The 102,864-nt window shown below is 59.1% G+C and carries 83 protein-coding genes, 3 pseudogenes and 1 other annotated feature (1 of these 87 running past the window's edge); of the genes and pseudogenes, 64 read left to right on the top strand and 22 right to left on the bottom strand.

All coding sequences use genetic code 11. The annotated features are described in order from the left end of the window. On the top strand, positions 1–262 hold a 262-nt coding region (locus BLO49_RS18530; protein WP_220083740.1), incomplete at its 5' end, for a hypothetical protein. On the opposite strand, the gene BLO49_RS12385 is transcribed toward BLO49_RS18530, so the two are convergent. Then, positions 259–1,122, bottom strand: coding sequence for a LysR family transcriptional regulator (locus tag BLO49_RS12385; RefSeq protein WP_090648979.1), 864 nt, complete (start codon positions 1,120–1,122; stop codon positions 259–261). The genes BLO49_RS18530 and BLO49_RS12385 overlap by 4 nt on opposite strands. Positions 1,123–1,217: 95 nt before the next feature. Here BLO49_RS12385 and BLO49_RS12380 point away from each other — a divergent pair, with 95 nt between their 5' ends. The 15 genes and pseudogenes from BLO49_RS12380 to BLO49_RS18735 form a co-directional block, all read left to right on the top strand. Beyond that, positions 1,218–2,672, top strand: coding sequence for a proton-conducting transporter transmembrane domain-containing protein (locus BLO49_RS12380; RefSeq protein WP_170828325.1), 1,455 nt, complete (start codon positions 1,218–1,220; stop codon positions 2,670–2,672). Then, a complete protein-coding gene (locus tag BLO49_RS12375; protein ID WP_090648973.1) occupies positions 2,669–4,927 on the top strand; it encodes a DUF2309 domain-containing protein in 2,259 nt (752 codons plus the stop codon). The genes BLO49_RS12380 and BLO49_RS12375 overlap by 4 nt, the downstream gene beginning before the upstream one ends. Continuing rightward, positions 4,924–5,817 (top strand): sulfate adenylyltransferase subunit CysD, encoded by an 894-nt coding sequence (gene cysD, locus BLO49_RS12370; protein WP_220083739.1) that lies wholly within the window; start codon positions 4,924–4,926, stop codon positions 5,815–5,817. The genes BLO49_RS12375 and cysD overlap by 4 nt, the downstream gene beginning before the upstream one ends. A 47-nt stretch (positions 5,818–5,864) precedes the next feature. Further along, complete coding sequence (locus BLO49_RS12365; RefSeq protein ID WP_090648971.1) at positions 5,865–6,065, top strand: MOSC domain-containing protein; 201 nt, start codon at positions 5,865–5,867, stop codon at positions 6,063–6,065. Between the two features lie 150 nt (positions 6,066–6,215). After that, a complete protein-coding gene (locus BLO49_RS12360) occupies positions 6,216–6,524 on the top strand; it encodes a hypothetical protein (RefSeq protein ID WP_090648968.1) in 309 nt (102 codons plus the stop codon). 168 nt (positions 6,525–6,692) lie between these two features. Continuing rightward, complete coding sequence (locus BLO49_RS12355) at positions 6,693–7,019, top strand: hypothetical protein (protein WP_139159684.1); 327 nt, start codon at positions 6,693–6,695, stop codon at positions 7,017–7,019. Positions 7,020–7,248: 229 nt separating this feature from the next. Beyond that, positions 7,249–9,462 carry a hypothetical protein gene (locus BLO49_RS12350; RefSeq protein ID WP_090648963.1) on the top strand — a complete coding sequence of 738 codons (2,214 nt, stop codon included), beginning with the start codon at positions 7,249–7,251 and terminating at the stop codon, positions 9,460–9,462. A 29-nt stretch (positions 9,463–9,491) separates the two neighbouring features. After that, positions 9,492–10,010 carry a hypothetical protein gene (locus tag BLO49_RS18630; RefSeq protein ID WP_245679008.1) on the top strand — a complete coding sequence of 173 codons (519 nt, stop codon included), beginning with the start codon at positions 9,492–9,494 and terminating at the stop codon, positions 10,008–10,010. A gap of 331 nt (positions 10,011–10,341) precedes the next feature. Further along, the gene (locus BLO49_RS12340) at positions 10,342–10,785 is read left to right on the top strand and encodes a curli assembly protein CsgF (RefSeq protein WP_220083738.1); all 444 of its coding nucleotides are present in this window, start codon (positions 10,342–10,344) and stop codon (positions 10,783–10,785) included. After that, positions 10,785–11,843, top strand: coding sequence for a CsgG/HfaB family protein (locus BLO49_RS12335; protein ID WP_090648953.1), 1,059 nt, complete (start codon positions 10,785–10,787; stop codon positions 11,841–11,843). Before BLO49_RS12340 ends, BLO49_RS12335 begins: the two co-directional genes overlap by 1 nt. Positions 11,844–12,046: 203 nt before the next feature. Beyond that, positions 12,047–15,097, top strand: a complete 3,051-nt coding sequence (locus tag BLO49_RS12330) for a beta strand repeat-containing protein (protein WP_090648951.1) — start codon at positions 12,047–12,049, stop codon at positions 15,095–15,097. Positions 15,098–15,247: 150 nt separating this feature from the next. Continuing rightward, entirely contained in the window at positions 15,248–15,814 is a 567-nt protein-coding gene (locus BLO49_RS12325; RefSeq protein ID WP_090648948.1) for a hypothetical protein, read from the top strand. A gap of 8 nt (positions 15,815–15,822) precedes the next feature. After that, positions 15,823–16,416: a hypothetical protein gene (locus BLO49_RS12320; protein ID WP_139159683.1), complete on the top strand. Its 594-nt coding sequence runs from the start codon at positions 15,823–15,825 to the stop codon at positions 16,414–16,416. Further along, on the top strand, positions 16,413–16,730 hold the full coding sequence (gene csgH / locus BLO49_RS18425; protein WP_170828324.1) for a curli-like amyloid fiber formation chaperone CsgH: 318 nt from the start codon (positions 16,413–16,415) through the stop codon (positions 16,728–16,730). The genes BLO49_RS12320 and csgH overlap by 4 nt, the downstream gene beginning before the upstream one ends. A gap of 130 nt (positions 16,731–16,860) precedes the next feature. After that, positions 16,861–17,121: pseudogene (locus BLO49_RS18735) on the top strand (hypothetical protein); the annotation flags it as partial. 314 nt (positions 17,122–17,435) lie between these two features. Here the strand turns inward: BLO49_RS18735 and BLO49_RS12310 are convergent. The 5 genes from BLO49_RS12310 to BLO49_RS12290 all read right to left on the bottom strand — a co-directional run bounded on the left by BLO49_RS12310 (position 17,436) and on the right by BLO49_RS12290 (position 20,494). Continuing rightward, on the bottom strand, positions 17,436–17,900 hold the full coding sequence (locus BLO49_RS12310) for a nuclear transport factor 2 family protein (protein WP_090648943.1): 465 nt from the start codon (positions 17,898–17,900) through the stop codon (positions 17,436–17,438). Continuing rightward, on the bottom strand, positions 17,897–18,514 hold the full coding sequence (locus tag BLO49_RS12305; protein ID WP_090648941.1) for a pyridoxamine 5'-phosphate oxidase family protein: 618 nt from the start codon (positions 18,512–18,514) through the stop codon (positions 17,897–17,899). Before BLO49_RS12305 ends, BLO49_RS12310 begins: the two co-directional genes overlap by 4 nt. Then, the gene (locus tag BLO49_RS12300; RefSeq protein ID WP_090648938.1) at positions 18,514–18,909 is read right to left on the bottom strand and encodes a nuclear transport factor 2 family protein; all 396 of its coding nucleotides are present in this window, start codon (positions 18,907–18,909) and stop codon (positions 18,514–18,516) included. The genes BLO49_RS12305 and BLO49_RS12300 overlap by 1 nt, the downstream gene beginning before the upstream one ends. 84 nt (positions 18,910–18,993) lie before the next feature. Then, positions 18,994–19,854 (bottom strand): alpha/beta fold hydrolase, encoded by an 861-nt coding sequence (locus tag BLO49_RS12295; RefSeq protein ID WP_090648935.1) that lies wholly within the window; start codon positions 19,852–19,854, stop codon positions 18,994–18,996. An 85-nt stretch (positions 19,855–19,939) separates the two neighbouring features. Beyond that, a complete protein-coding gene (locus BLO49_RS12290) occupies positions 19,940–20,494 on the bottom strand; it encodes a carboxymuconolactone decarboxylase family protein (RefSeq protein ID WP_090648933.1) in 555 nt (184 codons plus the stop codon). A gap of 114 nt (positions 20,495–20,608) precedes the next feature. On the opposite strand from BLO49_RS12290, the gene BLO49_RS12285 reads away from it, so the two are divergent. Next, complete coding sequence (locus tag BLO49_RS12285) at positions 20,609–21,535, top strand: LysR family transcriptional regulator (protein ID WP_090648930.1); 927 nt, start codon at positions 20,609–20,611, stop codon at positions 21,533–21,535. Positions 21,536–21,566: 31 nt separating this feature from the next. Here BLO49_RS12285 and BLO49_RS12280 read toward each other — a convergent pair whose 3' ends face one another. Next, positions 21,567–21,971 carry a response regulator gene (locus tag BLO49_RS12280; RefSeq protein ID WP_090648928.1) on the bottom strand — a complete coding sequence of 135 codons (405 nt, stop codon included), beginning with the start codon at positions 21,969–21,971 and terminating at the stop codon, positions 21,567–21,569. Positions 21,972–22,065: 94 nt separating this feature from the next. Beyond that, the gene (locus tag BLO49_RS12275; protein WP_090649057.1) at positions 22,066–23,247 is read right to left on the bottom strand and encodes a sensor histidine kinase; all 1,182 of its coding nucleotides are present in this window, start codon (positions 23,245–23,247) and stop codon (positions 22,066–22,068) included. A gap of 355 nt (positions 23,248–23,602) precedes the next feature. On the opposite strand from BLO49_RS12275, the gene BLO49_RS12270 reads away from it, so the two are divergent. Then, complete coding sequence (locus tag BLO49_RS12270) at positions 23,603–23,812, top strand: cold-shock protein (RefSeq protein WP_090648925.1); 210 nt, start codon at positions 23,603–23,605, stop codon at positions 23,810–23,812. Positions 23,813–24,038: 226 nt separating this feature from the next. Here the strand turns inward: BLO49_RS12270 and BLO49_RS12265 are convergent, their stop codons facing one another. From BLO49_RS12265 to BLO49_RS12260, 3 genes are all read right to left on the bottom strand, one after another. Next, positions 24,039–24,293, bottom strand: a complete 255-nt coding sequence (locus BLO49_RS12265) for a GlsB/YeaQ/YmgE family stress response membrane protein (RefSeq protein ID WP_090648922.1) — start codon at positions 24,291–24,293, stop codon at positions 24,039–24,041. A gap of 197 nt (positions 24,294–24,490) precedes the next feature. Next, complete coding sequence (locus BLO49_RS18200; RefSeq protein ID WP_139159682.1) at positions 24,491–24,679, bottom strand: hypothetical protein; 189 nt, start codon at positions 24,677–24,679, stop codon at positions 24,491–24,493. A 216-nt stretch (positions 24,680–24,895) separates the two neighbouring features. Continuing rightward, a complete protein-coding gene (locus BLO49_RS12260; RefSeq protein WP_090648919.1) occupies positions 24,896–25,153 on the bottom strand; it encodes a DUF2171 domain-containing protein in 258 nt (85 codons plus the stop codon). Positions 25,154–25,534: 381 nt separating this feature from the next. Here BLO49_RS12260 and BLO49_RS12255 point away from each other — a divergent pair, with 381 nt between their 5' ends. The 4 genes and pseudogenes from BLO49_RS12255 to BLO49_RS12240 form a co-directional block, all read left to right on the top strand. Next, a complete protein-coding gene (locus BLO49_RS12255; protein WP_090648917.1) occupies positions 25,535–26,314 on the top strand; it encodes an EAL domain-containing protein in 780 nt (259 codons plus the stop codon). Positions 26,315–26,386: 72 nt separating this feature from the next. After that, positions 26,387–28,648, top strand: a complete 2,262-nt coding sequence (locus BLO49_RS12250; RefSeq protein ID WP_090648914.1) for a putative bifunctional diguanylate cyclase/phosphodiesterase — start codon at positions 26,387–26,389, stop codon at positions 28,646–28,648. A gap of 180 nt (positions 28,649–28,828) precedes the next feature. Further along, a complete protein-coding gene (locus tag BLO49_RS12245) occupies positions 28,829–29,275 on the top strand; it encodes a BLUF domain-containing protein (protein WP_090648912.1) in 447 nt (148 codons plus the stop codon). Between the two features lie 101 nt (positions 29,276–29,376). Continuing rightward, positions 29,377–30,583: pseudogene (locus BLO49_RS12240) on the top strand (IS3 family transposase); the annotation flags it as partial. Continuing rightward, positions 29,660–29,776: a sequence feature (AL1L pseudoknot), on the top strand. (Overlaps the previous pseudogene by 117 nt.) Before the next feature lie 336 nt (positions 30,584–30,919). Here the strand turns inward: BLO49_RS12240 and moaB are convergent. Continuing rightward, positions 30,920–31,456 (bottom strand): molybdenum cofactor biosynthesis protein B, encoded by a 537-nt coding sequence (gene moaB / locus BLO49_RS12235; RefSeq protein ID WP_090648909.1) that lies wholly within the window; start codon positions 31,454–31,456, stop codon positions 30,920–30,922. A 9-nt stretch (positions 31,457–31,465) separates the two neighbouring features. Then, complete coding sequence (locus BLO49_RS12230) at positions 31,466–32,158, bottom strand: DUF542 domain-containing protein (RefSeq protein ID WP_090648906.1); 693 nt, start codon at positions 32,156–32,158, stop codon at positions 31,466–31,468. A gap of 195 nt (positions 32,159–32,353) precedes the next feature. Here BLO49_RS12230 and ubiT point away from each other — a divergent pair, with 195 nt between their 5' ends. The 5 genes from ubiT to moaA all read left to right on the top strand — a co-directional run bounded on the left by ubiT (position 32,354) and on the right by moaA (position 37,192). Further along, positions 32,354–32,875: a ubiquinone anaerobic biosynthesis accessory factor UbiT gene (ubiT, locus tag BLO49_RS12225; RefSeq protein ID WP_090648903.1), complete on the top strand. Its 522-nt coding sequence runs from the start codon at positions 32,354–32,356 to the stop codon at positions 32,873–32,875. Next, positions 32,862–33,866 (top strand): ubiquinone anaerobic biosynthesis protein UbiU, encoded by a 1,005-nt coding sequence (ubiU, locus tag BLO49_RS12220; RefSeq protein WP_090648901.1) that lies wholly within the window; start codon positions 32,862–32,864, stop codon positions 33,864–33,866. Before ubiT ends, ubiU begins: the two co-directional genes overlap by 14 nt. Further along, on the top strand, positions 33,857–34,756 hold the full coding sequence (gene ubiV / locus BLO49_RS12215; protein WP_090648898.1) for a ubiquinone anaerobic biosynthesis protein UbiV: 900 nt from the start codon (positions 33,857–33,859) through the stop codon (positions 34,754–34,756). The genes ubiU and ubiV overlap by 10 nt, the downstream gene beginning before the upstream one ends. A 65-nt stretch (positions 34,757–34,821) precedes the next feature. Continuing rightward, the gene (locus BLO49_RS12210; RefSeq protein ID WP_090648896.1) at positions 34,822–36,006 is read left to right on the top strand and encodes an NnrS family protein; all 1,185 of its coding nucleotides are present in this window, start codon (positions 34,822–34,824) and stop codon (positions 36,004–36,006) included. Between the two features lie 193 nt (positions 36,007–36,199). Next, positions 36,200–37,192 carry a GTP 3',8-cyclase MoaA gene (gene moaA, locus BLO49_RS12205; RefSeq protein WP_090648893.1) on the top strand — a complete coding sequence of 331 codons (993 nt, stop codon included), beginning with the start codon at positions 36,200–36,202 and terminating at the stop codon, positions 37,190–37,192. Here moaA and BLO49_RS12200 read toward each other — a convergent pair. Next, entirely contained in the window at positions 37,189–37,965 is a 777-nt protein-coding gene (locus BLO49_RS12200; RefSeq protein WP_090648889.1) for a cyclic nucleotide-binding domain-containing protein, read from the bottom strand. The genes moaA and BLO49_RS12200 overlap by 4 nt on opposite strands. A 334-nt stretch (positions 37,966–38,299) precedes the next feature. Here BLO49_RS12200 and BLO49_RS18520 point away from each other — a divergent pair, with 334 nt between their 5' ends. From BLO49_RS18520 to BLO49_RS12155, 9 genes are read left to right on the top strand one after another with little or no spacing between them, the layout of a single operon-like run. After that, on the top strand, positions 38,300–39,625 hold the full coding sequence (locus BLO49_RS18520; RefSeq protein ID WP_090649054.1) for an MFS transporter: 1,326 nt from the start codon (positions 38,300–38,302) through the stop codon (positions 39,623–39,625). A 12-nt stretch (positions 39,626–39,637) separates the two neighbouring features. Then, on the top strand, positions 39,638–41,047 hold the full coding sequence (locus BLO49_RS18515; protein WP_090648887.1) for an MFS transporter: 1,410 nt from the start codon (positions 39,638–39,640) through the stop codon (positions 41,045–41,047). A 3-nt stretch (positions 41,048–41,050) separates the two neighbouring features. Further along, on the top strand, positions 41,051–44,782 hold the full coding sequence (locus BLO49_RS12185) for a nitrate reductase subunit alpha (RefSeq protein WP_090648884.1): 3,732 nt from the start codon (positions 41,051–41,053) through the stop codon (positions 44,780–44,782). Continuing rightward, positions 44,779–46,302 (top strand): nitrate reductase subunit beta, encoded by a 1,524-nt coding sequence (gene narH / locus BLO49_RS12180; protein ID WP_090648881.1) that lies wholly within the window; start codon positions 44,779–44,781, stop codon positions 46,300–46,302. Before BLO49_RS12185 ends, narH begins: the two co-directional genes overlap by 4 nt. 3 nt (positions 46,303–46,305) lie before the next feature. Further along, complete coding sequence (narJ, locus tag BLO49_RS12175; RefSeq protein WP_090648879.1) at positions 46,306–47,004, top strand: nitrate reductase molybdenum cofactor assembly chaperone; 699 nt, start codon at positions 46,306–46,308, stop codon at positions 47,002–47,004. 2 nt (positions 47,005–47,006) lie between these two features. Further along, positions 47,007–47,714 (top strand): respiratory nitrate reductase subunit gamma, encoded by a 708-nt coding sequence (narI, locus tag BLO49_RS12170; RefSeq protein WP_090648876.1) that lies wholly within the window; start codon positions 47,007–47,009, stop codon positions 47,712–47,714. Positions 47,715–47,718: 4 nt separating this feature from the next. Continuing rightward, positions 47,719–48,798 carry a peptidylprolyl isomerase gene (locus BLO49_RS12165; RefSeq protein ID WP_090648874.1) on the top strand — a complete coding sequence of 360 codons (1,080 nt, stop codon included), beginning with the start codon at positions 47,719–47,721 and terminating at the stop codon, positions 48,796–48,798. 41 nt (positions 48,799–48,839) lie between these two features. Next, positions 48,840–49,391, top strand: coding sequence for a hemerythrin domain-containing protein (locus tag BLO49_RS12160; protein WP_090648871.1), 552 nt, complete (start codon positions 48,840–48,842; stop codon positions 49,389–49,391). Next, the gene (locus BLO49_RS12155; protein ID WP_090648869.1) at positions 49,388–50,032 is read left to right on the top strand and encodes a carbonic anhydrase; all 645 of its coding nucleotides are present in this window, start codon (positions 49,388–49,390) and stop codon (positions 50,030–50,032) included. Before BLO49_RS12160 ends, BLO49_RS12155 begins: the two co-directional genes overlap by 4 nt. 8 nt (positions 50,033–50,040) lie before the next feature. On the opposite strand, the gene BLO49_RS12150 is transcribed toward BLO49_RS12155, so the two are convergent. Next, positions 50,041–50,289, bottom strand: coding sequence for a MoaD/ThiS family protein (locus tag BLO49_RS12150; RefSeq protein WP_090648866.1), 249 nt, complete (start codon positions 50,287–50,289; stop codon positions 50,041–50,043). Between the two features lie 421 nt (positions 50,290–50,710). Between BLO49_RS12150 and BLO49_RS12145 the strand changes: the two genes are divergently transcribed. From BLO49_RS12145 to BLO49_RS12120, 6 genes and pseudogenes are all read left to right on the top strand, one after another. Further along, complete coding sequence (locus BLO49_RS12145) at positions 50,711–51,415, top strand: alternative oxidase (RefSeq protein ID WP_090648864.1); 705 nt, start codon at positions 50,711–50,713, stop codon at positions 51,413–51,415. A gap of 211 nt (positions 51,416–51,626) precedes the next feature. Beyond that, positions 51,627–53,618: a ribonucleoside triphosphate reductase gene (locus tag BLO49_RS12140; RefSeq protein WP_090649051.1), complete on the top strand. Its 1,992-nt coding sequence runs from the start codon at positions 51,627–51,629 to the stop codon at positions 53,616–53,618. Positions 53,619–53,622: 4 nt separating this feature from the next. Then, positions 53,623–54,309 (top strand): anaerobic ribonucleoside-triphosphate reductase activating protein, encoded by a 687-nt coding sequence (locus BLO49_RS12135; RefSeq protein WP_090648861.1) that lies wholly within the window; start codon positions 53,623–53,625, stop codon positions 54,307–54,309. 158 nt (positions 54,310–54,467) lie between these two features. Continuing rightward, positions 54,468–55,164 (top strand): annotated as a pseudogene (locus BLO49_RS12130) (IS6 family transposase). A 586-nt stretch (positions 55,165–55,750) separates the two neighbouring features. Beyond that, complete coding sequence (locus BLO49_RS12125; protein ID WP_090648859.1) at positions 55,751–57,205, top strand: amidohydrolase family protein; 1,455 nt, start codon at positions 55,751–55,753, stop codon at positions 57,203–57,205. Positions 57,206–57,251: 46 nt separating this feature from the next. Then, a complete protein-coding gene (locus BLO49_RS12120; RefSeq protein ID WP_220083736.1) occupies positions 57,252–58,556 on the top strand; it encodes an alpha/beta hydrolase family protein in 1,305 nt (434 codons plus the stop codon). Between the two features lie 667 nt (positions 58,557–59,223). Here the strand turns inward: BLO49_RS12120 and BLO49_RS12115 are convergent. Continuing rightward, positions 59,224–60,813: a GH39 family glycosyl hydrolase gene (locus BLO49_RS12115; RefSeq protein ID WP_245679007.1), complete on the bottom strand. Its 1,590-nt coding sequence runs from the start codon at positions 60,811–60,813 to the stop codon at positions 59,224–59,226. 286 nt (positions 60,814–61,099) lie between these two features. Here BLO49_RS12115 and BLO49_RS12110 point away from each other — a divergent pair, with 286 nt between their 5' ends. Continuing rightward, positions 61,100–61,813: an acetylxylan esterase gene (locus BLO49_RS12110; RefSeq protein WP_090648853.1), complete on the top strand. Its 714-nt coding sequence runs from the start codon at positions 61,100–61,102 to the stop codon at positions 61,811–61,813. A 45-nt stretch (positions 61,814–61,858) separates the two neighbouring features. After that, complete coding sequence (locus tag BLO49_RS12105) at positions 61,859–63,310, top strand: family 43 glycosylhydrolase (RefSeq protein ID WP_090648851.1); 1,452 nt, start codon at positions 61,859–61,861, stop codon at positions 63,308–63,310. A 793-nt stretch (positions 63,311–64,103) separates the two neighbouring features. Here the strand turns inward: BLO49_RS12105 and BLO49_RS12100 are convergent. Then, complete coding sequence (locus tag BLO49_RS12100; protein WP_170828323.1) at positions 64,104–65,150, bottom strand: helix-turn-helix transcriptional regulator; 1,047 nt, start codon at positions 65,148–65,150, stop codon at positions 64,104–64,106. A gap of 308 nt (positions 65,151–65,458) precedes the next feature. Between BLO49_RS12100 and BLO49_RS12095 the strand changes: the two genes are divergently transcribed. Next, positions 65,459–69,931 carry an autotransporter domain-containing protein gene (locus BLO49_RS12095; protein ID WP_170828322.1) on the top strand — a complete coding sequence of 1,491 codons (4,473 nt, stop codon included), beginning with the start codon at positions 65,459–65,461 and terminating at the stop codon, positions 69,929–69,931. A 169-nt stretch (positions 69,932–70,100) separates the two neighbouring features. Here the strand turns inward: BLO49_RS12095 and BLO49_RS12090 are convergent, their stop codons facing one another. Then, complete coding sequence (locus BLO49_RS12090) at positions 70,101–71,009, bottom strand: LysR family transcriptional regulator (protein WP_090648842.1); 909 nt, start codon at positions 71,007–71,009, stop codon at positions 70,101–70,103. A gap of 116 nt (positions 71,010–71,125) precedes the next feature. On the opposite strand from BLO49_RS12090, the gene BLO49_RS12085 reads away from it, so the two are divergent. Continuing rightward, complete coding sequence (locus tag BLO49_RS12085) at positions 71,126–71,878, top strand: SDR family NAD(P)-dependent oxidoreductase (protein WP_090648839.1); 753 nt, start codon at positions 71,126–71,128, stop codon at positions 71,876–71,878. Between the two features lie 377 nt (positions 71,879–72,255). On the opposite strand, the gene BLO49_RS12080 is transcribed toward BLO49_RS12085, so the two are convergent. After that, entirely contained in the window at positions 72,256–73,431 is a 1,176-nt protein-coding gene (locus tag BLO49_RS12080; protein ID WP_245679010.1) for an MFS transporter, read from the bottom strand. 244 nt (positions 73,432–73,675) lie between these two features. After that, positions 73,676–75,316, bottom strand: coding sequence for a sodium:solute symporter family transporter (locus BLO49_RS12075; protein WP_090648834.1), 1,641 nt, complete (start codon positions 75,314–75,316; stop codon positions 73,676–73,678). Positions 75,317–75,871: 555 nt separating this feature from the next. Between BLO49_RS12075 and BLO49_RS12070 the strand changes: the two genes are divergently transcribed. The 18 genes from BLO49_RS12070 (at position 75,872) to BLO49_RS11985 (ending at position 100,237) form a co-directional block, all read left to right on the top strand. Next, positions 75,872–77,389: a glycoside hydrolase family 30 protein gene (locus tag BLO49_RS12070; protein WP_220083735.1), complete on the top strand. Its 1,518-nt coding sequence runs from the start codon at positions 75,872–75,874 to the stop codon at positions 77,387–77,389. 63 nt (positions 77,390–77,452) lie between these two features. Next, the gene (locus BLO49_RS12065; protein WP_090648832.1) at positions 77,453–78,235 is read left to right on the top strand and encodes a FadR/GntR family transcriptional regulator; all 783 of its coding nucleotides are present in this window, start codon (positions 77,453–77,455) and stop codon (positions 78,233–78,235) included. A 222-nt stretch (positions 78,236–78,457) separates the two neighbouring features. Beyond that, positions 78,458–80,320, top strand: coding sequence for a glycoside hydrolase family 35 protein (locus BLO49_RS12060; protein WP_090648829.1), 1,863 nt, complete (start codon positions 78,458–78,460; stop codon positions 80,318–80,320). 403 nt (positions 80,321–80,723) lie between these two features. Further along, positions 80,724–83,462, top strand: coding sequence for a TonB-dependent receptor (locus tag BLO49_RS12055; RefSeq protein ID WP_245679006.1), 2,739 nt, complete (start codon positions 80,724–80,726; stop codon positions 83,460–83,462). 151 nt (positions 83,463–83,613) lie between these two features. After that, positions 83,614–84,774: a cellulase family glycosylhydrolase gene (locus BLO49_RS12050; RefSeq protein ID WP_245679005.1), complete on the top strand. Its 1,161-nt coding sequence runs from the start codon at positions 83,614–83,616 to the stop codon at positions 84,772–84,774. A 150-nt stretch (positions 84,775–84,924) separates the two neighbouring features. After that, positions 84,925–87,426: a PAS domain S-box protein gene (locus BLO49_RS18625; protein ID WP_170828321.1), complete on the top strand. Its 2,502-nt coding sequence runs from the start codon at positions 84,925–84,927 to the stop codon at positions 87,424–87,426. Positions 87,427–87,537: 111 nt separating this feature from the next. Further along, positions 87,538–89,748, top strand: coding sequence for a hypothetical protein (locus tag BLO49_RS12040; protein ID WP_090648822.1), 2,211 nt, complete (start codon positions 87,538–87,540; stop codon positions 89,746–89,748). Between the two features lie 106 nt (positions 89,749–89,854). Beyond that, positions 89,855–90,148 (top strand): hypothetical protein, encoded by a 294-nt coding sequence (locus BLO49_RS12035; protein ID WP_090648819.1) that lies wholly within the window; start codon positions 89,855–89,857, stop codon positions 90,146–90,148. Positions 90,149–90,247: 99 nt separating this feature from the next. Next, a complete protein-coding gene (locus BLO49_RS12030) occupies positions 90,248–90,964 on the top strand; it encodes a hypothetical protein (RefSeq protein WP_245679004.1) in 717 nt (238 codons plus the stop codon). Further along, positions 90,964–92,631 (top strand): hypothetical protein, encoded by a 1,668-nt coding sequence (locus tag BLO49_RS12025; protein ID WP_090648814.1) that lies wholly within the window; start codon positions 90,964–90,966, stop codon positions 92,629–92,631. The genes BLO49_RS12030 and BLO49_RS12025 overlap by 1 nt, the downstream gene beginning before the upstream one ends. After that, the gene (locus tag BLO49_RS12020; protein ID WP_090648812.1) at positions 92,618–93,571 is read left to right on the top strand and encodes an AAA family ATPase; all 954 of its coding nucleotides are present in this window, start codon (positions 92,618–92,620) and stop codon (positions 93,569–93,571) included. The genes BLO49_RS12025 and BLO49_RS12020 overlap by 14 nt, the downstream gene beginning before the upstream one ends. After that, positions 93,571–94,887 carry a DUF58 domain-containing protein gene (locus BLO49_RS12015; RefSeq protein WP_090648809.1) on the top strand — a complete coding sequence of 439 codons (1,317 nt, stop codon included), beginning with the start codon at positions 93,571–93,573 and terminating at the stop codon, positions 94,885–94,887. The genes BLO49_RS12020 and BLO49_RS12015 overlap by 1 nt, the downstream gene beginning before the upstream one ends. 189 nt (positions 94,888–95,076) lie before the next feature. Then, on the top strand, positions 95,077–96,096 hold the full coding sequence (locus BLO49_RS12010; protein ID WP_090648806.1) for a stage II sporulation protein M: 1,020 nt from the start codon (positions 95,077–95,079) through the stop codon (positions 96,094–96,096). Then, positions 96,096–97,013 carry an RDD family protein gene (locus BLO49_RS12005; protein ID WP_090648803.1) on the top strand — a complete coding sequence of 306 codons (918 nt, stop codon included), beginning with the start codon at positions 96,096–96,098 and terminating at the stop codon, positions 97,011–97,013. The genes BLO49_RS12010 and BLO49_RS12005 overlap by 1 nt, the downstream gene beginning before the upstream one ends. Positions 97,014–97,088: 75 nt before the next feature. Further along, on the top strand, positions 97,089–97,967 hold the full coding sequence (gene yghU / locus BLO49_RS12000; protein WP_090648801.1) for a glutathione-dependent disulfide-bond oxidoreductase: 879 nt from the start codon (positions 97,089–97,091) through the stop codon (positions 97,965–97,967). Between the two features lie 109 nt (positions 97,968–98,076). Then, positions 98,077–99,402, top strand: coding sequence for a UDP-glucose dehydrogenase family protein (locus BLO49_RS11995; protein WP_090648798.1), 1,326 nt, complete (start codon positions 98,077–98,079; stop codon positions 99,400–99,402). A gap of 103 nt (positions 99,403–99,505) precedes the next feature. Continuing rightward, positions 99,506–99,805: a hypothetical protein gene (locus BLO49_RS11990; RefSeq protein ID WP_139159681.1), complete on the top strand. Its 300-nt coding sequence runs from the start codon at positions 99,506–99,508 to the stop codon at positions 99,803–99,805. A 6-nt stretch (positions 99,806–99,811) separates the two neighbouring features. Then, complete coding sequence (locus tag BLO49_RS11985) at positions 99,812–100,237, top strand: DUF1810 domain-containing protein (protein ID WP_090648793.1); 426 nt, start codon at positions 99,812–99,814, stop codon at positions 100,235–100,237. A 6-nt stretch (positions 100,238–100,243) separates the two neighbouring features. Here BLO49_RS11985 and BLO49_RS11980 read toward each other — a convergent pair whose 3' ends face one another. Both BLO49_RS11980 and BLO49_RS11975 read right to left on the bottom strand, forming a co-directional pair. Next, positions 100,244–101,302, bottom strand: a complete 1,059-nt coding sequence (locus BLO49_RS11980; RefSeq protein WP_090648791.1) for a LacI family DNA-binding transcriptional regulator — start codon at positions 101,300–101,302, stop codon at positions 100,244–100,246. Further along, on the bottom strand, positions 101,303–102,864 hold the 3' portion of the coding sequence (locus BLO49_RS11975; protein ID WP_090648788.1) for a tryptophan halogenase family protein. 22 nt of this gene lie beyond the right edge of the window; 1,562 of the gene's 1,584 nt are visible here — the last part of the coding sequence; the start codon falls outside the window, past its right edge; its stop codon occupies positions 101,303–101,305.

The raw sequence follows: 102,864 nt of genomic DNA, 5'->3' as shown, positions 1-102,864 counted from the left end.
GCCTCTCATCTTCGCTCTCCTTAAAGGCTACGATGAGGTCAAACCCTCCTTAACTCAACAATCCAATTCTGGCCCATTCACGCTGACGCCGGACAATGAAGACGCGAATATGATCCTTTATCATCTCCGCCTGCGTTCTATTCAAAAACTTACAGAGAAGTATACGCGCTTAGGCAGAGCTTGGATCCGCTCGCCAACATGGGTTCTCGTCCTAAAATGCGGGCCGGCCAGTCAGGTGCGCGCCGCAGTCTCCGCCTATTAAAGGACAAGATCCAATAATGGATTGGCAAATCGACGCTTTACGGTGATGGCGAAAAAAGTCTCGCGCAACTCCGGAAGGGCCGTCATTTCGGCGAGCAGGCCCTGTTCGAGCTCATCCTGGACGACGATCGGGGGCGCGACGGCCAGGCCCAGGCCTTCTCTGGCCAGAAGACGGATCATCGCCATATCGTCAATCTCAGCGGCTATGGAGGGGTGCAGGTTCATCCGGCTGACCATGGCATCGAACCCGGCACGGATGCTGCTAGACCGGCCCGGCAGAATGAGGGGCGCCGTGGTCAGGTAATCGGCAAGGCTCGCGTCGGGCTTCAGGCGGTCGGGCAGTCCGATCAGACTGACTGTCTGTTCCGCTATTGGATGGGAAATAAACGGTGTGAGCGTGTCTGGCCCTGGCGCCAGGTTGGCCAGCACAACATCAAGTTCCAGTGTTTCCAGGCTTTCAAGCAGGTCGCTCAGCGCGCCGGATCGCAAAACAATGTCCACATCGTCACGTGACATCAAAGGTTTCAGAAACTGCATTTGGAAGTTTCTCGATAAGGTCGCCAGAGCACCTATGCGTAGTCTTCGTCTCTTTTGCCCACGATTGTCCAGGGCGTCGACCAGTTCCTCGCCGGTGGAGAAGATCGTGTCCGCGTACCCCAGGGCCAGGCGGCCGGCCTCGGTCAGCACCATTTGCCGGCCCCGCCTATCGAACAAGGTCTGGCCAAGTTGGGCCTCAAGCGACTGTATCTGAACCGATAGGGCCGATTGGGACACGTTGCAGGCCTTGGCCGCACGGGTCAGATGACCTTCGTGGGCAACGGCCCAGAAATAACGCAGATGTTTGAAGTTCACGTCTGGCATAATTTTACGTTCTAATTTTTATATTAAAAAAATTCAATCTTTGAATTTTTTATATGTTTGAAAAGCCGTTAGTGGGAGGTCGAAGGAGACCCCACATGCTTTCATCAACCATAACGGCATATCTGTCCTGGACTTGCCTTTTATTCGCGGTCGGCCAATGCGGCGGCCACGTGCTCATCGGCCTGACGGGGCAGCGACTAAACCTCTCTAGGCTTCGACACCTGTCAGGGTGGCTGGTGATGTCCGGCCTGGCACTTTCCTTTACGGCCCTGATAGCGGCGCTGACCCAGGGCGATCTCGCGGCCATGGGATTGCGGGTCGATACTCTGTCGGCCGTCCTTCTGGCTCTGGTGGCGCTGGTCGGCGCGACTGTTTTGCGATTTTCGTTCAACTATCTCGAGGGCGACAAGCGTCAGGCCTATTTTCTTTCCAACCTCCATCTGACACTGGCAACGGTTGTCGTCTTTGTCATGGCAGCGAATATATGGCTGCTCGCGGCCTCATGGATCGCGATGTCGCTCACCCTTCACCGTTTGCTGCTGTTTTATCCGGATCGCGCGGGGGCGCGTCGGGCCGCGTTTAAAAAGTTCGTCATGGCGCGGCTCGGCGATGTGTGTCTCGTCGGCGCTCTCGCGTGCCTCCAGCGCGCGACGGGCACGTCGGATATCGCGTCCATCCTGTCGACGCTTCATGGCCTGCCGCAAATGCCCCAATCGGTCTATCTGGCCGGCTACCTGCTGGTCATGGCGGCTGTGTGCAAATCGGCGCAATTTCCCCTACATGGCTGGTTGATCGAGGTCATGGAAACGCCAACGCCCGTCTCGGCGCTTCTTCATGCCGGGGTCGTCAATGCCGGCGGGATTATGCTCATACGCTTCGCCGACATAGTTGCCTTGAATGCGCCGGCCCTCTGGCTGCTGGCTGCCTTTGCCACCCTGTCCATCATTATCGGTACCCTGGCCTCGGTAACCCAAACCACCGTCAAAGCCGCGCTTGCCTGGTCGACGGTGGCACAGATGGGCTTCATGCTCCTGCAATGCGCTTTGGGGGCCTTCGGTGGTGCGCTGTTCCATATTGTCGCCCACGCCCTCTACAAGGCAAACGCCTTCCTGCGATGCGGCACGCTCCGTGAACCAGGGACCAAGGGTCTTAATCTGTCCATTCTGTGGATACCGGTCTCGGTGGCGATCCTGTGCGTCCTGGCGGCCTATTGCCGAATGGAGGCGAACGTCCTGGTGACGTTAGTGGCCGGCATAGGCCTTTGTGCAGGCTTGCCAAACCGTCGGCCGGAACAAGCTCTTACCCTGGGCGCTCTCGTACTGGCCGCCAGCCTGTGCGGGCACTGGCTGGGCGATGTCGCGATTGCCCGTGCGGCGGGACCTGTATCCCTCGGAATGACGGCTTTTGCGATCGCAGGGATGGCACTGCTTGTGGGGTTACAGGCGTTGGTCTGTAGCACATTCGGACATCGGTCCACGCACGCCCTCTATGTTCACGTCAGGAATGGTTTTTATATCAACGCACTGTTGAACCGGAGGTTCGCGTCATGAATGCCCATACATCCCAGCTTCACCTGTTCGAGGCGGCCGCCAGCGCCCGGCTTACGGCTGTCGTCAATCGGTTCGCGCCCCAATGGCCTCTGGATCGCTTTGTCGCGGTCAATCCCTTTCTGGGTATAAGTGATATCGACTTTGCCGAAGCCGCCGACCATCTGGCCCGCACGCGTGGCGCGGCCCTCGTGCCGGGCGGTCCCGCACCGGAGCCTGTCCAGACACTTTCGGATTTTGTGGGAGCGATTGTTGCCAGGCCCTTGTCCGAACTCGCCTGCAACCGGATTTCAGAATGGGCGGCGGGATATTATGACAGGGGGCAAGCCTTGTGGACCAATCCATGGCGCCAGTTACCGGCGTTCGAGGCCTGGCGCGCCGAAGCCATGATCGACCGGACGCCTGAAATTTCCGGCCTGCCTGGCTTTCGCCGGTTTGTGAAGGATTTGCCCGATACACCTGTCGCGGCGGCTGCCCAACTTTTAACGGGGTTGGATCTGTCCGACCGCTCGGAAGCTCTCTACCTTGAGCGTCTTTTGGCCACGGTTGGTGGGTGGGCCGCCTATTGTCGTCATCTCGACTGGCCGACGGTCGGGGCGGCCGGTTCGCAACACACGCGCGACCTGCTTGTCATCAGGCTCGCCTGGGACGTCTTCATTTCAAGGTGCCTCGCAAACGACAGAGATATAGATACCTGGCGGGGGCAACTGTGTGAACGGAAGGTGCAGGCGACCGTCGACCTGTCGACGCTTGATGCTGCGGAGGCGCACTTCCAGGAGACGATTTGGACTCAGCTCAGTCGACCTGCCGCGCTTGCGCCAGTGACGCGAATACAGGCCATCTTCTGTATCGATGTCCGCTCGGAATTCATGCGTGCAGCCCTGGAAGCCAGCGACAGCCGGATCGAGACCTTTGGCTTTGCGGGGTTCTTCGGTCTGCCGATTTCAATTGGTCAGAAGGATGGTGTTCAATTTCCGTCCTGTCCACCTCTCGTACGTCCGACAGCCTGGGTCTGTGAAGGTGTTGCGCCAAAGCAAGGCTTCGTGGCTGAACTTGGCCGCGGTATTGAGCGGATTCGTAAGGGCGGTGCGTCGGCCTTCGGCTATGTGGACAGCTTCGGCGTGGCCTCGATATGGCCGCTTATCCAGTCGCTATTTCCTGGGCGGGTGATCTCGGATCGGAGAGCGCATTCCCTTGAGTTGCACGTCGAAGCCGTTGAAACGAATGCGCCAGGCGAGGCGATTAGAGCACGGGCAGCTCTTGCGGCCGGCTTTCTGCGCGGCGTTGGTCTGACCCGTGATTTCGCTGATCTTATCGTTCTCGTGGGGCACACCGGGCAATCCGAGAATAACCCGTTCGCGGCGGGCCTGCATTGTGGCGCATGTGGCGGCCGCAGCGGGGCGGTGAACGCCCGCGTGGCGGCGGAGTTGCTCAATGATGCCGGCATCCGGCGCGTGCTTGGTCTCGACCACAATATTGTCATTCCTGAGCAAACGGGGTTCGCGGCGGCCGCGCACAATACGACGACAGATGAACTGACATGGGCTGAAAGGCCTGACGAGTCGCCTCATACGGCTCCCTTTTTGTCGGCATTTGAGCAGGCGGCCAGATCGGCGGGGGAGCGCGTTCGCGCGCGTCGGGCTCCAGCGCTCGGTGTGCCGGCATCGCTCGGTCTTTTCCGCAAACGGGCCTCCGACCCCTCACAGGTGAGGCCCGAGTGGGGCTTGGCGGGGTGCGCCGGCTTCATCGCGGCCCCCCGACGGCTGACCCGCGGTAAAGATCTCGGGGGACGGGTCTTTCTTCATTCCTATGACTGGCGGACTGATGTAGATTTCAAGATACTCGAACAGATATTGACGGCGCCTGTCGTCGTCGCCAGTTGGATCAATCTGCAATATTTTGCTTCGAGTGCCGATCCGGGAACCTTCGGCGCCGGCAACAAGGTGCTGCATAATGTGGTGTCTGGTGACATAGGTGTTGTCGAAGGCAATGGCGGTGACTTGCGTCTTGGCCTGCCCATGCAGTCGGTGTCCGATGGAGCAGTGATGCGTCACGACCCGGTCCGGCTGACTGTCATGATTGCCGCGCCGGTCCGTGCCATTGAAGGGGTTCTGGCCCGTCACGACCATATCCGTGCGCTGGCCGAAAACCGCTGGATCAGATTGATGGCGATGGACGACGACGGCCGGATGATCCTGTTGCGAACATCAAACGGATGGGCGCGTGCCACAGAAACGACCGGGGGTGAATTCACATGACTATGCCAGCCCATCTGTGGGCGCTTGAGGCAGAGGCTATTCGTATCCTGCGCGATGGTGTCGCTGAAGCCTCAAATCCCGTTCTCCTGTTTTCAGCAGGCAAGGACTCAACTGTCCTGGCGCATCTGGCCTTGCGGGCCTTTCATCCGTCGCGCCCGCCGATGCCCCTGCTTCATGTCGATTCAACGTGGGAATTTAGAGACTTATTGGCCTTTCGCGACGCGTTCGCGGCAGACCGGGGATTCGAATTGATCGTCGCGGCCAATGAAGAGGGACGCCGCGACGGCATAAATCCATTCGATCACGGGGATATCTATACGACCTTGATGAGAACCGAGGTCTTGAAACATGCGCTGGACGAAGGCGGGTACGATGTTATTTTTGGCGGCGCACGAAGGGATGAGGAGGCCAGTCGTGCCAAGGAAAGAATCGTCTCAGTCCGAAATCCGGGTCATGTGTGGGAGCCGCGCTTTCAACGCCCGGAAGTGGGGCACTTGTTCAACTGGCGGAAAACAACCGGACAGACCTTAAGGGCCTTTCCGCTTTCCAATTGGACCGAATTCGATGTGTGGCTTTACATTGCACTCCGTGAGATTGAACTTGCACCCTTATATTATTCGGCCGTGCGAACTGTCGTTGATCGCGACGGTGTCAAGCTGGTTGTTGACGATCCCACGCGCATGCGCTGGCGCGAAGGAGAGAAGCCGAAGGAGGAACGTGTCCGATTTCGGACCCTTGGGTGCTGGCCCGTCACCGGAGCGATTTCGTCCGATGCCGCTTCGAATGAGGACATTTTCCTTGAGACGATAAGGAGCCGTTTGTCGGAGCGACAGGGGCGGGTATCCGACACTGGCTCACTGGAGAGCCAAAAGCGTCAGGGCTATTTCTGATATCCGCAAGCCGAAATGGATACACGTCTCGTGTTTCCCTCGGGGCTATGCTGTTCGTTACCAAAGAGAATATGCCGTGCAAGTATCCGGGCAAGGTTATCGCGCAGGAATATGGGCATCCGGAGCTGGCAGGGGGATTCGTCAGGGCCGCTATGCGCCGTCGCGGCATTCTCGCACTCGTCGAACGCGAAGGGCTGATCAAGACGGACGATAAACTCAAGCTCATCCATCCGAGGCCCAGACCCTGAGCATGTCAGCTTCCTGGGTTGAGCAGCGTCGTTCGCGTAGCCAGGTTGTCGGATCGTCTCGCTCATGCGTTTATTATAATTTTCGTCACAAAAGCGCGCTGCATTCCGACGCCTCCGGCGATAGATTTGCTATGAAAAAGGGGAGACATAATGCCTTTAGCCGTAAAGCCACTGCCACACGCCTACGCCGACGCAGGCGAGGAGGAGATCCTGACCGCAGAGGCGCGTTTGGCGCAATTTGTGCGTGCCGAGATTGATCGCGCCTTGCGGGATGTCGATCGGCGCAAGCGCCTGGCAGAAATGGACCTCGCACGCCACGCACGTCGTGCAACCCATCGGATCGAGACGTCCGGTCATCGCCTCGAGCGATCGCTGCGTCGCGCGCCCTTACCTGTTCTACCTGTTGCTATCGGTGCCGTGATCATCGCGGGCGCCTGGTTTTTCTCACGCGGGAATTAGGAGTTCATAATGACCGACACGCCAACATCCGACGAGTCTCCCGTAGCCGCCGCGTTTCAGGGTGGTGATCGCGCTCCGTCCATCACGCCACAGGGGCAGGCGATGAACCAGTCCTGGTCCGAACCGGAGCGGGTGAGGGCGGTGTCTAAAGCGCCAGGCGAACAAGGTTTGACTTCAGATGCAGACGCGCCGGACGATGGCCCTAGTCAGATGGGTGGCTATGGTATGGAGCCTCCGCATTCGCATCCTGGCAATCGTCCGCACGAAGGCGGCGATCCGGCACTGGATGGCGACGCCCAATACGGGGCTTCGCCGCTCCGTTCGGCTCGCTATGACGAAAACCATGACGCCAACGCCGACATGGCCGAGGGCAAGGCACGGTCGGGTCACCATGGGGCGCAGGCGCGTTATCCGAATTCGTGTGACGTCATCGATGGGCCAACGGGTCATGATGAACAGCAACAATCCCGCGACCTGGCCAAGAACGGCCGCTGAGGGGCAGCCCTCTTTTTCCTTTAAGTGTCATGCATTTAGTTGCCTTCTCGGCTTTGGCCGATTTTCCGGGCTCGCTCGAAGCGCATGTGCGTGCCTTTCCCAACTTATGTCTGTTCCGTCACTGGTGACTCTTAGGAAGCTGTTGGGCGTGTCTGTTTGCGAGCCGCGCCTCTAAAACAATGATCCACATGGCACCCCTTAGCTGCCTGGCTTGCAAGAGGAGTTACCTTTGGCGACGAACTTGAATTCCAGACCTGATCACCCCGGCTTTACGTCCGAGACCCTGGCCGTTCAGCGGGATTTCCGAGAAAAGCTGGAGGTCCTCGAAACCTTCCACCTGGGTGACCTGACGATCGAGGCATCGCCTGGACGAGATACCCTGTGGATTGTGGTGCGACGCCCGGGTAAGGGCGCCGTCGCGCTCAGGACCAGTCCGTGGCCCGGCCCCTATCGTCTGAAACTCATCAAGCGCACCGAGGTAAGTGCGACGTGGGAGAACGAGGCAAGCGTCGGAAAGTGGACGATCGAACTCGACTTGCATGAAGACCACGTTCTGCGCCTTAAGGTGACGCTTGTGCCGGTGGTCGACCTGTTGTTGAATTTCTGGCCGCGCGATGTGTTCGTGCTCGATGGCGACGATGATCCTCTGCCGACGAAAGGGCGTGTCGAAGCGGCACAGCGCGGCGTCAATGGCGGGGTCTGTTATTTCTGCCTCGCGCAGCCAGCGTTTGGAAATGTGCTTTACGTCCAAAATCTCACCGTGGTGAACGATTACTATTTGCAAACCCACACGAAGCCTGACGGCGTCGTTGGCGGTGAGTGGCCGGAACTCGGTTATCAGCCGCCAGCAGGGCCACTGGCAAACAATCCCCCCGTCCATCCGTTGAAAAAAGGGCAGGCGGTCGTGGTCTCCGACGCATTGCTGACCTTCAGTATGGCGTGTGCCGATGGCGAAACCGACAGCGCGCGCAAATTCATCGAAATGCTGGCGACGCTTTATCCGCACCTGACCCGGCCTGAGCCGCTCTATCACGACTGGCTGGACCGTGCTGGCCGTACGATCAAGGATCTGGAGAGCTCGCCCGATGCCCGCATCTCGCATTACGGACATACCTATCTCCACCCGTATGTCGGAGCGGAATACCCAGATAGCATGGTGCAGATGACGGTTCTGGCGACCTTGCGGGAATATGCGTCGCACTGGGAAAAGGGCGACGATCTCGCCGACGATCTGGCCAAGGGTATCGGTCGCTTCTACGATGACGACCTCAAATCCATTCGCCGTTATCTGCCCAATGTGGGCGATGACAAGAATGCTTACGCCGTCGATTCGTGGTATCTGTACCATCCGCTCATGAACCTGGCGCGCCTGGCCAAACTCGGCGACAAGAATGCCGAGGCCTTGTTCCGGGGCTCGCTCGGTTTTGCCGTCAAGGCAGCTCAGCACTTCAAGTACAAGTGGCCGATCCAGTACGACATAAGCGATTTTTCGATCATCACCGAGGCGCACAATTCCGATGGGCTTGGCCAGACCGATGTGGGCGGCATTTACGCCTATGTCATGATCCAGGCGTGGGAGTTGACGGGCGACGTAAAATACCTGGATGAAGCGCATGCGGCGCTTCACACTCTGAAAAATGAGCGGTTCGAACTGGTTTATCAGACCAATCTTACCGCGTGGGGCGCGGTGGCGTGTCTCAAGCTTTGGCTGATGGACAAATCGTCTGACTATATGCATCAGAGCTTCGCCTTCATCGCCAGCTTCCTGCACAATTGCGAGCTTTGGGACTCGGAGATCGGCAATGCGACCGCATATACCAATTTCTTTGGCGTGACCTGTCTGCATGACGCGCCTTATCTGGCGGCTTATGAATGTTTTGAAGCGTTCGCGGCGTTCGACGAGTATTTGCGCCTGGGCGGGGAGGAAATCCTGCCGGCGGCCAGGCTTCTCCTGTGTGAATTCCGGCGTTATGCGCTCGACTTCACCTGGTTCTTCTACCCGGATACCCTGCCTGAGAACGCAATCGCCAAGGACAATATCCGAAACGGCCACATTGACTGCAAGCTGTCATTCCCGCTGGAAGATCTGTACGGTGACGGACAACCGGCGGGACAGGTCGGCCAGGAGGTTTATGGCTGCGGCGGCGCCTTCGTTTTCGCTTGCCGGGCCTTTTATAAATGCGGGGATGCACCGTTTACGGTCTTCGCGGACTATCCGGCCGACATCACCGTCATTGACGGAACCTCGGCGGAAATCCGAATCCTGGGACCGGCGCCAATGCGCGGCCGGGTGCGCCTGGTGCAGACCGGGCGAACCGACCTGCCACGCATTCATATCGTGGATAAGGACAGCGGGGAGACCATTTCGGCACGCGTGCGCGGTGATGAGTTTCGTGATTACGAGGCCCGGGCCGACGCTCGCCTGGTCATCACCTGGTCATAACCCAAAAGCCGTTTTGACGGTGGCACCTGATGCCGGAACCGCGAGCAGTGGCCAGGTCAGTCGTGCGCGTGGAGGCCAACGACACGGTGTTTCAGACGCTCTGTCTCGAACGCGAGCAGGTCCGAGGCCAGGGCTACGATGGTGTCGGCGGACACGGTCTCTGTTTGGAGGTCCCCGGCAATACCATGTTTGCTGTAGATCGATTGGCTTTCTGGCGATCTGATATAGCCACCCATGGCCCAGTCCGAGAATGCACGCGCGTCGATCGCTCTGTCAGCCAGGACGGTAAGGCCGTGATGGCGCCTGTCGTTCTTGATGCGGTCGAGAGTGTGCCGGATGTCAGCGGCTTCGCCTTCCAGGATCTGCACGAAGTGCGATTTGTCGAAAATCAGGAACCCGGTAATGCGGTCGCGGGCGTTATTGATTTCAGAGACCTGGATAATGTCGCGTACCGTATTGAGCGCGCCGGACTCTTCGGCCGCAAAGGCTATGATAGATCAGTTGCGTCAGCAAAGTACACCCCTTGGGTTCAGTCACCGGCAGAATAGAGGCGACTGGTTACTAAACCGCATCGTTCTCGACGGTTAAAATCAACCCAGTCCGCCTCTGGCGGCTGCTGTGCGAAATTCAAGCTGCTTCGGTCTGCATGATGGGCTGACACCGGCCGATGTCGAATCAGTTCAATTGTTGGAACCTGCGTGGGCGGACTGCGTTAATCGTCAACGAATGAACAATTCACCTCAATGGGGTATCACATAGCCCGCTGGTTGCCTTCATATTAGAAGGAATTAAGTTTTTATTGACTATCCCGGACTAGCTGGTGAGGATATGGATATCTTTGCACGGCTCAGCCGAAGCGGTAGTCCTTGGGGGGAATTTATGAAGAATGTAGGGAACCGCGTCACAATGGGCTGCGCCATTCTCAGCGTGGCGGCTCTAGTGGTAGTGGCCGCTCCGGCATTCGCGCAGAAGTTGACCTATACGCCGACCAGTCCGACCTTCGGTGGCAATCCATTCAATTCGTCGCATCTTCTCGGTGTAGCGAACGGTCAGAACGACTATAAAGATCCCGAAAGCAAAACCACCACCAGCCAAAGCGACCTGTTCGCCAGCCAGTTGGAATCGCGTTTGCTCTCCGCTTTCTCCGCGCAGTTGACTGATGCGATTTTCGGCGAAAATGCCCAGCAATCCGGCACCTTTACGTTAGGCGACCAGACTGTGACGTTCAATCGTGATCTGGAAAACGTCAATATCCAGATCACGAATGGCGCCACGGGTGAACTCACCAATATCACCGTTCCCTTATATCTGCAGGTGAATTGATGCGTTTAATGGTTAGTCTGCCTGTGTTGATGGCGGCCCTGTCCCTGAGTGCCTGCGTAACCGAGCCCCGAACACCCATCAATCCATCATCCTTTGCCCTGCCGACGTATGCGCAGCGCACGGCGAGCCAGCAGGCATTGTTCGATTTGCCGCCGCCCACGCGTCCGGTTGCCGTCGCTGTTTATGGGTTCACAGACCAGACAGGCAAATTCGAGCCGTCCGATACGGGGCAGACCTTGTCCCGCGCCGTCACCCAGGGCGGTACTTCAATCCTGTTGAAGGCCCTTCAGGACGCGGGGCAGCGGCAGTGGTTCACCATTGTTGAACGTGAGCAAGTTTCCCACCTGCTGAACGAGCGTCAAATTATCCGTGAAATGCGCGAGCGGTACCTTGGTGAGAAGGGCGTCAATCCGGAGGCCCTGCCGTCTTTGCTTTTCGCTGGCGTGATCCTGGAAGGGGGTATTGTTGGTTATGACAGCAATGTCCGCACGGGTGGTTCCGGCGCCGGTTTCCTGGGTATCAGTGTCCATGACGAATACCGGCAGGATATGGTCACGGTCTATCTACGCGCCGTTTCTGTTCGCACTGGCGAGGTGCTGAGTTCGGTGACCGCCAGCAAGACAATCTCTTCATTTGCCTTGGGAGGCGGCGTATATCGTTATGTTGCCTACAAGCAATATTTGGAAACCGAGACCGGTACCACCACCAATGAACCGGCCAATATGGCGATGCAGCAGGCCATTGAAAAGGCGGTCTACGCTCTGATTATGGAGGGCGCTGAGCAGAAGCTTTGGGAATTCCAGGATAAGACGGCGGCGTGGCCATACACCTGGGCCTATCAGAACGAACGCGACGGTACATTTACTGCGGAGCAGGTGGAAGCGGCCAATAAGCGTGCCCGCAAGCAAAAAGCGGCATTAACTTCACAGCAAAAGGCCGTGGGGCAAGATCGCCTGCGTGCTGATTCGCCGCCGCCTATGTCCGAACCCGAAGCACAGCCGGCGCAACCGGAGGCCAGATTGCAGGGCCGATTAAAAGCGGTTGGGCCTGGTAAGTAATTCATTGTCGCGGCGTACCCGGCGATCGCCTGCGATAATGTGAGTAAAGTAAGCGTAAGCATAAAAAAAGGGGGCTTTGGCAAAACGCCGGCTGCGCCCGTCACAACATATTCCATCGGATTCTATTCGCCTTTGGCGATCCTCCCGTTACGCCTTGCGTGCGGGAACAATGAAACTTTGTCTGAAATCAGGAGCGGAAATTAATGAAACGCAATATATTGGCCACGGTGTCCGCCGCGGCGCTACTTCTGGCCGCAGGGAATGCCCTGGCTGCCAATACATCGACGGTTAATCAGGATGCGAACAGCACCAACGTCGCAGCGACCGTCAATCAGAAGGGCACAGGCAACGATTCGTCAATCGACCAGACCGGCGCCGATAACAGCGCTGACGTCCTGCAAAAAAAGACCGGCAACAAGTCCAAGGTCACGCAGGGACAGCTCGGCGGTAGCACCGCCACCGTTCAACAAACCGGCAACCGTAACGATTCACAAATTGATCAGACCGGCCTGCAAAACTCGGTGGGTTCGGTTGAAGGCACTACGGTTGTTCGCGGCGTCATTCAGAGCGGCGATGATAATATCTCGACGATCGTGCAAGCGGGCAGCTTTCAGTCGGCTGAAGTCCATCAGACCAGCGACAGCAATCGCTCCAATATCAATCAAGGCGGCGTCCTTGGCTTGGATCATGACGCTACCGTGATCCAGAGCGGTACGGGTTTCAACAAGTCGGACATTGGCCAGACCGGCATCAGCAATTCGGCCGATGTCATTCAGCGCGGCAGCAACGCCATTTCGTCGGTGACACAAAGCAGTGCCGACCAGACCGCCACGGTCGATCAAGGTGGTGATGCGAACGACTCTACCATTACGCAGGGGGGCAGCGTAGGGGCTCACACGGCCAGTGTCACCCAGCGCGGCAGCACCAATACGTCAAACGTCGCGCAGACCGGATACAGCGAAGATGCTACTGTCGTTCAGACAGGCAACAACGGCAAGTCTGCCATAACGCAAGGTGGTGCAGAACAAACCGCCAGTCTTAATCAAGGCGGTGACCGTAACGAATCCGTCATTACCCAGGGGAGTGTGACCGCGGAAAGCATCTGGGCGGCCGTCCAGGGACATAATCACGACGCCACCGTTATTCAGCGCGGCAGCGACAACACATCAGGTATCGGCCAGACCGGGTACAATGAGGCGGCCAATGTTACGCAAAAAGGCAGCGACGGCACGTCCACTGTGACGCAAGGCGGTACCGATCAAACGGCGACGCTCGATCAGGCGGGTGATGCGAACGCATCCACGATTGACCAGCACGGTGGGCAGGTGAACACCTTCTTTGGTATTCCCTACAGCGAAACGGCGGGATCTCATGAAGCGACCGTCACCCAGCGCGGTACAAACAACAATTCGGATATTGACCAGAACGGCATTAACGAAACGGCCACCGTCGTACAGAAGGGTGCGAATGGCGTATCGACTGTCGCCCAGAATTCCGGCAAGAACCACGATGCCACGGTGACGCAAACCGGTATCAGCGACACGTCGCATGTTACGCAAACGGGTATCAATGCGCTGGCAACAGTATCACAGTCGGGTAATGATGACACGTCAAACGTGACCCAGGGCGGGACCGATCTGACAGCCCTCGTGTCACAATCAGGCAATGGCAACGACTCAGCGATTGGCCAAACTGGCAAGGCCGGATACGCCGATGTGCGCCAGTCCGGAAATACCAGCAAATCAACCGTCACCCAATCCGCCAATGGCACCAGCGGCAGCCATGCTTACGCGAAGGTGGCCCAAAGCGGCAGCGATCAGACCTCTGAGGTTGTGCAAACCGCCAATGCGTCTGCCACGGTGACCCAAAAGGCTGACAATGCCCTGGGCGGTTACACCCCTGATGCCTACAAGAACAATTATTCGAAGGTCGCGCAAAATGCTGCTGCTACCGCCACGATATTGCAGAACGGTACCCTGAACCGTTCGACGGTGACGCAAAACGCGGCCGCGACAGCTAACGTCAACCAGAAGGGGGTTTTCAACCACTCGACCATTGACCAGCAAGCCGGTGCCGCCAATGCCATCGCCGATGTGACACAGAACGGCACCTACGGTGACAATCGCTCCAACATCACGCAGTCCGCAGTGGCGACCGCCATCGTTACCCAGGCGGGTAACATGGCGGCTGGCGCGGCGAACTATCCGAGCAATGAGTCGGATATCGCCCAATCTGCCGCCGGCGCCTATGCGGAAGTTCACCAGAGCGGCGACAACAATACTTCGGAAGTCACACAAAAAGGCACGGGCGGTGATGCCGAGGTCAGCCAGTATAATACAGGCAATCACTCCGAAGTGACGCAGATGGCCACGAATGCGACGGCGGACGTCATCCAGTCGGGCAGTGACAACACGTCCGAGCTGACACAAGGACGGGCGAATCTCTTCACGCTTTTTGGGGAGAAAGCACGCATCGTACAATCGGGCGACCGTAATACATCGACGGCCAGTCAGACCAATTCGAATGACAATCTGAGTGTCAAGCAATCGGGCGATGACAATACCTCGACGGTAACACAGTCAAACTCCGCAAATGGGTCCGGTAATGCGAGCGATCCTGCTGATGTTGGTGTGAAGCAAGCGGGAAACTGGGGCGTTGCGAGCGTAACCCAGTCGGGTCAGGGTGGCGTCGCCTATATCGACCAGATCTCCGGTGGCGATCATAACACCGCCACCATCGCTCAAAATGTCAGTAATAAGCCATCCAACGGGACTTATAATTTCCCGCTTTCGGTCGCAAATATCACGCAGGGTGGGAACCAAAATACCGCCAGCATTACTCAGCATAGCGGCGCCACCGATGCTAACAGCGCCAGACATGAGACAGCGACCACTGATCAGCGCGGCAGCAGCAACTCCAGCACCATCGACCAAACCAATACGACGGTCGCGGCTGTGGATGCCTATAATGAAGCCCATGCTAGCCAGAACGGCACATTTAACGCATCGACGCTCACTCAGGATGGCGTCCAGCTTTATGCCAGCGTCGATCAATCGGGCGATAATAACGTCTCGACTCTGACGCAAACGGGCACGGGCAACCACGCTGAGGTTTCTCAGGACGTAGGTGGCAACACCTCGACCCTGACCCAGGCAGGTAGCAGCAACGAGGCTTATATAGCTCAGACGTCCTACGGCAACACCTCCACTATCAGCCAGCTCGGCACCGGTAGTTACGCGAGCGTCACTCAGTAACGTTGAGCGAGACCGGCTGGCGCCATAAGGGACGCCAGCCGGACCTAAATCAGACGTCGGCCATGGGATTGGTTTTCGTCCGAAATTCTCTGACACAGCGGAGAATTTTACCGCTGACCAATCCCATGCTACTTTCACTAAGGGAGATTTATGATGCGATATCGCCTAGCCTCCACTCTATTTCTGCTCGCGTGCCTGACGACGCCGGCTTTTGCCGGCGACAGCGCGTATGTGGCTCAGATTGGTGATGTCGTTCGCGCTTCCGGCGGCGGTAGCCGGGCCGGACTTTCGCAGGTGGGCGACCATAATAGCAGCACTATTGAACAAGGCACTCCAGGCCAGACGGGATTTGCCAGCCAGTTTGGCGACAATAATCAGGCAGGGATATTTCAGGGTGGCGGCGATACCGGCAATTTAGCTGTCCTGCTTCAGGCAGGTGACAATAACTCTGCCACAATGGATCAACGGGCGTATGCGACCGGTAATACTGCTATTGTCAGCCAAACCGGTCGTGACAATGAGATCAGCCTTACACAGGATGGTGACCGAAACAGCGCCCTGCTCACACAAATTGGCAACAACAATGCCATCAGTGCGAGCCAGACCGGCGATAATAACAATCTGGTTTACACACAGATTGGCAACAATCTCGCATCGGGCACGGTCAATATGACTGGTAATACGAGCATTACATATACCCAGATTGGCCTTAAATGAACGCTCTGATGGCCGTATTACTTTTGGCGACTGTTCACGGCACAGACGCAGCGGTTGATCAAATCGGTACGCCGGCGCATAGCGCGGTAACGACCGCACCACAGGTCGGAACACCTGTGCGAACCGTGCCGCCGGCCACCGTGGCACCCAAAACCAGCGCCGCCAGCCAGCTATCGAATAACCGGCCGTCTGCGGCCGCGCCCCCTTCGGGCTCAACACGCAAACAGGGACGCGATACCCATACTGATGCCCTGCAAGGCACGGATAATTGTGATCCGCAAAACGGCCAGGCTGACGAGGCGTGCAAGCGGGTGATTGAAACCCGTTCCGACGAATTTTCGCCGCCGCCGAGCGAACCGCTCTCCGCCGAACAGAGCCTAATGGTTAGCCAGCAAAAAACGGACAGCGGCCGAGATGTCACCGCGGCCACGCGGCGGCTGGCAAACGGGGACATTGACGACAGTAATGCGGGGCTGGCTGTCTCGGTTATGGGAACGACGACCTCGTCGACCGACGACTCGACTGCGAAAGTGGAAAGCAATTCAACAACGGACGCAATTGTCTCGGCCGTCGTCAACCTGGTGCAGGGAGCTACCAAATGATGTTCGATGCGGCCGCCGTTACAGCCCATTTGGAAATTGTTGAGGCCGAGAGGGGCTTCGCAGTCAATGCTTTTGTCAGGCCGGGGACCCGGCTTTCCCTGCACTGGCGCCTGAGTCTGCTGTCAAAAAACCCGGGTGGCACAAGCAATGTGACTCAGGGTGGACGGGTGGAAGTAGGGTCTTCCGAGCCAGTGGGGACGGTGACCGTGTCAGCGAACAGTCAAGGCAGTGCGACCCTGATCGTGCTGAATGGCGACCAGGAGGTGGCGCGCGATGAGCTCAATTTCGGTGCCGAGACCAAGATTTCGCGGTAAACCAACCGAATGGTGGCTTATTAGGGCGTCGTCAGCAGCCTTTCACCTACAAGAAACATCACTGATTCATGCGACCGGGCAGGCGATGCCGCTCATTGTCATACATCATGGCTGAACACAGTCCGCCGACGATTTCGCCGCCGGTACGCGGATCAACCTCCCGCTGGAATACGGCTTTCTGGTCGCACATCCGGAACAGTCGGCAGCCGCGAATGCTTCGAAATACTTGAACTGGTTGAATACGGCCGATCAGAAACGTGACGTGGGCGGCCAGGTCACAGCCCGGTTTGTGAACGAGCGCCTCGCCAGTTCAACATCTTCTGGGATGGTTTCCGGCGTGCGCTACCTGCAGATCATTTATGCAGACTCATCCGATACTCTCCGCGTCTAGAAATGGGTGATCCACGGCGGGGCCCACACGTGGTGGGGCGGCAGTTCTTCCGGCAGTTATTGAGCGCCGCAAGATCCCGAAGCCGCGAAATGGTGCGGTTCTTCTTGTAGTCTGACCGTCAGGCGACGCCTCGTGCAACACACCCATGGTGGCGTGCGGGATCATCAAATGGTCGTGGCGTCGTTTCGTGCTGTCATAGGATAGGAAGGCATCGACCACCTAGGGATGGGCCTCCGGCGCCGCCCAGAATTCTTCGATCTTCGCCCATTTCGGGCCAAGTCCTTAACTGACATGTTTTGACAACGCGCCGCGCGTCAGAAACCGAGAGCGCTGAGACCGGGGTGTTCGTCGGGACGACGGCCCAGAGGCCAACGGAGCCTGCAATCGGCCTCAGTGATCGGGTGTTCGTTGATGCTAGCGAAGCGCTGTTCCATCAGGCCGTCGGCATCGAACTGCCAGTTCTCGTTGCCGTAAGCGCGAAACCACTGACCGCTGTCGTCATGATATTCATAGGCGAAACGCACGGCGATGCGGTTGCCGGCGAAGGTCCAGAGTTCCTTGATGAGTCTATAATCGAGTTCACGCGCCCATTTGCGCGTGAGGAACGCCTCGATTTCTGTGCGGCCGCGCGGGAATTCGGCACGGTTGCGCCAGCGGCTGTCGGGTGTGTAGGCCAGGGCGACCCGCGCCGGATCGCGGCTGTTCCACGCGTCCTCGGCCGCACGAACCTTCTGGATGGCACTTTCCTCAGTGAATGGCGGAAGTGGTGGGCGCGTCATGACTTGTCTCCTTTTGAGGCTCGCAAGGCGGCGAGCTCAGCCTTCAGCCTGGCTATTTCAGCGTCACGCTCGGCAAGTGCGGCGGCGACCATATCGCCGTCTATTTTCTGCGGGATATGCTGGGGGCAGTTGATGTCCCAAGCGATGATTTCGAATAGGATCGCGGCTTCCGGCCGCGCTCCATAGCCCTCCGGCATCAGCCGTTCGATCAGTTCTTCGTCGTCAGTCACCACGCGCGCGCTGCCCCAGATCTTGATGCGGCGCCGGCGGGCATAGTCCATCAGGAACAGAAAGGCTTGCGGATTTTCGGCAAGGTTGCCGGCTGTGATGTATTGGCGGTTGCCGGAATAGTCGGCAAAACCGATCGTCTGGTCGTCGAGTATCCGGATGAAGCCCCGCGGGCCGCCGCGATGCTGTGAATAGGGTTGGCCGGTCGCGCTGGCTGTCGTCAGATAAGCCGAATTTGTCTCGGCCAGTGCAGCCTTCAGACGATTGTCGATCCGTGCCCGAAAGCCCCCGTCCATCTCGACTTTCCGGTAAAGGTCCCGGGAACCGCGCCATGATTGGATGGCCTTGACCGAAGGGCTGAAGGCGATGTCGGTGTTGGAAGCCATTACAACCGACCCTCCCCCCGCGCCGGATCGATAGCCAGCGAGTCTATATACTGACGGAAGGTGGCGATCTTGCCGTCACGAACCGTCCAGACGTGGGCATAGCGGGCGTTCGAGGTCTTTCCGGTTACGCTGTGGACACCGGTGAAGTCACCAAGAGAAACGACCGTCTCTCCCTCGGTGATGAACTCGGTTGGGACGAGCGCGAAACTCGCCCATTCCGCCATCAGCGGCTTGAACAGGCCTTCGGCAACCTTGTCCGGGCCACGCCCAATGACCTTGTAGTGCCACATCGTGGTCCACTCGATGTCCGGCGCCATCAGGCCGAGAGCGCCTGCTGCATTGCCGACGGAAAGCTTGTTGTAAAAGTCGCGAACGATGTCAGGTACATGTGCCATGGCTGATCTTCAGAAATTCAGATGGACGGTCACGGTTCCTGGCTGCCAGGTCCTGGCGCAGACCGGTGCGCCCGGACAGGTGGCTCAGCCGATATGCTTGCCGAGGAATTCGCGCATCGCAGCGCCGATCTCGGCAGCGTGGGTTTCGAGGGCAAAGTGTCCACTCTCGACAAAGCGAACGTCCGCCGCCGGCACATCGCGCCTGAACGCCTCGGCGCCCGCCGGTATGAAGAACGGGTCATTCTTGCCCCAGATCGCCAGCACTGGCGGCTGATGCGCACGCAGGTAGGCCTGGATAGTGTCGTAAAGCGCAACATTGGTCTGGTAATCGAGCATCAGATCGAGCTGGATTTCGTCGTTGCCGGGTCGCGACAGATAAAAATCATCAAGGTTGCGGCCGTCGGGCGAGACTATTGTCGGATCATCGACCCCGTGGGTATATTGGAAGAGGGTCGTCTCGGGCGCCAGGAAGCAACGTAGCGCGTCGCGGTTGGCTTTAGTCGGCTCGTTCCAATAGGCCATCACCGGCGCGAAGGCGTCAGATACCCCTTCGACATAGGTGTTGCCGTTCTGGGTGACGATCGCCGTGATCCGCTCGGGGTGCTTGACCGCCAGCCGGAAGCCCACGGGAGCGCCGTAGTCGAACACATAGATGGCGAATCTCGTCAGGCCGAGGACCTCAATAAAGCGGTCGACGACGTTCGTGATGTTCTCGAACGTATAGCCGAACTGGTCGCGGGCAGGCTGTTCCGTCATGCCGAAGCCGGGCAAGTCCGGTGCGACGACGTGATAGTGCTGGGAGAGTTCGGGGATCAGGTCACGGAACATGTGGCTGGCGCTTGGGAAGCCGTGCAGCAGCAGTACTGTGGGGCGGTCTACGTCGCCGGCCTCGCGGTAGAACAGCTTGAGGCCATCGACATCGACGGTGTTGAAACGAATGGTCATAGGAAGTCTCCTAGATTTGAAGGTATGGGTAAGGGTTTGCCGACGCGGCAGCGCCGGCATCTTGGTACCTTGGTTGGAGAAAGGATTAAGCTGCGGCGCCTGCACGAACCGTCACGATCGGGAAGTCGATTTCGGTCTTCAGCGCTTCATTGACGTAGTTGGTGAAGGTATTGAGCGCGACATGAGCGATGATTTCGACGATCTCGGCGTCGGCGTATCCGGTGTCCTTGAGCGCTGCGATATCGGCATCGCTCGTCTGCCCGCGTTCTCGGGCCAGCTTAACAGCGAAGCGCACGGCGGCATCCGCCTTGACATCGTTGGAGGCGCCATTGAGGTTGGCGGTAATTTCCGCATCGTCCAGCTTGGCGAGGTTGCGTGCGATGTAAGTATGGGCCGAAAGGCAGTAGCCGCAATCATTCACCTCTGCGATCGCCAGCGCAATTCGCTCACGGGTCTGCGCAGCCAGCGCGCCTTGGCCAAGCGCGCCGGAGAGGCCTAGATAGCCTTCCAGTGCCGCCGGGCTGTTGGCGACGATGCGAAAGAGGTTGGGAACGGAGCCGAGTTGCTTCCGAACCGCCGCAAGCAGGGGCTGGGATTTTTCCGGGGTCTGTTCGATGGCGGGAGTGGGAATGCGTGACATGTGCTTGTCTCCTTGACAGGTTGAGTTGTTGTGGCGTCATAGAATTAGACCCCTCCGCATTTCGCAGTCAGATGCTAAGTACGAAAGTCTCACTTCCATAAAACGAGAGGGAGTATGGACAGGTTCGAGGCTATGCGCACGCTGGTCGCGGCAGTGGATGGCGGAAGCTTGTCGGCAGCATCCCGATCCCTTAACGTACCCCTTCCAACCGTTAGCCGCCGCGTTTCCGATCTTGAGGCCTTTCTCGGTTCGCAACTCGTCGTTCGCACAAGCCGCAAACTCCTGCTTACCGAGGCTGGTACGGCCTATATCGCTTCAGCTCGGAGGGTGCTTGAGGAATTATCCGAAGCGGAGCGCGCTGCGTCCGGGGAGTACCGTGCACCGCGTGGCGAATTGCTCGTCACGGCGCCCATCGCGTTCGGTACACTCAATGTCGCGCCGATCGTCCACGATTTTCTCGCCGCCTATCCCGACGTGACAGTGCGCCTCGTTCTGTCCGACAGTGTCATTGATCTCGTAGAAAGCCATGTCGACGTCGCGGTCAGAATCGGTCGCCTGCCGGATAGTGCTCTGGTCGCACGCAGGGTCGGCGAGATCCGATGGGTTATCTGCGGTAGCCCGGATTATTTTGAACGTCGGGGCAGGCCTGAGACACCTGATGCGCTTGCCGAACATGACTGCATCGCGTTCGAAGGCCTGCAGCGGTACCGGGAATGGCCATTCGTCGAAGGAAATACCCTGCGGCAAGTTACGATTAATCCTCGCTTTTCGGTCAGCACCGCGGAAGGCGTCGTCGCCGGTGCGATCGCGGGCGTGGGAATTGCCCGGGTGCTGTCCTACCAGGCGGCAGCCAGCATCAGGGCGGGTTTACTGTTGCCGATATTGGCGGATTGGACGCCTCCGGCGTTGCCGGTGCACCTCGTCCACGCTCCGCACCAGCAGCAGCCGTTGAAATTGCGGGCTTTCCTCGATTTCGTTGCACCGAGACTGCAAAAGCGCGTTCTAAGTATATCGCAAGACATTGCGAGTGCCGCCGGGTAAGCCTTTGGTTCTCTCGCAAGTGCTCATATGCCTAATGGCGTCTCTGCTCATCGGACCCGATGAGTACTAAGAGGGAATCGAGATTTATGGGTTTGGTGATATGGCGATCGAAGCCGGCTTCCCGGGTTTGCTTGCGCATTAGAGCATCGCCCCAGGCCGTCTGGGCGTAGACGACAGTGCCACTTAGCAAGGGATCGGCGCGAATGCGGCGGCAGACTTCAAGACCGTCCATTACGGGCATACCGATATCCAGCAGGATGACTTGCGGCAGAAAGTCGTCGGCGATGGATAGGGCTTCAGGTCCGTCAAAACAGGTCATGACGTCGTAGCCTTGCGTCTCCATCGCCCAGGTTAAACTCATAGCCGCGGGGCGATTGTCGTCCACCACGAGAATCTTGGTCCGGGGGGCGCTGATTATGTTCGGGGAAGGGGGCATCTGGATATCCTAGACTGGCTATTTCAATCGGTGGCTTGTGCTGGACCGGAACCGCCAGGAGGACTGATCAACATGGATCAGGGATACCGGATAATTAGTAAGGATACCGTTGGGGACCGTCGATTGCCTGACGACAGGTCGAAATTACCGATACCTGACGTGGCAGGACTGTCGTAAAGACCGTTGCCGTGTCATCGGAAGTGACGGATATGGTTCCGCCATGCGCGATTATAATCTGTTTGGTAATGTAAAGGCCGAGACCCAGGTTCTGGGTATCGGCGTTGTGTTCGCCGGTTTCGCCGACCTGAACGCGGGTCAGAGCGTCAAAAATCCGGGCGGCGGCCTCTTTGGGGATGGGCGTGCCCGAATTGTGTACGGACATTTCCACCCGATCAGGCAGTCCTGCAATTCTGACCGTTATGGGCGAGTCTGTGAAGCCGTACTGAACAGCATTGCTCAACAGGTTTGAGAGAACCTGTCCCAGTCTCGGCGCGTCCCACTCTCCGGCCAGATTACGCTGGATATCAATGGCGAACTGTCGGTGAGGGTGCATCGACCTCATCTCATCGACGATCTTCTGCCCCATCGAGCCGACGTCCATTAACGTCCGTATGATTGGGAGCCCGGTTCCCAGTCGCGAGCGCATCAGATCGAGCAGGTTGCTGACAATTTCATTTGCACGCTCGGTGCTCTCGCGGATCTGGTTCAGCATCATCTTCTCGCGTTCGCCAGAGGGTCCCATTCTCAGCATGACCTGTGCCGACATGGAAATCGCGCCGAGTGGATTGCGTATGTCGTGACCGAGAATACCCAAAAAGAGATTGCGCGCCGCATCAAGCTTTACCGTGTAGCCGCGAATAGACTCGGTCAGACTCTGATCGATGGCCTCGTGAAAGCGTGTGAGGTCGGCAATATCGGTATCTGAACGGGCTGTCTGCTGCGTCAGCCACAGTTTTACGATGCTTGCGCGTAAGGCCCGATATTCAGAGACCATTTGATCCATGTCATATCCGTCGTCGTGGCGAGAGGACGCGTGGACCTCAGCGGCGGTGGTTTTAAGACTGTGCGGCTTTTCCCCACGCGATTTTTTGACCTGTTCTGCCCTGGACTGTGAAGAGTCCATGTCGTCGGCGATAAAAGCAAGGATGGCCATGATATGATCGCGTAACCTGAACGGAGTCAGTGGACCGTTGTCAGTGGTAATGGTGCGCCCGAAGGCTTCCCAATCCTTGATAATCCGATCGGTGTTTTCTCTTATAAAAACCGACAAACGCATACTTTCTTCCCTCCGTCGCATTCTCCGGCGTCAGGGCCTGCGGGGCACGCATTGCCTTTTTGGTTTTTAAGAAATACCGGTACGCGTCGAAGGTGGAATGAAAATAGTGCCCCCTTTATTATTTTTATGATACTTTAATTTCAGCGTTTGTTCGATATTATAATTTTGAAAATAATTTATTTGATAGTTGACCTTCAAGAAAAATGTAGTATATATGTGCCTTCGACGTAGATTGTCTGCCGTTTTCTTTTGTGCTTAACAAGCGCACCTAGCGAATCCCCATTCAAAATTTGTTCGAGAGGTGCCCATGCATTCGCATGGGTACGTATAATACTGTCATTGAAAAGGGTTCATTATGAGCGCAGGTACAGTTAAGTGGTTTAATTCCACAAAGGGTTTTGGTTTCATCGAACCGTCAAATGGCGGCCAGGATGTCTTTGTTCATATCAGCGCGGTTGAACGCGCAGGCATGAATGGCCTCAACGAGGGTCAGCAAATCACCTATGAGCTGCAACGCGACGCGAAGTCCGGCAAGATGTCGGCCGAGCAACTCGAAGCGGCATAAGTCTTTCGCGTCAATCAGCGCAATTTATTTTAAAGGCCGAACCCTTGGGTTCGGCCTTTTTGATTCCGGGCGATCCTGCACCTCAGGATTTTATGGCTGAGGCCGGGCAAAACAAGGCGCGGTCTCCGCCAAAGGCGGGCGCGGATCCCTGCGATAAAAGCTGATCGGATTCGATCATGCGAAAGCACGTTTCACTCCGCCCCATCCTTCACCAGGCGCCGCCGGATCAGGCCCGCCGGATCAGTCTCACGAGTAAGAGAAGCACAATGGCCCCGCCGGTCGCCGTAATGATCGTGGCAACAACACCGCCGCCGATATGTATGCCCAAAACGCCGGCCAACCAGCCACCGATGACGGCGCCAACAATACCCACGATGATATCGCCGATAAGGCCGAAACCGCCGCCCTTGACAATGGCGCCCGCAATCCAACCGGCGATCGCGCCAATTACAAGCCAAATAATAAGTGTTTCAAGGCTCATGAAAATTTCCTGATTGAGGAGCCGGGCCCCTGCGTCGGGATCGAGGCGCCATTTGCACTGTTGGTTTGACCGCTCGCTAAGTCGGGCTTGCCTGTGTTTAATCGGAACGGCTTGCATTCTACAGGAATGGCCAACGGACGTGAACGTGAACCATGGCACGCGACGTCTTGCTGTCTTGTAGGGCTATCCGCCCTAATTCATGGTCGCGGCGCGTCCATCCCGTCGATATGCGCGTTCTGAATGCCTACCGAAACGCGGTGGGCGTCGGTATCGGCATTGATAAACACCATGGCGATACCCGCTATAACGATCAGGGCGAGAACAAGTCCGGTGTAGAGACCGAAAGGATGTGGGGTTTTAGCGATAGCGATTGGGGTATGTGTCATTCGCTAAACTAGCATTTATTTTATAAGGATTTGGCACGTAACGCCAAGCCAATGCGCCACCCGTCTCACCATGTCGCAGGCACGCGGCCGGACAGCCCCACCTTGAGTCCCTGTCTGAGGACCTTGGCATCTGTTCGTGGCCCGATACCCGTCGAGACAGGTCTGTCTTTCTGGTCTTGATAAGTACCGACGTAATCGCGTTGTAGAAATGAGGGATCAGATGTTTTTGCCGTCTTCCTCTTCTTCGAGCGCCACGGCGACGTCAGCGTTGGCGGAAAGCCGCACCCTGTCCCCGTCGATGCCCGCAACCAGGCCCAAATCGATATAATGGTGATGCCCCTTATGCGTATTGCTTTCCGGGTCCAGCTTGGTGAGTTTGATGCGGCCACCGTCGACGTGGTCCACCGTACCGACGTGAACACCATCGGCGCCAATGATTTCAGCGTGTTCTTTAATATCTGCAACTTCTGCCATGATCGTCTCCTTTTGATTGGCCGACCACGCAGGGCATGCGGCCATACCTGTAATGGAGGCTCAGGCCATAAAATAGCAATGTGAGGCCGTCGCACAACGTGGCGTAAAAGGAGCGGAATGCCTTTCATCCTGAGTTATGGCTAAAACCCGGTTAGCAAAAGCGCGCCTTATATCGTTTCAACCGGTTCGAGGTCACTCGCTTGGCCTAGATTGTGACCCTAGAGATGTCCCGATTGTTCAAGTCTTTGGGGCATCATTAGCGAGACGGATGTGGGGGGGGATCCTCAAAGGTTGACCATTATATCTTTAAATTGAAGGCTGTTCGCTGAATTTTTACCGGTCTGACGTACCCTTTCAGTTCAAAAGTAAGGGAGGTCTGGTATGAGTGGTCAGAAGTGCATCGGCTGCCAGGATGGCGCCGGCTTTGAAATGCCTATCACGATGGCTTTTCAGCCAATCTTGAACGTCGCTGATGGCACCGTGTTCGCGCAGGAAGCGCTGGTGCGCGGAATTAATGGCGAGGGGGCCGGCCACATTCTGGGACAGGTATCTGATCAAAATCGTTACGCTTTTGACCAGACCTGCCGCGTCAAAGCGATCGAACTGGCTGCGGGATTGAAGTTTGCCGATGACGGCACAAGCCTGTCGATCAACTTTCTCCCCAATGCCGTTTATGAGCCGCGGGCCTGTATCCGCCTGACCCTGGCGACGGCGATGAAATATGATTTCCCGTTAAAACGGATCATTTTCGAATTCACCGAAACCGAAAAGCTGGATACCGACCATCTGCTGAATATCCTGCGCTCATATCGTGCAATGGGGTTCCAGACAGCCATCGATGATTTCGGCTCAGGCTATGCGGGCCTGGGCTTGCTGTCGAAATTTCAGCCGGATCTCGTCAAGATCGATATGGAACTTATCCGCGACATCGATACGGACCGTGTAAAGCGCACTATCCTTAGCAATACATTAGCGATGCTGAAAGACCTGGATATCCGGGTGATATGTGAAGGTATTGAGACGGCGGGGGAATTTGATGTTCTGCGCGATATGGGCGTCGAACTCATGCAGGGCTACCTGCTCGGCAAGCCATCTGTCGCCGCCCTTACAAATCCTGTCTGGCCGACGTCGAAGCAGCCGGAAAACAGGGCCTGCGCCTGATCCCTCAGACGGCCTGCCGGTTCGGTTGGTCTAAAGGCCTTCCTTCAATTGTAATAGTAAGCGTGGTGTATAATGGCGTCCAGTTTCTACCCCGTCAGAGAAAATGAGGCGCAAAGAGTTGACGCTTTGTGCGACCTTAAAATACTTGATACCCAGCCAGAACCTGAATTCGAGGCGGTTGCGCGTTTGGCGCAGTCCATGTTCAATGTCCCGATCGCTTTGGTGTGCCTGCTCGACAAGGATCGTCAATGGTTCAAGGCGAGATGCGGCCTGGACGTAACAGAGACCGTTCGCAGTGAAGCGTTTTGCAATTATCCGGTCGCACTGAACGTCCCTTTCGTCGTTAACGACACCTGGCTTGACGACCGGTTTATTGCTAACGAACTGGTGACCGGATCGCCGCATATACGATTTTATGCGGGCGTGCCTGTGAGTTTGCAACAGGGCCTGCCTCTTGGGACGATTTGCGTGATTGATCGCGAGCCCAGGCGTTTTTCGGACGACGACATACGTAAACTTGAAGACCTGGCCCTGGTCGTCCGGTCGCTGTACGAGCAGCGCGAGAAGGCCAACCAGATCGTCGCTTTGATGGAAACCCAAGCGCAGCAAACAGTCCTGATAAAGCAGCAGATGCTTGAAATTTCCAGGCAAAATCGTGTTTTCGAACAGGCATCAAAGCTCGCCAAGATCGGGGCCTGGGAAATTAACCCGGTCACGGGCGATCTCGTCTGGACGAAAGGCATGTATGATATCCATGGGATGTCAAACACGGTGCCCGTCGATCCCGAAGACATTTATAATCTCTATCCGCCGGCGGTTAGAAAAAAGCTTCAAAAGGAAATAGAAAAATCTAACGCCAATCTGACGGGCTATACATTTGAAGGTCCGGTTATCTTGGCAGATGGGCAGCGCCGCTGGATGCGGGTCTCCTGTGAGGTCGAGGTCGAGGATGGGGTCATTGTTCGCCGCTACGGCATGAAGCAGGATATAACGGAGCAGCGCGAGCTTTGGGATCAGACCCAGTTCTTGGCGACGCGAGATTCCCTGACTGGTCTGTCAAACCGCTATGTCCTTCGCACCAGCCTGGACGAAGCCGTCCTCAGTCCGGGCGGTGCGGGTTTAAGGGCTCTGTTTATGATCGATCTCGACGGTTTCAAACACGTCAATGACTCGTTTGGCCATCAGGCGGGGGATCATATTCTCAAAACCATGGGACGCCGACTTCGCCGGTGCTGCCGGAAATCAGATATTGTCGCCCGCTTAGGCGGGGATGAATTTGCCATACTCATGTCGAATGTGACGGACCATGCCGAATTTGAGGCCATCGCCCGCAGGCTGGTTTCTGAGTTCCGCAAGCCGGTTACGTGGCGGAGCCAGTCTTTTCAGTTAAGTGCTTCTGTCGGGCTTCGGATCTGGAATGGAAGCGAGGCGGCCGATGCCGATGACGTTTTGTCGGAAGCCGACCTAGCCCTTTATGCGGCGAAAGACTCCGGAAAGAACACGTATCATGTCTACACGCCAAAGATGAAATCGGTCGCGAAACGTCGCATCGAAACGGTTATCGGCGTAGCAACCGCGTTAAATAAAGATAAGCTGGAACTGTTTTACCAGCCGAAGGTGGCGTTGAGCACGGGCGCACATGTGGGGTTTGAAGCCTTGCTCAGGCTACGCAAGGCTGACGGCAGCGTGACAGCGCCGGGGGAATTCGAGGCTGCCTTAAACGATCCGGAATTGTCCCGTCGCATAGGTACATTTGTTATCGACGAAGCGATACGGCAGGCGGCGGAATGGCGCGCCAACTCACTGGCGTTTGGTCATATAGCCGTGAATCTGAGTGGGAGCGAATTCCAGAATGACGCTTTCGTTCATGAAACCGTTCGAAAGCTTCAGACCGCCGGCCTGCCGCCGCAAAGCCTGGAAATCGAGATTACCGAACGCGTCTTTCTAAATGAGGATTCAGACAAAGTCCTTTCGGCTTTAAAGGCGCTGAAAGCGGCGGGTGTGCGTATCGCACTCGATGACTTCGGGACTGGCTTCGCATCGCTGAGCCACCTGAGAACCTTCCCGGTCGACGTCATCAAGATAGACAGAACCTTTGTGAACGGTTGTCTACGTCGTCCTGATGACAACGCGATCGTTCAGGCCATTCTGCTACTCGCGCGGGTTATGGAACTCGACGTGGTTGCAGAGGGTATCGAGCAGGAAGATGAACTGACTGCTCTGAAGTCCTATGGTTGTGGCTACGGTCAGGGGTATCTGTTCAGCCATCCATTGCCGCAGACGGAGGCGCAACTCTGGTTGAGGGCGCTGACAACACAAAGGGACGTTGCTTAAGCGGCGGTGGCCAGACGTGTTTTTTTGGCTCATCTCATTGAATTTTCTAATGTTTATTCATCCGAGATTTAGAGATTATTCAGACCTTATCTGTATCTACAATTGTTACGAAGTCATCGCCTATTCCGGCTCAAACATCACTTCGTAGCGGGGCTAATATTCCGCACAGGAGACATTCGAATGGTCTATCAACTCATCTATTACAGCCGCAACACTGTCGATGGGAGTGATCGGGAGATGCTGACAAACCTGCGAGAAATCCTCGCAAAATCGCAGCACAATAACAGCCGCGACGGTATAACCGGCTACCTGATTTTTGATAAGACGTGGTTTATACAAATACTAGAAGGTGATCGTGATGCTGTCACCACGACCTACCAGCGAATTGCCACTGATCCGCGTCACAGCTCCGCGTCAATTCTCAATACACGCGACGTCAAGGATCGGTTGTTTCCGAACTGGACCATGGCTGGCGCCTTGCGCACACCTGAGATGCAGGAGGTGTATCTCGAACATGGCATCGGCGGCGCGATAGATCCCACAAGGCTTACCAGTGATCAGGTTGTTCGTCTTGCCCTCGATTTGCATCAGTTTGAACAAAACAAGCGCCTCAGACATGCGAGCTGAAATTCAACGACAATTCTGGAAAATATAAGTTAGTGGGAACCTACTGGTGACTGAACCGCCCCGGGTTTGCCGGAGGCCCTAACTCGTGAGTAGATAGGGCTATGACAAACAAAACGACAAACAAATTTTCCCCCGAGATCCGCGAACGTTCTGTTCGGATGGTGCTCGATCATGAAGCAGATTACCCTTCGCGGTGGGCGCCATCTTGTCGGTGGCTCAGAAGATCGGCTGTGCACCGGCCACTTTGAACGACTGGATCAAGAAGACCGAGGTTGATACCGGCAAGCGCGCCGGCGTTCCGACTGATTTGGCCGAGAAGATGAAGGCCCTGGAACGGGAGAACCGGGAGCTTCGGCAGGCCAATGAGATTTTGCGCAAGGCCAGCGCTTATTTCGCCCAGGCGGAGTTCGACCGCCCGTTCAAGCGATGATTGCGTTCGTCGATGATCACCGGGAGGCGTACGGGGTCGAGCCGATCTGCAGGGTTTTGCCGATTGCCCCATCTTCCTATTTTGAACGCGTCGCTCAGCGCAATGATCCGGCTCGACTGTCGGCGCGGGCGAAGCGTGATCTGGAACTCAAGCCGGAGGTCGCACGCGTGTTTGCCGAGAACTACGAGGTCTATGGCGTGCGCAAGGTCTGGCGCCAGATGAGACGCGAGGGGATCATGGTAGCCCGCTGTACAGTCGAGCGATTGATGCGTGGCCTTGGTCTGCATGGTGTCATCCGTGGAAAGCCTGTTCGTACAACGGTTTCCGATAAGGCGGCGCCTTGCCCGATGGATCATGTCAACCGGCAGTTCCGCGCACCACCCAACCGGCTATGGGTGTCGGACTTTACGTACGTCGCCACCTGGCAGGGCTTTGTCTATGTGGCGTTCGTCATCGACACCTATGCCCGCAGGATCGTCGGCTGGCGCGCCAGTCGTACGGCCCATGCCAGCTTCGTCCTCGATGCATTGGAGCAAGCGATCTATGATCGCAGACCTGTTCATCGCGGAGGCCTGGTGCACCATTCGGACCGCGGAAGTCAGTATATTTCTATAAAATACACTGAGCGCCTGGCCGAGGCCGGTATCGAACCCTCAGTCGGAAGCGTGGGCGATTCCTACGACAACGCCCTGGCTGAAACCATCAACGGACTTTACAAGGCCGAGGTCATCCACCGCAAAGGCCCATGGCGAAACTTTGAAGCCGTCGAGTTTGCCACACTCGAATGGGTTGATTGGTTTAATCATCGACGGCTTCTTGAGCCTATAGGCAATATACCGCCGGCTGAGGCTGAACAAATGTACTATGCCGATCTCGACACGAAGAGATGGCCGCGTAACTTTTATAAATCGGCCTCCGGCAAACCCGGGGCGGTTCAAAATTCGCCAGAAGCCACAAAGACCCCCAAGGCAGATGCCGAGGGGTTTTTGTTTGCCAGCCCCGTTCTGCAACCTAAAATAGGATGTATCATTGGAACAAGTGCCCGAATTAACGCGTTTGGCGCAGCCGTAGAGTCATCCGTACCCTTGGCGCGGACGACTGAAGAAAGATACCTTGGCATAGATACGCATCTCGGGCGTCACACCTTCAAGTACGTTAGCCGGGATCAGCACACCCTGACCATCATTACTAGCAACAGTAACCTAAATCGATTGCTACGGACAAATCCCGCGATAACGGGGTATCTGGCCGACCAGGGAACAGGGGCGGAAGCGGCTGTCGAGTTCCATGGCCAGCACCAGGTCCCAGCCATCCCGGCAGGCGCCGGTCGAGCCGGGCAGGCAGAAGACGAATGTATCTTCCGCCTGACCGGCGAAGGCGCGTGACTGAAGCGTCGCAACGCCGACGGTTGCCAGGCTGGCATGATGAAACACCACGCCGAAGCCTTCCATTTCACGTCGGAACAAGGGACGGATGGCCTCCGGGGTTACGTCGCGCGGAGCGAACCCCGTGCCGCCGGTCGTCAGCACGACGTCGATGCCCTCGTCGGCCACCCACTTGCCGATCTGGCCGCGAATGGCGTCGACATCATCCGCCACGATGACGCGGTCTGTCAGGGTGTGGCCTGCCGCGACCAGACGCTCCGCCAGCAAGGCGCCGGAGGTGTCTGTTGTCATGTCGCGGGTATCCGAAATCGTCAGGACAGCGATATTAAGGGGGTAGAAGGGGAGGTCTGGATTAATACCGGCCATGGCGCTGCCTTAGGCCGTCACGGGGGGCAGGTCCGCAAAGCGGGGGAACAGGATGTTGTTCTCCAGATGCATGTGGACGCGCAGATCCGTATCCAGCTTCTGGCAGGCGGCATAGAGCGCGCGCCAGGTCGTGCAGGCGCCGTGAGGCGGAACGAAGTCCGTGGTCAGTCGCGCCAGGGCTTCGAGTTGCTCGCCGAGATCTTCGTGGTCGCTCATCATGCGCGCAACCGGATGGGTCAGGTCATAATGGCTGCCCAGCATGGCGGGGAACAGCATCTGCTCCTCGATGGCCTGGTGCTCGTCGAGTTCATGGGCCATGATGGCCAGAAGATCACCTAGCCCGTGCGGACAGTCAGGGCTGTCGCGGTGAACGGCCTCGACGCGGCGTGCCATGCGGATCGCTTCGGGGAACTCGGCGCGATGAACCTCGTGATAACGCTCGACTATATACGGGATGAGCGCTTCGGTCGCATCCGGCGCTTCGGTTTCATCCCCATTCAGAGCCGCAAGATCACCAAGCACAAGCGCCAGGTCGACGCCGCGGGCGGTTGCGGCCTCGCTTAGGGGCACACCGCCTTTGCAGCAGAAATCTATCTTGTAACGCCGGAAGACGGCCGTGGCGCCCGGCACTGCCACGGCGATGTCTTTGACCAAAGTGTCCGGGACTAATGTATCCGGGACTATGGTATCTGGTATGGTCATATCGAAACTCCTTCACTGGGATGTCCATAGCCGCCCCCGCGCACGGCGGCATTAAAGGCTGTCAATTCGCCGCCTAAGGCTTTTCGGCCATCCGCTTGATAAACTTCGGGGGTGCGGCATGTCGGCAAAGCTTGCCTGTGCCGCGGCAATATTGCGAAGCCTGCGGCATTCACCTGCGGAAAGTCGTCCAGTCCTATGCGTCCCAAATCCCTCGGCTCGTTCCGGGCCTTGCCAGCGCCTCCGCGCTGGTTTTTCAAAACGGCGGCCCTGCCGCTTAATGCCCTTTTGACGGCGTCACTCAGGCGGGTGGTCAGGGAACGGCCTGATGTCTTTCAAAAACTTGGCCGCTTCCAGAACGCCGTATTCCTGATCGCGCCCATGGATATGCCTTTTGCCTTCCGGCTGAAGCCATTGGCGCGGCAGGGTATCGTCGAAATCGTCACGGGGCAGGAGGACAAGGCTTATTCGGTCAGGATCAGCGGAAATCTTAAGACGCTGCTTGGCCTGTTCGACGGGACGATAGACGCGGATTCCAGCTTCTTCGGCGGCGACATAAGGCTGGAGGGTGCAACCGATGCGGCGCTGGCTATGCGCAATGCCCTGGAGGCCGCCGAACTGGGACCGGGCGATATTCTGGGACTGCCCGCCAGACTGAAACCCGCCTTCAACCGGTTGGTCGCCGGATTGCCTTTCGGGATGCGCCATGGCGCCGTCTAAACGGAAGCTGGAACTGGTATGCCCCGCCGGCTCGGCGCCCATGCTGCGCGCGGCCATCGAAGGCGGCGCCGACAGTGTTTATTGCGGCCTGCGCGACGAGACCAACGCCCGGAACTTTCCCGGCCTGAACCTGGATGCCGCCGAACTGGCGGCGGCCGTCAACTGGACGCACGAGAAGGGCGGCAAGCTCCTGCTGGCCATCAATACCTTTGCCAGGGCCGGCGATACGGGGGAATGGCAAAGGGCCGTCGACTGCGCGGCGCGATCCGGAGTGGATGCGGTTATCGCCGCCGACCTGGGCGTCCTGGCCTATGCGCATTCGGTCTGGCCGGATTTGCGGCTTCATCTCTCCGTCCAGGCCGCGGCGGGCACACCCCAGGCAATCGCCTTCTATGCCGAGACCTTTGGCGTCAAGCGTGTGGTGCTGCCGCGCGTGCTCAGCGTTGAAGAAGTCACGCGCCTGACCCGCGCGGTCGATGTGGAAATCGAGGCGTTCGTTTATGGCGGCCTGTGCGTCATGGCGGAAGGCCGCTGCGCGTTGTCATCCTACGCCGCGCCGGGATCGCCCAATCTGACAGGTGTATGTTCGCCGCCTGATTCCGTCCGCTTTGTCGAATCCCAGGGCATGACGACGGCCCGGCTGGGCGATTTCGCCATTGATCGCCACGCGCCGGGCGAACCGGCCGGATATCCCACCCTGTGCAAGAGCCGTTTTGTCATCGATGATAAGCCCGCCTATCTGTTTGAAGACCCGGTGAGTCTTAACGCCATGGATATGCTGGCGGGCCTGAAGCGCGCCGGTGTCACCGCCGTCAAGGTCGAAGGGCGGCAAAGGGGGAAGGCATATGTATCGCGCGTGGCGCGGGCGTTCCGGCAGGCGATAGACGCCCTCGAAGCCGGCCGACCGACCGCGCCCTATGCCGATATGCTGGCCGATCTTGCCGAGGGGCGAAAGGAAACGTCTGGAGCGTACAGAAAATCATGGCGGTAGCAAAACTGAGCCTGGGCCCTTTGCTCTTCAATTGGTCTCCTGAAGTCACGGAGGCTTTCTACGCACGGATAGCCGATGAAAGCCCGTTTGACCGCGTCTATCTGGGGGAAGTCGTATGCTCCAAGAGGATACCGTTTTTAGGCCCCGTCCTGGCGCGTGCCGCCGAGCGCCTGATCGGCGCCGGCAAGACCGTGGTCTTTTCCAGCCTGGCCTTGCCGGCAACCGAGCGGGAGCAGTCCATGTCGGGCGCCTTGGCCGCCGTCGAAGACGAGATCGAGGTCAATGACATGTCGGTCCTCCTGAGGCGCGGCCGGCGGCCCTTCGTCGCAGGGCCGTTCCTCAATGTCTATAACGAACTGGCGGCGAGGCAGCTTGTGGCGATGGGGTGTGTCCGGCTGTGCGCCAATATAGAACTGTCGCTCGACGCCATCGGCGCCATTCACAAAAGCGTCCCGGACCTGCCCATTGAAATCCATGCCTTCGGGCGGCTGCCGCTGGCTCTTTCCGGGCGGTGCTATCACGCGCGCGCCCACAATCTCCATAAGGATGCCTGTCAGTTTGTCTGTGACCGCGACCCGGACGGACGGTCCGTCCGGACCGTCGAGGACCAGGATTTTCTGGCCATCAACGGCATCCAGACCCTGTCGAACGGCGTCCATGTACCGGGTGTTTCCATCGACCGGCTGACGGCGGGCGGCGTGACGACCCTGAGGCTCAGCCCGCATTCCGTGGATATGATCGCGGTCGCCCGACTGTTCGATGCCTTTGCCTGGAACGCCATGGAGGCCGTCGAGTTGAATGCCCGCCTGAAAGCGCTGGCGCTGCCTGGGCCTCTCGTTTCCGGTTACCTGCTCGGGAAGCCGGGCAGTCAGGCCGCGCGATGCGCGTGACACTCTGTCACCTGTTAACTGCGAGTGATAAGCATTATTATGAATAAAAACACGGAGTTTGCGTCATGGCGACGACTGCGCAGCAAATGAGAGCCTTCACGGGCCTATCCCTGTTCAGTGCGGGCTTCAGGCCCTTCTATCTGTTTGCCGCAACCTGGTCGGCGCTCATGGTGCCGCTGTGGATATGGATATATTCCGGTGGCCAGACGGTTGCTTTGCGGATCGATGTGGCCTGGCACGCCCATGAGATGCTGTTCGGCTATATCTGCGGCATCATTGCCGGGTTCCTGCTGACCGCTGTGCCGAACTGGACGGGCAGGCTGCCGGTTACAGGCGTCCCGTTGGCTCTGCTTTTCGGGCTGTGGGCTATTGGTCGACTGGCCATGTTGTCCCCGGCCCATGACGGCCTGACGGCAGCGCTTGCCGACAGCGCTTTCCTGTGCGTATTTGCCGTGGTGATCTGGCGCGAGATACTGACCGGGAAGAACTGGCGCAACCTGCAGGTGGCGGTCATGGTATCGCTGCTGGCCCTGGCCAATATAGCCTTTCACAGCGGGGAGACGCAGGTGACGATCCGCCTGGCGCTTGGGGTCATTCTGACCCTGGTTGCGCTGATCGGCGGCCGCATCATTCCGAGTTTCACCACCAACTGGCTGAAAAAGGCCGGTATGGCCCTCATGCCGCCGGCTTTCAACCGCCGGGATCTGCTCGTCATGGTCATGACGGCAGTGGCTTTGCTGGGCTGGGGCCTGGTTCCCGCCTCGCCGTGGAGCGGTGGCGCGCTCCTGGCGGCGGGCGGACTCAATGGCTGGCGCCTCAGCCGGTGGCGGGGACTAGCCACGCGCAAGGAGCCGCTGTTGTGGATCCTGCATGTCGGTTACGCCTGGCTGGTCATCGGCCTGGTCTTGCTGGGCCTGGCGGCGCTGGGGCAGGCGGTCAATCCGCCGGGCGCGGTGCCGATGCAGGCGGGGCTTCACGCACTGACTGCCGGCGCCATCGGCGTGATGACCCTGGCCGTCATGACGCGGTCCAGCCTCGGACACACCGGACGGCCCCTGACGGCTGGCCGCGGAACGCTCATTATTTACCTTCTGGTCAATGCGGCGGCCCTGGTGAGAGTAGGGGCCGCCCTGGTGCCTCAGGTCTATATGTCCGGCCTGATCCTCTCGGCCATGCTGTGGATGGCAGCGTTCGGCGGCTTCGTCTTGGTCTACGGACCCAGGCTGGTTACCGCCCGCCGGCGGGCTTGAATTGATGAATGTCAAGCAGGGCGGACGGACCTGTCAATGACGCGGCCGGGCGCCGGCCTTAAGGTCTGTGACACCGCACCGGTGGCGCGTTCCCCTTCGCCACCCCGTCGCGGCAGATCACGGCCATTCGCCTGAGTGTGCTGGTCAGAGCGGTGGGGTGACCTGCCGCTCTTTGTTTTGCGAGGGAGTTTTCATGGCCTTCGAGGCTCGCAATCTGTCGGACGGGTTCGGCCGCCGCTTCTCCTATGTGCGGCTCTCCGTCACCGAGGTCTGCAATTTCCGCTGCACCTATTGCCTGCCGGACGGATGGAAGAAAACCGGGCCGCTCAGCTTCCTGACCCCCGCTGAAACAGCGAACCTGGCCGCCGCATTCGCTGAGGTCGGCGTGTCGAAAATTCGCCTGACCGGGGGAGAGCCCAGCGTTCGGCCGGACCTGGCCGAGGTAATCGCGCATCTGGCCGCGGTCGAGGGCATCACGAAGATCGCCATGACCACCAATGGCTGGAACCTGGATCGTCGGGTCGCGCAGTGGCGCAATGCCGGCCTCAGCCATCTGAATGTCAGCGTCGATTCGCTTGACCGCGAGCGGTTTCGTCACATTACCGGGCATGACAGGCTGCCGGCCGTCCTGGCGGGAATTGACAGGGCGCTCGGCCTGGATTTCACTTCGGTAAAGCTCAATGCGGTCCTGCTTAAGGATACGGCCGAGGCAGACTTTGATGTCTGGGCGGAATTTGTGCGTCACAGGCCGGTCGCGGTGCGGTTCATCGAACTGATGCGCACAGGCGATAATGCCGACTATTTTGCCGCCAATCACGTCAGGGGCAGCATCGTTACCGACTGGCTCGAAGCGTCAGGCTGGCAATTGCAGCCGAAACTGAAGGACGGCGGGCCGGCGAATGAATATGCCCATCCCGACTATGCGGGGCGCATCGGTCTGATCGCGCCCTATGCCGCCGGATTCTGCGACGGTTGCAACCGGCTGCGGGTGACTGCCCGCGGCAAGCTGCGCCTGTGCCTCTTCGGGGAAGGGGGCTGCGATCTGCGTGACCTGTTGCAAAAGGCGGATGACCGGCCGGCGCTTATTGAACGGATATCCGGCGCCCTGACCGGCAAACCGGTCGGCCACAGGCTGAAGGACAATCTGCCCGGCGACCTCCGGCATCTGGCGGAGTTAGGCGGTTAGCCTCTTTCGGCGCTGCATGACCGCTCAGAAGGCGGCCACATCTCCTTGGCGGCCTTGCCAGTCGTCCCCTTGCCTGGCGGCATGTGATTGTCGAGCAGCGGACTGGGCGCCGCGAGGCGTCTGAGAGGCACCGGTCGGGCGAGTTTGACTTCCGCGCCCTGCACTTCGACGCCGTAATCAGACAGGGTGGCGAAGGCGCGCGACAGGTTTTCGGCCGTCATGCCCAGCAGTGAGGCGAGGGTGCGCTTTTCGTGAGGCAGTGTGACCGTTTCCACGCCACCCTGGCGCACCTGAAGCGTCAGGAGGTAATTGGCCAGCCGCTCGGCGCCGCTGCGCAGCTTCTGGTTCTTGATGGAACGGACCAGGCCGCGATAGCAGCCGGAAACTTCCTGGGCGACGGCCACGGCAAAGGCCGGATCTTCATTCATCGTGCGCCGCAGCGACTCGGCTGAAAGCATAAGAATCTGCGACTTCTCAAGCGTGCGGGCCGACATCAGGGCATTGGCGTCCAGCACCACGGCCGCCAGGATGAAGGTCGAAATGGGCCTGAGAATCGCCAGTGTGCTTTCCTTGTCCTTCCAGGTGCCCTGTAGCTCAACCGTGCCTTCCAGCAAGATATAGAGGAAGTCGACCGGATCGCCTTCATAAAGCAGGGTGGCATTGGCCGGAAAGTTTTGCAGAAAGGCACCGCCGGTCGCGTCCGTGAATCGGGCGTCACTCATGCCGGCGAATAATTGCAGGCCGCGAATTCGGTTAAGATCGACATCTCTCATTGGCGGGACTGACTCATTATAGCTGGGGAGTTCAACTCAGCATTGCTGCTGCAATTGATAAATGTCAAGCCAAAATCGCAAGCTTTGCCAGGCGTTTTACTGACTTTTTAATAGCCGTCTGGCTATATCCAAGGGTTGATAATTGTCAATTGATTGAAGCAAAAACAGCAATCGAATTGTTTAAATAAGACAAATGGATACTGTGTCGCGGTTGATTATAGTTATCGCCTGACAGACATGGTTTTAAAACTTGATAATCATCAAGTGAATTCTGCTTTCTCTCTCGTATTTCTGCCGTGACAACACCATTGGCCTGTCTCAGGGGTAGATGTATATGGTTTCCGTTTCCGACAAACCCGCACCGGGCGCCTTTGCCGCACTCTGGGTGAGTACCCTTTCATTCACGGCCTGTTTTGCGGTCTGGACGATCTTTGCCATCATCGGCATTCAAATCAAGACGGACCTCCATCTGAACGATGCCGAATTCGGCCTGCTGGCCGGCACGCCGATCCTGACCGGCTCACTGGTCAGGCTGTTCCTTGGCGTCTGGACCGACCAGTTTGGCGGACGGGTCGTCAACCTGCTGGTCATGCTGGCGGCGGCCGCGGCCACCTATCTTCTGTCCTTTGCCCACACCTATCCGCAATTTCTTCTGGCCGCTCTGGGCGTGGGCATTTCCGGCGGGTCGTTCGCGGTGGGCGTGGCCTATGTTTCGCGTTTCTATCCGAAAAGCCGGCAAGGCACGGTTCTTGGCATCTTCGGCGCCGGCAATATCGGTTCGGCCTTCACCAAGATCGTCGCGCCGATGGTGATGGTCGCCTTCGGCTGGACCGCTGTCGCCCAATACTGGGCTCTTGGTCTCTTCGTCATGGCGCTCGTCTTCTTCTTTACCACCAAGGATGACCCGGACCTGGTGTCGCGGCGGAAAAGCGGCGTAAAGGCCGTGCCCATGCTGACCCAGCTCGCACCGTTGCGGAACCTGCAGGTGTGGCGCTTTGCCCTCTACTATTTCTTTGTGTTCGGCGGCTTCGTTTCGCTTGCTCTCTGGCTACCGCATTACCTGGTCGGTGTTTACAGCCTGGATGTCCGGACGGCGGGCCTGTTCGCAGCGGCCTATTCCATTCCGGCGTCTTTGTTCCGGGCCGCCGGCGGTTGGCTGGCTGACCGGATCGGCGCCCGCAAGGTCATGTATCTGACCTTCGGGGTCAGCCTCATCTGCTGCTTCCTTCTCGCCTATCCGTCGGCCAGCTATGTGGTGGATGGCGTAAAGGGCCCCATTGCCTTCCGGATAGCGACCGGGTTGGTGCCTTTCACGATGATCATTTTTGTGCTCGGCTTCTTCATGAGCCTGGGCAAGGCTGCGGTCTACAAACACATTCCTGTCTATTACCCCGATCGCGTCGGCGCCGTCGGCGGCGTGGTCGGCATGGTCGGTGGCCTTGGCGGTTTCATCCTGCCGATCACCTTCGGCTTCCTCAACGACATCACCGGTATCTGGACCAGTTGCTTCATGCTGCTGTTCGTCCTGGTCGGCTCGGCGCTTCTGTGGATGCATTTCGCCATCCGCCGCATGGAGCAGGCCCGTTTTCCCGGCATGTCCACACTTCCCGAACTGCCTGAACTGGTCGGCATGGGCCAGGCGCCCGCCGCCAAGTCTTAAGGAGACGCACCAATGGCAAATCATTTGCTCACCGACTGGAAGCCCGAAGACCCGGACTACTGGCAAGGCAAGGGCCGCAGCATAGCGGCGCGCAACCTGTGGATTTCCGTGCCCAACCTGACCCTGGCCTTCGCCGTCTGGATGGTCTGGTCCATGGTCGTGGCCAAGCTGAAGCTCGTCGGGTTTCGCTTCACGACCGACCAGTTGTTCTGGCTGACGGCGCTGCCGGCGCTTTCCGGCGCCACGCTACGCATCTTTTACAGCTTTATCGTGCCGATCCTGGGCGGGCGGCTGTGGACCGTGCTGACCACCTTGTCACTGGCCGTGCCGGCGGTGGGGATCGGTCTTGCCGTCCAGCACCCGGAAACGCCGTATGCGATGTTTGTTCTTCTCGCCCTGCTGTGCGGGTTCGGCGGCGGCAACTTCGCTTCCTCGATGAGCAATATCGGCTTCTTCTTCCCGAAGGCGCAGAAGGGGAATGCTCTGGCGATCAATGCCGGCTTCGGCAATCTCGGTGTCAGCCTGATGCAGTTTGTTGTGCCGGTAATCATAACCAGCGGCTTTTTTGCCCCGGTCTTTGGCGCCGGTCTCACCATCCATGACAAGGGTGTCGCCAGCCAGCTTTACCTGCAAAACGCCGCCTTCATCTGGGTGCCGTTCATCCTCGCCGCCGCGGCCGCCGCCTGGTTCGGCATGAACGATATCTCCACGGCGAAGGCATCGTTCAAGGCCCAGTCGGTCGTTTTCCGCCGCCGCCACAACTGGATCATGTGCTGGCTCTACCTTGGCACGTTCGGTTCCTTCATCGGTTTTTCGGCGGCCTTTCCGCTCCTGGCCAAGACCCTGTTTCCGGATGTGCTGGTGCTGAAGATCGCCTTCCTGGGCCCCCTGGTTGGTGCGCTTTCGCGCGCCCTGACCGGCTGGATATCCGACCGGTGGGGCGGCCAGAATGTGACCCAGGTCACCTTTGGCGCGCTGATCCTGGGCGTTGTCTGCACGCTCAGGGGCGTGGGCGCTTTTGGCGGGCCGGCGAACTTCCAGATATTTTTCGCCAGCTTCATGTGGCTCTTCTTCTGGACCGGCGTCGGCAACGCCTCGACCTTCCAGATGATCCCGGCGATTGTACGCGCCAGCATGGCCCGCCTGATGCCGGCCGCGACACCGGCCGAACGCCTTCAGTCGGCTGAAATGGAAAGCGCGGCCATTGTCGGCTTCACCTCGGCCTTCGGTGCCTTTGGCGGCGTATTCATCCCGATGGCGTTTGGCCAGTCGCTGAAAGATACCGGCAACGCCAACACGGCCCTGGTCGTTTTCCTGACCTTCTACATCACCTGCGCGGTCCTGAACTGGGCCACCTATGTGCGCAAGGGCTCCATCCTCAGTGGCGCCCAGTCTCCCACCACCCTCAAAGCGGCGGAATAAACCATGTCCCATACTCTTGACCGTCTCGCCTTTTTCAAACGCAAGACCGAACTGTTCTCCAGCGGGCACGGCGTCCTGAATGACGACGACCGCACCTGGGAGGAAGCCTACCGCGACCGCTGGCGCCACGACAAGATCGTGCGTTCCACCCACGGCGTGAACTGCACCGGTTCGTGCTCGTGGAAGATCTACGTCAAGGGCGGGATCGTCACCTGGGAAACTCAGCAGACCGATTATCCGCGCACCCGGCCGGACCTGCCGAACCACGAACCGCGCGGCTGCGCGCGCGGCGCCAGCTATAGCTGGTATCTCTATTCGGCCAACCGCGTGAAATACCCGCTCGTCCGCTCGCGGCTGCTGAAGCTGTGGCGTGAGGCGAGGGCGAAGCTGGCGCCGGTCGCGGCCTGGGAATCGATCCAGCGCGACCCGAAGAAACGCGACAGCTATACGAAGATGCGCGGCGCCGGCGGTTTTGTCAGGGCCAACTGGGATGAGGTCAACGAGATCATCGCCGCCGCCAATGCCTATACCGTCAGGCGCTATGGCCCCGACCGCGTGTTCGGCTTCTCGCCGATCCCGGCCATGTCGATGGTCTCCTATGCCGCCGGCGCCCGCTATCTGCAACTGCTGGGCGGGGTCTGCGGCTCCTTCTATGACTGGTATTGCGACCTGCCGCCGTCTTCCCCTCAGACCTGGGGCGAACAGACCGACGTGCCGGAATCGGCCGACTGGTATAATTCCGGCTTCCTGCTGCTGTGGGGCTCGAACGTGCCGCAGACCCGCACGCCCGATGCCCATTTCTACACCGAGGCCCGCTACAAGGGCGTGAAGTCGGCGGTCATCTGCCCTGACTATTCGGAAGCGTCGAAGTTCGGCGACATCTGGCTGGCGGTCAAACAGGGCACGGACGCGGCGCTCGGCATGGCCTTCGGTCATGTGATCCTGAAAGAGTTCCATCAGGATCGCCAGGTGCCGTATTTCCGCGATTACCTGCGCAAATATTCCGACATGCCGATGCTGGTCCGCCTGGTGAAGAAGGATGGCTACCTGATCCCGGAACGCCTGCTGCGCGCCTCCGATTTTATCGGTGACATGGACGAAGCCAATAACCCCGACTGGAAGACGGTCGCCATAGACGAAACGACCGGGCAGGTCGTGGTGCCGCTGGGCTCGATCGGCTTCCGCTGGGGCGAGGATGGCAAATGGAACCTCGAAGAAAAGGCCGCCAACGGCGCTGAGACCCGCCTGCGCCTGGGTCTGAAGGGCGCGCACGATGAGGTCGCCGGTGTCGGCTTCCCGTATTTCGCCAATTCGGCCAGCAATGGTTTCGCCTCGACCGACCATCCGGATGTGCTGGTGCGCAACGTGCCGGTCAAGCGGATGCAACTGAAGGAAGGCGAGGCGGTCGTCGCCAGCGTCTACGACCTGTTCCTCGCCAATTACGGCGTCGACCAGGGCTTCGGCGGCGACTACATGCCGACGGATTTCGATGACCCGCAGCCTTATTCGCCGGCCTGGGCTGAAAAGATCACCACGGTGTCGCGTGACAAGATCATCGCTGTGGCGCGCGGTTTCGCCACCAATGCCGAAAAGACCAACGGCAAGTCGATGGTCATTATCGGTGCGGCGATGAACCACTGGTTCCACATGGACATGAACTACCGCGCCGTCATCAACATGCTGGTCATGTGCGGCTGCGTCGGGCAGTCCGGTGGCGGGTGGGCGCACTATGTCGGCCAGGAAAAACTGCGGCCGCAGACCGGCTGGGCGCCGATCGCCTTCGCCACCGACTGGGCCAAGCCGCCGCGCCAGCAGAACGGCACCTCCTACTTCTATGCCCACACCGATCAGTGGCGTTACGAAACCGTATCGGCCAGCGAACTCCTGTCGCCGACCGCGCCGGAAGGCGACTGGAACGTCTCGCTGATCGATTACAATGTCCGCGCCGAGCGCATGGGCTGGCTGCCTTCGGCGCCGGCTCTGGAAACCAATTCGCTGGAGATCGCGCGGCAGGCCGCCGAGGCGGGCATAGATGCGAAGGATTATGTCGCTAGGTCACTGAAGGACCGCTCGCTGAAACTGAGCTGCATGGACCCGGACAATCCGGTCAACTGGCCGCGCAACATGTTTGTCTGGCGCTCGAACCTGCTGGGATCATCGGGCAAGGGGCATGAATATTTCCTCAAGCACCTGCTGGGCGCCAGCCACGGCGTGCAGGGCAAGGATCTGGGCCAGACCGGCAAGCAGAAGCCGAAGGATGTCGTCTGGCACGATCATGCGCCGGAGGGAAAGCTTGACCTGCTCGTGACCCTCGATTTCCGCATGTCGACCACGGCGGTCTATTCCGATGTCGTCCTGCCGACGGCGACCTGGTACGAAAAGCACGACCTCAATACCTCGGACATGCACCCCTTCATCCACCCGCTGACGGCGGCGGTCGATCCGGCTTGGGAAGCACGCTCAGACTGGGCGATCTTCAAGGGGCTGGCGAAGACCTTTTCGGCCGTGGCCCCCGAAGTGCTGGGCCTGGAAAAGGATGTGGTCCTGACGCCGATCCAGCACGATACGGCCGGCGAAATGGCCCAGCCGTTCGACGTCAGGGACTGGTATAAAGGCGAATGCGAGCCCATCCCCGGCAAGACCATGTCGCAGGTCACGGTTGTCGAGCGTGACTATCCCAATCTCTATAAGCGCTTCACCTCGCTTGGCCCCCTGCTGGAAAAGACCGGCAATGGCGGCAAGGGCATCGCCTGGAACACTGAACACGAGGTTCACGCACTGAAGGATCTCAATGGTCGGGTAACGGAAAAAGGCATCAGCGAAGGGCTGGCGCGCATCGAAACCGATATCGATGCCGCCGAGGCGATCATGATGCTGGCGCCGGAAACCAATGGCGAGGTCGCGGTCAAGTCGTGGCGGGCGCTCGAAAAGCAGACCGGCCGCAAGCACGATCACCTGGCCCTGCCGAAGGAGGACGAAAAGATCCGCTTCCGCGATATCGTGGCCCAGCCGAGAAAGATCATTTCGTCGCCCACCTGGTCGGGCATCGAGAGCGAGCACGTCTGCTACAATGCCGGCTATACCAATGTCCATGAACTGATCCCATGGCGGACCCTGACCGGCCGCCAGCAGCTCTACCAGGACCATCTGTGGATGCGGGCCTTCGGCGAGGGCCTGTGTGTCTACAAGCCGCCGGTCGACCTGAAAACGACCTGGGTCAAGGGCGAGAAAAGCAATGGCGAGGCGGAAATCGTCCTCAACTTCATTACGCCGCACCAGAAATGGGGCATTCACTCGACCTATTCCGACAACCTGATGATGCTGACCCTCAACCGGGGCGGCCCGGTCGTCTGGCTGTCGGAAACCGACGCCCGCAAGGTCGGGATCGAGGATAACGACTGGGTGGAGGTGTTCAACGCCAACGGGGCGCTGACCGCGCGAGCGGTCGTCTCGCAGCGGATGCTGGAAGGCACGATCTTCATGTACCACGCCCAGGAGAAGATCGTGAACACGCCGGGATCGGAGATCACCGGCCAGCGCGGCGGCATCCACAATTCGGTCACGCGTGTAGTGCCCAAGCCGACCCACATGATCGGCGGTTATGCCCAGCTCGCCTACGGCTTCAACTATTACGGCACGGTCGGTTCCAACCGCGACGAATGCGTCGTCGTGCGGAAGATGAAGAAAATCGACTGGCTCGAAAAGAAACTCAGCAAGAAGGAGGCCGGTCAATGAAGATACGTGCCCAGATCGGCATGGTGCTCAATCTCGATAAGTGCATCGGCTGTCATACCTGTTCCGTGACGTGCAAGAACGTCTGGACCAACCGCGAAGGCGTCGAATACGCCTGGTTCAACAATGTCGAGACCAAGCCTGGCGTCGGCTATCCCAAAGAGTGGGAGAACCAGAAAAAGTGGAACGGCGGCTGGGTACGCAAGGCCAGTGGTAAGATCGAACCGCGCATGGGCGCCAAATGGCGCATCCTGTCGAAGATATTCGCCAACCCCGACCTGCCGGAAATCGACGACTATTACGAGCCGTTCGATTTTGATTACGGCCACTTACAAACGGCGCCCGAACTGAAGGCGTTCCCGACGGCGCGTCCGCGTTCGAAGATCACCGGCGAACGCATGGAGAAGATCGAGCGCGGCCCGAACTGGGAGGAAATCCTCGGCGGCGAATTTTCCAAGCGCTCGAAGGACTACAATTTCGAAGGCATCGAAAAAGCCATGTACGGCGAATTCGAGAACACCTTCATGATGTACCTCCCGCGCCTGTGCGAGCACTGCCTAAACCCCGCCTGCGTCGCGGCGTGCCCATCCGGCGCCATCTACAAACGCGAGGAAGACGGCATCGTCCTGATCGACCAGGACAAATGCCGCGGCTGGCGCATGTGCGTTTCGGCCTGCCCGTACAAGAAGATCTATTACAACTGGAGTTCGGGCAAGTCGGAGAAATGCACCTTCTGCTTCCCGCGCATCGAGGTCGGCCTGCCGACGGTCTGCTCGGAAACCTGCGTCGGTCGCATTCGCTATCTCGGCGTCCTGCTTTATGACGCCGACCGGATCGAAGCGGCGGCTTCGGTGCCGGATGAAGACCTTTACCAGGCCCAGCTCGATGTCTTCCTCGATCCGCATGACCCGAAGGTGATCGCCCAGGCGCGCCTCGATGGCATCCCCGAAGCCTGGCTTGAGGCCGCGCGCCACAGTCCGGTCTACAAGATGGCGATGGACTGGAAAATCGCCTTCCCGCTGCACCCGGAATACCGCACCCTGCCGATGGTCTGGTATGTGCCGCCCCTGTCGCCGATCCAGTCTGCGGCCTCGGCGGGCGCGCTGGAAATGGACGGCGAAATGCCGGATGTCCATTCGCTGCGCATCCCGGCCAAATACCTGGCCAACCTGCTGACGGCCGGCGTTGAGGCCCCGGTGATCACCGGCCTGCAACGCATGATGACCATGCGCTGCTACATGCGCACCAAGACGATCGAAGGCCGCATCGACGTGCCCCTGGTTGAAAAGGTTGGACTCTCGGTCGCCCAGGTCGAGGACATGTATAAAATCATGGCGATCGCCAATTACGAGGATCGCTTCGTCATCCCGACCACGCACCGCGAGGCGGCGGAAGATGCCTATGACCTGCGCGGGTCGTGCGGCTTCACCTTCGGCAATGGCTGTTCCGGCGGCCAGACCGAGTTCGGCCTGTTCGGCAAGATCAAGAAACCGGCCGCCGTGCCCACAGTGAAGGAGGCGTAAGCCATGGCCCTTACATATCGAGGACTGGCCTGCCTGCTGTCCTACCCGACCCCGGCGGTCAAGGAGACCGTCGGGGCTATTTCGCAGGTATTGCGCGAGGAAAATCTCCTGCCGGCGGCAAACCGCAAGGCGGTTGACGCCCTGATCGCCGAAATCGCCGCGGACGACCTTTACGACCTTCAGGAGTGCTATATCGATATCTTCGACCGCACGCGCTCCCTTTCGCTCAATCTTTATGAGCATGTCCACGGCGAAAGCCGTGAACGCGGCCAGGCGATGGTTGCCCTGCTTGAGCTGTACCGCAGCCGGGGGCTTGAGCTCGATGCCAATGAGCTGCCTGATTTTCTGCCGGTATTCCTGGAGTTCCTGTCGATTCTGCCTCAGGCCGAGGCGGCGTCTTTCCTTGGGGAGGCCGTGCATGTGCTCGAAGCCATGGCGGTCCGGCTGAAGAAGCGCGACAGCCGTTATCAGGCGGTCTTCGACAGCCTCGTGGCCCTGGCCGGTGTGCGCGCCGAAGCCGGCGTGGTTGCCGCCCTGCTGGCGGAACCGGAACAGGATCCTGACGATCTCGAAGCGCTCGACAAGACCTGGGAAGAAAGCGCGGTGACCTTCGGGCCCGGCGAGGCTGGCTGTCCCAAGGCCGAAGCGCTGGTTGAGGCCATGCGCGTCCCCCCTAAACCCGCTATCGCCAGAGGAGCGTGATCATGGAAACCGTCAATAACCTCCTGTTCGGGGTCTATCCCTATATCGCCCTGTCGGTGCTGGCTCTGGGCTCGATCCTGCGCTTCGACCGCGAGCAATATACCTGGCGTTCGGGCTCGTCTCAGCTTCTGCGCCGCAAGCAGCTCGTCGCCGGATCGGTGCTTTTCCATCTCGGCATACTGGTCATTTTCGTCGGCCATCTCGTCGGTCTGCTGACGCCGATCGCCGTCTTTGAATATTTCGGCGTGCCGCACATGGCCAAGCAATTGCTGGCCATGATCGCCGGCGGCATTGCCGGCGTATTCGGACTGATGGGGGCACTGCTGCTGCTGCACAGGCGCCTGTTTGATGCTCGTATCCGCAAGACATCGAGTTTTGCCGATATCGCCATACTGGCGCTTCTGACCGTTCAGCTTTGCCTCGGCCTGGCCACCATCCCTGTGTCCGCTCAGCATCTCGACGGCAGCGAAATGGTGAAATTCATGACCTGGGCGCAGGGCATATTCAGCTTCCAGGGCGGCGCCGCGGCCTATGTCCGCGATGTGTCATTGGTCTTCAAGGCGCATCTGCTGCTCGGCATGACCATCCTGCTGGTCTTCCCGTTCACCCGCCTGGTCCACATGCTGTCGGCGCCGGTCTGGTATCTCAACCGTCGTGGCTGGCAGCTTGTGCGCACCCGCCGCGATATGACGCAACCCAAGCGGAGATAGGCTTATGGACGTTTTTGTCATAGACGGGGTGGAAATCCCCGAAAAACTGATCCGTGAGGAGATGCCGAACCATCCCGCACCGACCTCGGCCGAGGCGCACAAACAGGCGGCCCATGCCCTGGCCGTCAAGGCGCTGCTGCTGAACCGGGCGTCGGCACTGGGACTTGAACCAGCGCCGGAAAGCGATGACAGCGGCCGGATAGAAACCACCGAGGAGGCGCTGATCCGTCAGCTCTTTGCCCGCGAGCTGACCCCGGCCGCGCCGACGGAGGCGGAATGCCGGCGCTTCTTCGACGCCCGGCCCCAGCACTTCTTCACGCCCGAACTTTACGAAGCCTCGCACATCCTTATCCAGGAATCGGCGCGCGATGTGGCATTCGACCTGGTGAAGCAGCTTCTGGGCGAACCCACTGCGTTTGAAGGCCTGGCCAGGGCGCTGTCGCAGTGTCCCTCGGCGGAGGTCGGGGGTTCGCTGGGCCAGTTGCAGATCGGCGATCTGGTGGCTGAGGTCGAGGAAACCCTGCTGTCCATGCCCGTGGGCGCCATCTATCCCGAACCGGTCGCTTCGCGTTTCGGTTGGCATATCCTGCGGCTGGACCGTCGGGTGGCGCGCCAGCGGCTGCCCTATGAAGCCGTGCGGGACCGTATCCGGATGCATCTGGAAAGCCGCGCATGGATCGCCGCGTCGGCCCGATATGTCGAAACGCTCGTCGAGGCGGCCCGCAGCCAAGGCATCGCCCTGCGCATGGGTGAGGCTGGCCAGGTCGAACGGCCAAGCCTTTCCCTGGGCGCCATGATCGATGACGACACCCTGGCCGGGCGGATCGCGCCGTGGCTGGCCGCTGTCGACCCGGAACTGGCGGACAAGGTGGCGGCCGCCGCCGATCTCAAGGGCGCCTCCGTTGCCGACTTTATCCGGCATGAGGTGCGCGATTTCCTGGATAATGCCGATGACGAGTCCTTTACCCAGCTCGTATCGGCCGCCCAGGGCGCGGAAGACCCCTTGCTGGCCAGCGTGACCTGCGTTCTGAAAAAGCGCCTGACGCCAGCCAGGAAGACCTTCTCCCTCATCAGGAAAGCCTGATGATTTATGGCTCTGGCTGCTAATTATCTGGAGACACAGTTATGGACGCTCAGGAAACGGAAATCGAAAAGCTGCCGGACTCCTTGATTCACGAGCCGCTGAACTGGCTGTTCGCCGAACATTACCGTCACCGGCAATTGTGCCGGCTTATCGACAGCCTGGCGACAGCGGCGGCTTATAACGAAGAGGGCATGAACGAGGTCATCGCCTTTCTGGAACATGACATGCCGCTGCATGTGCTGGATGAAGAGGAGGACCTGTTTCCGCTGCTTCGCCGGCGCGCGGTGCCCGATGATGATCTCGAACATGTGCTCGGTGTCCTGAGTGGCGAACACCAGTCGGATGGCGACCGGGTCTCCACCCTGCTGGCGGCCCTGATCAGAGCGCGGTCAGAGCGGAAATCTCCGGCCCTGAATGCGGGGCTGCGAACGCTTCTGACCGAATTCGCGGTGCATGAGCGTAAGCATATCGCGCTGGAAAATGCCGTCATCCTGCCGATAGCGCGGCTGCGCCTGCAAGCTTGCGACCTTCAGGCCCTGAGCGCGCGCCTGGCCGCGCGTCGCGGGCGTCTTCTCGACGGAGTAAAGGAATGAGCAGTTCGATCTTCAGGAAAAACCTGGCCTGGGTCGCCGAACAGACACAGGCGGACCCGCACGTTTTCACCGGCATCGGCAAGACACCTGATCCCCGCATCTTATGGATCGGCTGCAGCGATAATCCGCATTCATCGCTGGAAATCGCCCCCTTCGGCAGGGAGGGCTGCCTGGTCCACCGAAATCTCGGCAATCAGGTTTCGGCGCAGGATGCAAACCTGCTGGCAACGCTCGCCTATGCGATTGACAGCCTTCAGATCGAGCGCATTGTCGTGTGCGGTCACTATGGCTGCCATTGCCTCAGGCATGTCCTGCGCGGCAAGGCGCTGGGCGCGGCCGACTACTGGTCCAGCCCCATCCGCAGCCTGTTCCGGCAGCACCGGCGCCAGCTTGACGAAATCGTCAGCGAGGAGGCGCAGATCCAGACCCTGTGTGAACTGAATGTCCGGATGCAGGTCCGCAACCTGGCTGAACATCCGTTGGTCGAGGCACGCCTGGCAGTGGGCAGCCTCAAGATCGACGGGGCTATGTGGTCGGCGCGGGATGGCCTGCTGAGGGATCCCGGCATTGCCGGCCCCAGAACGCCGCGCCCATCGAGAAGAGCCAGTGCGGCGTCGGCGGACATGATGACGGCGCCTTAAACCACGCCTCAGCCACCTGAGAATACCGAAAAGAAGGCAACCTCGTCGCCATCGGACAGAGGCTGATCACTGTGCGTCACCACCTGGTTGACGCTCATGCGGATCAGGCCGGGCGTGATCCTTCCACTGTCCACCAAATCCTGGAAAATCTCTTCCCGAAGCCGGAAGAGGCTGCCGTGGGCATCGGTCAGGTCGAGGCGTACGCGTCGTTCCCGCATGAGGTCCGCCATGCGGCCAAAAAACAGAATATCGATCATGGTGTTCCAAAAAAGTGTGATGTGCAGGCTGCCCGTGTGCCGCGCGGCGAGATGCGCGCAATATGGCCTGTTTTGACAGGCCGGCATTAAAGAGGATCAAGCCGACCGCACAGGCATTTGGGGCGGGCGGTTGACATATGTCGGGCGCCATTTTGTGATCAGCGCCAGATTTGACGAATATCAAGCCTGCGCAGCCCGGCAAATGATCGAGCCAGACCTGGCGCGGCACAGGGTCTTATGCTGATTGCCGGCAAAAGCAGGCGCTTCCGGGTTTGGGGCGTCAAATAATTGATAAATATCAATTCCGGCGTCAAGAATTGCGATCTTTGGATTGACGATCTTGCCGGCCGCGTATCTTTTATGTCAATGCGCGGCGGTTCGGTAGCCTCTATACAAACGTCATGTTATTCAGGAGTTTGACATGACCAACGAACTTTTCATCGACCTGTCCGTCCACCATAAGCCTCGTGGCTTTTCTGATCACTTCGCCCTGGGCTTCACCAAGCTGTTGCGTTTTTGCGCCGACACCTTCTTCGCAAAGCGCTATGGTCATCGCGCCGTTGTGCTCGAAACGGTGGCAGCGGTCCCCGGCATGGTCGGTGCCACGATCAATCACCTGAAGTGCCTGCGCCGTATGACCGATGACAATGGCTGGATCCGGACCCTGATGGAGGAGGCCGAAAACGAGCGTATGCACCTGATGACCTTCGTCGAGATCGCCCGGCCGACCCTGTTCGAGCGCTTTGTCATCATCGCGGTTCAGTGGGTCTTCTATGTCGCCTTCTTCCTTCTGTACCTCGTCTCGGCGAAAACCGCGCACCGCGTGGTCGGCTATTTCGAGGAGGAGGCGGTCATCAGCTATACGCACTATCTGGCGGAGATCGATGAAGGGCGCAGCGCCAATGTGCCGGCGCCGGCGATCGCCCTGCGCTACTGGAAGATGCCGGCCAATGCCACCCTGCGGGACGTTGTACTGCTGGTGCGTGCCGACGAGGCTCACCATCGTGACGTCAACCATGGCTTCTCCAACGAGCTGAAAGGCGTAGCCCCCGCCGGACAGGTGATCGCCCCTTATCCTGAGCACGATCTCGAAATCGTCGGCCTTTCCCGCAAAGAAGCCGCCTGAAACCGGCCCGGTCTGTCGTTAAAGTGCCCGCTTTTATGCGGGCACTTTTTTTGCCGGGTGAAAGGGCAATTGCCCGCCTGTCCTGCGCGCTCTTGCGGCTTCGTCCGAGAATGTCACCTGCCTGTTTGACAGGGATCAATGTCAGGCTTTCGTGTCAATATATGGTGGTTTGCGCAAACACTGTGTCCATATTTTGATTCTGGAGGTTTCCATGGCTGACGGCGAAAGCGCACTGCGCCCCCTTGATTTCCTGTTTTCTCCCCGCTCTGGGTCGGGTATCCCCGAAGGTCTCGTCGACTGTAAGCAGACGGTCGAGGAATATATCCTGCGGCAGGACTGGCGGGTGAACGCCAATGCCAATACCGCCTACAGCAATGCCGGCCTGATCAATAATGCGGCGGGGAAAATCATTGCCAATTACTGGCTGGACCATGTGTATGGCCCCGAAGAAGCCCACGCCCATCGGCGCGCCGATCTGCACATTCACGACCTGGACTGCCTGACCGGCTATTGCGCCGGCTGGAGCCTGCGCGCCCTGCTGGATGAAGGCTTCAATGGCGTTCCGGGCAAGGTGGCCAGCCGGGCGCCGCGGCATTTCCGCGAAGCGCTGGGCCAGATGGCCAACTTCCTCGGCATCCTGCAATCGGAATGGGCCGGTGCCCAGGCTTTCAGTTCGTTCGATACCTATCTGGCACCCTATGTCTTCAAAGACCGCCTGTCGTTCAATGACATCAAGAAGGCTATCAAAAGCTTTGTCTATAATCTGAACGTGCCGGCGCGCTGGGGGCAAAGTCCCTTCACCAACATCACCCTGGATATTACCGTGCCGCCGGACCTGCGCGACAACTTCCCGACAGCCGACACGCTCCACCTGTTCAAGGGCCTCGAAGACCCGGACCTTCTGGCCGAGGCCAGGCGCAGGGGCGCGGCGGCGCTCGAAGACATGACCTATATCCATTTCCAGCCTGAAATGGAGCAGATTGTGATCGCCTACTATGAGGTGATGACCGAAGGCGATGCGCAGGGCCAGCCCTTCACCTTTCCGATCCCGACTGTAAATGTCATGGAGGATTTCAACTGGGACAGCCCGGTGGCGGCGGCCCTGTTTGAAAATACCGCCAAGATCGGCAGTTCCTACTTCCAGAATTTCATCGGCAGCCAGTACCGGCTCAATGCCGATGGCGAGCGGGAACCCAATCCGGACGCCTATGCGCCCCATGCCGTGCGCAGCATGTGCTGCCGGCTGCAACTGGACCTGCGCGAATTGCAAAAGCGCGGCAATGGCCTGTTCGGGTCGGCCGAAATGACCGGTTCCATCGGGGTGGTGACGCTTAACATGGCGCGTCTCGGATACCGGTTCAAAGGCGACAGGCCCGGCCTGCTGGCCGAAATCGACAGGCTGATGGACCTAGCGCGGGCCTCGCTGGAGAAGAAACGAGTCTTCGTGCAGGAGATGTATGATCGTGGTCTCTATCCCTATACGCGCCGTTATCTGCCGCACTTCCGCAATCATTTCAGCACGATCGGTGTCAACGGCATGACCGAGATGGTGCGCAATTTTACCGGCGACGCCTATGACGTTACGGACCCGCGCGGCATTGCCCTGTGCCAGGATATTCTCGATGTCATGCGTGCCCGCCTGAAGGTCTATCAGGAAGAGACTGGCCATCTCTACAATCTGGAGGCCACGCCGGCGGAAGGCACGACCTACCGCTTCGCCAAGGAGGACGCAAAATATTACCCCGGCATCCTCCAGGCCGGCTTCGATGACAACATCTATTACACCAATTCCAGCCAGTTGCCTGTCGGGTTTACCGAAGACCCGTTTGAAGCCCTCGATCTGCAGGACGACCTGCAATGCAGATATACCGGGGGGACGGTGCTGCATCTCTATATGAGCGAACGCATCTCGTCGGGCGAGGCGTGCAAGTGTCTGGTGCGCAAGGTGATCGAGAATTACCGGCTGCCCTATATCACCATCACGCCGGTGTTTTCGGTCTGTGAAACCCACGGCTATCTCGCCGGCGAACAGGCGCACTGCCCCACTTGTCACAAAGAGACGCTCGTCTGGACGCGGGTAATGGGTTATCACCGGCCGGTCGCCAGCTTCAATCTCGGCAAGAAAGGCGAGCACAAGGAACGCCTGCATTTCCGGGAAGGGGCGTCCAACCTGCCGTTGTTCCGCGGCGAGGCGGCAGGCTAAGGCCATGTGGCGCAAACTGCCCATCACCGGCCTGACGCCCTTCACCTTCCAGGACTATCCAGGGCATACGGCCTGCATCCTGTGGTTTTCCGGCTGCAATATGGCGTGCGGCTATTGCCATAATCCGGAGCTGGTGAAGGGCACACTGGCCAAGCTGCCGGCGGAGAAAATCCAGCGGTTCCTGGCTTCGCGCCGGGACCGGCTGGAAGGGGTTGTCCTGTCGGGCGGCGAATGCACGCTGTCGCCGGCACTGCCGCAGTTGGCGAAATACCTGAAGAACCTCGATTTCAAGGTCAAGATCGATACCAACGGCACCAATCCCGACATGCTGGAGCGGCTTCTGGATGGGGGTCTGGTTGATTTTATCGCCCTGGATTTCAAGGCGCCGGAAGCGAAGTTCGAGGCGGTTACCGGTATGACCAGATGGACCGAGTTTCTGCGTTCGCTCAGGCTTTTGACGGCGGCGCCGATAAATAACGAAGTGCGGACCACGATCCACGCCGACCTGCTTGATCGCGCCGATGTTGAGGCGATGATCAGCCTCCTGGAGGACATCGGTTTTCGGGGGACATTCATCCTGCAAAATTTCCGGATGGGGCCGACGCTTGGCAATCTGCAAGCGCCATCGACGCGACTGGATTTGACGGATATTTCCAGGAAGAGGCTGAATATCCAATTTCGCAACTTCTGACGTCGGTCGGATGATACTGTGCGGAATGTGACAACACGTCAGGCTGTGCGCTACCCAGCCGAGCTTTTAAGCTCAATGTCCCCTTTTGGAGGTGCTGTCAGTCTAATGCTAACCTGTCTCCGGTAAAGGCCGCAAGGGTCAGTTGGAGCGAGATTTGAATGCAGGGCTTGTCGTTTAAGCGCCATCGGTTCCCGCCCGAGGTCATCCGATATACCGTCTGGCTGTATTTCCGTTTCACTTTAAGTTTACGTGACATCGAAGAATTGCTGGCTCAGCGCGGAATTGAGGTCAGCTACGAAACGATCCGGATGTGGACGATTAAGTTCGGACCTCTCATCGCCAGCAATTTGAGATCTCGCAAAGGCCAGTCGTCGGGCCGATGGCATCTCGACGAAATGATGATGATCAGCGGCAGGCGGATGTATTTGTGGCGGGCCGTTGATGATGAAGGTGAGGTTCTGGATGTCCTGGTTCAGAAGCGCCGCAACGCCCACGCAGCCTATAAGTTATTGCGGAGACTGCCAAAAAATCAAGGCATCCAGCCCCAATCCGTGACGACCGATAAGCTGGGTTCATACCGTGTCGCCATGACGAAACTGGGCATTTCAGCGCGGCATCGCACCGGCGGATCACTCGGCAATAACCGGGCTGAGAATAGCCATTTGCCGATCCGGCGACGAGAGCGAAAGCAGCAGAAATTTAAGAGCCAGGGATCTGCTCAGAGATTCCTCTCCACCTACTGAGCCGTATACAACACATTTAACTTGCAACCCCCATCTGATATCACGACACGGCCATCGCATCCTGCGAGGTCGGGCTCATGATGCGTGGGCGATGGCAACAAAAGCTGCCTAGAGACCAATGGCTTCGCCTCATCGCGACCCTGCGCCGTTAACTTGACGATGCCTTCGCGAAGCAGACGACAGACGAAGCCTGCCGCGGCGACATCCGCCAAAACCGCGCGGCCATCTACGATCAAAATGTCATTGCGCTTGTAGAACTGCTGGCGAAGTGGACCCAACCCGATCGGAGTTTTTATCATCCAAGATAACCGTCATCAGATCGGCCAATCGATTTGACATGAGAGCTCGGACGGCTGAAACCTTTGCACTCGCGTTGCCTCAGGTCCGCTTCTGGGGGCGAATCCTATATAATGACACTGCTTCGGTTACAGTTCTGCTTCGGGGCGCAAAGACGAAGTCAGCGCGTGCCTTTCTTCAAAAATTTTTGGGAACATAACGTACGATAGAGCGTCAAATCACATTTAACTAAAAGTATCTTCGACTATAAATTAAAATAGTAAATATAGAAACGGATTGTAGTATTACATAAATTTAATCAAATATATTGCATCCAGATTACCAGTTTCGAGTCTCCTATAGACACATATGCGATCACTGATGACGTGAGCGTCATTAAGGCAAATAATGTAGGGGGTTACATGCGAAAAATACTCGGCCTTTTGGGCTTGTTCTTTTTAACGGTCACATCTTCAGACGTTTACGCCGCCGAAATTCAAAAAGCGGACTTTATCTTTGACCATGTCAACGTGGTGCCGATGACGAGGGAAACCGTTTTGTCCGACCGGTCTGTCATTGTGCGTGACGGGAAGATTGTCGGTATCACGGATATCCATACATCAGCCCTGTACACCTCAGCAAAGCACATCGACGGTCGGGGAAGGTATCTGATGCCTGGGTTGTCCGATATGCACGTGCATCTGCGAATGCCGCCCCAGGATTTCTTCGATCTCAATCTGGCGCAGGGCGTCACGACGATCTTCAATATGGGCATAGCGGACGGCGGCGGCAAGATTGACCATCTGGCGCTTCGGGCGGGCATAGCTGCTGGCACGATGGACGGCCCGCGCTATCTGGTCAGCGGCCCCCAGCTAGATAGCAGCAATGTCTCAATGAGCACTGTAGATCAGGTACTCCAGGAACATGTCGAGCGGGGGTATGACGCTGTCAAGATTCACGGAGATCTGTCGCCTGAACTCTATGACGCGATCATCAGCGGCGCCCGGGCGCGCGGATTGCGTATCCGGGGACATGGCCAGCACATGATGCCTCTCGCGCAAACGCTTCGTATGGACAGCGTCGAACACGTGGAGGAATTGCTCTACATCTCGCAGGACGCGGCTCTTGGCGAGGAAGCGAAATTCGGCGTCGAGGCGGACGGCAACATCGATAACTTCCTCACCGCCTATTACCACAATATTTCACGGCTCCAGGACCACGCCTATCGCGCGGGCGTGGTGACGCAGATCGCGCAATCCGGCGTCTATTGGGACCCGACGATGGTGATCTATTCCATGATCCCGATATACGTTTCTGACGACCGGTTTCACGCCCTGGCGAGCGATTCCCGCCTGCAATATCTGCCCGACGGCATACGTCGTGAAAGTCTGGACAACGATAAAAACGAATATCGCGCCGGCCTTGTTCCGGTCTTCTCGAAATTCTTGCTCTCCATCGGCGATCACACGACCGTCGAACACCACTTCGACCAGAACATGGACATGCTGCTTACCCTGACCAGGGAGCTCCATGACGCCGGCGTTCCGCTGCTGATCGGTTCCGATGTCTTTGGTGCGCTGGTGCCAGGCTATGCACAGCACCAGGAGATGGAGTTATTCGTCAAAGCCGGTCTGACACCCTATGAGACCTTGCAGGCGGCGACGGTCAATGGAGCGAAATATCTCGGAGAGTTCGGCCAGGCCGGAACGATCGAAGTCGGCAAGCGGGCCGATTTCATTCTGCTGGGCGGGAATCCCCTCGTCGATATTCGCAATGCGGCGGACGTCCGTGGCGTTTTCACTCATGGAAAATGGCATTCCGAAGAGGACCTCGCCATGCGGCTTTCGAGAGTCGCGAACGATGCGGCCAACAACTGAACCTATGTCAAGGGGCGGTGTCGGAAGACGCCGGAGACGATTCGATATGCCTGTTTTTTTCAAAAGCCTGCGCCTTTGTGTGATGTTGGCAATGCTTGTTCTTTCGACCGCTCCCGCGGCGCGTGGCGCGGAACCCATCTGCGAGGCGGGCGCCTACGGAGCGCCTGACCAGGATGTGGTTGTTCTGGAAGTAAAGGACTGGATTCCTTCGCCGGGACTTGGCTACCTGCTTCTGGACGGCCGGTATGGAAGCACCTTGTCGCAGGACGGCCCTGTATCCTGCGGCCCAGGATACGTGATCCTCAAGACGGGGGTGGCCGGACAGGTGCGGCTTGAGAAGAGAAGTTTCAAGCGAACCCGCGAAGAGATCCCGGTAGCAGGGGCTGTACTCGTTGGTGAACTTCTTGAGCCGACGGGACAGGACGTTCCGCCTGTCCGTCCGCTGGTCGTGATGGTTCACGGCTCGGAAACCGAACCGGCCATCGGCAACAACCGTGCCTATTTACTGGCGGCGCAAGGTATAACCGTCTTTACTTACGACAAACGCGGGACCGGCCAGTCGGGTGGATTTTACACGCAGAACTTCGAGTTACTGGCTGACGACGCGGCGGCGGCTATGGCGCATGCGCAAGTTCTGGCACAAGGACGTTTCAACAGATCAGGTTATTGGGGGCAAAGTCAAGGCGGCTGGGTGGCACCACTTGCGGCGACGCGCTCGAAAGTCGATTTTGTCGCCGTCGGATTTGGGCTGGTTACGTCGCCGATCGATGAAGATCGGGAGCAAATGCTCATGGAGGCGCAGACCCTGCATCTGGATGATCACGATATGGCGGAGATCAGGGCGTTGTCGGCGGCTACGGCTGCGATTGTTGCGTCGCATTTTACTTCCGGTTTCGATGCGCTGGAGAAGCTGCGCCAAGAAACGGCGGACGAAAAATGGCCTCGGCTGATCAACGGAGAATATAGCGGCGACATGCTGCGAATGAGCGACCGCGACCTGCACCGCGTAGGACGCGCGGTATTCGACAATCTGGAAATCATCTGGGACTATAATTCAACGGCGACGCTGAGCGCGTTGAACATTCCCCTGTTGTGGGTCATTGCCGAAAAAGACCGCGAGGCGCCGATAACAGCGACGGTCGCGGCCTTGAAACGCTACAGGAAAGACGGAAAGACGGTCGATGTCTATGTCTTCCCCGACACCGACCACGGCATGTACGAATTCGTTGAGGCGCCGGATGGAAGCAGACACAATACACGCGTCACGGACGGTTACTTTCGGCTGGTCGGCGATTTTATCACCGGTAAGATAGATGGCCCTTACAGACGCTCATATCGGCCCGAAAAATAATCGCGAGGGTTCCATATTGCTTCTTGAGTGAGAACTGCAATTGTTGGGCTCGCCGTATGATTTTTGTCAAGGTTTGGGCAGGCTTGGTCTTTATCGCTCAGATGTCCGGAATGGGGCGCGAATCGGAGATTGTTCTGAGAAAGGGTTTGGTTCTAAGCGTTACCAGTGCCCCCGAGACGCTCCGGAGGTCTGGGAAAGCCTACAGTCTTGAAGTTCTTGCGCCGTTTCCTTAGAGCAGGCAATATTTCTATAAAAGTGATTGGAGTGCGACGCCTTTGGCTGCGCGCCGCCGCAACCAAAGCCATAACAGAAACAATGACTTAGAAGCCCGCGAAAGCGGGCTTCTCTGTGCCTGAAATTCAACACTTGCTAAAATATAGATACCTTAGAACCCAAAAGACACAGGTGGAAAATTATGAACAAAGGGGAATGACGAAGCCGGCTGATTGCGGCCGGTGTTGGCCCAAAGCGGTCATTGCAAAACTGCTAATCAAGGCGCTTAAAGTTTATGCCGGGCGTATTGAAGCCGCCTGCGGCGTCGCCAAACCGGTGGTCGACCTGATCCTTTTCGTTGTCGAAGCATTTCTGCAGGCAGACAGAAGTGGCGCCAGGCCGGATCGGAAATACTTCAAAACCGCCATTAGTTCTAACGGCGTCTGGGCAGAACTCATTCCAGAGGCGTCAGAACAAACTCGTAAACGTCATTGGCCCGGAGTGGCACTTCGCGGCGGAACTGACCATTTGCTATGGTCACCTTCCCAGTGAAAACAGGCGCACCCGTACTGACGGCATTAAGGTCGCTGACTTGCGTACGCGTCAATTGGTTTGGCGATCCCATTTCGACATAGGCTGTGTAGGGATCGTTCTGCTTGTAACCGATCTGGTAGATGTCCAGCCGGTAAGTACCGTTCGTCATGTCGGTAATCTCCAGGGCCAAATTGCCCTTGTCAGTCGTCGGCTGTTCCTTCTTGTAGAAGACCTGGTCGGTCTGGCCCTTGGGCGGGACGACGGGCGAATAGTCCCAGACCAGCGCCTGGACCGACCCGTCCTTAGACTTGGTCACCCATGACGCCGCATCATTGCTTTCGACGTCCGTGTCACCCAATCGCTTCAGGAACCTGAAGGCGTGGAAGGACGGCTTCTTGATCCCCTGAAGGTTCAGCATGCCGAAGCCACCGTGGAAGGGGGTGAAGCGTGGACCGTTCTCTTCGAAGATGTCGGTGAAAGTCCAGTAGGACAGCGAATCGACGTGTGGCGTGGCGCGCTTGACCACGTTCATGATGAAACTGGCCTGGTGATACTGGTCGTGCATATAGTCGGTAGGCGTGTAGGATGAACTCCATTCGGTGAAGTGGAGCTCTTTGTCGCGGAGCGGGCCCGCATCCATCAGTTCGCGCGAATGCCGCATCCGGCCGGCAACGCGCTCGGGGTCCGGATCGATGATCGTGCCTGCCGTGCCGTCCTCATCAAGGAAGCCTTGTTCAACACCGTAGGCGTGCAGGGCGATGAAGTCGATCGGCGCTGGATTTTCGATAATCCACTTTTCGAACGCCTGCTCAGAGGCGTAGGGCACCGCTGTGGCAGGGCCACCGATGCGGCATTTGGCGCACTCGGCGCGTATCGCTTCGGAAGTCGTCTTGTAGAGCTTGAAATAGTCTTCGAGCGGGTGTGGCCAGAACCCCCGGATGTCAGGCTCGTTCCAAACCTCATAATACCACTTGGAGATTTCCGCCTCTCCGTAGCGCTCTTTCCAGTGAACCATCAGGGCGCGCATCAGGCCGGCCCACTTCGCGTAGTCCTTCGGCAGGGACGTATTGCCCTTCCACCAGAAAACGGTCGTGGTCCCATCGGCCAGCTTGGACGGCATGAAGGTCAGTTCAACAAACGGCCGGATCTTCTTTTCAAGCAGGGCGTCATATAGCGCATCGACATACTGGAAATTATAGATCGGGTTGCCTTGCTTGTCCTCGTCATAGACGGCCATTTCGTCATTGAGGATGCCGTGCATGCGCAGATATTTGAAACCAATCTCATCCTGCACAGTGTCCAGTTGTCCCTGCCAGTCAGCTCTCAGACCCTCGGCCGCCCGTCCGGCGCCGACGACCTTCAAGGGTACGTCTGAATGGGGGCCAAGCGTATGCGAGACATCGGCCTTGACCGTTCGGACCGCAGCGGGCGCCGCCGAGACGGGAGCGGTGGAAAGTACCATAGCGATTGTTGAGAAAGCCAAGGCCAGCAGGCCGCGACATGTATACATCTGTGTTCTCCCTGGCGAGCGTAGTCCGCAAGTTATTTTTATTGGTGATAGATGCACGAAAAAAGGTTCGCCCGTCAACCGTCATGTCAGACAATTGGTGATTGACAGTGCCGTCAAGTTGCTCTTAGTCTGGTAGCGCTAACAAACCCAAACGCAAATTGGGGTCAGGGAGACGGGCGAACCCAGGTCATATAGCCGGTGATGCACCTCGGCCGCGCCGGGCAGGCCGGTGCCTTATCGTTTACGGTCGCATGGTCGCTCAACAGGGACGACGGGAGCAGGGAATATGAGGACGATTTCAAAGCTGGCCCTGACAGTGCTGGCCTTGCTGCTAGGGGGCACAGCCTTCGCCTGGGGCGCGGAGTCGCGGGATATGCCGCCGCTGGACACGCGTGGGATGACGCCCTTCTTTGAACCGGCAACCGCCGGGCCAAAGGCGCCGGATGACCAGGGATTCTTGCAGCGGTGGCTGCTTCTGGAACCGATTACCAAGCCCAATGCCAGTAATACGGGCTTTACCGGCGCCTATGTGCGCGATGCGCTGGCCATTAGCGGCTTTCCCGGGGGAACGGCGGCCCAGCCAAAGGCAGGCACTACGGTGCAGATGGGCGGCGAGAGCCTGCGTTGGTATGCGCTTGACGCCAAGCTGTTTGACGTCAAGCTGTTCTCTTTCGCGCAAGGCCTGAACAAGCCGGTTTATGGCGTTATTTTCTGGGCGGAAACGATGATCGACAGTCCGCGCGAGATCCGAAATATCCGCCTGGCCGTCGGTTCGAACTCAGCTTCGATGTGGTGGGTCAATGGCGAGGAGGCCGCCGGCCTGTTTGGCGACCGCCGTATGGTGATGGACGATGTCGTATCCGCACCGATCACCCTGCACAAGGGGCGCAATATCGTTCGCGGCGCCGTCATCAATGGGCCGGGGTTTAGCGATTTTTGCGTCCGGTTCATCGACGAAAATGGTCAGCCGGTCCGCGATATAACCACTCGCTTGGATTAAGCCGCAATGACGCCGGAACGGCGCGCAGATAACGGGAGATGCTCCATGAAGCCAACACTCCGGGCGGTGGCCGTCCTTTCCGTCCTGTCCTGCCTGACGGCGTTACCCGCTGCGGCTCAGCTTGCCGGCGAGCCTTTCATTCACGATCCGGCGACGATCACGGCGTCCGACGGGAAATACTATACCTATGGCACCGGCACCGGCAGTCTGGTCTCCGATGACGGCTGGACCTGGCATGCCGGCGCCGAAAGACCGGGGCGCGGCCTGGCGCCCGACGTCATCAAGATCGGCGACCGCTTTTATGTGGCCTACGCCGCCGGTGGCGGTGGGATGAACGGCGGCCACGCCGGCGCAATCAAGCTCATGTGGACTAAGTCGCTGGATCCGAAATCACCTGAATATGAATTTCACGAGGTTGGCGATGTGGCGACGAGCGACGGCGTGGAAGCCACGGACGCAATCGACCCCGCCTTTCTCTATGCCGATGGTCGGCTGTGGCTGAGTTACGGCACCTATTACGGCTACATCCAACTCGTCGAACTCGACCCGAAGACCGGGCAGAGGATCGCCGGCAACCAGCCGGTGGCGGTAGCCATCGATATGGAAGCGACGGCCATGATGTACCGAGATGGTTGGTACTATCTGCTGGGAACCCACGGCACCTGCTGTGATGGCCCCAACTCGTCCTACAATATACGGGTTGGCCGGTCCCGTAGTGTACAAGGCCCTTACCTGGACAACATGGGCATCCCTTTGCTCAGGGGAGGCGGTAAGCTGGTCGCCAATGGCCGGGGACGACAATACGGGCCGGGACATTTCGACCTTATCGAACTTGGCGACGGCGTCGAAAAATTCTCGATGCACTACGAAGCCGACCTGGACCGCAGCGGTCGCAGTGTGCTGGCCATCGCGCCTCTGCTATGGAAGGATGGCTGGCCGGTCGAGGGCGAAAATATCAAGGCTGGGACCTTTGAGATTGAATCCGAACGCAGCGGCTTCGCTCTCCAGATTGCCACAGACTTCGTAAGGATGGATTTCGATCGTCGACGCAGCTTTATGGCCGCACCGACAGAACGCGTGGGTCCGATCCCCAACCAGACCCTGGAGCAGGATTCGGCTGCCTGGCCGGCGGGCCGCATTGATGTCGACCTTGGCGACTATATGATCCGCCCGCATCAGCAGTGGACGGTCACGCCAGTACCCGAGGCGGGCGGCGTCATGGGAACGCCTTATTACAAGATCGTCCTGGCTGGGACCGACCGTACCCTGACCGCAGCGGCGAATTCGAAGGTGGAGGTCACGCCCATCTTCACCGGCGCCCCTGAACAGCTTTGGCGGATCGACCAGCTAACAGATGGCTCTTATCGGATCATGCCCAAATCAGCGCCAGGCGCCACCGGGCCTGTGGCTCTGATGGCTGTAGGTGCCAGCACGCCCGCACTTGTGCGGTTCGATCTGAAGAGTGATGCCGGGCGGTGGCTCTTCCGGACTCCCTGATCCCCATTCTGGATGGCAATAGCGGGCTGGTGAAAGCCTGGTCTCGATCTAGCTGGGCTATTCATCCGACCGGGAGACTGCGCCAGCCGTTCATCCAAGCCCCCCCCTGATCGATAGGCAGATGCCCTCTTTATGCCACTGCTGCCAGCGCAGCATATTCTTATTGGCAATCAGCATCCGGTCAATGCGGATGGGCGTCAAGATAACCTGCCATGCAGGTGATGGGCTTGCAGGCACGAAGCCGGACTATTTATTTTAGAGCTGGTTGGCCAAGCTGGTATTTCTGGTGAGTGCTCAGTTCGGCTGTCATTTCGCGATAAGTGTGTCGTCGGGCGCGCTCGTGCCCGAAGGCAAATGCGTTGAAGGCTGCCGACTGGCGGCACAATATCCACTCACGCCACTTTTGACGATCCCCATGTGCTTCAAGTCCTGCTCGATGGCGATGAAGACAAGCTGCTTTGGAAGGACATTAGCGAAAGGGTTGATCGCACCTATGTTCAATCCCCCCGGGTACTCACAGCTACAGTGTCAGTGTGATTGACGTGGACGAAAATACCGTAACGGGGACACACGATTGAATCATTACCATTTGGCACAGGAATATTTGTTGGAGCATACCTCTCAACGACATAGCGAGCTTATTCCCAACCTCCAGAATATGATGCAGCGGAACATCCGCTTACAGGCCGGGACATCGACTGAGAAGAGAATATCAGCATCGTGGCGCCAAATCGACAGCCTGCTATGCGCCCCGATTACCGAACTCAAAATTCAGTGCCTCCTTCTATTTCATTTAGCGCAGAATACGATTGATGAATGACACCAACTCGGCCTCACGGCTAACATCCATCTTGCGAAATATGGATTTGAACTGAGCGTTGACGGTGCCGGCCGATTTCTTTCGCGTCCTGGCGATCTGTTCGCGCGACAGGCCGTTTGCTGCGGCAATGGCAACGTGGGCCTCGGATATGGTCAGGCCGAACATGCGGACAAGATCCTCGGCATGAGAGGCGCCAAGCTGTTCGGGTTGTTTCAACAGCACCAGTATGCGCGGCGCGAAGCCGAACTCATGCTCGCGTCGCGGATAAGCGACCAGATGGCAGGCAACCTCCGTCATATCCTCTCCCTGCAAGATAAGTCGAGCGGAGGCTGCGCGTTCTGACAGGATATCGGCGATTGCCTTTTGCAGGACAAGGTCGGAGGCGATACGCGCCGCGCTCAGTCGTTCACCATACGCCCGTAAGACGTCCCCATTGCGCAGCATGAGATCGGCCGCCGGGGTAATGGACCGGATGTGGCCAAAGCCATCGAGAACCAGGGCTAACGCCTGCATGGCATCGAGCGAGTTTGACAGAAGGTGGCTTGCTTCCTCGCCGATCGCCAGTTGCGTGCGGACCGCCTCAAGCACATGTGGCGCCAGGGCCAGGAAGCTTTCGCAATCTTCCGAGCTGCTCCAGCCATCGGCGTGATGACGCAGGACCGCCATGCCAATCATCAGGCCGGGTTTTTGCGTGAGTACGCACTGGCAGCCATAGGGCAGATCGAACTGGCTGACGAAATCGTCATAAACACCCCGACGGATGCGTTTGCGGGCCTCGGCATAGTCAGTCTCACGCGCCAGTTGGAAGGGGGCGCCCGCGCAGGCCACGCGCCAGTTGACCTCCGGACTGCCGCCATCAATCTGCGGAAAATCCGTTATGAAAGCCGGATCGATATCATTTGTCCGATTGAAGGGTATGAAGTTCGGCCCGCCGAAGGCCACGAGTTGCGCCCGCCCCGTGCCGCAGGCGGCCGCCACTTCCCTCAGCGTGTCCTCCCATTGGTCCGGCGCGAACGCCACATTTGCGAGCGCATGTTTTGCTGCTTCCAGGCGCCTGAAATCCAACTCACTCGTCCAGTTACAAAATGCCGTTATGCGAGCAAATCATGTCATCGGTGACATGTCAAATTTTCAAGTGAAACCAAATACCACGATCATGGGATGCGCGATCATAAAGACCGCTTCATCCTGCCTGAGTTCAGGCGCACCCCGGAATGTTTCGGGCGAGTGCAGCCAAAGCGGCCTGGAATCCAGGCTGTCCAGCAGGGGAATATATCGTGAGAAAAAACCGAAATCTGTCAAAATGCGTCTTATTAACCGGCACCGCCATGTCGGCGTTGCTGGCCGCGCCTCTGGCCGCCGCACCGGTCGTCATTCATTCGACCAGCAATGTAACGGTCGACCAAAGCGCGGCCTCCGGCACGCCGGTGGCAGTCGACATACAGGCCGGGACGGCCTCCATTGACGCGACAATCGACGATGTCTCGGCGACAGCCACTTCGAGCGACACCGGTTCAGTGGTCACGACCACCACAAGCGGCGCCGGCACGGTAAAGGCGCAGATTGGCACGCTGACGGCAACCGGCCAGGGTAACCTCATTGCCGTGCGTGCGACCTCAGGCGATGGCGATATCGATATCCAGGTCGACAGCCTGGATATGGCAGGGAACGGAACGGCGGGCGTCCTGGCGACTTCCACCAATGGCGATGTTCACATTCGTGCGCAGGATGCCGTGGTGCGCGGATTGACCTACGATCCGCTTGGCGCATCGGATGCTGTGGCGGGCGTTTCGACCAATGGGGCGGTCGTCATCGAAGGCGGCCATCTTGAGGCTTACGGTCAGTATGGTTCCGGCGCCGTGGCGCTGGCCGGGACGACGGCTGAGGTAAAGGTCGATGAGGCCATTTCACATGGCGAGCAGGCCGCGACGCTTTATGTCAGCGGTCTCACCGGCGCCACGCTCGATGCCGGCACAGTGACGGCAACAGGGAACAATGCGGCGGCGATCAATGTCTTCTCCGATCAGGGCGAGGTGACAGTTACCGCCGGCAGCGTTCAGGCCGGCCCCGGTGGCTACGCCTCGCTCGTGCGCGGCCAGGGAGATGTCAGCGTCACGCTCGGGGATTCACAATCCGACCGGTTCGGTCTCAATGCCACCTCGACCGGCGGCGGAAAGGTCGATGTGACGCTGAACGGCGACCTTGTCTCACACCAGGAAACGGGCATTACCGCGTCCGGCGGTGCGGTCATGGTAAACTTGGGCGATGAGGCTTCCATCACCTCCGGTGGTTCGGGTATCGCTGTCACGGCAACGGGCGCCGTCGATATTGGCAATGAAGGTGCGGTCTCGGCCGGCGGCAATCTCGGCAACGCCATAAAGGTGACGACACCCGGCGCGGTCAATATCGAGTCCAATGCGGTGACCGTTACCGGCGCGGGCGCAGACAGCGGCGCCGGTCCCGACGGACTGCGCATCGCCCAGGGCGGTATCATCGTCGAAGGCGGAAATGGCGCCATCCAGGTCACCAGCACGGACGTTTCGGTCGAGGGCAACTTCCGCTACGGCATCTCCGCGCGCGGCAACGGTGAGATCACGGTCGATTCCGGCAATGTCACTCTGGCCAGCAAGGATTCCGCCGCCATTGCGGCGCGTGGCGGCGCCGGCGATGTGACGATCACCAGCGGCCATGTCGTGACCACGGGTGACAGCGGCGCGGGCATAGTTGCCACGGCCACCACTGGCAATATCACCATCACCGCTGACCAGACAGAGGTAAAGGGCACGGGGCAGACAGGCCCCTTCACCGGCGATGCCATCACCGGCACTTCGCAGGACGGCAATGTCACTATCACCAGCCAGGATGCCCGTTCCGATGCCCTTTATGGCAGCGCCATTGGTGGCTCGGCCGGCGGCAATGTCAGCATTACCAGCGGTAAGGCGGAAGCGACCGGGGATGGCGGCGTGACCATCTACGCCATCGCCGCCGGTAATGCCCAGGTGACATCAGGCACATTGACGACCACGGGGGATAACAGCCTCGGCATCTCAGCGCGCGCCAATTCCGGCGATGTATCGATCATGTCTGAAAACCTGTCCGCCACGGGCGCCAATGCCGGCGGCCTATGGGCGAAGGCCGCGGAAAATGTGAACATCACCAGCGGTAATATTTCGGCGGCGGGCGAAGCTATTCATGCGGAAAGCAATAATGGCGTCAATACAATCAATGTGACCGGAGCCGTTGCCGGGACTGGCACCAACAGTGCCACGATCCTGACCGTCGGAACGACCCATCTGGTCAATGACGGCGCGATCTCTGCCGCCAATGGCCGGGCGGTCAGCATGGGCGACAGCGATGACAGCTTCACCATGATGGCCGGGTCCACGGTCACCGGGATTGCCGATCTCGGCGCGGGTGACGATACCGTCTATGCCGCGGGCGAAGGTACGGGCGAAGTGGTGGCGTTCACTAATGCCGAGCACCTGTCTATCGACAGCGGCCAATGGCGCGCGGACAAGGCGCCGTCCACCTTTGACGACGTCGCCATCGCAACCGGCGCGGAACTCACTGTTGCGCAGCACAAAGGCGATCTGGCCATCCAGACAGGTTCAGTCCAACTTGACGGTTCGCTCGTCTTCGATCTCGATACGGATACCGAGCCCGGCGACCTGGCGAACCTGTCCATCACCGGCACCGGCCAGGTATACCTGCAAGGTCCAGCCACTGTTCTGTTCGATGATGTGGCGGGCATTCAGCATACGGGCGGTACCTTTGTTGAAAACGGCCGTCTGCTGTTGACCAGCACTTATGGCGGCAATATCCAGACCGATGGCGCCGGCGTCTTCCAGCTTGGCGACGGGACGGCCGCAGGTGCTTTCACCGGCGATCTGGTCAACAACGGCACTTTTATCTTTGACCGACCGGACGACTACACCTTCTCAGGGGCCTTCAGCGGCACGGGCCTGCTCGAAAAAGACGGCGCGGGCACCCTGACCTTTGCCGGTCTCTATGACTTTACCGGTGTGACCCAGGTCAATGCCGGCGCCATAGCCCTGACCGGCGCCCTGGCAGACACGACGCAGCTGGATCTGGGCGGCGGCACCATCGACCTGTCGCAAAACACCAGCGGCCAGCAGACGATCGCGGCCCTTTCCGGGGATTCCGGTGCGTTGAACCTGGGAAGCACAGACCTGACCGTCAATCAGTCTTCAAACAGTGTATTCTCTGGCAGCCTGAGTGGCGACGGCACACTCGCAAAGGACGGCAGCGGTGACCTGAAGCTGAATGGCGACGGCAGCAATTACACGGGTGACCTGCTGATCAATGGCGGCATCCTGTCGGTCAACGGCACATTCAATGGCGCCGATGTAACGGTGAACCAGGACGCCAAGCTGGGCGGCAATGGCACGGTCGGTGACACCACCATTGAGGGGGGCACGATCGGCGCCGGCAATTCGATCGGCCACCTGACGATCAATGGCGATCTGGCGCTCAATGCGGCATCGACGCTGGAGGTCGAGGTGGATAATGCCGGCCATGCCGACTTGGTGGATGTCACGGGCGTTGCCACGCTGGGCGATGCCAGCGTCAACATCCTGGCGGCTGCGGGACGTTACAAGGGCAAGACGGACTACACGATTCTGACTGCGGCCGGTGGCATCAATGGTCATTTCGGATCGGTCACCAGCAACTTCGCCTTCCTGACGCCGACCCTGGCCTATAGTGCAAATGCCGTGTCCCTCACCCTGACGCGCAACGATGTCGCCTTTGCGGATCTGGGCCGGACGGCCAACGAAAAGGCGGTCGGCAGCCTGCTGCAGGCACAGGGGCCGGGCAATGGGCTGTTTGAGGAAGCCCTGCTTCTGGCCGATACAGACGTCTCTCCGAACTTCGCCAGCTTGACCGGTGAAGCCTGGGCGACCCTGTCCTCCGCCACCATCGAAACGTCTCAGATGCTGCGCGCCCAGACCGATCTGGCGCCGGGCACCGAAAATGGAAGCTGGCTGTGGGCGACGGTGCTTGGTTCTGCGGCCAAAGCCGGCGGCGTCAATGGCACGCAAAGTCTCGCTGTCGATCACAGCGGCCTGGCGGCCGGCTTCGGCTGGAAGCAAGGCAGTCTCGACTATTCGGTCGGTGCGGGCACCCTGACGACACGCGGCCGGGACGCTGCCCACATCAAGGGGGATATTGTCTTCGTGACCGGCCGCATTCGCTGGACCAGCCAGAATGGCTGGGCCCTTCAGGCAGGTGCGCAATATGGCCAGGTCGATGACACCCTGACCCGTGAGACGACGCTCGGTACGCTTGGCGGCACTGTCAGCGGCAAGGCCAAGGGGGAAATGTCGCAAATCTGGGCTGAATTCGGCCGCTCCTACCAGATTGAAGGGGCCATCGTCACCCCGTTCGCTGGGGTGAGCCGCGCCAGTGCGGACTTCGACAAGGCCTCGGAAACGGGCGCCGCCACGGCTTTGAATGTTGACCCCGGCAAACAGGATACGAGCTTTGGCGAACTGGGGGTCCGTCTGGAAGGCGACCCGGCCTCTGGCGCAGTTCAACCCCGTTTGGCGCTGAGCTGGCGTCACGCTTTCAGTGGTCAGACCCCGACCCTGACAGCGGGTTTCGAGGGCGGCTCAGATACGATGACAATCAGAGGTGTCGCCATCGCACCTGATGCCGCGATTCTTTCAGCGGGCTTGCGTTACGTGCGCAAGAATCTCATCTGGGATGTCACCTATAATGGCAGCGTTTCGGACACCTTCACCGACCATTCCGCCAAGGCGTCACTGATGATCCGTTTCTGATCTCGTGGGGCGCGTTGGCAAAGACAGAAGAATACGAAAATTCACACGCCAAGTGGAAAACCCACCGAACATTGTTCGGTGGGTTTTCCACTTCTGTGACACTTAAGGTCCGGTTGTGACCTTTTTGGATGCGCCACTGGTCCGCAAAGGACGCGATGCAGCCCTTAACTCAGCCGTTGGCTCGGCTGAGCACGTTCCTTGGAAAACAAGCCGCCAGATGATCAATTAGTTTACGCACGGCCGGTGGCAGCCCGCGCCGGGTCGTAAAGACGAGGTGTACAATGCCCTTCAGGCCACGCCATGCCGGCAGGACGCGGACAAGGCTGCCGTTCCGCAGCGCTTCATGGCAAACATGATCAGGCAGGAAAGCGACACCCAGACCCGCAATCGCCGCGGATCGTATGGCCCCGAAATCCGTGCAGCCCATGCGCGCAGTGTGCCGGATCAGTTTTGTGCGACCGTCATTTGTTTCAATCGGCCACTCGGTTTCGTCCTGGTCGTCATTGGAAACGAGAACGGGATAGTCCGTCAGTTGTTCGATCTCACCGATCTGGCCAGCCAGTTGTGGGGCGGCCACAAGAATACGCGTTGATTGGCCAAGTGTCCGCATGGTGAGCGAAGCATCGCTGTCGAGTGACAACCGGACCCGTAACGCCAGATCGATCCGTTCAGCGATCAGATCCACAGGACGGTCAGTGGCGACGAGTTGCAGCCGAACCTTAGGGTAGCGGTCCAGGAACCTGGCCACGGGCGAGGAGATAGATTCAATCAAACCGGTCGGGCAGCTAAAGCGAATTAGCCCATGCGGTTCGGTGAGGGCGTCCGCGACAAGCGCCTCAGCCTGTTCAGCCTCATTCTGCACAGCGCGGCAGCGCTGATAGAAAGCCTGACCGACATCGGTTACGCGGAACTGCCGGCTGGAGCGCTCGATCAGGCGCACACCCAGCCTCTCTTCCAGCGCGGCAATTCGACGGCTGAGCTTCGACTTGGGCTCACGCAAGGCCCGCCCCGCGGCAGCGAACCCGCCATGGGTTATAACTTCAGCGAAATAGGCCAGATCATTCAGGTCGCTTCGCATGAATCGTTCTCCATATGGAACGATGTGTAGCATGTTTGCCCACTACAGCCAGCATCGTTCCGAAATTATCTTCCAGCCGTCTGCGGCGATCAAGCCGCCAAACATGGAGACAGACAATGACACGCTCGTTCGAAAACAAGGTTGTGGTGGTAACCGGCGGCACCAGTGGGATTGGTTTGGCCACAGCAAAGGCATTTATAGAGGCGGGGGCTTCGGTTTTTATCACCGGTCGCCGCCAGGATGCGCTCGATGCTGCAGTCAAGGCAATCGGTGGTCGGATCACCGGCGTGCGAGGCGACATGGCCAATCTCTCGGATATCGACCGCCTGTATGACGCTGTCCAACAGCGGCACAGCCACATTGACGTGGTTTTCGCCAATGCCGGCGGCGGCGAGTTCGCGGCCCTGGGCGCCATTACGGAAGCGCACTATCAGACGACGTTCGATACCAATGTAAAGGGTGTCCTGTTCACGGTCCAAAAGGCTTTGCCACTTTTGCGGGACGGCGGCGCAATTGTGCTGACCTCGTCGACAACCAGCATCTCAGGAACCCCGGCCTTTAGCGTCTATTCCGCCACCAAGGCCGCTATTCGCAACTTCGCCCGCAACTGGATACTCGATCTGAAGGATCGCCAGATTCGGGTCAACGCCATCAGTCCAGGCGTGACGGATACCGCCGGCCTTAATGATTTGTTTGGCGGCGGCGACCAGGCCGAAGGCACCAAGGCCTATCTGGCTGGCCTGATCCCCGCCGGTCGTGTGGGGCAACCTGACGAGATTGCGAAGGCGGTTCTCTTCCTGGCGTCCGATGACGCCAGTTTCGTGAATGGTGTCGAGCTGTTCGTTGATGGCGGTCAGGCACAAATTTAGCTGTCCAGGCGCCGGGTACGCCGGGCGCCTCTCGTCTCAAGAACGTCACCTCTCTTTGAGCCGTATGCGCCTGAAAACTCCAGTATCCGCTTCTAGGCTATACTCACTACTATGTGAAACGACCGCTTCGAGGCACAAAGGGGGATTCATCTTGCAGCAAAGTGAAAAATCACTTTGTGGCGCCGACCTGGGATTAAATCGACGAAAGTTAGCATGTGCAGCCTACGTTGGCAGCGGTCGTTCGCAACCAAAATTACTCCCGCAGGGGAGCCGTTTGAAATAAACCGAGTTAGCCGGGCGTTCTTGTTTAAGAAATTTCGCAAGGCACAGTGTATCCCTCATTATCCGCCAAGCCCAAAGGTCTGGCTTCCATCTGTTTAGTCCGCCTTTGTGTCGTTTCGGGTCAGGTAAAGCCTTGAGACTATGCCCAGGCCCAGCAGGCACAGGGCCGCCATGAAGCCATAGCCGCGGGCGCCGAAAGCTTCATAGATGTTGCCGGAGAAGACCATGCCGAATCCGGTCAGGGTGCCGCTGGCATAGGCGGAGTTGATCGCCTGGCCGAGGCCCTCATAGCCTTGAGGCACCAGCAGGAAGACCAGTTCGAGGCCGGCCAGATATACGGCGACGAAGGTAAGCCCGTGCAGGGCCTGCATGGGCCACAGAAGCCAGATGTCGGATGTGATCGACATCAGGCCCCAGCGCACAACGCCGGCGGCGGCCCCCAGCATGAGCAGTCGCCAGGGACCGAGGCGGTGGCGGAACCGTCCGCCCAGACCCAGAAAGACCAGTTCGCTCACGACGGCGAAGGCCCACAGGTAGCCGCAAAGGGTAGATGACAGGCCATTCTTCTCCCACAGCAGGGTTGAAAAGGCGTAGTAGTAGCTGTGCGCCGCCTGCAGGCAGCCCAGGGCAATGATCAAGAACACGAAGCGCTTGTTTTTCAGCAGGGTGGCCAGGCGGGTCAGACTGGGAGTATCCCGGCGCGGCAGCAATAACGGATCGATTCGCGCGCTGGCGGGCAGCAGGAACCTCGCCCCCAGGCTTACCAGCAGGGCCGAGGCGACCATCCAGGCCAGAACCGCGTCCACGCCCACCATCTGGAGCAGGTAGCCCAGGGATATGTTGGCGAAGATGAAGGCGGCTGATCCGCTGGCCCTCACCCAGGAAAAGCTGAAGCCGCCGCTGCGTCCCAGTTGCATGGTCATCGCGTCCAGCAGTGGTGTAATACTGGCGATGGCGGTAAAACCGATGCTGAACAGGCCGATGAACCAATAGAAGCGTTCGGTTAGCGGGGCCGAAATGACCCCCATCAGGGCATAGGCGGCGGTGGCTGACAGAGCCAGGCACAGAAGAGGGGTGCGATACTTGACGAACCGATCCGCCCATAATCCGGAAAGGGGGCCGGTGATGGCGCGGGCAATCAGTGGAACGGCCAGAATCCAGCCAATCTGCGTGGCTGACATCCCATTCTGCCGCAGCCAGGAAGGCAAAAATGGCAGGCTGGCCCCCGTGCCGGCGCACAGAAGTCCATAAAAAATGGCTTGCCTGAGCATGGTTCCGGCCTGGCGCGGAGATTGCGTCCTGCCGGTCGAACCGGCGGCAGGCTTTATACCCGTGTCCTGGGTTGTGCCCATTGAATTGTGTATCCGTTCAACTGGATGTGGTCATTTTAAGTATGATTTTATAAATTTTAAAAAGCGCGATTTCATAGGTAATTTCAATAAAATTGTTTTCAATTTCACTTTTAACATCAATTAATATGATTTATATGGCGTCCGTTGCCCATCCGACCATTTATCACCATAGAACGACATAAATGATCGTCAGCACAATCAGAACGCCGGCGGCAGCGATATTGAAGGCGCGCGTGGTGCGAAAGTCTATGCGGGTCAAATCAACGACCGCTTCTGAAGAGGGCTCCCTCGTCATCAGCGAGACGCCGATACAGGTGAGCAATGAGATCCAGAATACCCAGCCGACCCGATTGATAAACGGCATGTCGGGTATATGCGCGATGATCCATGCGGGGAAGGCGCCCTCAATCTCCGGGTGCTGATGGAGATGGGCGGCGCCGTAAAAGGCGCACGACATGATAAAACCTGTGGCGATCGCTGAAAACGCGCCGGCCGTCGTGCAGCGTTTCCAGCACATGCCGAGCGCGAAGATCACCACTATGCCCGGCGCGAAAAACCCTGTCAGGCTCTGACCAAACTGGAAGACCTGATCGAAATTGCCGAGTAGAGGTTTGGCAACCAGGATGGCAATCGCCAGAGCGCCGACCGAGGTAATCCGCCCGATGGATACCAGTGTTTGATCCGAAAGCGCGGGGAAGGCCGGCTTGACGATATCCATGGTGAAGATGGTGGCGATCGAATTGATCTTTGAGGCCGAAGAGGCGACGATGGCCGCCGCGAGGGCAGCGAAAACAAGGCCGAGACAGCCAGGTGGCAACAGGGTCATCATGGTCGGGTAGGCCTGATCGGAACGGGTGATGTCAGGGGCCAGGACGAGGGCGGCCATGCCGGGCAGGACAACGATCACCGGCATCAGCAGTTTGAGATAGGCGGCGAAGGCGATGCCCTTTTGCGCCTCCGGCAGGGACTTCCCCGCCAGGGCGCGCTGGATGATGTACTGATTGAATCCCCAGTAGGACAGGTTCATGATCCACATGCCGCCGACCAGGACGGCGATGCCGGGCAGATCCTTGTAGTGCGGACTGGTTTTGGGCAGGATCATGTGGAAATGGTCGGGGAAGCGCGTCATCAGGACACGAAAGCCGTTGGCAATGCCTGATGGCGAAGCCTGGCCGCCGATCTGGCTCAGCGTGACCGCCAGAATGGTCAGGCCGCCCAGGGTCAGCAGCGACACCTGAACCACATCGGTCAGGGCGACAGCTTTCAGGCCGCCGGAAAACTGATAGGCCAGGGCAAAACATCCCAGCAGGATCAGGGCCAGCATCGGGTCCATGCCGGTGACGGTGGTGACCGCCGTTCCGCCAAGCCACAGTATGGCGGTGAGATTGATCAGGATATACTGGCCGAGCCAGAATATGGCCATCAGATAACGAACACTGGGGCCGAAGCGCCGGGCGAGGAAGCCTGGCATGGTGAGGCTGCCCGTGCTGAAAAATACGGGCAGCACGAACTTGCCGACCAGCAGCAGGGTGGCGGCCGACATCCATTCGTAGGAGGCGACCGCCAGGCCGATGCGAAAACCGGAACCGGACATGCCGATGATCTGCTCGGCCGAGATATTGGCGGCGATCAGGGAGGCGCCTATGGCCCACCAGGGCAACTGGTTGCCGGCAAAGAAATAGCCCTTCGGGCTGGCCCGGACATTGGCGCTGCGATTTGAAACAAATTGCGCCAGGCTGAAAATGGCAAGCGCATAGATGAGGGTGATGGCGATATCGAGGGGAGATAGAAAATTCGAAGTCATCGCATCCCGCCTGTGCCGAACGGGTCTTTGATACGCTTCGGCGCACCCGGACCCCGTTCGTAATTCATTGCCAGAGGCAGGTCCATACACTTCGATCTTTTGGGCGGAGGCAATGGTGACAACGAAATGTTGCGACATTTAATCGCATTAATGTACGCGGCAATCCGGATGTCAACAGGGCTCAATTTCATGCCTTGCAAGACTTTGGTGTTTAGGCGTAGGCGTTGTATTCAATTTTTTTTGTTATGCGTCAATAAGCAGGGGCGAGATGCGCCTTTTAATGATCGTACAATTTTGCTTGCGTTGAAAAATAAGTATGATTTAATTGCGGTGGGCTGTAGGCTGGTTATGTGGCTGGTGCGCGTTTGGTGCCGGTTTCCGCCTAAGGTTCCAGAAAGGTTCAGTCTCCCTGGTCCCTTCTTAACTCGACCGCTGTCGCCTGGGTCATTGCTGTGTACTGTCTTGCCTGACCGACCACCCCTTGTTGGCTAAGCGAGGCTGTACACGGCTTTTTTCCTCACTAAAGTATCCGACCGTGCCATGGAAGGAGGGCGTATGCCTCGCGGGATCAGGAGCGAAGTAAGGGGCTGGGTATATGGACTGGCCAGCCTGCTTGTCGCGATGCTTGGTCCGTTACCGGCCGTTGCGGCCGCGCCTTCAGTAACAAGCCAGGCCGTGACGGTCAGCATCGTTCCGCGCTGGACCGAACCCGGCAAGCCCTTTGAGGGCTGGGGCACGGCCCTGGCCTGGTTTGCCAATGTGACGGGGAAGCTGCCGTCGGCGCAGCGAGAGCAACTGGCGGATTTGCTTTACGGGCCGGACGGCCTGAAGTTCAATATTGCCCGTTATAATATCGGTGGTGGCAATGCGCCAGAAACGGAACCCTATCTGCGGCTGGGGGCCGGTATTCCAGGCTTCTGGCGCCGGCCGGCCGGTGCCACCGGTACTGACTGGTGGAATCCCGATGAGGCGTCGCAGTGGGACTGGTCGGCGGATGCGGGGCAGCGTTGGTGGCTGGATGCCATCCGGGTGCGGTTGCCGGCACGGGAGCAAATCTTCGAGGCATTTTCCAATTCGCCGCCTTATTTCATGACGGTAAGCGGGCGGGTTTCCGGCAATGCCAGCGGCCTTGATGACAATCTGCGACCCGGTTACGAAGATAAATTCACCGACTATCTGGTTCGGGTGACGCTGGAACTGGAAAAGCGGCACCATATCCATTTCCGCACCCTGTCGCCGGTCAACGAGCCCAATACGCCCTACTGGTATGCCGCCAATACGCAGGAGGGAGCGCACTGGTCGCCGGCCCGGCAGTCCCTGATCTTGAAGGCGGTCCGCAAAGCCTTGCGCGCGCAGAAATCGGACACGCAGATTTCCGGCATTGACGAGACCAATGCGCAAACCTTTGTGCAGGACTGGGCGGGGCTGGACGATGCAGCCAGGGCCACGATCGATCAGATCAATGCACACAGCTACGACACGACCGGCAAGACGGCGGTGCGCGATATCGCGCGGATGACCGGCAAGCGTCTGTGGATGTCGGAGGTGGATCTGTCGCCGCCCAATGTGACGCAGGATTTCGACGATATGCGCCCGGCCATTGCTCTGGGCGAGCAGATCGTCAGCGATATCAACCGTATGCAGCCGGTGGCGTGGGTATTGTGGCAGGCGGTTGAGCGCCAGACGATGGAGCCGGGCGAGGGATCGAACTGGGGGCTGATCAAGATGGATTATACCAATCCGACAGACCCGAAGATCAATATTACCTCGAAATACGGCGCCATGGCCAACTTCTCCCGCTATATCCGGCCGGGGGATCGGTTCCTGCCGGTGGATGATACGGATACGGTTGTGGCGGTCCGACCGGATGGCCAGTCGTTCGTGGTTGTCCATGTCAATCCGGGGCTTTATGAGCGCCGCCTGGATATAGACTTCCCCGGTCTGAAAGCGGGCTATCGCGTCACCAGGATTGTGACGGACCAGACGCATCGGGCGGTATTGGCCGGCGGGACAGAGGGACTTTTGGCGCCGCCCTTGTCGGTGACCACCTTTATTGTGACGGCTCGGTCTTAACTCCCGTCTTGCACCGGAAGGCGGCCTCGCTCATAAAGCAGAGGCATGGGAGCGGTATGAAGCATGATTGAGAACGGAAATGGTCCCGAACAGGAGGGGGCTGGTGATACGACCTATGAAGAAGCGGTCTCTCATGGGCGCCTGCATGGCACCCTTGCCCATCGGCTGGCCGTCGATATCTTGAATGGTGTCTACAGGCCGGGGGATGCCCTGCCATTCCAGCTCGATTCCAGCGAGGCGCTGAATATTTCCCGCACGCCTTACCGCGAAGCCTTGAAAATTCTGGCCGCCAAGGGTTTTGTCGATAGCCGGCCCAAGCGCGGCACGCGCGTGCGCGAACGCACGAACTGGAATCTGCTCGATCCGGAAGTCATGGGCTGGATGTTCGAGACCACGCCGACGGAGGACTTTATCCACGGCCTGTTTGAACTGCGCCTGATCAATGAACCGGCGGCGGCGGAACTGGCGGCCGAGCGCCGCACGGCGGAAGAGGTCGAGCGTATGCGTCATGCCCTGGAGGTGATGCGCGTGGAGACCCTGGCCACCGAAACCGGCCGTTTGGCGGACATCGATTTTCACAAGACTTTGCTGATTGCCACCCGCAACGAGGTTTTGATCTCGCTCAACAGTTCGATTGCCGCGGCCATTGCCTGGTCTACCCGTCTGAAATCGACGGACCCCAAGGATTCGCGCAGCAGTTGGCAGGACCATGCGCGCGTATTTGAGGCCATCGAGGCTGGGGACGGCCGGGCGGCGCGCTGGTCAATGGAGACTCTGGTGCGTCTGGCGCTGGAAGACACCCGCCGGTCGCAAAAGCGGCGTGAGGCCGAAGGCGAAGCGCGATAATCTGATAATAAATCATATTTTATAATTGCTGTATTTTTATTGTGTGATAATTCATAGGCGCGGCCGCTTATGGAATGGCCTGTCATCTGTGGAAGTTACGCATTTCTCAGTATGTCAGGTTGCGCTTTCTGAAGATTCCTTCCAGGCGGCGAATAAATTAATCGCACTAAATGTGAGTGTCGGGCGTATTTATGAGTGCGCGGCCTGACCCAGGAGGAACGAATGAGCCAGATGAAGCAGACGCGCCGGAATTTCCTGACATCGGTGGGCGGCGTCGGCGCCGTGATTGCCCTGTCCGGTGCGGCCGGCGCAAAGACCGCGTCGCGTTTTACGGTGGCGAATGACCAGTTCATGCTCGATGGCAAGCCGTTCCAGATCCTGGCGGGCGAAATGCACTATCCGCGCATTGCCCGCGAATACTGGCGCGATCGCCTGCGCAAGCTGAAATCCCTGGGGCTCAATACCCTGACCACCTATGTCTTCTGGAATGCTCATGAAACATCGCCGGGTGTCTATGATTTCAGCGGCAATCTCGATATTGCAGCCTATATCAGGCTTGCTCAGGAAGAGGGACTGTGGGTGAACCTGCGGCCCGGCCCTTATGTCTGCGCCGAATGGGACGGTGGCGGCCTGCCCGCCTGGCTGTTCCCGGAAGAAAGCGGTATCGCCCGCACCAGCGATCCCAAATTTGTCGGACCAATGAAGGCCTGGTTCAAGCGCCTCGGCCAGGAACTGGTGCCACTGCTGATCGATAATGGCGGGCCGATCATTCTCACCCAGATCGAAAACGAATACGGCGCTTTCGGCGCGGATCACGACTATATGCGCCAGGTCATGGAGGCCGAGCGCGACGCCGGGTTTACGGGCCTGCTTTACACGGCGGATCCGTCGCAGTTTGTCGCCAATGGCTCTTTGCCCGGCATCGTCGCCGGCATCAATTTCGGCACCAATTACAAGGCGGAAGAGGAGTTCGCGGCGCGCGCCAAGGTGCGCAGCGACGGACCTTTCTTCAATTCCGAGCTTTGGGGCGGTTGGTTTGACGCCTTCGGCGATCTACACGCGACCATGGAGATTCCGCCCCTTATCGACAGCCTGAAATGGATGCTCGACCGCAAGATGTCGATCAGTTTTTACATGCTGCATGGCGGTACATCGTTCGGCTGGTATGCCGGCGCCAACTGGGATTCCAAAGGCTACAGCGCGGATATTTCCAGCTATGACTACGACGCCATTCTGGATGAAGCCGGCCGGCCAACGCCCAAATATGCGGCGGTCAAGGCCCTGTTCCAGAATTATTTGCCGGCGGAAGCTTTTGCGCCCCTGCCGCCAGCCGAGGTGCCGGTTACGGTGCCACGTTTTCGCCTGACGGAAGCGGCGCCCCTGGAGTCGCTGCTCGGTAAGCCGGTGCATCAGTCGTCACCGAAATCGCTTGATGCCTTGGGCCAGATGCACGGCCTGATGGTCTATCGTCACCGCGCGGAAAAGCCCTTATCGGGCGTGCTGAAATTCGATGATGTCCGTGACTACGCCCTGGTGCGGGTAAATGGGATCACGGTGGCAACGCTCGACCGCCGCCTGAAGGAAACCTCTGTGGCGATCGATGTGCCGCAGGGTGGTGTGCTGGAGCTTTGGGTCGATACCCACGGCCATTGCAATTACGGCAAAAACATCGGTCGCGACCAGAAGGGCCTGATCGGGCAGGCCATGTTGAATGGTGCGCCACTTAGCGGCTGGGAGCAGGCGGGCGTCACCTTCGATGATATATCGGGTCTGACGTTTGCCGCGAAACCGGTGGCCGGGCCGGCCTTCTATCGCGGCACCTTCAATGTGACGGCGGATGGCGCTGTGCCGGGCTTTACTTTCCTGGATATGCGCGGCTGGGGCAAGGGCTATGTCTTCGTCAACGGGCATAATCTCGGCCGTTACTGGTCGGTCGGTCCTCAGCGCGCTATGTTCGTGCCGGGGCCTTGGCTAAAGTCGGGCGTTAATGAAGTGGTCGTGCTGGACCTGCGTGAGGCGGGCGAGCGCACCCTGGCGGGCGGACCGAATGAAATCTGGGACCTGCCGGGACTGGTGAAGGCATAGTTGCCTGCGGGCTTCATGCCGCATTTTGGAATACTGACTACATTGTGCAATAGGGATTGAAAATAATCGGCTTTAAAGAGTCGATTATTTTCAAAATGGTGTGATTAAATTTTACCTCGCTACGAGGCGTGGTTTGCCTCTGTTGTCTGTCGTGGGTGGGTAAGAGGTGGCACCTTTTAAAATATCTTAATATAATCAATAAATTGAATAATTTACGCGATTTTATATAGCCTTTTAATGCTTGGGGCGGGTATCGCGTTGTTGCATATTTGTTACGTCGCGGCCTCATTAGTCATTCTATATAAATCTGATTTGATAATAAAATCATATTGTCGTACAAATGCCCTCAACCGGCGCCGTGACGCCGACAGAAGAAACAGGAGGGAACTTTATGAAGTCCAAAATGAGATTACTCGCGTCTGCGTCCATCGTGCTGATGATGGCCGGCGGCGCCGCGTTTGCCCAGGAGGCGTCCCAAGGGACGGTTGCGGCCAGCACCGATCAGACGGCTACCGAAAAAGCCAAGGATAAGGACGATTCGACCGTCATCGTGGTCAAGGGCTATCGCGCCAGTCTGCGCTCCGCTCAACAAATCAAGCGCCGGTCTGATTCGATCATCGACGCCGTCGTGGCCGAAGATATCGGCAAGCTGCCGGACGTGAACGCGGCCGAATCGCTGGCGCGCCTGCCGGGCGTTCAGATCACGCATGGCAGTGACGAAGGCAGCGGCGTGCTGGTGCGCGGCCTGCCGGATGTGGCGACGACCGTCAACGGCCGCGATATTTCAACCGCCGAACTGCGTCGCGTTCAGATGCAGGATTTCCCGTCCGGTGCTCTGGCCGGCATGGAAGTCTACAAGTCCGGCACGGCTGACCTGTTGGAACCGGGCCTCGCCGGCCTGATCAATGTCCGCACACGCCGCCCGTTTGATTTCAAGGGCTTTGAAATCGATGGCGCCATCCGTGAGACCTATAACGACCAAAACGGCAAGTACAACACCAACGGCAACGTCCTGATTACTGACCGGTGGAATACCGGCGCCGGTGAAATGGGCGCCCTGCTGAACCTCTCCTATACGGAGCAGGATTTCCGTAATGCCGTGCGTTGGGCGGATGGCTATATCGGATCGGCCGACGTTAATGGCCAGACGATCCGGTTCCCCAATTCCGTCGGTGTCTATATGGATACCGGTCACCGCTGGCGGCCCTCCGCCAACGCCACCCTGCAATGGCGCCCGAATGACCAGGTCGAGGTTTATGCCGACCTGCTCTGGCAGGCCTACCGGGCTGAACATGCCAACGACTGGGCGCAGGCGCCTCTTTGGAACGGCACCAAGAGCAATGTCGTGCTTCAGGATGGAACGGACCAGGTCCTCAGTATGACCAATACCGGTGGCGATCCGATCCTGTTCTACCGCTCGACCGGTTTTGACCGCACCGACACGCAGCAGATCGCGGTGGGCGGCAGCTTCACCAGCGGCAAGCTGAAGCTCTCGACCGACCTGGCCTATACCAACAGCCTCTATTCGAACTCTTCGTGGAGCCTCGACTCGGCGATCAACAAGTCCTATCCGATCAACGTCAATTTTGTGTCTGATGGCGGTACGGCCTGGAATGCCGTCGGCATGGATGTGTCGGATGCCAGCAATTATATCTGGCGTGGTTACTACGAAAGTATCTACAAGGTGGGCGGCAATGGCATCCAGTGGCGGGGAGATGCCGTCTATGACACCGAATGGGGCATTTTCAAGCAGTTGAAGGCCGGCCTGCGCTATTCGGATCGCAATGCCTTCTATGAAGCCAATGACCGCTACGCCTGGGTGCTGCCGCTCGCCATTCCGTTCGATTCCATTCCGGTGGGCGAACTCTCGCTGACGCAGGATACCTTCCGCGGCGGCGATCAGGGTTTCCGGAGCTATTTGCAGCCGTCACGGGCGGGCATTGTCGATAACCGCCAGGCGCTCCTGTCGGTGACCCGCGACGCGCTCGCACAACTGGTGGCGCTCAATCCCACGGACCAGGGCTGGAAAAACACGCAGACCCAATGGCAACCCGACCTGATGCCCTACAATCCCTATCGCGGCTTTACCGCGAAGGAAGCGACCCGCACCGGCTATATCCAGGGGCGGTATGAAACCCATTTCTTCAAGTCCGAGGTCGATGGCAATATCGGTGTGCGCATCGTCAATACGATGGGCAAATACAGCGGTGTTTCCAGTGTCACCTGGGATGGCGTGACCACGGCGGTTCCCCATACCATCAGCCAAAACTATACCGATGTACTGCCTAATGTCAGTATGCGCCTGCGTCCGAATGACCAGATGCAGATTCGACTGGGCATTACCAAGACGCGGACACGCCCTGATTTTGGCCAGCTCAATCCGGCGCTGAACATTTCACAGTATGTTCCAAACGGCACGCCCGTCCCCAATGCGGCGGATGCCTATGGTTCTGCCGGTAACCCGGACCTGAAGCCGCTGACTTCGACAAACTACGATGTTACCTGGGAATACTATCCGTCGGGCAATACGTCGGCGAGCGTGGCTGTATTCTACCACGACCTGTTTGGCTTCATTAACAACTATACCAGCCGGGTGAATGATCCTACCTACGGTGTTCTTGAAGTGTCCCGTCCTGAAAATGCCGGCGCCGGTAAGATCAAGGGGATAGAAATTGCCGGCCAGACCTTCTTCGACTTCCTGCCGGGCGCATGGAATGGTATCGGCGTTCAGTCGAACCTGACCTATATCGATGCCTATAACGAACTGCCCGCGGCCTTGGGTGGCGCAGGCCAGATGGTAAAGATCCCTGGCGTGTCGAACTGGAGCTATAACCTGGCTGTCTTCTATGAAAAGGACAAGATTTCCACCCGTCTTTCGTATAACGGCCGTTCACGCTGGATTAATTCCTATGATAACCGCAGCGGTGGCTGGGAAGGCGAAGGTACGGAAGCGGTAAACCGTCTGGACTATTCGTTCAGCTATTCGCCGAACGATGCCTATACGCTTAACTTCGATGTCTCTAACATCCTGGCCAAGCCGTTCCATAACTTCCATGAGTACGAAGCGGGTAAGCGGTTCGTCCGCGATATCCGTGACGAAGGCCGCTACTATGGCCTGTCTGTCCGCTTCAAATATAACTGATGAATGAGGGGGCCGCGCCTTGCAGCCCTCTCATTACTGCTGGATTTCAAGTTCTTGGGGCCGGTCCGCACGGATTCGGCCCCATCGCCGTAACCAGGGCGAAATAAAAAATGGCTATCAAATAAGCCAATAGAATATCGGAGGAAGCACTGTGAATATTCTGTCTGCGAATCTGTTCCGCGTGGGCGTAACCTGTGCGGCTCTTCTGGCGCTTTCTTGCGTCCCCGCCTATGCCGAGACGGCGCGCTGGTCACCTACTGCAGCCAATGCGTGGTACGCGAAGCAGCGCTGGCTGGTGGGGTCCAACTTCCTGCCGACCGACGCCATCAACCAGTTCGAGATGTGGCAGGCCGATACCTTCAATCCGGCCGAGATCGACAAGGAGTTCGGTTACGCCGAAGGCATCGGCATGAACACCATGCGTATTTTCCTGCAGGACCAGCTATGGGCGCAGGAACCGGAAGGGTTCAAAAAGCGCATCAACATCGTGCTCGATCTGGCGGCCAAGCACCATATCAAGCCGATGCTCGTCCTGTTCGATTCCTGCTGGGACCCGAACCCGAAGCTGGGGCCGCAGCATCCGCCGATCCCTGGCGTGCACAATTCCGGCTGGGTGCAGTCGCCGGGTACGGCTGGGCTGATGGATGAGGCCGGCTGGGGCAAGTACGAATCCTACGTCAAGGGCATTGTCGGCGCCTTCGCCAGGGACGACCGTATCCTGGCCTGGGATGTGTGGAATGAGCCTGACAATCAGGGTGGCGGTAATTATCAGCAACTGGATGAGGCCACCAAGACGGCTCAGGTGGCCAAGCTGCTGCCGCAGGTCTTTGCCTGGGCGCGGACGGAAGACCCGATCCAGCCCCTGACCTCGGGCGTGTGGCACCATGACGACTGGTCGCCGAACGGCAGGCTGAACGCTGTCGAGCGTGTGCAGATCGACCAGTCGGACATCATCAGCTTCCACAGTTATGACTGGCCGGAACGCCTGGAAGAACGCATCAAATCGCTGCAACCCTATGGCCGCCCGTTGATCATGACCGAGTACATGGCGCGCGGCAACGGCTCGACGTTTGATTCGGCCCTGCCTATGGCTCGCAAATATAATGTCGGCGCTATCAACTGGGGCTTCGTGCTGGGCAAGAGCCAGACCAATCTGCCGTGGGATTCGTGGGAAAAGCCATACACGAAAAGCCAGCCGACCCTGTGGTTCCACGATATCTTCTATCCCGACGGCACGCCCTATCGCGCCGCCGAACCCGCCCAGATCAAGGCCATGACGACCGAAGCCGAAAAGGCCTTCAGGAAGAAATAGGGGAGGGCTTTCGCGGGAAGCTGTCTATGCGGGGACGGGCTCGGCGCCAGCCGTTCCGTCAATTAAACAGCTTTGGCTAGTTCCAACTGTTTTCTTATTTTATTCTTTGTACGCCAAAAGGCTTCCCGCACTCACTCGACGATCGGAACCGTGAATAACAAGCTCGAAAGTGAAGCGCTGCTGGCGCAGGCCCGCCTGGGGGCGATTGTCGAATCGTCCGAAGACGCCATTGTCGCCAAGACGCTGGATGGCGTTATCACCTCATGGAACGAGGCCGCCGCCAAGATTTTCGGCTATTCCGCTCAGGAGGCGATCGGCCAGCACATTACCCTGATCATTCCCGATGACCGCCGCTCCGAGGAAGACCTGATCATCGGCAAGATCAGGGCCGGCGAGCGCGTGCATCACTTTGAAACGGTCCGCCGACACAAGTCCGGGGCGGCCATCGATCTGTCGGTCACCGTATCCCCCATCCGCGGCCCGGATGGCCGGATTATCGGCGCTTCCAAGATTGCCCGTGACATTTCGGACAAAAAACGCGAGGCGGTTCGCCGCCAGGCGCTGATGCGGCTGACCGACGAAATCCGCGATGTGGAAGATGCTGACGAGATCGCCTTCTTGGCGGCCAGGCTCCTGGGTGAAACACTCAAGGTCAGCCGGGCGGGATATGGCGTGATCGACACGCTCAATGAGACGATTACCATCGAACGTGACTGGAATGCGCCCGGCATAAAAAGCCTGGCCGGCGTGCTGCATTTCCGCAACTACGGCTCCTATATCGAAAATCTGAAGCAGGGCGAAACCGTGGTATTCGCTGATGCCGAAACCGATCCGCGAACCGCGGCGACCGCGGACGCCCTGAAAGCAATCAGTGCGCAGTCCGTCGTCAATATGCCGGTCACCGAACGCGGACGCTTTGTTGCCCTGCTCTACCTCAATCACGAGACGGCGCGGGAATGGCCGGAGGAGGAACTGGCCTTTGTGCGCGAGGTGGCGGAGCGGACGCGCACCGCGACGGAACGCGCGCGTGTCACGGCGGAACTCAGGGCGCTCAATGCCCAACTGGAAGAGCGCGTCAGTGCGGCCCTGGCGGAACAGCGTATTCTGGCCGACATCCTGGAATCGACCGACGCCTTTGTTCAGGTAGCGGATATGGATCTGAACTGGCTGGCCATCAATCGGGCCGGTTCGGAAGAGTTCAGCCGCATTTTCGGAGTCACGCCGAAAGTCGGCGACAATATGCTGGCGGTTCTCAGCCATATACCTGAGCAGCAGGCGGCGGTGCGCGCGGTCTGGCGCCGGGCCCTGGACGGCGAAGCCTTCACAGAGGTATCCGAGTTCGGCGCCCCAGACAGGGAGCCGCGCCATTATGAAATGAAATTCAACCCCCTGTATGACGAGACGGGGCGCCAGATCGGCGCCTACCAGTTCGTCTTCGATGTGACCGAACGCATACGGGATCAGGTGCGCCTGCATGAGGCCGAGGAGCAACTGCGTCAGGCGCAGAAAATGGAGGCCGTAGGGCACCTGACCGGCGGTGTGGCGCACGATTTCAACAATATGCTGGCGGTCGTTTCCGGCTCGCTGGAACTTCTCGACCGCCGGACGGCCGTTGACGATCCGCGTGCCAAGGCACTGATTTCTTCGGCGCTTGAGGCGTCCAAACGGGCCGGCAACCTGACCCGGCGTTTGCTGGCCTTCTCGCGCCAGCAGCCGCTGAAGCCGGAAGTGACCGACCCCAACCGGCTGGTGGCCGGCATGTCTGACCTGTTCCGCCATTCCCTTGGCGCGGATGTCCAGTTGGAGACGGTGCTGTCAGGCGGCGTCTGGCGGATACACGTCGATCAGAACCAGTTGGAAAGCGTCCTGCTCAATCTGGCGGTCAATGCCCGCGACGCCATGGAAGGGGGCGGCCGTCTCACCATCGAGACTCAGAATGCGCATCTCGACAAACGCTATGTCGCCAGGGAACTGGGCATCACGCCCGGCCAGTATGTGATGATCGGCGTGACAGATACCGGCAGCGGCATGGCGCCCGATGTCCTGGCCAAGGCGTTCGATCCGTTCTTTACCACGAAGGAGGTTGGTAAGGGGACCGGCCTGGGGCTCAGCCAGGTCTATGGTTTCATCAAGCAGTCGGGCGGGCACACCAAGATCTATTCCGAGGTTGGTCACGGAACGAGTGTGAAGATATATTTGCCGCGCTATATGGGCGACGCCGTTGACGGAGGCGACGCCGACCGCCTGGCGGTTCTGCCGAACAATGATGGGCGGGAACTGATTCTGGTAGTCGATGACGAGGACCTGGTCCTGCAGTTCTCGGCCACGGCGCTGGCAGACCTGGGTTACCGAGTCCTCGAAGCCGGCAATGCCCAGGGCGCCCTGGCCACCCTGCTTGACCGGCCCGATGTGGACCTTTTGTTTACCGATATCGTCATGCCGGAAATGAACGGCCGCAAACTGGTCGATCTGGCGCGCGAAAAGCGTCCGGACCTGCCCGTGATCTACACGACCGGATATACGCGCAATGCGGTGGTCCACAATGGCATACTGGACAATGATGTCGAACTGATCGGCAAGCCCTTCACCCTGGAGGAGTTGGCCTTGCGTGTGCGTGACGTGCTGGACAGGGCCGCGCTGAAACGGCGATAGGCGCGCTGGCGAATTTATGTCGGGGCGGCGTCTGCCTGCCTTTGGGCGCATCGATATTTTACGGACATCGTCTTAGCCTCGCTCGATCCGAACGGGTTGGAGTTGACCAGAATGACCACGGTGGACCACAAGGCCAGTAAGCAAAATCCACACCCCGAAACGCCCGGTTTTACCCCGGAAACGCTGAATGCCCGTTTTGAAATTCTGGCGGCCAATGAGCCGGAAAGTCAATGGCCATTGGGCGATTATACGGTTTCCACCCACCATGGTCGGGACTCGCTCTGGGTGGTGGTTCGCAAGCCGGGCCAGGGCGGCATTGCCCTGCGCACCTATCCGATCATGGGCCAGAATATCATTGTCGAGGCCCATCGTCGTGAGGATGGCGGCGACTGGACAGTCGAGACCCATTCCGGTGTCTACCGCATCAGCCTGACATTTCGAGGTGACAATTTCCTGCGCATGACTTCGCGCCTTGTACCCTCGCATGACCTGCTGGTCGTCTTCTGGCCGCGCGATCTTTATGTGCTCGATGAAAACGATGATCCGCGCCAGGCAGAAGGCAGAGTGGAGGCCGGCCAGCGCGGTCTGAATGCCGGGCTTTGCTATCTGTGTTTGAAAAAGCCCGCGTTTGGCAGCGTCCTCTACATGCAGAATCTGACGGCGCTCAATCCCTTCTTTGTCGACACCAAAACCAAGCCCGACGGCGTGGTGGGGGGACAATGGCCGGAACTTGGCTATCAGCCGCCGGGATCACCCAATGGTGACTCGCCGCCGGTCGATCCGCTGAAAGCGGGGCAGGACTATGTGATTTCGGACGCCCTGATCAGCCTCCGGGATGATTGCGGAGCGAATGAGTTCGAGGTGGCGCGCAACTTCGTCGCGATGCTGGCGGATATCTATCCCCATCTCGATAAGCCCCAACCGGAATACCGCGACTGGATCTGGCGGGCCGACAAGACCCTGTTGGACCTCAAGACCTCACCGGATGTCACCCAGGTTCATGACGGCAGAACCTATATCCGGCCCTACGTCGCGGCCGAATATCCCGACAGCATGGTCCAGATGACGGTGCTGAAATCCCTGCGCGAATACGAAGCCTGGCGCGGGTGCCGTGATCCGTTTTCGGATAACCTGGCCGATGCCATGGAAGGGTTTTTCGACAATGAGCTGCGTACCCTGCGCCGCTACCTGCCGGATGTCGGTGACGACAAGGACCGTGACGCGGTCGATTCCTGGTATATCTACCATCCGCTGATGAACCTGGCGCGTCTGGCGCTTAAGGGCGAAGCCTGGGCCGATACCCTGTTTCGCAAATCGATCGCCTTTACCGTGAAGGCGGCGCACCATTTCAAATACAGGTGGCCGATTCAGTATGACCTGACGAACCTGAAGGTGATCGAAAAGGATCGCGGCGACGGGCTGGGCCAGACCGATGTCGGCGGCTTCTACGCCTATGTCATGCTGCTGGCGCACGAACTGACCCATGATGCCACCTATGTGGCTGAGGCCAGGGCGGCATTGAAAGCCCTGGAGAATAATCGCTTCGAACTGGTTTACCAGACCAATCTGACGGCCTGGGGCGCGCTCGCCTGCCTGCGGCTGTGGCAGATGGAGGACGATCCGCACTATCTCGACCAGGCCTATGTCTTCATCGCCGGCCTGATGCACAATTGCGAACTGTGGGCATCGAAGATCGGCTGGGCCGGTCATTACACCAACTTCTTCGGCGTCACATGCCTGCATGACGGTCCTTATATGGCGGCCTATGAAGCGTTCGAGGTGTTTGAGGCTTTCGACGAGGCGCTGAAGATTTCGGGCCCGGATCTGCCGGAGGCACTGAAGCTTCTGATGTGTGAATACCGGCGCTATGCGCTGGATGTGCTGTGGTCCTTCTATCCGGACTTACTGCCGGCTGAGAGCCTGTCCGATACTGTCCGCAATGGCCATATCGACCGGGCGCTTTCGCTGCCGCTGGAAGATATCTACGGCGACGGCAGTCCCGCCGGGCAGGTGGGACAGGAGGTCTATGGCGCCGGCAGTGCGTTCGTCCTGGCATCACGCGCCTACTTCGCCTGTGGCAACGCGCCCTTCCGGCTGTTCGCCGATTATCCGGCCAATATCGAGCCGAAGGATGGCTGTATCGGCATTCAGCTCAAGGGGCCGAAAGGATGTGTCGCGCGCCTCCGCCTGATCGCGCTCGATGATAAGGCCGGGCTGCCTGAAGTCTCAATTGAGAGGCTGGAAACAACGGACAGCGGCAACACATATGTCGAATACCGGCCGGCGGCCGATGCTGAAATCACGGTGCGCTGGACCGTATGACAGCGCCTGAGTTCACAGAAAAGCGAGACGCCGATTTCCGCATTGGTTCCTGATAGTAAACCGGGCAGTATGACGGGACACACAAAAATCAGACAGGGAGGTTCTGATGGCTCAATATCATGCGGTTGCGAACAGCCGGAACATTGGCCGCGGCATGGCCTTCACCATCCAGAGCGGCGTCCTGCGCCGGATGGATGTCCTCGATTTACATCTGGAAGAAGACGGAAAGGTTGAAGCCAGGATTGAGCATTTTGACCCGACCGGCCTGTGCATCAGCCTGAATGGTGCGACCTTCAAATGCCGCCCCTGGCGAATGGGGGATGCGGCGGTCAGGCGGCTGCCTGGCACGATTTCAAGCTGGACCATCGACCAGATACTGGAAGAGGCGGCGGACGCCTGACACGCTTAGCGCTTGACCCGGCCCCTGCTTGCGCCCTAAGGTCTAACCGTTACGGCGTGGGGGCGCCTGTAAGACGAACGGGACGGGGGATTGCAGGCTTTGACGCAGACCGGGGCAACAGACAGCGCCTCACGTGCCGTGGCGGGTGTCGGGCATGGCAGCGCCAATACGCCTGTCGATGCCGCCGAAGCGAAGCGCCTGATCGGGCAGGTCAATGGCAGTCACGACCTGCAAACCACCTTTACGGCCATGCCGAAGCCGGATTTGAAGGCGCTGGAATTCTGGAACCGGGTTTTCAAGAATATCGGAGAATTTTTCGAGAAGGTCGCCAGCGTCTTCAAGCCGCTGGCGCCTGTCATGCCCTATATTCTCGTGGCTCTGGCCTTGGCCCTGATCGCACTGCTGTTGTCCCCCTTCGTGCGCATGATGATTACGTCGCGGTTCCAGCGACTGTTCGCACGCGATCATCTGCGGGCCGATGCGCCCTGGCGGCCGACGCGGGAGGCGGTGGTGGCCCTGCTGGGTGATATCGATAAACTGGCGGCCGAAGGCAGCTATGACGAGGCGATTCACCTGCTGCTGGTGCGGTCTGTGGCGGATATCAACGCCTTCCGGCCGGACCTGGTGCGCAAACATTATTCGGCGCGCGATATCCGTTCGCATCCGCTGCTGCCGGAAGCAGCACGTCCGGCCTTCACCGAAATCGTGCGCTGCGTGGAAAAGAGTTATTTCGCCGGCATAGCCGCCACGCGGGCGGATTTTGACGCCTGCCGCGCCGCCTATACCGCCTTTGTAGCCGCCGAGGGGATTGCCTGATGGCCAAGCCCGCGGCAGTCAAAAAGACCTTGGGGCAACATATCGGAGCCCGGATCGGCAAGGCTTCCGGCTGGCTGCCGGCTGTGGCGGCCTTTCTCTGCCTGTGCCTGTTCGCGGCGGCGGCCATCACGCTCTTCGATGTCAATTCGGTGCCGAAAACGGGCCAGAAGGCCAATGCGACCGGCCTTTCGGCGCAGGGCACGGCGGGGCTGCGCCGCCTGCTGGAGGCGAGGGGGCATGAGGTCATTGTCAACCGCATGGAAGACGGCCCGCTGATCGAACATGGTGACCTGGAAATCATCACACTCGATGATGATGGCGGCACCCTGACCTATGCCTATCATTTCGACAGCGACGACACGTCGTCAGCCTCTTCGGCCAGTGTGTCTTCGGCCAGTGTGTCCTCGGCCGATGCCGCCTCGGAAAGCGCCGCTTCCGCAAGCGTCTCGGCCAGCGGTGATACGGATGACGAAACAGGCAACGGCGCGACGCAGATTCCCGATCCCCGACGATCGAAACACGTCCTGCGCCAGCCACTGGGCAAGGTGGTGCTGGTCGTGGCGCCGAAATGGAATGCCGGACCCGATCCGCGCAACCGCTACTGGGATCGCGGCCCGACTTTGGTTGCCGCCGCCAATGTGGTTGACAGCCTGGGTTTCCTGTCACCCGTGAGTGAAGTGCCGGCGCCGAAAGATGACAAACAGGCGGTGGCCAGAATAAAAGCCTCGCCGCCGGGGACGCAAACCGTACGCAATGGCGACAGTCTGGTGACCTTCGATTTGGTCTCGTACGTGTTGAAGCGCGATACACGGGCTTTGTCGGCTGCCGAGATGGAGGCGGCGGCCAATGGCCAGAAGGACCTGCCCCTGAAGCACCTGTGGACCTTCAAACCGACCGCTGAAGGTATCGCTTTTGCTGCGCCCGTTTCCGTGGGGGCGATCACCGGCCTGCAATCGATCACCGGGCCAAACCTCCAGCCGGTGCTGACCGGTCCCAATGGCGAGGCGGTGTTGTCGCGGGTGATCGTCACCAGAGGCCGCCCGCAACCGAAGGCGCCGATATACCTGCTCAGCGACCCCGACCTGCTCAACAATCAGATACTGGCCGATCCGCAGAAGGTGGTCGCGGCCCTGAACCTGATCGATACGATCAGCCCGCCCGCCAACAAACCCGGCCGGGTGATTTTCAACCTGACCTTCAACGGCATATCGACCGATCACGACCTGCTGCACGCCCTGAGCCGCCCGCCCTTTATCGCCGTGCCGCTGTGCCTGCTGATCGCCGGCCTTGGCCTGATGTGGGCGGCGTTTTCGCGCTTCGGCCCGGCCCGCGAGGCGCCGGTGGAGCCGCCCCTGGGGCGCGGCGTGAAAATTCTGGCCGACAATGCCGCCCGCCTGATGGCCATCACCCTGAAAGAGGTCCGGCTCGGCCCGGCCTATGCCGATCTGGTGCGCGATCAGGTTCTGAAGGACAAGGGGTACAGGCTGGGTGTCAATGCTGAAAGCCCGGACGATCTCGCCGAACGCCTGGGTCAGGCGCAAAAGACGACCGACTCCTTTATCGACCTCAAGGCCCGCGCGGCAAAGGTCATGACTGTACACCAGCTTATCGATATCACACTCAAGCTCCACGCCTGGAAGACGGAGATACAACGTGCTCATACCTGAAATCCAAGCTCTCGCGGCCCGGCTGCGCGGCGAGATCGGCAAGGTCATCATCGGCCAGACCGATACGGTCGACCTGATGCTGACGGCGCTTTTTTCCGGCGGCCATGTGCTGCTCGAAGGCCCGCCGGGCACGGCCAAGACGCTGCTGGCGCGCGTCTTCTGCCAAGCCTTAAGCCTGAAATTTGGCCGCATCCAGTTCACGCCGGACATGCTGCCAGGCGACGTGCTGGGCTCCAACCTGTTCAACTTCCAGACATCGAGCTTCACCCTGACCAAGGGGCCGATCTTCTGCGATTTGCTGCTGGCCGATGAAATCAACCGCACGCCGCCGAAGACCCAGGCCGCTCTGCTCGAAGCCATGCAGGAGCGCTCGGTGACGCTCGATGGCGTCAAACATGACCTGGGTTCGCATTTCACCGTCATCGCCACGCAGAACCCGATCGAGCAGCAGGGCACCTATCCGCTGCCCGAAGCGCAGCTCGATCGCTTCCTGTTCAAGCATGTGCTGGGCTATCCGTCGCTTGAGGAAGAAAAGCGCATTGTTGATACGGCGGGCAATGCGGCGGCCACCGATCCGGTGCTGGCCGGCGTCTCGGCCGTTCTCAGCGCGGCCTCACTGGCTGAGGCGATCCAGGTTGTGTCAAGCGTGAAGCTCAATGATGCCAATCTCAACTATATCGTCGCCCTGATCCGCGCCACCCGTGAAGCGCCGCAACTGTCGGTCGGGGCAAGCCCGCGCGCCGGTGCCCTGCTGGCGCGTGCCGCCCGTGCCAGGGCCGTGCTCGATGGTCGTGACTATGTGCTGCCGGACGATATCAAGGCGCTCTATCCCGCCACCATGCGCCACCGCGTCCTGCTGTCGCCTTCCGCCGAGATCGAGGGCGAGAGCGTCGATCGCGTATTGCAGGGGCTGCTTGAAAGAATTGAAATACCGCGCTGATGCCCATCTATCCCACACCGCGCCTGCTGACGATCCTGGCCCTGAGCGTGCTTGTTGCGCTCGGCGTGGGGATATTTGCGCCCGGTCTGTGGGCCTGGGTGCCGCTGGTGGCGGCCCTGCTGTTTGTCGCGGCCCTGCTGGACGGCATGTTCGCGCCTGTGGCCGCCGGGCTGGTCTTCACGATCAAGCCACCGGCCGTGCTCGGCGTCGGCCGGACGGTCGATGTGCCGTTCGAGGCGCGCTTCACAAAGTGGCGGCAACCGGCGATCATCGAACTGCGTCTCGGCCTGCATCGCCTGCTTCTGACCTCGACCTATGAACGCCGGCTGACGCGGCAGGACGGCGCGTTTCATGGTACGCTAAATCTGAAGGCGATGGCACGGGGGCGTGGCGATATCGAGGCCGCCTATATCCGCGGGCGGGGTTTCCTGGGCCTGGTTTACGTCCAGACGCGAGTGCCGCTCGATAGCGAAATCGTCGTGACGCCGGACCTCCAAGGCGTGGAGCAGGAGGCCGCCGACCTGTTCTCGCTCGATAATATCTACGGCGTACGGGTGCAGAACCAGCTTTATAACGGCTCGGAATATCATGCCCTGCGCGAATACGATGCCTCGCAGGATCACCGCCGCATCGACTGGCGGTCTTCGGCGCGGCATATGAAACTATTCTCCCGCGAGTATCAGGCCGAACGCAATCATCATATCGTGCTGGCCTATGATACCGGCCGCCTGATGGGGGAGCCGCTGGGCGGGCTGAAGCGTTTGGACCGCGCCATCTATGCCGGTCTGCTGCTGGGGTATACGGCGCTGAAGATCGGCGACAATGTCCGCACCTTCGCCTTTGCTTCCAAGCCCTATCACATTGCGCCGCCGATCTCCGGCACCAACGGGTTCGCCACACTGAAATACCAGTTGTCGGCGCTGGAGGATTCACCGGAGGAATCCAACCATACTTTGGCTCTGGCTGATCTGAATGCCAAGGTGGCTCGCCGTTCACTGATCATCCTGTTTTCCGATTTCATCGATGAAATCAGCGCCGACCTGATGTTAGAGAGCCTGAACCGCCTGTCGAAAAAGCATCTGGTATTGTTCGTCGCCTGCCGTGACGAGGTGGTCGAGGATCTGATGGCGAAAACACCGAACCAGGCTGAAGACGTGACGCGCGCCGTCTTTGCTCGCCGCCTGGCCAGCCAGCGCGAACGCGTCCTGACGCAACTGCGCCGTCAGGGCGTCGAGGTGCTGGAGACGCCGACCGAACAGATGGCAGCGGCGATTGTCAGCAAGTACCTGGCGCTGAAACGCGCCGATCGGCTGTAGGGGGAGTGATGCATAATCAGAAAGCAAGATACCCCACCACCAACGCGCAAGAGCGCGTCGGTCCCCCTCCCCATCAAAGATGGGGAGGTACAGGTCTTATACCTCCCCGGCTAAGCCGGGGAGGGGGACCACACGACGACGCGAAGCGGCTAGATGTGGTGGTGGGGTATCTTACTTTGGAGGCCAGCCATGACCGATGATGCCCCAAAGCCTGTTCTGCGCCTGAAAAGCCAGAAGTTCCGCGAGGCGCGGCAATCCGACTGGCGCGCGCTTTCAACCCAACTCGACAAGGTGGAAAGGCGCGGTCTTGGCAGTTTCTCCATCGATGAACTGCTGAACCTGCCGTTGCTGTATCGCTCAGCGATGTCGTCGCTTTCCATGGCGCAGTCGATCTCGCTCGACCGCAACATGATCACCTATCTGCAGGCCCTGTGCGTGCGCGCCTATGTCTATGTCTACGGACCGCAGACACGTTTCAAGGACGTGCTCTACAGCTTCTTCGTCCTGGGCTGGCCGCGCGCGGTGCGCAAACTGGGGGGCGAAATCGTCCTGGCCTTCGCCACCCTGGTGGCGGGCGCCATTGCCGGCTGGCTGATGTGCGCGCACGATTCCACCTGGTACAATGTCTTCCTGCCGGGTGAACAGGGCAGCCGCGGGCTCGACTCTTCGGCGGAAGACCTGCGCAAGACCATTGGCGGCAATCCGGAAAACCATGCCCTGTCGCCCTTTGCCGTCTTCCTGATGACGCATAATGTTGGCGTGGCGATCTCGACCTTCGCCTTTGGTGCGGTCTTCGGCCTGCCGACCTTCGCTCTGACGCTCTATACCGGAATTACGCTTGGCGCCATGGTGTGGCTGTTCGCGCAGCAGGGGCTGGGCTTTGAATTCGCCGCCTGGCTGACCATCCACGGCACGACGGAACTGTTCGCCCTGGTCATCGCCGCCGGCTGCGGCTTCCATATCGCCCGCCGGCTGATGTTCCCTGGTGACGTTACCCGCAAGCAGGCGCTGCGCGAAGCCGGTACCCTGACCGGCACGGCCATGATCGGTGTCGCTGTCATGCTGACGGTGGCCGGCTGCCTGGAAGGCATCGGCCGGCAGATGATCACCGATCCGTTTGCCCGCATCGGCATCGGCGCGGTCATGCTGACGATCTGGGGGCTTTACTATACCTCTGTCGGCCGCAGGAAACCGGGGGAGGGCGCCTGATGGCCAAAGCCGGCAAGCGAGACCTGGCCAGCGATGCGCCTTATGGCGAAATCGGCCGCACGGCCACGGAAATCCTCACGCCTGAGGGCGTGGTCCTGCCCTTTATCAATGCCACGTTCGGTGAGCGCGTCGGTGCCCTGCTGCTCGACTGGCTGATCATGATCCTGGCGCCGGTTGTCGTGGTCATCATCTGGCTGATCCTGCCGCTGGAGCATGTGTTTGATGGCGGCAAGAACAAGGCGCTGGGCTCGTTCGTGCTGATCGTGGCCATGCTCTTCCTGTTTTTCCTGCGTTCCGGCTATTTTATTATCTTCGAGATGGGCGCGCGCGCCGCGACCCCCGGCAAGCGGGTCATGAAGCTGCGGGTGATCTCGCATGACGGCGGCCGGCTGACCCCGGCGGCGGTTTTTACACGCAATGCCCTGCGTGAGGTCGAGCTGTACCTGCCGGTGACCTTGATCTTCGCCTGGTCGGCCAATCATTCGGCCGGCTCATGGTTGGCCTTCCTGTGGGCGTTGGCCCTGCTTCTTTTGCCCCTGTTCAACAAACAACATGCCCGGCTGGGGGATTTCCTGGCCGGGACGCGCGTCGTCCATATGCCGAAGGCATCCCTCAGTTACGACCTGGTCGATCTGGAAGGCGACCGTAATCTGGGTCTCAGCTTTACACCGGATCAACTGGCCTATGGCGAGATGGAACTGACCGTGCTGGAACAGGTGCTGCGCGAACGCAAACCGGCGGTGATGAAGGCGGTGGCTGCCCGGATCAAGGCGCGGATCAACTGGGTGGACCCGAAAATCGATCCGCCGGGTGACGAGACTTTTCTGCGGGCCTATTACGGTGCCCTGCGCGCGCACCTGGAAGCGAAGATGCTGCTTGGCCGCCGCCGCAAGGACAAGCACGACGCGCCTGTGTAAGAATAGGCCGGACCGGTTGCAAAGCCGCCAGCCGCGACCATATGAAGGCCATACAGTTACATATTGAGGTGCGCCATGGCCGACAATGATCCCGCCCAAAACCAGCCGACCGGCTATGTCGTGCCAAAGGTCTGGCAGTGGGGCAAAGGCAAAGGCAACGGCGGGCAGTTCGCCAATATTAACCGGCCTGTTTCCGGCGCGACGCATGACAGGGAATTGCCTGCGGGTAAGCATCCGCTCCAGCTCTATTCGCTGGGCACGCCCAATGGCATCAAGGTCACCATCATGCTGGAGGAACTGCTGGCCCTGGGCCATGCCGGCGCCGAATATGACGCTTGGCTGATCAATATCGGCGAAGGCGACCAGTTCGGCAGCGGTTTCGTCTCCATCAATCCCAACTCCAAGATTCCGGCTCTGGTAGATTATTCGACCGCGCCCTCAACGCGCCTGTTTGAAAGCGGCTCGATCCTGTTTTATCTGGCGGAAAAGTTCGGGGTCTTTTTACCGACTGAGCATCATAAACGCGCCGAAACGATGAACTGGCTGATGTGGCAGATGGGTTCCGCGCCGTTTGTCGGTGGCGGTTTCGGCCATTTCTATGCCTATGCGCCGTTCAAAATTGAATACGCCATCAACCGCTACGCCATGGAAACCAAGCGCCAGTTGCATGTGCTGGATACGCAGCTGGGCAAAAGCGAATTTGTAGCGGGCGATGACTACACCATCGCCGACATAGCCATCTATCCCTGGTATGGCGGCATTGTGAACAATGCCTATTCTGCCGCCGGATTCCTGTCGGTTGACGAATACACAAATATTCGCCGCTGGATGGACCGGCTTGAGGCGCGATCGGGCGTGCAGCGTGGCCGTCTGGTCAACCGCGCCACCGACGGCCTTAAGGAGCGCCATGACGCTGCCGATTTCGACGCCCTGCCAGGTCTGCAAACGACCTGATACAATCGGTCAGCATATTTCGCTTGCCTTTGCAGGTGCAGTTGGGTTTGGTTCGGCTCAAAGTTTTTGATGACTCGCTCCGTGGGTTTGGGCAAAATAAGGTCGAAAAATGAAGATTACGATGATTGGCTCGGGCTATGTCGGCCTGGTTTCGGGTGTGTGTTTCGCCGAATTCGGCCATGATGTCGTCTGCATGGACCTCAATGCCGACAAGATCGAGGGGCTGAAGAAGGGGGGCATCCCGATCTTCGAGCCGGGCCTTGAGGAAATGACGCTCGATAATGTCAAGGCCGGCCGCCTGACCTTTACGACCGATATCAAGGCCGCCGTTGCCGGCGCTGAGGTGGTCTTTATCGGGGTTGGTACACCGCCTCATCCGGAGACCGGCCATGCCGACCTTAAATACGTCTACGCCGCCGCGCGCGATATTGCCCGCTCGGTCGAGGGTTTCACCGTCGTCGTCACTAAGTCGACCGTGCCGGTCGGCACCGGCGATGAGGTCGAGCGCATCATCCGCGAGACCAATCCGGACGCCGATGTGGCCGTGGTGTCCAATCCGGAATTCCTGCGCGAGGGCGCGGCGATCAAGGACTTTATGATACCGAACCGCATCGTGGTCGGCATCGAAGATGAGCGCGCCCGTTCGGTCATGACCGAGGTTTATCGTCCGCTGTTCATCAACCAGTCACCGCTGATGTTCACCACGCGCCGCACCTCCGAGCTGATCAAGTACGCCGCCAATGCCTTCCTGGCGATGAAGATCACCTATATCAACGAAATGGCCGACCTGTGCGAGGCGGTGGGCGCCAATGTCCAGGAAGTGGCGCGCGGCATCGGCCTGGATAACCGCATCGGCACCAAGTTCCTGCACGCCGGCCCCGGCTATGGCGGCTCGTGCTTCCCCAAGGATACCCTGGCCCTGGTCAAGACGGCGCAGGATTTCGGCGCGCCGATCAGGCTGATCGAGACGACCGTGGAAATCAATGACGCCCGCAAGTCGAAGATGACGAAGAAGGTCATCAAGGCGCTGGGCGGCAGCGTCGCCGGCAAGACCGTGGCGTTGCTCGGCCTGACCTTCAAGCCGGAAACCGACGACATGCGCGATTCCCCGGCCATCACCATCATTGAGGAACTGGTCGAGGCCGGCGCCGCCATCCGCGCCTTCGATCCGGAAGGCATGGAAAATGCCAAGGCTGTGCTGCCACCGATTACCTATTGCGAAGGCGCCTATGACGCCGCTACCGGCGCCGATGCGGTGGTGATCGTCACTGAATGGAACGAGTTCCGCGGTCTCGACCTGAAGCGCATCAAGGCGGCCCTGAAATCACCGGTCCTGGTCGATCTGCGCAATATTTATCGCCGCGAAGAAGTGGCACGTCACGGCTTCACCTATTCGTCCATCGGCCGCCCAAGCGAAGATATCGCGGCCGGCTGAATTTCAGACTGAAAATTTATAACGAACGCGATTGTATGAGATCGTCGCGTGTGAAAGCGGCAATGGGGCAGGCAGTAGTGTTTTGCAAACCCAGGAGGAGGCGATGACCGCCATTCCCGCTACCCTTACCGCCGCCGGTCAGGCCGACGCCGTTGAAATCACCCTTGCCGGGCTCAGGCAGCATACCCTGACCGAGACGGAAACCCGTGATGATATCCTGCTGTTGTTCGATATCGACCTGACAGTCGAACAGGCGCGGCGGATGTCGGGCTATCTTAGCCGGTTGCTGTCTACTGTGCGCGCGGGTGATATGTCGGCCGGCGAGGCCGCCCGTGATATCCGCCAGGTGATGAGCACGTTTATGCCCGATGGGCCGGTTCAGTATGAAATGAACCTGACCTGACCGGTCGTGCGCCCTGACCACGATCTCAATCGCTTTGTCAGTGCCCAGGCGCCGGTCTATGCGCAGGCTCTGGCCGAACTGCGGGGCGGCCGCAAGACCAGCCACTGGATGTGGTTCATCTTCCCACAATTATCCAGCCTTGGCCGCTCGGCGCGGGCGCAATATTACGGCATTTCCGGTCTGTCGGAGGCCAGGGCCTATCTGGATCATCCCCTGCTTGGCGAACGGTTGCGCGCCTGTACGCGCATCGTCATCGACACGCAGGCGGCCTCGCTGCATCAGATATTCGGCACGCCGGATGACCTTAAGTTCTGCTCCAGCATGACGCTGTTTTCCAGAGCCGCCGGGGATGCCACACTTTTCGATGATGCGCTTGACCGCTGGTGCGGCGGGCCGGACAAGGCGACCCTGCGGCTGCTTGAAAGCGCCTGAAACTACCTAAGGCTGCCGCAGAGGCGCAGTAGAGCCGCGCAGAACGATATCGTGCGGCAGGACCTGATGGGGGACCGGCGTCGGCCATTCCGAGGTGCCGAGCGGCGACAGGCGGGTAAACAGGAGGTCGCCGGCCATGGCGCCCAGTCTCGGTACCGGCTGGCGAACCGTGGTCAGCGAAGGCCACAGCATTTCGGAGGTCGGGATGTCGTCGAACCCGACGATCGAGCAGTCATCAGGCAGGGTCAGGCCCATTTCATGCGCCACCTTGATGACGGCGACGGCCATTTCGTCATTGCAGGCAAATATGGCGGTCGGCGGCTCGTCGCGTTCCAGCAGCCGCCGGGCACAGGGAATGGTGGCGAAATAGCGGAATTCGCCGTCTTCCACCAGGCCGAGATCGACCTCAAGACCGGCCTCTTTCAGCGCCTGGGCATAGCCTTCAAAGCGATAAATGGTGGCGGCGTGATTGGGCAGGCCGCGAATAAAGGCGATCCGCTTGTGGCCATAGGTCAGCAGGTGCTGCGTCATCTGGTAGGCAGCGCGCTTTTCATCGATGCGTACGCTCGGCAGGTGCGGCACCTCGGTGACGGGCGATACCCGGACATAGGGCACGCCGGCTTCATCGAGCACACTCAGTACGATTTCATTATCGGTGAGCGGCGCGGTCAGGACCGCGCCGTCGAGCTTCAGGCGTTTGACCAGGTCCTTGGCGCGGCGCTCGACATCCGGGCTCTGGTAATCCAGTTCCTCGACGACAAGGTGATAGCCGAAATAGCGGCAACGCTCCATCAGGCCAAGCTGGATATCGTGGGTATAGAGCCCGCCGGCATCGCCATAGAGATGGGCTACGACATAGGATTTTTCCGGCGCCAGGCTGCGCATCCCGCGCGCTGATTCATTAGCCTCGAAGCCCAGTTCGGTGACGGCCTGCCGGACACGCGTGCGCATATCGACCGAGACGTGACGTTCATTGTTGATGACCCGCGATACGGTCTTGATCGAAACCCCGGCCAGGCTGGCGACGTCGATAATGGTCGGTTTGCGGGTGATCGGATCGGGCATCTAACGGCTCACGGTGAGAAAGGGATCGGTGCGTTTGAGGGCGGGCGGCGGAGCAAACCCGTGCGCATAGATCTGGGTGATCAGGTCACGGTGCGACGGCAGATCGCGGATGGCGCCGTCGGTAAAAGCGCGGATACGGGCGAAGATCTTGTCGGCGGCTTCGGTCCGGCTGTGGATCGGCGCCTGGGCGCGGAGGTCGGTCGGGTAGTTCATGCCGTATAGAATATACTGGTAGGACGAGGCGGCGAAGATATCGATATCGGTCAGGGTGTCGAAGCGCGAGGGCGGGCGATATGTCCACATATCCAACAAGGCACGCAGGTTTTCCGGGATGGTGGCCGGATCGGCATTGTCGCGCCAGAAGGCTTCCGGACGGCGGGAAATGCAGTAGTGCAGTTTCAGGAACTCGGCGGTCTTTTCATAGCGCTGACACATCCGCTCGTTGAAGAGGGCCGCAGAGGCGTCGGCCGGACCGGTGAAGGGGAAGCAGTCAACCAGCAGGCCAATGGCCACTTCGATCATCATGATGCCGGTGGCTTCCAGCGGTTCGTAGAAGCCGGCGGAGAGGCCGATGGCGCAGCAGTTCCTGACCCACTGTGCCTTGCGGTAGCCGGGATCAAACCGGATCAGGCGCGGCTCCAGGCTTGCGGCATTGTCGCCGGCATATCGGCGCAGATAGGTGCGCAAAACCTCTCGCGCCCGGTCATCCGAACTGTGGGCACTGGAATAGACGTAACCAACACCGCGCCGGCTATCGAGGCCGATGTCCCAGGTCCAGCCGGACTCATGTGCGGTCGAGATCGTGTAGCTCGGAATGGCTTCCTGCGGGTCGGCATAGGGCAACTGGATCGCCAGGGCTGTATCGGTGAGGAGCACGTCCCTGACGGAATGAAAAGGGGAGCCCAGGGCCTTGCCGATCAGCAGGGCGGCAAAACCGGTGCAATCGATATAGAAATCAGCCTCTATCCGGCCATGCTCGGGGGAAATGACGGCGGCAATGCCGTCGGTTCCGGTCTCGACCTCGCTGATACGGCCTGCCAGGTGGGTAACGCCATAGAGACAGGCGTATCTGGCCAGCAGGTTGCCGAAGCGGCCGGCGTCGAAATGATAGGCATAATTCATCCGGCCGCCAAAATAACCGCCCTCGTGCGCGCGTTTGGGAGCGCGTCCGGCATCGGCCACCCGTTTTTGCAGGGTGACGGCTTCGGCGAAAGGCGGCCGCGTTGCCGGATCCTGCAACAACCAGTAGGGCAGGAGTCCGGCGCCATCGGTAAAATAGGGGGCTTCAAAGGGGTGGCTGTAGCTTGTGCCCTCCACTTCCCAGTCGTCGAAACGGATACCCTGCTTGAAGGTAGCCGAGCAGTCGCGCAGGAATTCGGCCTCGTCTATGCCAAGGGTTTGCAAGGTGGTGCGGATCGTCGGGATGCTGCCTTCGCCCACCCCCACCGTGCCGATGTCGGGCGATTCGATCAGGGTAATCCGTGGGGCACCTGCGCCCTGTCCGAACACGCGCGCCAGATAGGCGGCGGTCATCCAGCCGGCCGTGCCGCCGCCGGCAATCA

Source organism: Asticcacaulis taihuensis, from assembly GCF_900100255.1.
Classification (GTDB): Bacteria; Pseudomonadota; Alphaproteobacteria; order Caulobacterales; family Caulobacteraceae; genus Asticcacaulis; species Asticcacaulis taihuensis.
Note: the sequence above shows the minus strand (reverse complement) of the source record. Positions and strands in the feature narration are given on the sequence as shown.

Coding starts and splice junctions, on each gene's coding strand:
- BLO49_RS12385 (WP_090648979.1), bottom strand. CDS start 1,122: ATGCCAGACGTGAACTTCAAACATCTGCGTTATTTCTGGGCCGTTGCC.
- BLO49_RS12380 (WP_170828325.1), top strand. CDS start 1,218: ATGCTTTCATCAACCATAACGGCATATCTGTCCTGGACTTGCCTTTTA.
- BLO49_RS12375 (WP_090648973.1), top strand. CDS start 2,669: ATGAATGCCCATACATCCCAGCTTCACCTGTTCGAGGCGGCCGCCAGC.
- cysD (WP_220083739.1), top strand. CDS start 4,924: ATGACTATGCCAGCCCATCTGTGGGCGCTTGAGGCAGAGGCTATTCGT.
- BLO49_RS12365 (WP_090648971.1), top strand. CDS start 5,865: ATGCTGTTCGTTACCAAAGAGAATATGCCGTGCAAGTATCCGGGCAAG.
- BLO49_RS12360 (WP_090648968.1), top strand. CDS start 6,216: ATGCCTTTAGCCGTAAAGCCACTGCCACACGCCTACGCCGACGCAGGC.
- BLO49_RS18630 (WP_245679008.1), top strand. CDS start 9,492: ATGCCGGAACCGCGAGCAGTGGCCAGGTCAGTCGTGCGCGTGGAGGCC.
- BLO49_RS12340 (WP_220083738.1), top strand. CDS start 10,342: ATGAAGAATGTAGGGAACCGCGTCACAATGGGCTGCGCCATTCTCAGC.
- BLO49_RS12335 (WP_090648953.1), top strand. CDS start 10,785: ATGCGTTTAATGGTTAGTCTGCCTGTGTTGATGGCGGCCCTGTCCCTG.
- BLO49_RS12330 (WP_090648951.1), top strand. CDS start 12,047: ATGAAACGCAATATATTGGCCACGGTGTCCGCCGCGGCGCTACTTCTG.
- BLO49_RS12325 (WP_090648948.1), top strand. CDS start 15,248: ATGATGCGATATCGCCTAGCCTCCACTCTATTTCTGCTCGCGTGCCTG.
- BLO49_RS12320 (WP_139159683.1), top strand. CDS start 15,823: ATGGCCGTATTACTTTTGGCGACTGTTCACGGCACAGACGCAGCGGTT.
- csgH (WP_170828324.1), top strand. CDS start 16,413: ATGATGTTCGATGCGGCCGCCGTTACAGCCCATTTGGAAATTGTTGAG.
- BLO49_RS12310 (WP_090648943.1), bottom strand. CDS start 17,900: ATGACGCGCCCACCACTTCCGCCATTCACTGAGGAAAGTGCCATCCAG.
- BLO49_RS12305 (WP_090648941.1), bottom strand. CDS start 18,514: ATGGCTTCCAACACCGACATCGCCTTCAGCCCTTCGGTCAAGGCCATC.
- BLO49_RS12300 (WP_090648938.1), bottom strand. CDS start 18,909: ATGGCACATGTACCTGACATCGTTCGCGACTTTTACAACAAGCTTTCC.
- BLO49_RS12295 (WP_090648935.1), bottom strand. CDS start 19,854: ATGACCATTCGTTTCAACACCGTCGATGTCGATGGCCTCAAGCTGTTC.
- BLO49_RS12290 (WP_090648933.1), bottom strand. CDS start 20,494: ATGTCACGCATTCCCACTCCCGCCATCGAACAGACCCCGGAAAAATCC.
- BLO49_RS12285 (WP_090648930.1), top strand. CDS start 20,609: ATGGACAGGTTCGAGGCTATGCGCACGCTGGTCGCGGCAGTGGATGGC.
- BLO49_RS12280 (WP_090648928.1), bottom strand. CDS start 21,971: ATGCCCCCTTCCCCGAACATAATCAGCGCCCCCCGGACCAAGATTCTC.
- BLO49_RS12275 (WP_090649057.1), bottom strand. CDS start 23,247: ATGCGTTTGTCGGTTTTTATAAGAGAAAACACCGATCGGATTATCAAG.
- BLO49_RS12270 (WP_090648925.1), top strand. CDS start 23,603: ATGAGCGCAGGTACAGTTAAGTGGTTTAATTCCACAAAGGGTTTTGGT.
- BLO49_RS12265 (WP_090648922.1), bottom strand. CDS start 24,293: ATGAGCCTTGAAACACTTATTATTTGGCTTGTAATTGGCGCGATCGCC.
- BLO49_RS18200 (WP_139159682.1), bottom strand. CDS start 24,679: ATGACACATACCCCAATCGCTATCGCTAAAACCCCACATCCTTTCGGT.
- BLO49_RS12260 (WP_090648919.1), bottom strand. CDS start 25,153: ATGGCAGAAGTTGCAGATATTAAAGAACACGCTGAAATCATTGGCGCC.
- BLO49_RS12255 (WP_090648917.1), top strand. CDS start 25,535: ATGAGTGGTCAGAAGTGCATCGGCTGCCAGGATGGCGCCGGCTTTGAA.
- BLO49_RS12250 (WP_090648914.1), top strand. CDS start 26,387: ATGGCGTCCAGTTTCTACCCCGTCAGAGAAAATGAGGCGCAAAGAGTT.
- BLO49_RS12245 (WP_090648912.1), top strand. CDS start 28,829: ATGGTCTATCAACTCATCTATTACAGCCGCAACACTGTCGATGGGAGT.
- moaB (WP_090648909.1), bottom strand. CDS start 31,456: ATGGCCGGTATTAATCCAGACCTCCCCTTCTACCCCCTTAATATCGCT.
- BLO49_RS12230 (WP_090648906.1), bottom strand. CDS start 32,158: ATGACCATACCAGATACCATAGTCCCGGATACATTAGTCCCGGACACT.
- ubiT (WP_090648903.1), top strand. CDS start 32,354: ATGCGTCCCAAATCCCTCGGCTCGTTCCGGGCCTTGCCAGCGCCTCCG.
- ubiU (WP_090648901.1), top strand. CDS start 32,862: ATGGCGCCGTCTAAACGGAAGCTGGAACTGGTATGCCCCGCCGGCTCG.
- ubiV (WP_090648898.1), top strand. CDS start 33,857: ATGGCGGTAGCAAAACTGAGCCTGGGCCCTTTGCTCTTCAATTGGTCT.
- BLO49_RS12210 (WP_090648896.1), top strand. CDS start 34,822: ATGGCGACGACTGCGCAGCAAATGAGAGCCTTCACGGGCCTATCCCTG.
- moaA (WP_090648893.1), top strand. CDS start 36,200: ATGGCCTTCGAGGCTCGCAATCTGTCGGACGGGTTCGGCCGCCGCTTC.
- BLO49_RS12200 (WP_090648889.1), bottom strand. CDS start 37,965: ATGAGAGATGTCGATCTTAACCGAATTCGCGGCCTGCAATTATTCGCC.
- BLO49_RS18520 (WP_090649054.1), top strand. CDS start 38,300: ATGGTTTCCGTTTCCGACAAACCCGCACCGGGCGCCTTTGCCGCACTC.
- BLO49_RS18515 (WP_090648887.1), top strand. CDS start 39,638: ATGGCAAATCATTTGCTCACCGACTGGAAGCCCGAAGACCCGGACTAC.
- BLO49_RS12185 (WP_090648884.1), top strand. CDS start 41,051: ATGTCCCATACTCTTGACCGTCTCGCCTTTTTCAAACGCAAGACCGAA.
- narH (WP_090648881.1), top strand. CDS start 44,779: ATGAAGATACGTGCCCAGATCGGCATGGTGCTCAATCTCGATAAGTGC.
- narJ (WP_090648879.1), top strand. CDS start 46,306: ATGGCCCTTACATATCGAGGACTGGCCTGCCTGCTGTCCTACCCGACC.
- narI (WP_090648876.1), top strand. CDS start 47,007: ATGGAAACCGTCAATAACCTCCTGTTCGGGGTCTATCCCTATATCGCC.
- BLO49_RS12165 (WP_090648874.1), top strand. CDS start 47,719: ATGGACGTTTTTGTCATAGACGGGGTGGAAATCCCCGAAAAACTGATC.
- BLO49_RS12160 (WP_090648871.1), top strand. CDS start 48,840: ATGGACGCTCAGGAAACGGAAATCGAAAAGCTGCCGGACTCCTTGATT.
- BLO49_RS12155 (WP_090648869.1), top strand. CDS start 49,388: ATGAGCAGTTCGATCTTCAGGAAAAACCTGGCCTGGGTCGCCGAACAG.
- BLO49_RS12150 (WP_090648866.1), bottom strand. CDS start 50,289: ATGATCGATATTCTGTTTTTTGGCCGCATGGCGGACCTCATGCGGGAA.
- BLO49_RS12145 (WP_090648864.1), top strand. CDS start 50,711: ATGACCAACGAACTTTTCATCGACCTGTCCGTCCACCATAAGCCTCGT.
- BLO49_RS12140 (WP_090649051.1), top strand. CDS start 51,627: ATGGCTGACGGCGAAAGCGCACTGCGCCCCCTTGATTTCCTGTTTTCT.
- BLO49_RS12135 (WP_090648861.1), top strand. CDS start 53,623: ATGTGGCGCAAACTGCCCATCACCGGCCTGACGCCCTTCACCTTCCAG.
- BLO49_RS12125 (WP_090648859.1), top strand. CDS start 55,751: ATGCGAAAAATACTCGGCCTTTTGGGCTTGTTCTTTTTAACGGTCACA.
- BLO49_RS12120 (WP_220083736.1), top strand. CDS start 57,252: ATGCCTGTTTTTTTCAAAAGCCTGCGCCTTTGTGTGATGTTGGCAATG.
- BLO49_RS12115 (WP_245679007.1), bottom strand. CDS start 60,813: ATGTATACATGTCGCGGCCTGCTGGCCTTGGCTTTCTCAACAATCGCT.
- BLO49_RS12110 (WP_090648853.1), top strand. CDS start 61,100: ATGAGGACGATTTCAAAGCTGGCCCTGACAGTGCTGGCCTTGCTGCTA.
- BLO49_RS12105 (WP_090648851.1), top strand. CDS start 61,859: ATGAAGCCAACACTCCGGGCGGTGGCCGTCCTTTCCGTCCTGTCCTGC.
- BLO49_RS12095 (WP_170828322.1), top strand. CDS start 65,459: ATGTCGGCGTTGCTGGCCGCGCCTCTGGCCGCCGCACCGGTCGTCATT.
- BLO49_RS12090 (WP_090648842.1), bottom strand. CDS start 71,009: ATGCGAAGCGACCTGAATGATCTGGCCTATTTCGCTGAAGTTATAACC.
- BLO49_RS12085 (WP_090648839.1), top strand. CDS start 71,126: ATGACACGCTCGTTCGAAAACAAGGTTGTGGTGGTAACCGGCGGCACC.
- BLO49_RS12080 (WP_245679010.1), bottom strand. CDS start 73,431: ATGCTCAGGCAAGCCATTTTTTATGGACTTCTGTGCGCCGGCACGGGG.
- BLO49_RS12075 (WP_090648834.1), bottom strand. CDS start 75,316: ATGACTTCGAATTTTCTATCTCCCCTCGATATCGCCATCACCCTCATC.
- BLO49_RS12070 (WP_220083735.1), top strand. CDS start 75,872: ATGCCTCGCGGGATCAGGAGCGAAGTAAGGGGCTGGGTATATGGACTG.
- BLO49_RS12065 (WP_090648832.1), top strand. CDS start 77,453: ATGATTGAGAACGGAAATGGTCCCGAACAGGAGGGGGCTGGTGATACG.
- BLO49_RS12060 (WP_090648829.1), top strand. CDS start 78,458: ATGAGCCAGATGAAGCAGACGCGCCGGAATTTCCTGACATCGGTGGGC.
- BLO49_RS12055 (WP_245679006.1), top strand. CDS start 80,724: ATGAGATTACTCGCGTCTGCGTCCATCGTGCTGATGATGGCCGGCGGC.
- BLO49_RS12040 (WP_090648822.1), top strand. CDS start 87,538: ATGACCACGGTGGACCACAAGGCCAGTAAGCAAAATCCACACCCCGAA.
- BLO49_RS12035 (WP_090648819.1), top strand. CDS start 89,855: ATGGCTCAATATCATGCGGTTGCGAACAGCCGGAACATTGGCCGCGGC.
- BLO49_RS12025 (WP_090648814.1), top strand. CDS start 90,964: ATGGCCAAGCCCGCGGCAGTCAAAAAGACCTTGGGGCAACATATCGGA.
- BLO49_RS12015 (WP_090648809.1), top strand. CDS start 93,571: ATGCCCATCTATCCCACACCGCGCCTGCTGACGATCCTGGCCCTGAGC.
- BLO49_RS12010 (WP_090648806.1), top strand. CDS start 95,077: ATGACCGATGATGCCCCAAAGCCTGTTCTGCGCCTGAAAAGCCAGAAG.
- BLO49_RS12005 (WP_090648803.1), top strand. CDS start 96,096: ATGGCCAAAGCCGGCAAGCGAGACCTGGCCAGCGATGCGCCTTATGGC.
- yghU (WP_090648801.1), top strand. CDS start 97,089: ATGGCCGACAATGATCCCGCCCAAAACCAGCCGACCGGCTATGTCGTG.
- BLO49_RS11995 (WP_090648798.1), top strand. CDS start 98,077: ATGAAGATTACGATGATTGGCTCGGGCTATGTCGGCCTGGTTTCGGGT.
- BLO49_RS11990 (WP_139159681.1), top strand. CDS start 99,506: ATGACCGCCATTCCCGCTACCCTTACCGCCGCCGGTCAGGCCGACGCC.
- BLO49_RS11980 (WP_090648791.1), bottom strand. CDS start 101,302: ATGCCCGATCCGATCACCCGCAAACCGACCATTATCGACGTCGCCAGC.